Source organism: Polynucleobacter sp. AP-Melu-500A-A1 (assembly GCF_018882125.1).
Taxonomy (GTDB): Bacteria; Pseudomonadota; Gammaproteobacteria; order Burkholderiales; family Burkholderiaceae; genus Polynucleobacter.
Window position 1 is genome coordinate 1 of record NZ_JACVOZ010000003.1, and the last position, 115,343, is coordinate 115,343.

The window sequence follows — 115,343 nt, forward strand, 5'->3', positions numbered from 1 at the left end:
GTATTAGTTGCGTCATAGACTTTGTTGGCAACCGTAGTACCAGTCACCGTTAAGGCCTTCGGTGTAATGTTCGCTGTCAGACCGGTTGGCTGAGTTAAGGTGTAGTTACCTGCGGCAGAGCCTCCAATAGTATTGGCAATAGTAACTACTAGGTTATTGCCAACATTAATTTGACTAAAGGTGGCAACCTGAGTGAGGGTCAAGTTTGCGCTATCAGAACTCACTACGCCATTTAATGTTCCAGCACTAAAGCTTGCCACATTAGTACCGTCATATGCCTTATTAGCAATAGATGCTCCACTAATGGTGAGAGGAGCTTTAGTAATCACCCCATTAGTACCCGTCACGTTGCCAGCAAAGGCATAGTTAGCGCCAGCTGTGCCACTGATGGCGATACTGCTAATCGTATAAGACAGGCCTGTGCCTGCATTGCTATTGGCATATGTACCTGTTCCACTAATAATGACCTGATCCCCTGCTTTTGCATTACTTGCAGTTAATGCATTACCAACAATCGCATTTGTCGCGTCATATACCTTGCTTGGGCTTGGCGCATTAATCGTTAGGGTTAATGGCGTAATGGTGATAGTGCCGGCAACTGTTAATACTGGATAGCCAGTAGCATAGTTAGTGGCAAAGCCAGCATTGGTGGTTACGGTAGATGATGGCGTAAAGGCGTAGTTACCCACATTAAGATAACCACCAGTGCTGCTGTTAGCTGCTGTTAATGTAGGTGGAGTAATTGTTAAGGTGTATTTGCCTTGTGCTGCACCAACGTTACTATCGCTAGCAATCCAAGTATTGGCACTTAATCCAGCAACGACATTGAGAGCCACAATGGAGGTCGGTAAGGCACAGTTACTGCCAATCGAGCAATACGACGCAGATACTGCAGCTGAAGCAGCTACGTTAGCACTGGTCAATGTGCCGTAGCTAGTCGAAGCATTACCCACAGTAATGAGTAACTGCCCTTGAGCAATGATGTTCAAGCTCGCAGTCACTGGCGTAATGTTGTAGTTTGCTGCAGTCGCGCTTGGCGTTAAGGTGTAAGAAGCGCCTGCTATCTCACCAGCTGGACGAGTCACAGCTGCGCCAACTAATACGCTAGAGGTATCCGCTCCTTTGAGGCCAGTTAAGGTATAGGTAAAGCTAGGGTCGGCCTGGCCTACAAACTTAGCAGCTGCATCAGCAGTCATGGTTAACGGAGCCGCTGTAATGGAACCAGTGCCGCTAATAGACAACGGTAAAGCGTAGTTCGAGAGATTAGTTGTGCCTAAAGCCACATAATTGCCTGTGCTTAAGGTGGTTGAAACGGTGGCGGCATCAGCAACGTTAGCGCTGTTATAAGTGGCGTTCGTTTGATTGATATAGGCACCCTGTCCTGCCACAAAGCCAGACAAGGTATAGCTACCAGCGTTACTTGAAGTACCAGCAGCTAAGGAAGCAGTATTGGTGCTGTCATACACCTTGGTCTGGGTAGCAATAGAGACGGTAATCGTTGCTGGTGTAATGTTCGCTGTAAAGCCTGTTGGCTGAGTTAAGGTGTAGTTACCCAGGCTGTTATTGGTCAAGCTATCGGCAATCGTGACTGCTAAGCCAGTGCCCACGTTAGATTGGCTAAAGGTGCCTGCTTGGGTCAGTGCGACAGTATCGCCAGCCACAACACCAACTAAAGTACCACCGCTTACAGTAGCCGTATTAGTTGCGTCATAGACTTTGTTGGCAACCGTAGTACCAGTCACCGTTAAGGCCTTCGGTGTAATGTTCGCTGTAAAGCCTGTTGGCTGAGTTAAGGTGTAGTTACCTGCGGCAGAGCCTCCAAGTACATCGTTAATATTGATCGCAATGCCATTACCTGAATTGGTAGAGCTAAATGTAGCAGTTGCGGTTAAGGTAACGTTTGCTGAATCAGCAGCAACAACACCGACCAAGCTGCCAGAAGTTACAGTTGCAGTGTTAGTGCCGTCATAGACTTTATTGGCAATCGCTGTGCCAGTAACGGTTAAATTTTTAGGGGTGATGTTGGCACTTAATCCACTCAATTGAACTACTGTGTAATTCCCTGCGGCCACCCCACTAATTGTGTCATAGACAGTGACGGGAATGCTGTTACCAACATTGCCGCTAGAGAAGGTCGCACTTTGTGTGAGTGTGATATTTGCACTATCTGCACTGATTAAACCTACTAAGCTACCAAGGGTTGAGCTGGCAATAGTTGTGCCGTCATAAACCTTATTGGCAACACTAACTCCGCTAACAGTCAAGACCTTAGGAGTAATGTTCGCTGTCAGTCCAGTAGGCTGAATTAGGCTATAGTTTCCTGCGGCAGCGCCACTAATAGTATCTGCTGCAGTTACAGCTATTGAATTACCCACCGCACTCTGAGAGAAATTACCTGCCTGAGTTAAATTCACCACATCGGATCCAATAACGCCTATCAATGACCCACCAGTAATAGTTGCAGTAGAAGTACCATCGTAGACTTTATTGGCGGCAACAGAACTACTGCCTACTGTTAAAGCTTTAGCGGTGATAGTTGCCACATTTTTTGTATTTCCAGAGCTCGCGTTATATCCGGTATTTATGCTGTAGTTACTAAGCGATGCAGTACCACCACTACTTACCATAGATGTAACGTAATTACTGCCATTGCCAGAGACATTGGCATTGCTTACGGACACACTAGAAATTCCAGTGATAGTTTGGCCAGCCACTAATCCCGTAATTGTGTATGAGGCTGGAGCAAGCGTAGTTGTGCCGTTATATTCTCCAGATACGGTAATACCCAATGGTGCTGGGGTAATAATGGCCGTGATTCCAGAAGGCTGAACCAGAATGTAATTAGCAGCGGATGCGCCAGTAATCGAATCGCTGACGATCACTGAAGCACTTGAGCTTACATTAGGACTTAGTAAAGTAGCCGACTGAACTAAATTGACGGTATCACCAGAACTCACCCCTACTAAGGTGCCGCCGGTAATAGTAATAGCCGTTGTACCGTCATATACCTTAGAGACTGCAACAGTGCCAGTTACGGTCAATATCTTTTGATTCGCCGCAACCAAGGTTGCAATATTTTGGCCAATGCCAGATGTAGCGCTATAGGCCGGAGCAAAGGCGTAATTCGTAGCCAAAGCTGTTCCACCAGAAATAACAATACCGGTTACAAAATTACTGCCATTACTGCTGATGCTGGAGCTATTAACGGTAACGCTACTTAAACCTGTAATCGTCTGGCCATTGATTAAGCCATTAATGGTGTAGGAAATCGGGGTGATGTTATTGGTGCCATTTGCAACGCCCACGACAGATATACCCAACATGGCTGGAGTGATATTGGCTGTAATGCCTGTTGGCTGAACTAGTCGATAGTTTGTTGATGCCACCCCTGTGATGGAGTCATTGACAATAATGATGATGCCGTTACTGACGTTGGGAGATGAGAAACTTCCGGCCTGCACTAAAGTAACCTTACCGGCATCTCCAGCAACCAAACCAATTAATGAACCGCCAGTTAGGGTTGCGTTCGTTGTGCCATCATAAGTCTTGTGTGCTACGGTACCATCGCTGACAGTTAAAGTCTTAACGGTAATGGCTGCTGTTACACCGGTTGGTTGAATTAAGGTGTAATTGCTGCTAGATGCCCCAGAAATACTGTCATTGATGACTACGACAACTGCTGAGCCCACATTGGCACTATTAAATGATCCCGCTTGTTTAAGCGATACCACATCGCCACCCACTACCCCAACCAATGATCCACCCCAAACGTTGACGCTGGTTGTGCCGTCATAGACTTTCGCATCAGCAAGCGTACCAGTTACGGTTAATGTTTTGGTAGACAGTGTGACGGTATTTAAGCTCGTACCCGCAGCAGTACAGGTAATAGTATTAAATGCGTAGTTGCTTGCTAGCGCTGTACCACTTCCAACAACGATAGAGCGAACAAAGTTACTGCTGTTAGCAGCGACATTGATATTAGCTACGTTAGCACTTGAGATAGCGCTAATAGTTTCACCATTGACCAAGCCAGTCAGCGTGAATGATGTTGGAGTAACAGTGGTTGAGCCACTATAGACACCGGCTAGCGTGATGCCTAATGGTGCTGGAGTGATATTGGCAATTACACCAGTGGGCTGAGTTAATGAGTAGTTTGCGCTTGCGCTACCGCTAATGCTATCTGAAATCGTGACGGCAATACCAATGCCCGCATTGGCCGTAGTAAAGCTACCGGCCTTGATTAAAGTCACGTTCGCTGCATCAACACCCAGAACACCTACTAAGGTGCCGCCTGTAACGGTAGCTGCAGTTGAGCCGTCATAAACCTTATTTGCAACTGTTGTACCAGCAACTGTTAGAGCCTTTGGTGTGATATTAGCAGTCACATTAGCCGGTTGAGTCAGAATGTAATTCGCTGATGCAGGGCCACTGAGGCTATCGTTAATTGTGACGCTAATGGCATTAGCTACATTGCTTTGAGCAAAGCTGCCCGACTGAATTAAGTTCACGTTTGCAAGGTCGGCAGTGACGACACCAACCAAAGTTCCGCCCGTAATAGTTGCTGCAGTAGTGCCGTCATAGACTTTATTAGCAGCAACTGTAGTACCACCTACCGTGAGTACCTTCTGCGAGATATTGGCAGTAATACCTGTGGGCTGAGTTAAGGTGTAATTACCGCTAGCAGAACCTGAAATACTACCCACCATTACTAAGGCTACGTTATTAGCCACATTAGGTGAAACAAAAGTAGCGCTTTGCGCAAGAGTTACATTAGCTAGATCTACTGCTGAGACACCAACCAAGGAGCCACCGCTTACCGTAGCACTCTTCGTACCATCATAGGTCTTAGCGGCGATGGTGATGCCGGTTACTGTCAATGCTTTTGGAGTAAGCGTGACAGTGTTTTGAGTATTACTGCTGACCGTGTTGTATACAGGATTGATGAAATAGTTCCCGATCGATGCGGTACCTCCACCAAGAGTAATAGCCGTTACGTAGTTGCTAGTATTAGCAGATACATTAATTGCATTAATCGTTGCAGCACTAATACCAGTAATTGTTTGGCTATTAACTAAGCCAGTAATAGTAAAGGATGTTGGGGTAACTGACGTAGTGCCACTATAAACAGCATTAATAGTCACACCTAATGGCGCTGGAGTAATAGTGACCCTATTAGTTGCAGAGCTTTGTGATGTTTTAACAGGTAAACCATTAGTCAAGGCGCTATTGAATGCGCCATTAATTAAGTAATTGAGGGATGAGAATGTATTGACACCAGTTGCAGTTCCAGCGACGGCAGTCACATAAGCATTTGCAGTATAAGCATTTGCAGAACTCACTGTGACATTAGTAATCGTGTCCCATGCTGCCAAACCTGTTGTAACGATGGTAGCGTTTTGGTTTGAATAAGAGGTTGTGCCGTTATAAACGCCACTAACGCTAATACCTAATACAGCCGGTGCAATTGAGTAAGTCCGTCCTGCTGGAACTAAAGTGACTGCTGAACCGTCTGTTGCTGATACGCTGGCAGCAGTCAGGGCAGTATTAGTCTGTACGGCATTAGCATTAGTGCCATTAGAACTTGTAGTGCCTCCCACTGTTGGACTGAACATCAGCACTGATTTAACGTAAGCCATTGTAGTCGTAGTCACACCAAAGCTTGCAGTAATAGAACCTGTATAACTCACTGTCGAGTTAGCCTGCAACCAAGTATTAGCCGAGGCTGAGTTGTAGCCTGTACCGTACTCCGCAGAATAGTTGGAATTGAGGGTGACAGAAATAGCCAGAGTATTAGTTAGTCTCTGACGATAGTTGATGAAGTTGCCACCTGTATAAGCGGATGCATTTACAAGAGCCCCTCCCAATATGCCGTAGGAGATATTTTTAGTCGCATCCGCATTAGCAGTGGTAATGCCGATAGCATTGGCAATCGTACAACCTGTAGTGCAAGCTGCATTCTCAGGCGCTGCCATAGAGATGCCTACAACTCCTCCAGTATTGGTAATGGTACCTACGGCTGTGACATTACCGCCTGTAATTGTGCCAGCCGCAATACCATCACCAGCAGTAATCCGAATGCCATTTACACCAGAATTAGTTACGCCTGTAAGGCTGACATTACCAACAGCATCAACGATGACACCACCAGTAGCTCCCGAATTCTGAATGAGCGCGCCAGTAGTGATATTGCCACTAGAGCCCAGACCAGTTAAGTAAACGCCGGTAGCGCCAGTAATTGTTGCAGATGCTGAGGTATAAATAGCGTGACTTGAAGTTGCGCTTGAGTAGCCATTAAATGTAATCGCACCGTTCATAGTGCTAGTTGCAGTCGCAATGCCTGCAGCACTACTGGCGTATATACCGTAATTTGCAGTTGAACTGCCTGTGATAGTAATTCCACCACCAGTAGTTTTAATTGCTGCAGAATAATTGACGCCGGAAGAGTTGCTTGATACACCGCTAATTACGATATTGCCAGTAGCATAAATAGCATCATTTATGCCAATTCCAACGTTGGAAGCTGTAGCCAGTGTGGACAAGTTATTAGTCGTTGTATTAATAAAGCCAGTAGCTGGTGTGCAGCCCGTACCAGAACAACCGAAGGTGTTATCAATCAATACATAACCAGGCAAGAATATTGTTGATGTACCAATGGCACCAGGATCAATAGAAGATCCTGCTGACTTGGCAATATAGTTAATTACAGAACCTACTCCTGTAGTGAAAGTTAGTACTCCACTGGTAATATTGGAAGTCCTAGCGCCTCTAGTGGTGTCATAAATCACATTGGCTATTGGCGTACCCGTATTCGCCACCAAACTGATCGCACCAGTTTGGTTGATGATGTTATTCGAAGTGAAGGTGATGTTGCTACCGACTGCGTTGTCAGTGATAGCACCAGTTTGGGTAATACCAGTATTGCCCCCTCCTGCGACATTATTAGCTGTCACTGTGAGGTTGCTACCGCCTGCATTAATCGTTACCGCACCGAGTGAGACGATAGTCGATGCTGCGCCACCATTACCAGTGATCGTGACATTGTTAGCTGTGATAAGGCCAGTTACTGTTACGACCGTTGCCGTTGCGGTTGCAGTAGTTTGTGATCCGGTAATGGTCACTATCCCACCAGTGATGGCGCCAGTGTCATTAATAGCCGAACCTGTAGTGATAGTTGCGTTGATCGTGACCGCTTGGCCAGTGGCGGTAATGGCGCCTGAGCTGGTATACCCAGTGCCGGTTTGACCATTCGCAGTAATGGTAACGCCACCAGCACTAGAGGCGATGGCATTGGCGCCTTGCACAAAGCCTACGCCTGTGCCATTCGCTACCGCATTAATCATGATACCAGTAGTGCCTGCTAAAGTTCCAGCAGATAATGCGCCACCTAAAGTAATCGCATTACCGTTCACTGCAGCATTAGCCGGTGTTGTCGCTGTTGCACAGCCTAGGCAAGTGTTATCCAAAAGGATGTAGCCAGGAACACTAATGGCTGGTGGCGAGATCGTGCCACCATTAGTCTTGATGATGTAGTTAATGGCTGAAGTCGATCCAGTAGCAATCGTTAAGGCAGCACTACTAATGGTCGAAGTCTTATTACCGGTGGTAGTGTCGTAGGTAATATTCGAGGCAGTGCCGCTAGTGTTTGCTGCTAAGCTGATTGCACCGTTCTGGCTAATATTGTTATTCGAGATAAAGCTAATGTTGGTACCGCTGACCCCAGTAATCGCGCCAGACTGATAGATACCACCTGCAGTACCTGGGGTAGCAATCACATTACCGGCAATCGTGATGCTGCCACCGGTTGCGCCAGCATTAATGGTCAGAGCATTTAAGTAGGCATCATAAGAAGGTGCACCGGAGGAGGTACCAGTAATCGTGATGTTATTGGCGGTGATTAAAGCAGTACCATAGACGCCATAACTAGTTGTCGTGCCTCCAGTCAAGATGACATTACTACCCGTTGAAGTCATTGCTGCTGTGTAACCAATACCTTGATTGGCGCTAGCAACACCATTAGCAGTAATAGCGCCAGCGGCATAAATCGCGTTATTAATCGTTAAACCAACAGAAGTAGTTGCTAATGAGGCTAGATTATTAGTTGTCGTATTAATAAAGCCAGTAGCTGGTGTACAGCCTGTGCCAGTACAGCCAAAGGTGTTATCGATCAATACATAACCAGGCAATGTCAGGGTTGAACTACCGATCGTGCCTGGATTAATAGCTGAACCAGCAGACTTCACAATGTAGTTAATACCTGAGGTATTGGTGCCAGCAGCAATCGTCAAGGCGCCAGTCGTGATATTGGAAGCTTTAGTACCAGAGGTCGTATCGTAGATGATGTTTGCTGCAGTACCGCCCGTATTCGCCACCAAACTGATCGCACCAGTTTGGTTGATGATGTTATTCGAAGTGAAGGTGATGTTGCTACCGACTGCGTTGTCAGTGATAGCACCAGTTTGGGTAATACCAGTATTGCCCCCTCCTGCGACATTATTAGCTGTCACTGTGAGGTTGCTACCGCCTGCATTAATCGTTACCGCACCGAGTGAGACGATAGTCGATGCTGCGCCACCATTACCAGTGATCGTGACATTGTTAGCTGTGATAAGGCCAGTTACTGTTACGACCGTTGCCGTTGCGGTTGCAGTAGTTTGTGATCCGGTAATGGTCACTATCCCACCAGTGATGGCGCCAGTGTCATTAATAGCCGAACCTGTAGTGATAGTTGCGTTGATCGTGACCGCTTGGCCAGTGGCGGTAATGGCGCCTGAGCTGGTATACCCAGTGCCGGTTTGACCATTCGCAGTAATGGTAACGCCACCAGCACTAGAGGCGATGGCATTGGCGCCTTGCACAAAGCCTACGCCTGTGCCATTCGCTACCGCATTAATCATGATACCAGTAGTGCCTGCTAAAGTTCCAGCAGATAATGCGCCACCTAAAGTAATCGCATTACCGTTCACTGCAGCATTAGCCGGTGTTGTCGCTGTTGCACAGCCTAGGCAAGTGTTATCCAAAAGGATGTAGCCAGGAACACTAATGGCTGGTGGCGAGATCGTGCCACCATTAGTCTTGATGATGTAGTTAATGGCTGAAGTCGATCCAGTAGCAATCGTTAAGGCAGCACTACTAAGGGTCGAAGTCTTATTACCGGTGGTAGTGTCGTAGGTAATATTCGAGGCAGTGCCGCTAGTGTTTGCTGCTAAGCTGATTGCACCGTTCTGGCTAATATTGTTATTCGAGATAAAGCTAATGTTGGTACCGCTGACCCCAGTAATCGCGCCAGACTGATAGATACCACCTGCAGTACCTGGGGTAGCAATCACATTACCGGCAATCGTGATGCTGCCACCGGTTGCGCCAGCATTAATGGTCAGAGCATTTAAGTAGGCATCATAAGAAGGTGCACCGGAGGAGGTACCAGTAATCGTGATGTTATTGGCGGTGATTAAAGCAGTACCATAGACGCCATAACTAGTTGTCGTGCCTCCAGTCAAGATGACATTACTACCCGTTGAAGTCATTGCTGCTGTGTAACCAATACCTTGATTGGCGCTAGCAACACCATTAGCAGTAATAGCGCCAGCGGCATAAATCGCGTTATTAATCGTTAAACCAACAGAAGTAGTTGCTAATGAGGCTAGATTATTAGTTGTCGTATTAATAAAGCCAGTAGCTGGTGTACAGCCTGTGCCAGTACAGCCAAAGGTGTTATCGATCAATACATAACCAGGCAATGTCAGGGTTGAACTACCGATCGTGCCTGGATTAATAGCTGAACCAGCAGACTTCACAATGTAGTTAATACCTGAGGTATTGGTGCCAGCAGCAATCGTCAAGGCGCCAGTCGTGATATTGGAAGCTTTAGTACCAGAGGTCGTATCGTAGATGATGTTTGCTGCAGTACCGCCCGTATTCGCCACCAAACTGATCGCACCAGTTTGGTTGATGATGCCGTTACTAATAAATCTGATATTGCCACCAACTGCATTATCGTTAATGGCGCCAGCCTGATAGATACCAGTATCGGTATTGAGATTGACAGTGCCGGTGACGTTTAGATTCGTACCACCAGCCACGATCGTCATCGTGTTCAGATAAACGGCATAAGTACCACCGACTTCTGAACCAATAATCGTGATTGATTTGGCGCTGATGGAGTTATTGGGTCCTAGCTCTACACCGTTACCTGTAGCGGTGGATGTACCAGTGATATTAACTGCCCCATTATTGGCAACAATAGGGCTTAAACCCCAAGAGCCATTGAGGTTAGCAACCCCAATACCAGTCGTACTGGTACCGGTGATATTAATATTGCCAGTAGTGGCTGTTAAGCCCGCCATCACCATGACACCGCCTCCACCTCCTGTAGTTCCACTGGCATTGATACCGTTAATAGTAATGGAGTTTGTTGCATAGATTGCAGTTGAAACCACAATACCGTTACTGGTTGTTACCAATGTAGCCCAGTTCGCAAGAGAACTATTTAGATATCCGCTCACGGGGGTACATCCAGTACCAGCACATCCATAGGTGTTATCAAATAAAACATAGCCTGGCAAAGGAATGGTGCTGCTACCAATTGCTGAGGTAGTTAGAGCGGCACCAGATGCAATTTCAATATAGTTAATTGCAGAGGTTGATCCAGATGCAATGCTTAATATGCCGGTAGCCGAGATGGTTGATGTCTTATTACCTGTCGTCACATCATAGGTAATGTTTGCCGGAGTGCCGCTGGCATTCGCTGGCAAATTAATAGCGCCGTTCTGACTAATATTGTTATTAGAAATGAAGCTGATACTTGAGCCGTTTGCGCCAGTGATTGCACCAGATTGATAAATACCGCCGTTAGCACCTGGAGTATTGATCACGTTACCGATAACGGTAATGCTACCTCCAATTGCCGTGCTATTAATTGTTAAGGCAGAAAGTTGTACATCCCAGGTGGCAGCTGCGGAAGATGTGCCGGTAACCGTGATGCTATTAGCGGTGATCAAGGATGACGGGTTGTAGACGCCATAACTATTTGTGGTTGAACCGGTCAGACTAACCGCTCCGCCGGTCGATGTGATCGCTGCAGAAATTCCGATCCCTTGATTGGCGTTTGCAGAGCCATTCATAGCAATTGTATTAGTGGCGTAAATTGCGTTATTCAATGTGATGCCAACTGAACCCGTAGCCAACGAAGCGATATTGTTGATAGTTGGATTAATAAAGCCCGTTACTGGAGTGCAGTTTGTCCCAGTGCATCCATAAGTGTTATCGATTAACACATAACCAGGCAAAGCAACTGTGCTAGAACCAATTGCACCCGGATTAATTGCCGACCCAGATGATTTTGCAATGTAGTTAATCGCTGAGGTATTGGCGCCTGCGGCAACTGTTAAAGCACCAGTAGTAATGTTTGCACTCTTATTGCCGCTAGTAGTGTTGTAGGTAACACTTACTGCAGTAGATGCAGCATTAGCCACTAACGTAATCGCACCAGTTTGGTTGATGATGCCATTAGAAATAAAGCTAATGTTTGAACCCGTCGCATTATCGTTAATGGCGCCAGCCTGATAGATACCATTATCGGTATTGAGATTGACAGTGCCGGTGACGTTTAGATTCGTACCGCCAGCGACGATCGTCATCGTATTGAGATAAACGGCATAAGTACCACCGACTTCTGAACCAATAATCGTGATTGATTTGGCGCTTATGGAATTATTGGGGCCTAGTTCTACGCCATTACCAGTAGCGGTGGATGTACCGGTGATATTAACTGCCCCATTATTGGCAACAATAGGGCTTAAACCCCAAGATCCATTGAGGTTAGCAACGGCATTGCCGGTAGTACTTGTACCCGTAATATTAATGTTGCCAGTAGTAGCTGTTAAACCCGCCATAACCATGACACCGCCTCCACCTCCTGTAGTTCCACTGGCATTGATGCCGTTAATCGTAATTGCCGTGCCGCTCAGAGTGTTATTGATAACGATGCCGTTACTGGTAGTGGCTAAAGTAGCCCAACTAGCGAGATTCTTATTCAAGTAGCCCGATACAGGGGCGCATCCTGATCCTGAACAGCCAAAGGTGTTGTCTAAAGTAATTGATCCAGGGACGGCAACTGCACCACCGATGGTGATTGCACTACCTGCAGCCAATACAGAATAATTTATGCCTGAAGTAGACCCAGCAGAAATTGTTAAGGCGGCTGTATTAATAGTAGAAGTTTTATTACCTGCGGTTGTATCGTAAGTAATATTGGCTGCTGTACCGCTAGTATTCGCTACCAGACTGATAGCGCCATTCTGACTAATGTTGTTGTTCGAGATGAAGGTGATATTTGAGCCATTGGTACCAGTAATCGCACCTGCTTGATAAATACCGCCATTGGCGCCCGGAGTATTAATGATATTGCCAGTTACAGTAATACTGCCACCAGTAGCAGCGCTGTTAATAGTGAGAGTAGATAGCTGAACATCCCAAGCAGCGATTGCTGTAGATGTTCCAGTGATGGTGATGCTGTTGCCAGCAATTAAGGATGATGGGTTATAGACACCATAGCTATTTGTAGTACCACCATTCAGCGTAACCGCCCCACCAGTAGATGTAATGATTGCCGAGATACCAATACCTTGGTTAGCGCTGGCTACACCATTAATCGTAATGGCGCCAGTAGCATAAATGACACCATTGATTGTGACGCCTATAGATCCTGTTGCTAAAGTGCCCAAATTATTAGCGGTGGTATTAATAAAGCCAGAGGTTGACGCGCATCCAGTGCCGGTACAACCATAGGTATTGTCAATTAATACGTAACCTGGAAGAGCAACCGAAGTGCTTCCAATAACACCTGGGTTAATCGCCCCGCCATCAGACTTCATTATGTAATTAATAGCTGATGTAGATCCTGAGGCAATGGTTAATGCACCAGAGAGAATAGTTGAACTTTTATTACCAGTAGTGGTGTCGTAAGTAATATTGGCTGCTGTACCGCTAGTATTCGCTACCAGACTGATAGCGCCATTCTGACTAATGTTGTTGTTCGAGATGAAGGTGATGTTTGAGCCATTGGTACCAGTAATCGCACCTGCTTGATAAATACCGCCATTGGCGCCCGGAGTATTAATGATATTGCCAGTTACAGTAATACTGCCACCAGTAGCAGCGCTGTTAATAGTGAGAGTAGATAGCTGAACATCCCAAGCAGCGATTGCTGTAGATGTTCCAGTGATGGTGATGCTGTTGCCAGCAATTAAGGATGATGGGTTATAGACACCATAGCTATTTGTAGTACCACCATTCAGCGTAACCGCCCCACCAGTAGATGTAATGATTGCCGAGATACCAATACCTTGGTTAGCGCTGGCTACACCATTAATCGTAATGGCGCCAGTAGCATAAATGACACCATTGATTGTGACGCCTATAGATCCTGTTGCTAAAGTGCCCAAATTATTAGCGGTGGTATTAATAAAGCCAGAGGTTGACGCGCATCCAGTGCCGGTACAACCATAGGTATTGTCAATTAATACGTAACCTGGAAGAGCAACCGAAGTGCTTCCAATAACACCTGGGTTAATCGCCCCGCCATCAGACTTCATTATGTAATTAATAGCTGATGTAGATCCTGAGGCAATGGTTAATGCACCAGAGAGAATAGTTGAACTTTTATTACCAGTAGTGGTGTCGTAAGTAATATTGGCTGCTGTACCGCTAGTATTCGCTACCAGACTGATAGCGCCATTCTGACTAATGTTGTTGTTCGAGATGAAGGTGATGTTTGAGCCACTGACATTATTAGTAATGGCGCCAGATTGGGTGATACCAGTATTACTACCAGCAGCAGTATTATTTGCCGTAACGGTGATATTTCCAGAGGGGTTATTACGAACGTATCCGACCCCACTTAAAACTAGATTAGCAGCGCCATAACCACCAGTGGTTGACGATGTTGCAAGAGTCATCGCTGTTGCAGTTCCAAGACCCCCTGCAGCAGAACCATTCCAAAGCGATAAAATATTAGTAGAGCCACCCAATAGATTAGATGCTCCACCTGTGGAAAGAAGAGTTGTGTTGTACTTGGCAGAACTCTCTGTTGCGTAAACAGAACCACTACTAGACGTTAAAACGACTTGAACCATCTTGGAATAAGTTGCATCAGCATATCCAATAATATAAGTAGCGGTATTAGAGGTTGAGCTGAGTAAAGCAACTGCAGTAACTGGATTACCATAAGCAACACTCGTTCCAGCCACCAAAATACTTATTGCTGCAGAGCTAACAGTTGGCATTGTTGCGCCGCTTACTAAACCAATTAAGCTACCTGAGGTACCTGCTGCGTTAGAAATAACTGTTGGACTTGATGAAGTTCCGGCTGCATATCCTATACCAAGCGTCATTGCACCTGCAGTCACAATGGTAGTTGCGGTAGTGCCTGTGCCATTGATTGTGATGCCGGTTTGGGTTGTAATGGCACCCGCTAATTGAACTGCCTGACCCGTAGTAGAAGTGCCGTTAATTGTTAATGAGCCTGTTGATGCAGTTAATGTTCCTGCGGCGGAACTATAAACGGAATAGTTAATACCTGAGCCTGTAACTGCGATTGAACCCATAGAAGTGGTGATTGCAGCAGTCATGGCAACAGAGTAATACCCTGTCTGAGAGGCGCCAATTAATGTAATGTTCTTAGTTGCAGTAATGGCTGAGTTAACATTCACACCAATAATTGCGCCGGTTAATGTACCTGAGTTTGCATTCGTAATATAGCCAGACACAGGCGCTCCACTCGCAGCGCCGTATGTGTTATCTAACAGCACATAGCCAGGTAAAGAAGCCGTGGAAGAGCCAATACTGCCCGGATTAATTCCGGAGCCAGCTGATTTGGCAATGTAATTAACATCACTAGTAGATCCTGCCGCAATCGTTAATACTCCACCAGTAATATTGGCAGCTTTATTGCCACTCGTAGTGTCATAGGTAATAGCACTTGCTGTCCCAGAAGTATTAGCAGCTAAAGTGATTGCGCCAGTTTGATTAATGATGTTGTTAGAAATGAAACTAATATTGCCACCAGAAGCATTATTGGTAATGGCACCAGTTTGAGTAATTCCAGTGTTAGCTCCTGCAGCTGTATTGTTGGCTATTACAGACAAATCAGTACCGCCTGTGGCAATTGTGATTGCACCAAGTGAGACGATTGTTGAAGCAGTCGTTGCAGTACCGGTAATTGCAATACTTTTTGCGGAAATAGCTCCCGCAAGAACTACAGGGGAACTTACATAAGTATTACTATTAATGGTTATTGCGCCAGAATTAGCGGTAATTGTTCCTGTTGATAAGGAACTGACTCCAGGATTGGTGGCAATAGTTGTATTTGTTGAGCTTGCAGTTAAGTTGATATTGCCTGTAGTGGAAGTTAAAGCTGATGTTAGATAAATTAATCCGACTGAGTTTGCATTTACGCCGTTACTACTGATATCAATATTTCCATATACAGTCAATGGCGCTGTTGTTGCATAGTTATTGACTACAAAACCATAACTTGCGGTTGCAGTATTTTTTAACTGAATATTTGCATTTCCACCAATATTAAGACCAACTGAGTACTCAAACGACCCTACGACATTAGCAATAGAATCTGCACCAGCTACAGATAAATTTCCTCCTGCACTACTTGTTGTTAAGCCAGATGTAGTTGTATTAATTGCTGCAGCCAAATATATAGGCGCATTTGCAATCGTCCCCGGGGTAATGATTGTTCCTGAAATTGATCCGCCTGTTGCGTCAAGTACCACGTATCCACCCTTGGTGGTAATGCTTCCAGAGGCTCCGTTATAAATATTGGCACATACACCCGCTGAACAAGTGGCTATTGCATTGGCAGCATAAAAAGATTGGGCAAGTACATTTACCTTTCCAGTGCTAGTTGAGTTAATCGCACCATTTATCGCAATTTGACCACTAGACAAGTAATTGAGCGTAAGATTTCCAGCCCCAGTATTGGTAGTTGTACCAGTAAGAGTAATAGATTGCGCTGTGCCGGTTCTATTGTCAAAGGTCAAGCCAACATTCACACTAGCTGCTGGAGCAAATGTTAAGTTAGCAGTTTGAGTGATGGTTCCATCAGCAATGATTTGAACGCTTGTTCCAGCATTAATTGCCGTTTGAATTTGAGTGGCACTAACATTTGTTTGATTTGTAAATAAGAGTGGATTGCTTCCAGATGAAGTGCCACTAGTAGTGCTGATAGTGACGTTCGTTGGATCCAATAACCACATCCCCCCTCTACCAGCATTAATACTCGATAGTAAGTTGATGGTTTGTCCAGAGGTTTCGATAAAACCACCGCCGGTAGTGTTCAGTAGATCGGTTTGATTTACGTTGATGATGCTATTGGCATCAAGATTAGTAAAGATGGAGAATGGGAGTGCGCTGTTGTTACCTGCGTTCTTCGCATCATTACCAATGAGGATGTGTCCACCTTGGATATATCCAGTTGCTTCTACTGTGGAAGACTCTAATGCAGTGTAATTCGTAGCGGCAATCCCAATTTGTCCACCACGGCCATTAGCGCCATTGGTTTGGATGATTGCACTTTGTAAATTGATATCACCAGATGTGGTGATAAGTTGGATGTTGCCGCCATTACCTGAGCCATTGGCTTGGAGTTGGGCGTTATTAATAACTTGGTTATTAATGGTTTGAAGGGTAATGGCGCCGCCGGGGCCGTTATTACCATTTGCCTGGATTAAAGATCCAGATTGAAGATTGCTACTGTTTGTTACTGCTGTGATCGTACCGCCGGTGTTGCCGTTGGCTTGTACTGATCCTGCAATAGAAAGTTGTGTAGCTTGCAGATTGAAGTTGCCGCCAGGGCCATTATTGCCGTTAGCCTGCATGACAGAGCCCGATTGGGTAATTACTTGTGGGGCGGCAATATTAATGGTGCCCCCTGCTGAACTAATGGCAGGTTGATCGGCTGTTGCTGGAGCGGCATTAGCGGTAATACTTGCTGTTGAGGTAGCTGTTACGCTATTGCTTGCAGTCATCGTAATCGTGCCGCCAGCAGTATTGGGGCTTGCTGTTGCTGCACTTGCTGCTTGTGTAACCTGGCTTGGCGTTTGCGCGGTAAAGGTCAAGCTCGCTAATGGAGCACTTGGTGCTGATGGAGTTGTTCCACTTGATGCGCTTGCCACATTAATAATGGTGGTCGTTCCCTGCCCTGCTGCTTGAGCAGCATTGGCGATATTGGTATTGAGGACTGCTGCTGTAGGCGCGGTCAGATTGACAACATTAACCGCTGGAGTAATGACTGCTGAACCAGCATTAGCATTATTGGCTAGGTTGTTCACCACTGCTGGGATTGATACCTTTGCAGCATTGGCACTCACATTATTACTTGCTACTGTAGCTGCTACTGCAGTACTTGCTGCGGCTGCTTGTGCTTTAGCTGCTATTTGGGTAGTAGTTGTGTTGGCATTGGCTGTTGGTGCAGAAGGCGCCTGAGCAGCTAACTCCTCTTCTCTGGTTCTGGTGGTTGCCGTATTGCTTGTAGTAGCGCTACCGGTGGTAGATGAGCCATTGGAGCTCACCCTTCCTGCCACGATAATCGCTCCGCCGGTGACATTAATCGATCCACTTGATCCACCAGTTGATGAGAGTGAGCCATTAACAGTGACTGCCTGGGCAGTTGCAGTGATCTGATTTGCACTAGTTGTACTTCCAGCTGATAGGGATAGAGCAGCAGAGTTAGTAACCAAGCTACCAGTATTACTAGTGCTAATGGTGCCATTGTTCGTAATAGTGCCTGTAGCGTTGAGCGTTAAGGTGGTTGCCGCTCCGTTACTTGGGGCAATGGCTGCGCCTGCAGCTACCGTTAAATCACCCTTGACTTCAATAGTGACGTTAGAAGTTGCCAAGGCAGTGGAGATGGCTGATGCGGTTGACGCACTAATGGTCATAGATTCTGGGTCAAGCAGCCATGATCCGGCTTTGCCAAGTTTTGCGGTGACATCGACTACCGTGGATTTAAGGATCTCTAAAACACCGGACGAACTGGTTTCTACAAAGCCGCCGTTACCGCCATTTATTCCGCCTTGGGCCTTGAAGGTGCCTGCAACGATGGTTTTGACTGCAGACCAAATGTTGATATCGCCTCCATTACCCTTACTGGTAGATGAGGCATCCACTGTGGCGCCGGCTTGTACTGTTGTGGTTTTAGCTAGATTCTCAGCTTGAACATTTGATCGGGTACCGTCTTGGTTCTGAGTAAAAGTGACTTTAGTAGTACCGACGTTAATCAGACCCCCATTAGCTGTGCCTCTGGCATTGGTATTAGATCCGTCAGCCAAAGTGATGTCTTCACCTTGCAAAGTAATCTTGCCACCATCGCTATTAGATCCCTTGCCATTGGCACTGATTTGTCCAGCTTGGGTGATGTTTGATGCAATGAACTCGATTACGCCACCATTGTTCACCGCAGAAGAAGCAGAGATGCGACCAGTGTTTTTGATCACGGAGTTCATCAGATTACTTGCTGCGCCTGCAGCAATGATGACTAGGCCACCTTCGACCTTAACAAGGCGCTTATTCTCGATCAGGGCGTTAACGGTCGATTCGTCTACTTTGACCGAAATGAGGTTATCCCCCCTAAAGTCCAGAGTGATTTGTTTGCCTGCTGCTAGAGCCACTGTTCCAGCTCCCATTTTGGCAACAAGGTAACCGTCATTACGAACTTCAGGAGCTAGTAATGCAATGTACCCATCTTTGGAATTGGTAGTGATTTTTCCTTCATTCAAAATCTTGCCAGTACCGTCACCTTTATAGGTGGATTTTCCATCCATAAAATCTTTGTCTGAGATGTTCATCGTTGATGCCACAACTCCTGCTGCATCCACCTGTGCACCACGTCCAAAAGTGATGCCATTTGGGTTAACCAAAACAACTTGTCCATTGGCTTTTATTGCACCATCAATAACGCTTGGAGATGAACCTGTAACTCGGTTCAAAGTTACCGCTGAACTATTGGGTTGATTAAAGTTAACGGTCGCATCTTTTCCGACGTTAAAACTGTCCCAATTGACAACTGCTCTTTGACTACTCTGATTAACGTTTGTTTGAAGACCAGACTGAGTAATGACTGCTGTTCCAGCGACGACTTTTCCGCCACCTGGGTTCATATTCACATTCACTGTTTGTGCGTGCGAAAAATTGACGTGCAACAAGACCGCCAATGCGAGCAATAAAAAAATTGCTACACGTTTAGCGATTGGATTCTGCAAATGCGAATCTAGAGAAGAATTTTTTACAGGGAGCGACCCTGTAAGCAAATCAAGGTACAAATCGTAGGTCTTTACTAGTAAAACGACAGATGAAATTTTCGCGTTTTAGAGGGTTTTTAAGAATTCACCCTAGGGGTAACAAATTGACCAAAATAGGGAAAAATTGGATGTTTTTTCCGCTTTATGAAATTTCCTAAGGAATAAATGGAGGGATGTTATGCCACCCCCGTCTGTTTCATCTGAAACTCCAGACCCCAGAAATGAGCCAAATTTTGAGTGCAGTTGAGACTGTTCATGAGTGATTTCGGATGTAATTCAGACGTGATATTCAATCAACGCATACACCATGGTTGCTTGTTGATGCAGCCATTCATCATCATCAATCATGTAATAAATTGATGATTATTTAGGGATATATTTTTAAAAAAATATGCTAGAAATAGATTGTAGTTCTAGCGTAGATTTGACAAATCTACTCATCAAAATGACGACTCATTTTTACATGTTTATATTGCAAAAATGAACCTGTAATTTGGCTCTTATTCAATGCTAAATATTGAACTAAAAAATGTTTGTTTTTTTGATTATGGGATGACGATATTTTTTAAAAATAGGTGAGTCTTTTTTGTACTTTTATTGCATAAGATTTACAGCTTTTTTGAGTCAATTTTTTACGTAAAAATGTTGCTCATTTTTCGATATTTATTAGTCAATTTTTGATTGAAAAATTAGTCTGTTTTTTCATTATTTACTCGAGTATTTTGTCCTAAATAATAGAGTCATAAACCTAAATCGCTATGCGATCCAAGCCTAACTAACCTGAGTATTTCAAAGTCCGGTTTTTCGTAAATGAGGATTAAATCTGGCTTGATATGACAATCCCTAAAATCCTTCCATTGGCCAATTAGTGGATGATCAAAACAACGCGCTGGGAGGTCGTCATCAAACACCAATAAATCAATAATTTCGACTAGGACACCTTCCAACTCATCTTTATATCTACCCTTCTTTTGCCGCTTGTAATCTCGTTTAAATTGAGTTGTTCGCTCAATTCTTCGCATTCAGATCCTTCATCAGGGCTTTAGTTGATCCAAATGACTTTAGCTGTCTATCCCGAGCTTCGCGCATAGTTGAAATTGTTTTAGCGTTAGGTACCAGGAGCTCAAATGGAAGTGACTTTTCTTTAGCAATGCGCACCATCATCATTCTTAATGCATCGGATACGGTAAGGCCCATTGCCTCTAGCACTAGTGTTGCTTCATTCTTAATATCTTCGTCAATGCGCGCTCTCACTACAGCATTTGCAGCCATTTTTATTTCTCCTTCCTCAGTTGATGCACTTCTTTGAGGTGCTTTATTATGTAGCTACATTGTAGCTACAAATGAATTATTAAGCAAGCCTTCTTCCTTCATTCGCAACAAGGATAAAATTGCTCATGAACTCAACTGTTAGCACACCGATTTCCTTTGATTACCCGCAGCAAAATGCTGCTGGCGCAACATGTACTGCCCAGGCTTGGGCCAAGACTCCACCCTACTTATCTGGCACTGATAAAGCATCTGTGATTGCTCGAATTAAGCAGCTATTAGTAGAGAAAGATGCGGCTTTGGTTGCCCACTACTATGTCGATGGCGATATTCAAGACCTAGCATTGGAGACTGGTGGTTTTGTGGCCGATTCATTGGAAATGGCCCGCTTTGGTAAGAATCATCCTGCCAAGAATTTGATCGTAGCGGGGGTCCGGTTTATGGGTGAGACTGCCAAGATTCTGAGTCCAGAGAAGCGGATATTCATGCCCGATCTCGAGGCTACCTGCTCTCTGGATCTGGGTTGTGATGCTGCTGAGTTTGCTGCTTTTCGGGCCGCTCATCCAGATCGTGAAGTTGTGGTCTATGCCAATACCAGTGCTGCCGTTAAAGCTCAAGCCGACTGGATGGTCACTAGTTCTTGTGCCCTAGCCATTGTTCATCAACTCAAAGTTGAGGGTAAAAAGATCCTTTGGGCACCCGATCGCCATCTTGGCAGATATATACAGGAACAGACTGGTGCAGACATGTTGCTCTGGAATGGTGCCTGCATTGTTCATGATGAATTTAAGGCTGTAGAGCTTGAAATACTAAAAGCAGCCCATCCCAATGCCATGGTTTTGGTTCATCCTGAATCGCCACAAGCAGTAGTGGACTTGGCAGATGTTGTGGGCTCCACCTCGGCCATGATTAAAGCTGTAGTTGAAGGCACTGCTACTGAATATATCGTAGCAACAGATAAAGGCATTCTGCATCGGATGCGTCAACTAGCACCTAACAAGATTCTCATCGAAGCCCCCACCGCTGGTAATAGCGCCACTTGCAAAAGCTGTGCTCACTGCCCTTGGATGGCCATGAATGGTTTGCAAGGAATCTTGGATTGTCTCGAGAATGCTTCTGGTGAGATCTTTGTTCCCGAGTCCACGCGTTCTGATGCTTTAGTGTGCATCGAGCGTATGCTGGACTTCACGAAGAATCATCCCGACCTGCTCGCTAAAGCTCAACATGGCTTTGTGAAAAATATCGGCGCTGCTTGATTCCATTTTATTTTCTTTTCTTTGTATTATTTTTTGATTGATTTTTATGTTTGAATACAACGAGACCTTAGAGCAAGCGCGGCAACGCAATATTGCTGATGCGCTCCTGGAAGATATTGGAACTGGTGACTGGACAGCTAAATTAGTTCCCAGTAAAACGGTTAAGGCACAGTTGATTGTGCGTCAGTCTGCCGTTCTTTGCGGTGTTGATTGGTTTGAAGGCACTCTTAAGAAATTAGATCCTTCTGCCAAAGTTATCTGGCATTACATTGAAGGTGATTTAATGAAACCAGATACGAAGGTTTGCGACATTGAGGCAGACTCTCGCGCATTACTTTCTGCTGAGCGTCCTTGCATTAACTTCTTGCAAACACTTTCATGGACAGCCTCTATTGCTCGTGATCATGTCGATGCCGTTGCAGGGGTTAGCCCAAATCCGAAGGGTTGCGCAGTGCTAGATACTCGTAAAACAATACCTGGATTACGCCAAGCACAGAAGTACGCTGTTCGTGTAGGTGGAGGACAAAATCAACGCCTAGCGCTTTGGCATGGAATTCTGATTAAGGAAAATCATATTGCCGCAGCAGGTGGCGTTGCTGCTGCAGTCAAAGCAGCTCAAGCCCTCAATTCTGGTGTTGATATACAGGTAGAAGTAGAGAATATGACAGAACTTAAACAGGCTATTGAAGCTGGGGCTAAAAGCATCTTGATTGATAACTTCACTACCGACCAAATGCGTGAAGCTGTTGCCTTTACCGCAGGTCGTGCCCTTTTAGAAGCATCTGGCGGTATTGATTTAGATCAGATGCGCTCTATTGCTGCCACTGGAGTAGACCGCATTTCTCTGGGCAAGCTCACTAAGGATATTCATGCGGTGGACTTTTCAATGCGGATTTTATAAACACGTCTTAGCCCCACAACATCATCGGTTTTAAGGCTTTTATTTGACTTAGTGTATCCTTATGGATACAGTGGTGAATGATTGAAATTAGGAAAACTGAAGAATTTATAGTGTGGCTTGATAACCTTTTTGATTTAATCGCTAGGGCAAAGATACAGGCAAGAATTCAAAGATTACTGGAGGGAAATCCAGGCAAGGTGAAATCGGTTGGAGAAAAAGTATTTGAAATGAAAATTGACTTCGGCCCAGGTTACCGTATTTATTACTCTAAGCATGGTCAGCAAATTGTGATTCTCTTAATTGGGGGTGACAAAAGTACACAAAGTAGAGATATCAAGTTAGCCCAGCGTTTGGCCAGAAATCTATAGAAAACCATCATGAAAAAAACAATTACAACCCGCTATGACGTAGCTGAACATCTGCGTACACCTAAAGAAATGGCTGCTTACTTGGATGCTTGTATTGAAGAATCAGATGGTGATGCTTCATTCATCGCCAAGGCGCTGGGCGACATTGCCAGAGCAAAAGGAATGAGTCAAGTTGCAAAAGACTCGGGGCTTTCGAGAGAAAGTTTATATAAATCACTCTCTGGCGATCGAAGTCCAGGATTTGATACCATTCTCAAGGTTATTGCAGCTCTAGGCTTAAGCCTTCATGCTCAGCCTGCTAGCAAAAAATAAGGTCTGAAAGTTCTTCAGGATTACGTTTTAGAGCTTTCTGAATTGCCCTCTGCTTGTGGCGTCAGAATAGTTGGGTAAGAAACAGCCCATGTGCCTGGGTAATCACGACTGTAATGCAAGCCTCTGCTTTCTCTACGCATGAGTGCAGATCTCACAATCAACTCGGCACACTCAAGCAAGTTGCGCAACTCGATCAAATCTCTTGTGACTTTAAAATTAGCGTAGTACTCCTGTACTTCGTATCTTAATAACTTTATTCGGTGCAATGCACGCTCTAATCTTCGGTTAGTTCTCACGATGCCAACATAATTCCACATAAGAGAACGTAATTCATCCCAGTTATGGGCAATCACCACTTGTTCGTCTGCATCTTCTACTTGGCTCTCGTCCCATAAGGGAAGAGTTGGTAAGCTTGGGGTTTTGAGTTCTGAAATATCGTGTGCTGCTGCTTTACCAATAACCACGCACTCCAAAAGGGAGTTGCTTGCTAAACGGTTAGCGCCATGTAAGCCTGTATAGGTGGCCTCACCCACTGCATATAGTCCCGGCAAGTCTGTGCGGCCCTTAAGATCGGTCACGACCCCACCACAGGTATAGTGGGCAGCAGGCACTACCGGAATCGGTTCTTTAGTAATGTCGAGTCCAAGAGTTAAGCAGCGCGCATAAATCATCGGGAAGTGCTCTTTGACAAAAGTTTCGCCTAAGTGGGTTGCATCCAGATGCACATAATCCAGACCGTGCTTTTTCATTTCAAAGTCGATAGCTCTTGCAACAATATCTCGTGGAGCTAGCTCTTTACGGTCATCATGCTCGGACATAAAGTGAGTGCCATCAGGCAATTTTAAGATTCCACCCTCACCTCGCATGGCTTCAGTGATCAAGAAAGTGCGGTCACTCGGGTGATACAAACAAGTTGGATGAAATTGGATAAACTCCATATTACCCACGCGGCAACCTGCACGCCAGGCCATCGCAATACCATCACCAGTGGCAGTATCAGGATTACTGGTGTATCGGTAGACCTTGCCAACACCACCAGTAGCTAATACAACTGACTTAGCCGCAATCGTTTCTACATGATTATTTTTAATATCGAGCGCATAGACCCCATAACAGCGATTGGGTTTTTTACGAGTCGTCTTAGCATCTAAATGTCGATTGGTAATTAAATCTAGAGCAATCCAATGCTCTAATAATTGAATATTTTTGTGAGCCCGTGCCTTATCTAAGAGCACTTCATGAATGGCCTTACCCGTGGCATCGGCAGCGTGAGCAATACGGCGATGACTATGTCCGCCTTCACGAGTGAGATGCAATCCCATTGGCCCAGTTTCATCAGCGGTAAAGGGAACGCCTTGATCTACCAACCAACGAAGTGCTTCTGCGCTCTCTTCTGCAATATATCGTGCGGTTGATTCAACCACGAGCCCTGCACCTGCATCTAAAGTATCTGCCACATGAGAGTCAATGCTGTCATGCTCCTTATCGACCACTCCAACAATGCCGCCTTGGGCCCAGGCAGTTGCTGCTTCCCCCAGCCCCCTTTTGGCCATCACAATGACTGGCTGGGTCTCGGCCATATGCAGGGCAACCGTTAAGCCAGCAAGTCCAGCTCCAATAATCAGGACTGGTAGGTCTGCTTTAGCCTCTAGTGTGCTTGGTGAGGGTTTTGAACTAGCCATAAGAGCTTCATTCTAAAGGGCAATTGATTTTGACGATTCAAAGATAAAAGACCCTTATTAGGGTCTTTTAGTTTTTACTATGTGGTGTATTGAGTTAGGAGGCTTCGATAACTCTCTGCCTCTGAGGATCATTCGTTCCATAACCTATTGCTAGCGCAGCTTTTCCACCTTTAGTCAGCTTGACCGCGCAATACTTAAATTCAGGAATCTTGCCAAATGGGTCTAAGGCAGAATTAGTGATGAGGTTTGCTGCTGCCTCGTAGTAAGCAAAAGGAATGAAAATAACGCCTCTTGGTGTGCCATCATCTCTACGCACGTGAATAGGCACCTCACCACGACGAGATTGCACGGTGATTACATCACCAGCAACAACACCCATTTGCGTCATATCTTCACCATGCATCGATACGGTTGCCATGGGTTCAATGGCATCCAGTATGGTTGATCTTCTCGTCATACTGCCGGTATGCCAATGCTCTAACTGACGTCCAGTGATTAATACGAATGGATACTCAGCATCTGGCCTTTCATTTGCAGGAATGATATCTGCTGGTACCAATTTCACTTTGCCATCAATAGTGGCGAAGTGATCATCAAATACGATTGGGCGGCCTGGGTCCTCTTCAGTTAAGCATGGGTAGGTAACACTGGATTCTCTTTCAAGACGGTCCCAAGTAATACCCTTGATAGCGGCATGCATTGCAAGTCGCATTTCATCATAGACTTCTGCCACACCATCATCAGGTCCTTGGTAGTTCCAATCTAAGCCCATCCGTTTTGCAATTTGCTGAATGATCCATAGGTCTGGCTTGGCATCCCCTGGAGGATTAATGCCCTTCTTGCCCATCTGTACCATACGGTCAGTATTGCTGACGGTGCCAACCTTTTCAGGCCAAGCGCTGGCTGGCAATACCACATCAGCCAAGAGGGCTGTTTCTGTCATGAAGATATCTTGAACAACTAAGTGCTCTAAGGATGCGAGCGCATGACGAGCATGGTTTAAATCGGGATCACTCATTGCTGGGTTCTCACCTTCGATATACATGCCACGAATCTTGTCGGGGTCGCTATCAGGTGCTGTGATCTTGTGCATGATCTCAACTACGGTAAAGCCAGGCTTCTTATCGAGCTTGGTATCCCAGAAGTTTTCAAACCAGGCATGTGCAGCATCATGGTCTACCCGTTGGTAATTAGGGAACATCATGGGTATCAATCCTGCATCACTAGCACCCTGAACATTATTCTGTCCACGCAGAGGGTGCAAACCGGATCCTGGTTTACCAATTTGACCGGTGATACTCGCTAAGGCTATTAAGCATCGAGCGTTATCAGTTCCATGCACGTGCTGACTCACCCCCATGCCCCACAAGATCATCGCAGACTTGGTAGTAGCAAACGCTCTTGCCACCTCACGTAAATTCTCTGGCGGAATGCCACAAATGGGCGCCATCGCCTCGGGACTATAGCCTTTGATATTTTCTTTTAAGGCTTCGTAGTTATTTGCACGATCTTGAATAAAGTCTTTATTTACCAGACCCTCTTCAATGATCGTATAAATCATGGCATTGAGCATTGCTACGTCAGTATCGGGCTTAAACTGCAAGACACGCCAAGCATGAGTACTAATTTCTGTGAGCCTTGGGTCGCAATGGACAATCTTGGTGCCACGCTTAGCAGCATTCTTAAACCATGTTGCTGCTACTGGATGATTGGCAGTTGGATTAGAGCCAATCAAGAAAATCATCGTGGAATGCATAACGTCATTGACCTGATTACTCACTGCGCCAGAGCCCACTCCTTCGAGTAAGGCGGCAACAGAAGAGGCGTGACAAAGTCGGGTGCAGTGGTCAACGTTGTTGTTACCAAAACCTACGCGTACTAATTTTTGAAATAAATAAGCCTCTTCATTACTTCCCTTAGCAGAACCAAATCCAGCCAGCACTTTTAAGCCATGCTGATCTTTCAGTTCTTTGAACTTTCCACCAGCTAGATCTAAAGCCTCTTCCCAAGTTGCTTCACGGAAGATATTGCTCCAATCTTGAGGATTTTGCGCAGCAGTTTCATCTTTAGGTACGCCTACTTTACGAATCAATGGCTTAGTCAAGCGCTGCGGGCTATGAATATAGTCCATGCCAAAACGACCCTTAACGCAAAGACGGTTGTGATTTGCAGGGCCGTCGCGGCCATCAACACTCACAATCTTTTCATCTTTTACGTTGTAAGTAATTTGACAACCTACTCCGCAAAATGGGCAAACAGAATCGACTTTACGATCGACAGTTTGCGAGCCAATTAAGCCCTTAGGCATTAAAGCACCGGTTGGGCAAGCTTGAACACACTCACCACAGCCCACACAAGTAGAGCTACCCATAGGATCGTTCAAGTCGAAAACAATTTCGCTATGAGAGCCGCGCATGGCGTAACCAATCACATCATTGACCTGCTCTTCACGACAGGCGCGGACGCAACGATTACATTGAATACAAGCATCTAAATTTACTGCCATCGCTGGATGAGAATAATCAGAGGGAACTGTATGACGACGTATGGCTTTCAGTGCCGGGCGGACCGTGACGTCCATTCGGGTGGCCCAAGTACTTAATTCACCATGCTGTTGTTCTTGCTCTTGGGCGGGGGTATCTCCAACCCATTTAAAGCCCTCATCGGGCATGTCTGATAACAGCATTTCTAAAACAAGTTTCTGGCTTTTTACGGCGCGTTCACTATTGGCTTTTACTTCCATGCCAGGTGTAGCGCTACGGCAGCAGCTAGGTGCCAAAGTCCTCTCACCATTAATTTCTACAACGCAAGCACGGCAATTGCCATCGGGACGATAGCCATCTTTAAAACATAGATGAGGAATATCGATACCATGACGTTTAGCTGCTTTAAGTATCGTCTCGCCTTCATAGGAAACGATGGTTTGACCATCTAATTTAAACTCGACAGTTTGTAGTTCAAGCTCTTGGGGATTGGTTGGTGCGTTCATGTTCTTTTTATCTTCCCTAGTTTAGGCAACTTCTTGCGGGAAATATTTGGCAATACAACGAATTGGGTTTGGTGCAGCCTGCCCTAAGCCACAAATAGAAGCATCTATCATCACAGTGGCCAGATCTTCTAAAGTAGCTTGATCCCAAGATTTGGCTTGCATCAATTGCGCTGATTTACTAGTGCCTACTCGACAAGGAGTGCACTGCCCACAACTCTCATGCTCAAAGAAGCGCATGACATTTAAAGCAACATCACGTGCTCTATCTTTATCACTAAATACGACTACTGCAGCTGAGCCAATAAAACAGCCATAGGGTTGCAAAGTATCAAAATCTAGAGGAATGTCGTTCATTGTGGCGGGCAATATGCCACCAGAGGCCCCGCCTGGTAAATAGCCATAGAACTGATGACCTTCTTGCATACCGCCACAATAATCATCAATTAACTGTTGAATCGTAATCCCAGCAGGAGCCAGCTTCACGCCTGGTTGATTTACGCGACCGCTGACACTGAAACTGCGCAGCCCTTTGCGCCCATTTAATCCATAAGAACTAAACCACTCTGGCCCACGTTGCACGATATCGCGCACCCAATATAAGGTTTCCATATTGTGCTCAAGGGTTGGCCTGCCGAATAAACCAACTTGTGCGATATAGGGAGGACGCATGCGCGGCTCGCCCCGCTTGCCCTCGATACTTTCAATCATGGCAGACTCTTCGCCACAAATATAGGCACCTGCACCACGGCGTAACTCAATGAGGGGTAATTTGACTGGTGGATTTGCTTTTAATTTATCCAGCTCTACTTGCAGTAATTCACGGCAACCATGATATTCATCCCGCAAATAAATGTAACAGGCATCAATCCCAACTACTTGAGCAGCAATCAACATACCTTCTAAGAAGCGATGAGGGTCACGCTCTAAATAAGTGCGATCTTTAAAGGTTCCAGGTTCACCCTCATCAATGTTGACAGCCATCAGTTTGGGTGCGGGCTGATCTTTGACAATGCGCCACTTGCGACCAGCAGGGAAACCTGCACCACCTAGTCCACGTAAGCCAGAGTTCTCCATCGCCAAAATAACACTCTCGATACTATGCTTGCCATCAGCAATCTCTTTAGCCAGGGCATATCCACCCTGAGATTTATAGGCATCAAATCCAACGTAATCAGGCGAAATGAATTGATTGGGCCCCACGGGAGAAATACTCTTTTCTGCCATAGCCGCTGGGTCAAAATGCGCATCATCTCGTGCTAAGGCCTGAGTCGTCATGTCATTTTTGACTGCAGCAGCCACATTATCAGTCGTAGCAAATATCACTGGATGCTGTTGTACTACTACTATAGGAGCTTGTTCGCAACGTCCCACACAGGGAGCTGGAATGACTTTTACCTTTGGGTTGTCTAAGATAGAGGGCAACTTTTCTAAAAGACTTTTTGCCCCAGCAAGTTCACAAGAAACACCATCACAAATACGCACTGTAATATCAGCTACTGGATCAGCCCCTCGCACCACTTCAAAGTGATGATAGAAAGTAGCCACTTCATAAACCTCAGCCATGGGCAAATTCATTTCTTTAGCTAAAGCTACTAAATGACGATCATGAAGTGCGCGGTACTCATCATTGATCTTATGAAGATTTTCAATTAATAGATCGCGACGTGAAGCATCAAAGCCAATTAAGCGATGTACTTCAGCCAAAGATGAATCGTCAGGCTGACGACCCTTAAGCTTACTTTTACGGCGAATGGTCTCCCGCAGATCATCAGCTGTAGCTACAGCAACAGCTTTGACTTCTCCAGAAGGCTTGGGGTGATTCATAACTTGTAGCCTCTAATGATTTACTTGCCGCATCAGGCGACTAGCTTTTTATTCAGTGTTCTTATTCGAAAATCGACCTTAACAAACCATCCTGTTGACTAAAGCAGAAGTTCAATAACACCCAATTTTGGGTTATTTCATCCCCCAAGTCCTTGACGGCGCTCAAGGGATTCAAATAAGGGTAAACCCTAGACTAAATCAATGAGGGTCTAGGTCTATCGCCGGGTGGCAAAGAGTAATCTAATTGACGCTCATAGAGACGTGCCCGGTAGCAATCGTTGTATCCAGGCGTACCGATCTGCCACCCAATAGAGGTGCAATCTTCTTGAGCCGCAGACTCCATCGACCCACAGGCCGAGAGCAGCAAAAGAGTTAGGGAAGAAACCAATAGAATGCGCATTTTTGATGAATTCATTCCTCAAGTCTACTGGATTCTGCGTGTGAGGTTAAGGGAAAGCGTTTACTTGTCTTATTTGCACAAACTCAGCAACAATAGAGGCGAGCAGCAAATACATAATAAAAATACTTTGTCTGGAGAATCCTATGAAATCAATCCATCGTCGCATTATGGCAATGATCTTTTCAATTGTCACCGCCCTCTTATCTGCAGGCAGTGTGAACGCCCAATCTCAAGATGGCTATACCCCAATGATCGATGGTCTAAGCCTAAATGGCTGGAACATTATTGGCAATGCCAGTTGGGTCATTGGCAATGGGATCGTCGAAGGAAATAAACCCTCCGGATTTTTAGTTAGCACAAAGAGCTATAAAAACTTCATTATTCGTGCTGAATTTTGGGCTGAATCGGACACCAATAGTGGCATTTTTATTCGCTGCCAAGACCCAGCAAAGGTCGGCGCTGCTAATTCATATGAAGTCAATATTTGGGATACCCGTCCCGGCCAAGAATATTCAACTGGGGCAATTGTGGATTTTGCTAAAGTCAATCCTATTCACAAAGCTGGTGGGCGTTGGAACACAATGGAAATTGTGGCAAACGGCTCACAGTTAAAAGTATCCATGAATGGGGTCGTTACTGCTGAAGCAAATGACAGTAAGTTTCCTGAGGGTCCTATCGCCCTCCAATCTGCTGGTGGCACTATCAAATTTAGAAAGTTAGAGATCAAGCCGATCTAATAATGATTCTGTAGAAAATCAAAAGCCACTTAAACAGTGGCTTTTTTAATGAAGATTGAGGAAAGCTGCAAGATCTTATGCCGGCGGGAATCCCATCATTTGAGCCCACATATTATTAAAAGGATGGATCACTGGTTTTTCATAAAGTCCCGCTAAGGTGTAAGGCTCATTCTGTAGCCAAGTTTCTACATCTGCCCTGCTGTCAAAATCAATCGCTAATAAACTACCAATCGGCGTCTTACCATCATCTGACATTAGGGGTCCAGCAAAGGCCATGCGATCTGATAATTGCGCAAGATAAGCGCGATGCTCCGGCCTGACTTGAACACGTAAATCCAAGGTTCCTGGACGATCCATTAGCAAAATAGCAAATATCATTTTGTCTCCAATTATTAGTTAAGTCCTAACAGAATATTACGGGATTTAAATAATAAAAAACCACCCGAAGGTGGTTTTGATAACTGCTGGCGGAAGGGGCGGGATTCGAACCCGCGGTAGGCTATTAACCTACGCACGCTTTCCAGGCGTGTGACTTAAACCGCTCATCCACCCTTCCGGTAACCCATGATTATACGATTGCCGAAAGGGTTTTGCCTTAAAAGCCAATAAAGACGTCTTACAGTGACTCTTTAAGCTGATCCAAGATATGTGGATTTTCTAAAGTAGAAGTGTCTTGAGTAACCTCTTCACCTTTAGCGATCACGCGAAGTAAGCGACGCATGATCTTGCCAGAACGAGTCTTAGGTAAATTATCACCAAAGCGCACATCTTTTGGTTTGGCAATTGGGCCGATTTCCTTACCAACCCAGTTACGCAATTCAGTTGCAAGCCTCTTGGCCTCATCACCTGTTGGGCGACCGCCTTTGAGAACCACGAATACGCATATAGCTTCACCAGTTATATCATCAGGACGACCAACTACGGCAGCTTCAGCAACCAATGGATTAGCCACTAAGCAAGATTCGATTTCCATCGTGCCCATCCGGTGACCAGAAACGTTTAAGACGTCATCGATACGCCCAGTAATAGTGAAGTAACCAGTATCTTTATTTCGGATTGCACCATCACCCGCCAGATATAAAGTGCCACCCAACTCTTCTGGGAAGTAAGACTTCACAAAACGATCGGCATCATTCCAAATCGTACGAATCATTGAAGGCCAAGGACGCTTGACGACCAAAATACCGCCATGGCCATTTGGCACATCGACACCTGCTTCGTCAACAATTGCCGCTTGAATACCAGGTAATGGCAAAGTGCATGAACCTGGAATCATTGGTGTTGCACCAGGCAATGGTGAAATCATGTGACCGCCAGTTTCGGTTTGCCAGAAAGTATCGGCAATCGGGCAACGTGTGCCGCCAACGTTTTCGTAGTACCACATCCAAGCCTCGGGATTGATTGGCTCGCCTACAGAACCCAAGAGTCGTAATGAAGATAAATCATAGCTCTTTGGATGCACTGCCTCATCATTACTAGATGCTTTAATCAAAGAACGAATAGCCGTTGGTGCTGTATAGAAAATACTGGCCTTATGTTTTTGAATCATGTGCCAAAAACGGCCGGCATTTGGATAGGTAGGTACGCCTTCAAACACAATCTCAGTAGCGCCAACTGCAAGTGGGCCATAAGTAATGTAGGAGTGACCTGTTACCCAGCCAATATCTGCAGTACACCAGAACACATCCTGGGGCTTAATATCAAAAGTCCACTTCATGGTGAGAATAGCCCACAAGAGATATCCACCAGTTGAGTGCTGCACGCCCTTAGGCTTACCAGTTGAACCAGAGGTATACAGAATAAATAAAGGATGTTCCGCGCTTACCCATTCCGGCTCGCAAGTAGCAGCTTCATTAGCCACAATCTCTTGCATCCAAACATCACGACCAGGTGTCATGGTTACATCGATACCTGTACGTTTACTAACGATGACATGCTTGACATTGGCGCATTCACCAGTTGAAAGGGCTTCATCACAAATTGCTTTTAATGGCAATGATTTGCCGCCACGAAATTGTCCGTCAGCAGTAATGACTGCAACTGCACCAACGTCAACGATTCGATCACGCAAGGCTTGAGCAGAAAATCCACCAAACACCACAGAGTGAATTGCACCGATACGAGCACAAGCTTGCATTGCCACAATACCTTCAATGGTCATTGCCATGTAAATAATGACGCGATCACCAGACTTGATACCCATCCTGCGCAATGCATTTGACATTTTGCAAACGCGCTCAAGCAGCTCTTTGTATGTGACATTGGTTACTGTGCCATCATCAGCTTCAAAAATAATGGCGGTCTTGTCACCTAAACCATTTTGAACTTGGAGATCTAAACAGTTATATGAAGCATTAGTTGTGCCATCTTCAAACCACTTATAAAAAGGTGCCTTGGACTCATCTAAAATTTTTGTAAAGGGCTTCTTCCAATAAATATTCTCTTTAGCAAGACGACCCCAGAAAGCGTCATAATCCTTATTAGCTTCATCACAGAGCTTGTTATAGGCGTCCATACCCGGAATAGCGGCACTTTTCACAAAGTCTGCTGGTGGGTGAAAGACGCGGTTTTCTTGTTTTAATGGTTCCATGCTTCACAGCCCTCAATCAAATAATCAGTAATTTTTTTGCCAAAATGTCGCAAAATGATGGGATTAGACCCTCAGAACCTTAGAAGATAAGTGAAAACACTCGGGATTTGCTCTATGGCAAACCCTTAAAATAGGGCAAACCTTACAAATTAACCAAAATCTATGACAAATATCAAACAAAACGACCTTATTCAAAGTGTTGCAGACGCCTTTCAGTTCATTTCTTACTACCACCCTAAGGACTTTGTTCAGGCCATGGGAAAAGCATATTCCTTAGAAAAAGGTGAAGCGGCTAAAGATGCTATTGCCCAAATTCTGACTAACAGCCGAATGTGTGCCGAAGGCCATCGTCCAATCTGTCAGGACACTGGGATTTCAGTTGTTTTTCTCAAGATTGGTATGGATGTTCATTGGTCAGATGCCACCATGAGTGTTAGTGATATGGTAAATGAAGGGGTACGTCGTGCTTATTTGAATCCCGATAACATGTTGCGCGCCTCTGTCTTATCGGACCCAGCAGGAAAACGTAAAAATACTGGCGATAACACCCCTGCTGTGATTCATTATGAAATCGTTCCTGGTGATGATGTTGAAGTGATTTGTGCTGCTAAAGGTGGCGGCTCAGAAAATAAAGCCAAGATGGTGATGCTCAACCCATCTGACTCTGTTGTGGATTGGGTTCTCAAAACTGTTCCTACGATGGGCGCAGGTTGGTGCCCTCCTGGCATTTTGGGTATTGGCATTGGTGGAACCCCAGAAAAAGCCATGTTGATGGCTAAAGAATCTTTAATGGGGCCCGTGGACATTCAAGATCTAATTGCTCGCGGCCCAAAGACACGTGCTGAAGAATTACGCTTGGAGATCTATGACAAAGTAAATAGATTGGGTATTGGCGCACAAGGTTTAGGTGGCCTCACAACCGTGTTGGACGTCAAGATCATGGAATATCCAACTCACGCTGCCTCCCTACCCGTTGCCATGATTCCAAATTGCGCAGCGACCCGTCATATTCACTTTCACTTGCATGGTGATGGCCCAGCTAAATTAGAGGCACCTTCCTTATCTGATTGGCCAGACGTTACTTGGACTGCGGATGTCAATAAGTCCAAACGCGTCAACTTAGATGCCCTTACGCCAGAGGAAGTAGCGAGCTGGAAACCTGGTGAGACACTGCTACTCAATGGAAAAATCTTGACTGGTCGTGATGCTGCTCATAAGCGTATTGCCGATATGCTCGCCAAAGGTGAAGCGTTACCAGTGAGCTTTAAAAATCGTGTCATCTATTACGTTGGACCAGTCGATCCAGTTCGTGATGAGGTTGTAGGTCCTGCAGGTCCTACGACATCGACACGCATGGATAAGTTCACAGAAATGATGCTATCAAAGACCGGCTTGATAGCAATGATTGGCAAAGCAGAGCGTGGCCCAGAAGCAATCGAAGCAATCAAAAAACATAAGTCAGCTTACCTCATGGCAGTCGGTGGTGCAGCTTACCTCGTATCTAAGGCAATTCAGTCATCCAAAGTAGTTGGCTTTGCAGACTTAGGAATGGAAGCCATTTATGAGTTTGATGTGAAAGATATGCCCGTGACAGTCGCAGTCAACTCTCAAGGTATCTCGATGCATCATGAAGGGCCTCGTGATTGGCAAGCCAAGATTGCTGGCATTCCCGTTGTGATTGCCTAACTCATCTATAAACAAAGTTTACATTGGCACTTATTGGCGTATTTGATTCTGGTGTTGGGGGCTTATCCATTCTGGATGAAGCTCTGCGCCAGCTTCCCCAAAACGACTTCATCTACCTCGCTGATTCAGCAAATGCGCCCTATGGCGAAAAATCTAGCGAGTGGATCGCCGCTCGCAGTCTTGCCTTATGTACCCAGTTGTTAAATCAGGGTTGTGATGCCATCGTGGTGGCTTGCAATACTGCAACGGCAGAAGCAATCCAAAAGATACGAGAATCTTTAGCCATAAGCGTGATTGGGGTAGAACCCGGGATTAAACCTGCAGCAATGCAAACGAAAAATGGTATCGTAGGCGTCTTAGCAACAGAGGCAACTTTAAAGAGTGACAAGTTCAATGCACTTTTAGCAACGCTTCCGAGCCACTGCCAATTCATCAAGCAAGCTGGGGCTGGATTAGTGCCATTAATTGAGGCAGGTAAAGCCGATAGTCCAGAAGCTCTGGAATTGCTCGCTCAACACCTTGAGCTTATTCAAGATGCAGGGGCTGATACCCTAGTTTTGGGTTGCACGCACTATCCTTTTTTACGCAATGCGATTCGCAAACTCCTTGGTGAGTCTATTAACCTGATCGATACCAGTGAAGCAGTTGTTCGACAACTCAAGAGTCAGCTAGAGTCACAGGAGAAATCTTCACAGGGCAGATCGTCTTTTACCCTCACCTTTATTAGCAGCAAAGATGAGCTCAGCCTCCTGTGTATGGCCACTGAATTAATGGCTAGTGATATGTCCTCGCATCAAGTCCAAACAAAACGCTTGAGCAGCATTCGATGAGCACTTTCTTGCAAAAGCTAGACGCCCATCTTCCGTTTAATAAAACAGAGCGGATTATTATTGTCATTGTCGTACTCTTACATGCATTACCTGCACTCGAATTTTTACACTGGGATTCTAGACCAGCAAAAACAGATGATGACGCGCGCGTCATGGCAAATCTTGTCAGTCCTGATACTGCTAACAAAAGCCAGCAGCCCCCTGCTCCACCCCCACCTAAACCCAAGCCAGAGCAAAAACAGAAAACAGTCGATGAAAAAACTGCTGAGAAGCCAGCTCCCGTCCAACCGCAGCAACAAACCCAATCCCCACAATCCAGTCCACAAAATAAGAGTGAATCCACCCTTCCTAATGCTAGTGTCGCCCCTGCCACTACTGGCGGCGCAAGCGGCACCCCTATTCAGACCGACATTGGTAAACTAATTGTTGTCTATCAGCCTGATGCAGATGCCTATTACCCCTCGTTTTCAAAACGGTCAGGAGAGCAAGGTGAAGTGGTTGTGAAATTGATTATTGATGAAACTGGTGTCGTTGAAGAGGTGGCTATGCTCAGATCGAGTGCTTACCCTAGATTAGATCGCGCCGCCACTGAGATTGGCAAACGTTATCGCTTTAAACCGTTCTTGGTAAATGGGTCTCCCGCCAGAATTTCTACTAACCTTGCAATTCGATTTAATTTAAAGAGTTAATTATTATGAATACACCATTTGGCTTAGCAAATCTTTGGCTTGAAGGCGATGCCATTACCCGTTTTGTTGCGCTTGCTCTAGTCGCTAGTTCGATAGTGACCTGGGTGATCTTGCTCACCCGTTTTTGGGACTTACGTCATTTGCGCAAACTAAGCCCAGAACTCGAAAAATTTTGGCATGCCACTTCTTTTGAGCAAGGCATTCAAAGTTTTAGCGATATCTCCAATAATCCTTACTATCAAATAGCCAAGGCCTCTATGGAGTCATCACATCATCACCAGAGCCAAGCCACTAACCATCGTGAACTACTGCAAACACTCAATTATTCCGAGTGGATGGCCAGAAGCATTAAAAATAGCATCGATGGTGTCGCTGCTAAGCTTCAAAAGGGGCTTACCTTTTTAGGCTCAACCGGTGCTACTGCTCCCTTTATTGGATTGTTTGGAACTGTATGGGGTATTTACCATGCGCTCATTGCCATCAGCACCTCTGGCAGCGCCCAAATTGATCAAGTGGCTGGCCCCATTGGTGAAGCCCTCATCATGACTGCCTTGGGTCTCGCAGTAGCGATTCCTGCAGTGCTTGGTTTTAATGCTATTAATCGCGCTAATAAATTACTCGTTACTGATCTCAATCGTTTTGGCAATGATCTATTGGCCTATTTTGTCACTGGTGCACGTGTTCATTCTGGAGAATAAGTATGTCTTTTAATCTACCGAATGATCAGAACGAAGATAGCATCATGGCTGAAATTAACATGACGCCAATGGTGGATGTCATGTTGGTGCTCTTGATTATTTTCATCATTACCTTGCCCGTGATTCAGCAAGCAGTCAAAGTGGAACTCCCTAAGGCTAATAGTGTTCGTAACGAAGTAAAGCCTGAGTCAGTTCAACTATCAATTGATGCCACGGGTCAAATTTTCTGGAATAGCGCAGCAATTGATCTCAAGACGTTTGATGGTTATGCAGAAAAAGCGGCTCAAAAAGAACCGCAACCTGAAATCAATTTACGAGCAGACAAATCCGTTAAATATGAATATGTTGCCCAAGTACTTGCTGCTTCTCGTCGTGCGGGCTTAACAAAGCTCGGGTTTGTTACTGAACCCAATTAATCTATAGTTATTTGCTATCTTTAAGGGGAGCGCACTGCTCCTCATAAGATTTCGTTCCCTCGCCTAAGCTTGCGGCAAGAATCCCACCCACTATCGTATCCACCCTTCGTAGCCTGCCGCTTGCTCTATCAATGGTAACTATTGAAGTAACAGATCCTGGCAGATAAGATACGCCCTCTAATAATTCTGCTTCAAATCGGGTATCGCTTAAATACGAAATCCGCTCTTTGGTAATTAGGATGTTCTTAATGGTCTGATTACCATCGGCGCCTACTCGATCTAAGTCACGTCCATCCAAGTACACCTTTCCTTTTTGGCTTGGAAGGCTGCCGGTAGCGGATTTAATCTGCAACTCATAAGTCTCCGTAAGATCACCTTCCACCCTGGTGCACTGAAATGCAAGGCTTTGGGCAAACACTGAGGTAGCAAAGAGTAACTGCATTAAAAGCAGGCCGCTCAGACCAAACATACGGGCATGGAGTTTCATATCTACCAATCTACTACATGGCTAAAAATGTCATTATCTCAATCTATTGCCGCGCCGGCTATGAATTTGGACTTCACTCACAAAGCACAATTTACCTATAAACTCTCACAGTAGCTTCCTATAAAACTAAAAGATTTTGAGACAATTCACATGATTCTATTTGCGCGGCAAGGTGCCCGCCTGCTTGCACTGGGACTTCTAATAAGCATCAGCCCTTTTTGTGCTGCCCAAGATGCTGCAGCAACTTATCCGAATAGACCGATCAAGATCATTAGCCCATTTGCTCCTGGGGGTGCAACTGACATCCTAGCCCGTCTCCTTGCTCAAAAACTGGGTGAAGCCTGGAAGCAAACCATTGTGGTTGATAACAAGTCTGGCGGCGGTGGCGTGATTGCAGCTAGCGAGGTTGCAAGAGCTGATAAAGATGGCTATACCCTACTGCTGGGATCCGTTGGTCCGGTAGAAGTCTTGCCAAGTGTCATGAAAAAGGTAGGCTACGATTCAGAAAAAGATTTTGCTGGGGTTGATATCTTAGTCAACGTTGAAAATGTAGTCGTAGTTAATAACCAGCTCCCCGTCAAGAATATCCAGGAGCTCATTGCCTATGCCAAAGCCAATCCCGGAAAACTGCACTCGGGATCATCAGGCATTGCAACAACTGGCCACCTCTCCTTAGAGGTCTTTAACCAATTAACGGGGGTTGATATTACGCATATCCCCTATCGTGGAGGCGCACCTGTTACAACTGCGCTGCTAGCGGGCGATATTCAGATGAGTTTTTCAACGGTTCCTGCAGCGATTCAATACATTAAATCGGGAAAACTCCGCGCAATTGCGGTAACGGGCGATAAACCTCTCGAAACACTACCCGGAATAAAGCCAATTAAAGATCAGGGTGTTCCAGGCTTTAAAGTCAGTTCTTGGTATGGAATTCTTGCGCCTAGTGGTACTCCCCCTGCAGTAATCAATAAGATTAATCTAGAACTGGGGAAAATTATTGCCATGCCTGATGTCAAGGCTAAACTCCTTGAACAAGGCTGGACCACCGTACATACCACTCCAGCACTCATGAATAAACAAATTCAATCAGAGATTGCTGATTGGAAAGTAGTGATTAGTAAATCTGGCATTACTCTAGACTAGAAAAGATAAGCCCAAAATACCTATGCATATAGATTTAAATTCTATCGATAAAAAAGAGCGCTACAAGCTGTTACTGAGTAGTATTCTCCCCCGTCCAATCGCTTTAGTGACTACCCAAGATGAGGAAGGCAGAATCAACGCAGCGCCATTTAGCTTTTTCAATATTATGGCGAGCACTCCAGCCATTGTTGTTTTAGGGATAGATTCAAAAAGTCCAGGTATTCCAAAAGATACTGTGCGTAATATGCAACTCACCAAAGAATTTGTAGTCAATATGGTCTCTGAAGATATTGTCGAAAAAATGAGTCTCTGTGCAAGCGCGCTCCCGGCTGGCGAAGATGAGTTGCAATATTCTGGCCTCACTGCTGCGCCATCGATACAAGTAAAGCCCCCAAGAATTGCAGAGTCCCCCATCAATATGGAATGCCGGATCGTTGAAATTATGGATATAGGGCACGATAGGAATATCGTGATTGGTAATGTGATTCATTACCATATTGATGATCAATTTTATGATGCAGAAAATGGCTACGTCTTAGTGGAAAAGCTAGGGCTTGTCGCAAGAATGCACGGCAAATCGTTTTACTTGCGTAGCAGCGATATTTTTGAAGTAGAAAGGCCGGTCGGCTCTTCATCTATTCGTTAAAAATGTCCTCTGTTGTCGATTGGTGCCCGAGGCCGGAATCGAACCGGCACGACTTTTTTGAGTCGGCAGATTTTAAATCTGCTGTGTCTACCGATTTCACCACTCGGGCTCGCACTAACAGTAACTGCCGTGCTATATAAATCAAGACAATCGAAATTTTAGCATGCAAGACCCTAGTGACTCGGGAAGTCCTAAGCCCCTTGGGCAAAGGCTTAGTTTAAGCAAAACCACTAAACTATTCCCATGAAAACCCATGGCAAGACTGCACTCCGTAGGCGCTTAAGGCTAGTCATCTGGTTAATCGTTGCACTGCTGATTGCCCTCGTGACTGCCATCTTCACCTATCTTTTCTCAGCTCAGACCGCTATCTCTGGAAAACGCAATATTAAAAACTTGGGCGACTCCGTTGTGATCTCATTTGATACCAGCGACATCCCTCACATCAAAGCTAGCTCTTCAGCCGATGCCCTCTTTGCACTCGGCTACTTACATGCCACTGAACGTTCATGGCAAATGGAAATGAATCGTCGCATTGGGAGTGGGCGCCTTTCTGAAATTCTAGGCAAAGATACTGTTTCTATTGATCGCTTTATTCGTACCTTAGGAATCAAGCGTGCCGCAGAGCATCAGTATGATCGCTACCCCGCCGCCTCTAAACACTTGCTTCAGTCTTATGCTGACGGTGTTAATGCTGGCAATGCAAGTCTAGGTTGGGCTCTGCCAATTGAATATTTTTTAACTGGCTCCAAACCTGGACATTGGTCACCGACAGATAGCGTTGCATGGATGCTAATGATGGCCTATGACCTGGGAGGTAATTGGCAAAAAGAATTGCAACGTCTTGAATTGGCGCAATTTTTAACTACTAAGCAAGTTTGGGAGGTAGTGCCACCACATAATCAAGATGACATTCTCAGCAATCTTGATTTTTCAAAGATGTACCGGGACTTAAATATTTTCAATCCCACCTCTGGTCCGGCCGAAGAAAAATCCAAGAAACTTCCAGCCACTGAACTGGCTTTATTTGACTTGCCTGGTGGTAAAGATGGCATTGGCTCGAATAACTGGGCACTCGCTGGAAAACTCACCTCTAGTGGAAAGCCTTTACTGGCTAATGATCCTCATCTTGGCTTATCAGCACCCGCTATTTGGTACTTCGCTCACTTTGATGTCCCCGGCATGAATGTGATTGGCGCAACCCTCCCTGGAATTCCTGGGGTTGTCTTGGGAAGAACCGATAAATTTGCGTGGAGTTTCACCAATACTGGGCCTGATGTTCAAGACTTATACATCGAACAAATTGACCCCAAGAATCCGGGAATGTATCGCGGTCCGGAAGGACCTTTACCTTTTAAAGTTCGCCAAGAAATCATCGACATCAAAGGTTCGTCACCCTTAAGTTTCATAGTAAAAGAGACAAGGCATGGACCCGTAATCTCTGATGCCTATGCACGGGCTAAGCGCACCATCAATACTGAACAATATGCCTTAGCTTTGCGCTGGACTGCTTTAGATATTGAAAATCAATCAGTTGCTGGTTTGCTAGAGCTCAATCATGCAAGCAATATGGAATCTTTTAAACAGTCCTTACGGAAAAATTATGCCCCCATGCAAAACGTTGTGATGGCCGATGTTGATGGAAACATTGCGTATCAAGCGGCTGGGGTTGCTCCCAAAAGAACTTTGCATCAAGGCCTTTATGGCGTTGCCCCAGCGCTTGGTTGGGATAAGCAATATGACTGGACTGGCTATGTGCCGTTTGACCAATTACCAGCCAGTAATAATCCCGAGCAAGGCTGGCTAGCAACCGCTAACCAAAAGATCGTCGCTGCAAACGATCCAAACCCTCTCACCGGTGACTGGGACCTACCTACGCGCTATGACCGTATTGTTGACCTCATTCAATCTAAAAATAGTCATAACTTTGATTCGATGAAAGTAATGCAAGCGGATACGCTCTCATTAGGTGCTACCCCGCTATTGTCTTTATTTAAATCGAGTACACCTACTCATCCTCTCGGGGCTCAAGCTCGTGAGATTAGTAAAAGCTTTAATGGAGATATGAAAGCAGATAGCGCTGCTGCACTCATATTTAATGCTTGGGCTGACCAACTTACCCGTAATCTCTTTTCAAGATTGGGCTACCTCTTCACCGAAAACTATGGAGCACGTCACTTTCGACTATCCTTGATAGTGCAATTGCAAAACCCGAATAGCCCTTGGTGTGATGATCCGAAAACACCAGCGGTGGAAACCTGTATGGAGTCATCGAATCATGCCTTTGATAAGGCCCTGGCGTATCTCAGCAAAGAGTATGGCAATGATCCAAAAACATGGTCCTGGGGTAAGGCCCATACAGCGATATCTGAGCATCGCCCACTCACCAAGGTGCCTTTTTTGGGTTCATTATTTAATATTCAAACACCCTTTGCAGGGGATAGCTTCTCAGTGAATGTGGGTCGTTTACAACTTTTGAGATCAAGTAATCCCTATGAAACCTTCCAAGCACCGAGCTTAAGAACCATATATGACCTGGCAGATCTTGAGCAATCTGTTTTCATCTTTCAAACAGGTCAGTCTGGCTGGATACAAAGCAAGCTTTATCGAAATATGAGCCCTCTTTGGGCTAAAAATGAATATTTACCATTGCAAATGAAGCCTGCTAATATCACCCGTGAATTAGAGCTAAAAGCTAAATAAACTATGTCCAAGGGTGCTGGGCGTTTAGAATACTAGGGTAACAGCCATTACAGGAAATTTGTTTCATGAAAAGATATTTCAAAAAACTTTCAACCGCAGCAATCGCCCTCTTTTTTACAAGCAGTGCATTCGCAGCATGGCAAGAAATTGGTCAAAATGAACAGGCCATTGTTTTAGTAGATACCGCTACTTTGAAGCTTGAAGGTGATAAGGCGCAAATAATGTCGATGCTCAGCTTTAAGAAAACAGGTAAAGATCCGAAAACTGGTGAATTTGTAAACTCCATTGTTGGCTTGAATGAATACGATTGCAGTACAGTAATGTATCGCCCTTTAGAAGTAAAAATGTTTCCCAGTAGGGATGGAAAAGATATCAAAGTGCCGCCTACAGTTGTTCAAAAACCCTATGTTTTTGAAGCTCTCCTAACTCCTGACAGCACTTTTGAACCCATCGAAAATGGCTCTTGGCCTGCAGGCGTGTTCAACGTTGCTTGTCGTAGCAAGTAACTTCCAGCGTACTGGCGTTCGAGCGTTTGGGCTCGCTAGCTTTCTGATTAGCGCTTCACTCTTGATTGGGTGTGCTGCACCCTTAGCAGCCCTTGGTAGTGCAAGCACTGCATCTGCCAGTACTGCGGGAACAGCGGCGACTACTGCTGCAGTTGCTAATCCTGCCACTGCAACTAGCGTTGTATCAACAATTACTACCGGAAAATCTCCCCTTGAGCATGCTACTTCAGCTGCCACTAAAAAGGATTGCAGCTTATTTAATCTCGTTGGTGGAAAAGCAATCTGCATTGACGTTGCCATGCCTGGCATCACTGATAAAAGCGAGGCCTACCTGGGGCCCGCTGATCTACCCCCATCTAGCTCGAAGTAAGCTACTAGGTCTCATTTAGCTAGTCTTAACCGAACGGACTAAAATCACCCTTTATTAGAAATTATTTGAATATAGAAGTCATGGCCATAGAAAACTACTACCTCACACTGACTTGCCCGAATAAGCCTGGCATCGTAGCAGCAGTGTCTACCTACATTTTTAATGCGGGGGGCGATATTGAGGAGGCTCAACAATTTGATGACAAAGCCTCAAAGCGCTTTTTTATGCGCGTTAGCTTTAGCTGCCCTACAGATGGGACAACTCTGAAAAAAGGGTTTATTGAGATAGCCAAACAATTTGAATTGACCTGGGATTTGCGGGCAGTTAAAGACCTTAAGCGCGTCCTCATCATGGCATCAAAGCTTGATCATTGCTTGGTGGATCTTTTATATCGCTGGCGCATTGGTGAATTACCGATGATTATTTGCGGAATTGTATCGAATCATCCTCGTGATGTTTACTCTAGCATTGATTTTGCTGATATTCCGTTTTATCACCTACCGGTTACTGCAGAAACAAAGCCCATGCAAGAAGCCAAGCTTCTCGAGATCATTTCTGAAAATAAAGTAGATATGGTGATCTTAGCGCGTTACATGCAAATTTTGTCTGATAACTTATCTGCCGAGCTTTCTGGTCGATGCATTAATGTGCACCACTCATTCTTACCAAGCTTTAAAGGTGCAAAGCCCTATCATCAAGCGCATGCGCGCGGAATTAAGCTCATTGGCGCAACTGCCCACTTCGTTACCAGCGACTTAGATGAAGGTCCGATCATAGAACAAGATGTCACCCGCGTTACTCATGGTGATACTCCAGATGATTTGGTGCGTAAAGGGCGAGACTTAGAGCGGACGGTACTATCACGTGCCTTACGTTATTACTTACATGATCGAGTCTTGATCAATGGAGCCACTTCGGTAGTCTTCTCTGACTAATGAAGCGTGATTAGGGCCTGACCCCTGGAGACTCCATGGGCATACCTCGGGCGCGCCACATCAGATACAGCTCAATCTGAGCCATTTCTGAAGACCCGTATTCAAACTGCTGAGCCCTGACTCCGCTCATACAATTGCGAAGTCTACGCTGCACCGATCCAAGGGTTTGCCATTCCAAACGATAGATTGGATAAGCATTGGGATGACCTTGCGGAATAAGACTTCCACCCAACCTTAAACCTGCTCGCTCCTCATGACATTGAGCGCAAGATAGATTGAGCTGCCCCATTCTTTGATTAAAAAATTCTTGCCCTTGTTTTAGATCAATTCTATTAGCAGGAGTCTCTTTTACAGAAATCGGCATACCTTTTGATTGAATAGCGATGAGCGCTGTCAGCGCCAAAAGATCTTTACTTTCGTAAGCCAGCTTAGGAGCTCCTTGCCTTGCTTCTTTACACTGATTAATCTGCCCCTCAAGAGTCTGTAACTTCCCCTTAATCACTTTAGGAAATTGGGTTGCTACACCTCGCATTGATTTTTTGACATCGCCATGGCAACTGGCACAGCTCTTAGTATTAGAACTGCCCTTTGCTTGCCATAGACTCTCGCCATCACCCACCCAAAACATCGCAGGATTTAGGCTTGCATCATCTTGCATTGCCTTATTTTCAGCAGACATTAATTCATAGCTTGACTGCTGTTGATGAGATGTCATTGGATTGGCAGCAATGCACGGTGCCGTCAGCAAAGCACACAGAAAAAATAATGGAGAAAGAGCTGCCTTCTTTTTCACGTAACTGTAATACGGGCCTGATTGCTTGCCTCATATCCATCATCACCCGCCCACTTAAACTCAAGCGTTCCGCTCTCTGTTGCAATGGTAGTAAAAATGATCAATGGATTTGCGCCAATGCCTGGATAAAAATCCGCCTTAAATATCTCAGTATTGTTATAGGAACAGGTAAAGATGCGAATAATATCGCGCGGGATACTCTTTCCACCCTCCGTATATCGAAATCCAGATTCCATATCATGCTGAGCAATTGCCCGAATTTCAATGATGGTGCCTTTTTTTGCTTGAGCTGGCATCGTAATGGAGGTTCGAGAAGTTTTACTCATACCATCTCCGTACAGGCCGAAAGCGTTACCAAAGTCTCGGCATAACCCTGCCAAAAACTACCATCACTCATTTGTGCTATGGCCCATACACGTTGACTATCCGCTAAACGAACACGAGTAGTAATGTTTGCAGTGCCAGAACGCGGGCTGAGATAGGCTGCAAATATATGAGGTAAAGGGTTACCTTCTGCAATCACATGAATCACTTTGACATAATTGTTTGCCGTCATTGGACTGTCGACACTGACATTTAAAACTACCAAATTACCGTTCTCAACTAGGGGTGGTATGACCAATGTGACACGACCATCGCCAATTGGTGCTCCTCCAGTAATTTCTTTAATGGCGCTATCGGCCTCTTCTTTTTTGGCAAATACTGTCAGAGGACTCAAACATACTCCAACAGCAATGATGCCAATCTGCTGTATGCGTAAAAGCCATTGACGGCGATTAATTTTTTTGGATAGATTCATATATTGCTATATTTTATTGCTGTTTCGTATTGTTTAAACTAACCAAAAACGCCACCACATCTTCAATCTCTTGTTCGTTTAAGATGGGCTGACCTACAAATTTAGGTGCAACCCGCACTAAGTGATCTGCCTTGTAATACGTTGGCATGATAGTGCCAGGATTAAAACGGCTTGCATTCACAATGCGTGCTCTTAGCTGAGGAGCACTTAAGAGGCCCGCGCTCACAGTAAGCTCTGGTGCCAAGTTTCCTTGAAAGCGCTCTTCAGGAAAAGGCCCGCTATGACATAGAAGGCAGAGTCCTGTTTGACGACTGGCAACAATAACCCTTCCTCTTAACGCATCACCCGGTGATCCAGAAAGAGACTCCGAAATAGAATCCCCTTGAAAGGTTTGAGCTACTGCAAAGCCATGAGAGAGGATGCCTAGTAAGAGCAGTGCTAGTGCAAACCACTTTCTCATTGCAGTAGTTTCACAGTACTAATGACTAAACAAGCTAAAAGCCACTGTTATTCAAAGGCACAGTAATGACCCACATCAAAGGGATAGTTGGATCTACGTCTATCTTGTACTTCTTGCCATTGACATTTAACTCAGCCATGAGTGGACTCCCATTTATTTTGTAATTGAGGTTCATTTAATATACCCCCTGCTTTTTTGTTAGTTATCTTAACCAAGAATTAAATTATTGCTTTGCAATATAAATAGACGGCTGTAAGATCAAAGCATGATTTTCGGCCTCGTTCAAATACTGCTATTTCAATGTCTCGGTGAGCTAGTATCCAAATTTTTGTTACCCACCCTGCCAGGACCAGTCATCGGCTTAATACTATTAGTACTTTGGCTGGCGCTACGTAAGGGGGTAAATGCTGAACTAGCGATGGTGGCAGATGGCTTTAGCCAATATCTAGGCCTACTCTTTGTTCCCGCTGCAGTGGGGGTTGTTCTTTTTTTACCGCAATTAAAGGCCAATGCTTTGGCTATTATTAGCGCCTTAATTGGTAGCGTTGTTTTGACCATTGCTTCTAGCGCTCTTGTAGCGCGTTTTCTGAGTAAGAAAGAAGCACATGAGTGAAAAACACTCGATTGTGGAGATTTGGGTCTATCTCTCTGGCAGCCCCCTCTTTGCTTTATTTATTACATTAGCCGCCTATCAAATTGGCCTATCAATCTATAAGGCTAGCAGGCAGAATCCTTTAGCAAATCCTGTGGCGATTGCAATTTTGATTGTTGCCACCACGATTCAACTGATTGAAATGCCTTATTCAAACTACTTTGAGGGTGCTCAGTTTATCCATTTCTTATTGGGATCAGCTACCGTATCTTTGGCAATCCCCATCTACCGTGGTCTCAATAGTTTGAAGGGTCGCTCTATTCCACTAATTTTTTCTTTAAGCACTGGCGGACTCATTTCTATTTTTAGTGCAGTAGGTATTGCGACTCTTTTGGGTGCTGACTCTAGCATTACTGGTGCAATGTATCCTAAATCAGTCACTGCGCCAATAGCCATGGGTATCGCTGAGCGTATTGGCGTCTCACCCACATTAACCGCCATTTTTGCGGTTTGCACTGGAATCATGGGCGCTGTTTTGGCCCCCTTTGTTCTCAATGCCTTGGGAATGAAAGCTTGGTGGCAACGGGGCTTTGCCATTGGCATTGGAGCCCATGGGATTGGCACCTCCAGGGCCTTTAGTATTCATCCTGAAGCGGGGACCTATGCTAGCCTCGCGATGGGAATGAACGGCGTGATTAGCGCTATTGCGATTCCCATCATCTACCACTTATTTAACAAGTAAAAATTGCTTTGCTTTACTCAGATTTAATTTGCATACCCTTAACAATCGGCGAAAATCGTAATAAGTCAGACTTGATTTGCTCGCCAAATTTTTCAGGAGTGCCTGGTGTTGGTGTGATTCCCATTCCCAGAAGTTTTGCCTTACCTTCGGGTGAATTTAAAATCTCATTTAAGGCTTGATTTAATTTCATCACAATCGGTTTAGGTGTTTTTGCTGGAGCCAATAAGCCAACCCAATCATCTATCTCAAAATCCTTGACACCACTTTCGATGAAGGTTGGAACATCCGGTAAGCCTGGACTTCTCTTGGCACTAGACACAGCAATAGCCTTAATGCGCCCAGACTTCACATATTGATTTGCTCCAGCTACAGCGGTATAGACCAAAGGGATATTACCGCCCAATAAATCAATGAGAGCTTGACCTCCGCCCTTATAAGGAACGTGAACTAAATTAGCACCCGTTTTTTGCTTTAAAAGTTCCCCTGCAATATGCGGCGTTCCACCAGAGCCTGAAGTTCCGTAAGAAAGGCCATTGGGATCCTTCTTAGAAATAGCAAGCACCTCAGCCCATGTTTTGCCAGGAAAATCATTATTCGCCACCAATATCAAAATGGCATCACCAATTTTTCCTATGGGGGCAAAGTCTTTCATGCTATCAAAGGGAACCTTATCAAATAGCGATGGGTTAATCGATAAAGTACCTGCATAACCCAGCAATAAGATATATCCATCTGGCTCTGCAGAAGCAACCATTTGAGCACCAATATTGCCAGAAGCTCCAGGGCGGTTATCGGCAATGACTTGCTGCCCTAGTTTTAATGTCAGTTGTTCAGCAATATAACGACCTGAAGTATCAGTAACACCTCCGGGTGTAAACGGAATAATTAAACGAATGGGTCGATTAGGATAGGTCGACTGTGCGCTAACATTGAAAGAAAAAATACTGGCCAATAGAAATGCTAGAGACAACCCAATATGATGCAATCTCATCTCAATCCTTTTATTTAGTTTCTACAAACTTCTTCTCAAACTCCCAAACATCCTCAAAGCCCATTAACTTGGATAACTCTGCAAAGTCATACAAATCTACCGCTTGATCAACTGAAGAACCCGTACTCTTAAATTGCTCGTATACCTTCGTCATCGCCTGTACCGAAGCAAGTAAGGCTGTCACTGGGAAGATTACAATTTTGTAACCTAGTTTTTCAAGCTCCTCTTTTGATAAAACGGGAGTACGCCCTTTTTCCACCATATTGGCGACCAAAGGTATCCCACGAAATGTCTGACAGATTCTTTGCATTTCATCTACCGATTCTGGGGACTCAATAAATAAAATATCTGCCCCAGCTTTTGCATAGGCTTCACCGCGCCTTAAGGCCTCATCTAATCCCAAAGTAGTTCGTGCATCAGTTCTAGCAATAATTTGAAAGTTGGGGTCTGTGCGAGAGTTGACTGCCACTTCAATTTTTTTCACCATATCTTCCATTGGAATCACTCGTCTTCCTGGAGTATGGCCACATTTTTTAGGAAACTCTTGATCTTCCAGTTGTATAGCTACGGCTCCCGCTGCCTCATACCCTCTAATGGTATGCCTCACATTTAATAAGCCGCCATATCCGGTATCACCATCAGCAATTAATGGGGTTTTAGCCATACCAGCCATAGAAGTCACCCTGCCAACCATATCCGTGTAGGTTGCTACTCCAGCATCCGGAAGCCCTAATAAAGAAGCAACTGTTCCATACCCCGTCATATAAAGCGCTTCAAAATTCATGCGATCAGCAAGTCGCAAAGAAACCATCTCAAATACCCCTGGTGCAACTACCAGCCCAGGTTGCGCTAAGCGCTTTTTAAACTCTGCTCTAAATGAAGTCATATCAATCCTAATTTTTCATGGCCACATCAATGACCTCAGTTGGTACATTGTTAAGATAAAAGCGTTTGATTTCCAGATCACAACTGACATCTTTAGGTTCAATGGGTCTTTGCAGTGATATGCCCTCGATCGTTTTGCAACGACTCAGTGCCACATAGACCTGCCCTGATGCAAAGGTACCAGATGAGAGGTCAACTTTGACTTTATCTAGCGTCTTTCCTTGGCTCTTATGAATCGTCACAGCCCAAGCAAGCATGAGGGGTATCTGCACGTAAGTTCCAATGATTTGCGGTGAAATCTTTCCGGACATCATGTCATGATCGTAGCGATAGGATTCCCATTGATGACCAATCACCTCGACGGTGTTGGAGTATGGTCCATTTTTTACCATTACCTTGACCTTATCTGGCAATAGTTCACGTACCACCCCTATAGTGCCATTTACCCAGCGCTTAGGAAAACCGCTATCGGTAGCTGTAAACATCACTTTGGCGCCAACCTTAAGCGCTAGAGTATTCGGTGATGGCAAATTACGCTCATCCACATTGAACTTACCTGTAGTTTTACCTGCATACACTTTGACATCATTTTCAATAGCGCGCAGACCTGCGCCATTAATTTGGTCAGCCCTGGCGTTGGTAGTGGTTAAGGTAATGGTTTCTTCGTCTAGCACTTGATCTTGGCGGTAGCACTGAGCATTAAGTGTATCGATTGCATCATCAACATCTTGATTAATGCGAATACGATTTAAGAGGCTCGCAAAGTGCTCATCTTTTTGACGGAAAATTTTAGATAGTTCTACCATCGTCACTTCTTTGCGGTGCAAAGCCATAGCGCAGAAGAAGTAAGGGCCTTCATAGCCACGCTCAGAGAGTACTTGCATATCAGCACTTGACACTACCGGTGGTAATTGAAACAAATCCCCCACAAACATGACCTGAATCCCGCCAAAGGGTTTGCCCTTCTGAGGACCATTCTCGCGCAAGAACAAATCCATCGCATCAACCACATCAGCACGCACCATCGATATCTCGTCAATGATGAGCAGGCGAATGTCTTTATATAAGCGCTTATCGCGCAGCGGCTTAATATCTTCTTCGGGGAAGATTAAACGCGGGGGTAATCTAAAGAAGGAATGAATCGTCACTCCTTTCACCTGAAGTGCGGCGACTCCCGTTGGTGCCACGACAACCACGTTACCAGGAATAGTCTCTCGAAGATAACCAATCAGCGTGGTTTTACCGGTGCCAGCTTTACCACTGACAAAGATATAAGGATCGCGGCGTTCAATGGCATCAATGACGGCCTGGTAATCAGGGGTTACTTCAATTTCAGAAGATTCAATAGTGGGGTTTGACATCACTTATTGTTTCACGGCATCAGCGACGCATCGAAAACCAATGTAAACCACGGCGATATCCCCTGGTTTGGATTCCACATCCGATTCTTGCTGCCTATCTGGTCCATACCACCAAGAAGCGCCACGAGTAATATACCCACCATTTTGTTCCGTAGCCGTCCATTCCCAAACATTACCGCCCATATCGAATAATCCATTGACGCCAGGCTTAGTTGAACCTGTTACAACATGACCTGTACCTCGATTGAGAGCCCCTGCAGGCGCTAAACCTTTGTAATCACCACACCCACTTAAACAATGAGATACCAATGGGGTACTACCTCCGGGATAAGGGTAACGCTGATCTTTAACGTACCCAGTTGCTGGGGTGGCACGCTGCTCTAAGAATGCAGCTGATATCCACTCATCATTACTTGGCAAGCGTTTTCCATAATAGCGGCACACAGACTCTGCCTCTTTTTGATTGAGATGCACTGCTGGCTCTAAGTCTTTAGCGGCAACACCATAAGGAGTCTTCCAAGTCCAGCCTGGTTTTTTAACGAATCCTGATTCATAAGAAAGGCCGCCGCCATTTTTTTCGGCGTTACTCATAAAACCAGTGGCTGATGCAAAACCTTTGACATCCCCGATAGTCATCTCGGTTTGATCCCAGATCAGTTTGCCAATCTGTACTGTGGGAATTGAAGCGCTTGGAGCTGCTTGACCACTAGAGGGCCTCAGCATGAAATATAGCGCTATCACTGAAAGGACTAGTCCAAAAAGGACTTGGTAGATATCAAACTTTTTCATAGTTAATTACTCTAATAGAAAAAGCCCCAAAAAGGAGCTTTTATCGAAGTTTGGTGGGGCGAACGACGGGGCTCGAACCCGCGACAACCAGAATCACAATCTGGGACTCTACCAACTGAGCTACGTCCGCCGTTGTAGAGGAGACATTATAGCTTTTTGCTCAAAAACCTGTCAAAAACGCTGGCTTTTGCCGTTTAGTTAAGCACTTTCAAATTCAAAAGCAGCCCAATCGCCAAGGGTTAAGCTGGCATCTATGAAAAAGTCGGCAATCGCTGCTTTACTCTGAACCTTGGCCAAAGCATGATGGTCTGAAAGTCTTTGACGCCAATAGCGTGCTCCTGCCCTACCATGCGCTAGACCCAAAATATGCCTTGTGAAAGCGCCGATATAAAACGGCTTACCTTTTGCTTTGCACTCATCAAACCAGGATTGCACTTGTTTGACTAATGCAATCTGAATACGATGCCATTCAGTTTCGCTAAAGAGATAACCTGCAGCATCGCCATCAGTATTGATTAAATCATCCCAACCGAGAAGCATGGCTGGAAAATGATATGCCGCTCTACCAACCATAAAACCATCGAAGTCATTCCAATGACCAGCAATTTGTTCATTCGATTCTAGGCCACCATTGAGAAGAACCTTTAAATTGGGGAATTGTTCTTGCGCGTCTACCCTAAGTCTAGCGGCCACCTCATAACGCAAAGGCGGCTTACTACGATTTTCTTTGGGAGATAAACCCTTGAGAACTGCATTTCGCGCATGAATAGTCACTTGACTTGCGCCAGCATGTGCCACTGCCAAGATAAAGTTGAGAGCAAATTGATAATCATGCTCCGAACTAGCAGCATCCATTGAATCTAGGCCAAGCCGATGCTTTACTGAAATAGGAATATCGACTGCAGCCTTCATTGCTTTTACACAATCAGCAACTAAATTGGGCTCTGCCATCAGACATGCGCCAAAAGCGCCTCGCTGAACCCGCTCCGATGGGCAGCCACAATTTAAATCTATCTCATCGTAACCCCACTGCTGGGCGAGTTCTGCAGCTTTAGCTAAATCACTAGGTTCAGAACCACCTAATTGCAATACGACTGGATGTTGGTCTTGTGAGTAATCTAAATGACGAGATACATCACCATGAATCAATGCACCCGTAGTCACCATCTCGCTATAAAGGACCGCCTCTTTCGTTAGCGTGCGATGAAAAGATCGACAGTGTCTATCCGTCCACTCCATCATGGGAGCAACCGCTAATCTTTTCTTTTTTATATTCTCCATGCCCTCATTCACCCTGGCGCTTTAAGTCACGATAGAAATTCTCATGAGGCCCAAAGGTCAATAGCTTGATGCTCTCTTCATCCAAAATACGATAGGCTAGCAAGCATAGTTGCTGCGATAGTTTAAATTTATAAACCCGAACTCCAAGCAAATCTCCGGCCTTAGACTCTCCAATAGATGGGCTTGAACTGATCATCCTTACTGCAGCATCTAGTTCTGTTTTATGTGAAGGGTGAAGTTTTTTTGTAGCCTTAACAAACGAGTTGGTAACAAGTAAACGCATCAGTTAAATACGTATTCGCCGATGACACTCTCTTGGTCTGCAATCAAGATCTCACGAATCATGGAAAAAGGTAAGTCCGGATTTTCTTGGGCAATCTTACCGATCTGTGACCAGTACTCAATCTGCTTAGGCACTGAGCGATGCTCAATATGGCCATAGACCTTGGCTTGCTCTACTAAAGCTTCAGACAGCTTGACGTTGATAGACATATTGCCTCCTATTGATGAACTTAGGTCCATTATAGCATAATAGGTTCCATAAAGGAACCTATTATGAGGAAAAAATAGAGCAGGCAAAAAAGAGGCAAGTAAGGATGCCTCTCTCTGAAATACTAGCTGATGCCCATAATTAGCCAACTACTAGCGTAATTTAGTAAGCTTTGCCTCCAACTCAACTGCAAGATCCAGAGCCCCCATGTAGCCTGATTTGAGATGCGCTGGCAGATCTGGGTCCCCTACCATCGATCCGAGAGTTTCTACCAAACTATAAACAATCCCTTTTGCAGCACTTGCTGGAATCGTACTAGCTGAGACTGCTTGATCAATGTGATTTACAGCATCTAAGAAATAATCGTGGCCAGGTAGGCCGTCAGAATCTAAGGGCTCCATACTCATAGCATTTGATCCGCTTTATAAAAAAACTTACGTGCATAGGCAAGTATTTCTTTATCACTTGGATGATCCACAGTTTCAACACCAACAATATTTGCTGCAATCTTAGGGTCATGGTGATGCGCATGCTTAATTAATTCTAGCTTGGCTGATCCGGGTCCAATCACCAAAATCTCCTTAGTTTCATTGACAGCATTAATCACGGAATGTAGATATTTCTCATCCAACTGGAGTCTACCGCTCCCTACTTCACCACCCTTGTGATGTAAGTGAGTATGTGTAGATTTGGAGCGAATAACTTCAGCTTCGCTAGCTGCTTCACTCAAAAACATCACATGTGCTTCTTGATGGTCAATCCAAATAACTGCGTGATTTAATGACATTACTATCCTTATGATGGTTATATACTGGGATCACAATACACCCAGAATACAGTTTGGTCACCTAAAGAATTGGGGCAGGTCAAAGTCCTCTTTACGGATAGCTTATAAATGGCCAAATTGGACTAAAAGACCCCAGTCATCTGAAATATAGGGTAAATATTAAATGCTTATACTAAGGTGGCACATTTAATTTGAACACCATGTCTAAACCACCCTTCCGCCTTCTCCCCATTCGTTTATTTACTTTTGCGATTTGCATCGTTGCTACTATTGCTAGCGCTATTGCATTGGCTATGGGAATTCATATTTGGTACCTCTTTGAGATTTTCGGCTTCCTCACCATCGTTGGTATACACGACTGCATACAAAAGAAGCATGCTGTTTTGCGCAACTATCCTGTTTTAGGTCATATGCGCTTTATGCTTGAATTTATCCGCCCTGAAATCAGGCAATACTTTATTGAGGGAGATAACGATAAGACCCCTTTTTCTAGAAGTCAGCGGACTTTAGTCTACTCTCGCTCGAAAGCAGTTTCTGATAAACGCCCGTTCGGCACACAACTCGATGTCATGGCGCCAGGCTACCAATGGATCAATCAATCACTTGCACCCACTCAAATAGCAAGTCATGACTTCAGAATTGAAATCGGAGGAAAAGACTGCACCCAAAAATACTCTTCCAGTATTTTTAATATTTCAGCAATGAGTTTTGGCTCTTTAAGCGCTAATGCAGTCAAGGCGCTTAATTTGGGAGCCAAAAAAGGGAATTTTGCGCACGATACCGGTGAAGGATCTATCTCACGCCACCATCTACATCATGGTGGTGACATTATCTGGGAGATTGGCTCTGGCTATTTTGGTTGTCGTAATGAAGATGGAAGCTTTAATCCAAAAAAATATGCTGAGAGTGCTTTAGATCCGCAAGTAAAAATGATTGAGATCAAGCTTAGTCAAGGCGCTAAGCCTGGCCATGGGGGAATATTACCTGGCCCCAAAGTTACTGCAGAAATTGCAGAAGCGCGTGGGGTCAAAGTTGGAGAGTCCTGCATCTCACCCTCTTCCCATAGCGCCTTTAGTACGCCCATCGAGATGATGTATTTCGTTAAGCAATTACGCGACCTTTCTGGTGGTAAACCAGTAGGCTTTAAATTATGTATTGGCCATCCTTGGGAATGGTTCGCCATTGTTAAGGCAATGCTTGAGACCCAAATTTATCCAGACTTCATTGTGGTCGATGGTACCGAGGGTGGAACTGGAGCATCGCCAGTAGAATTTACCAATCACGTTGGAACGCCATTACAAGAAGGTCTACGCTTAGTCCACAATACTTTAGTTGGAGTGAATCTGCGAGATCAAATCAAGATTGGATGCTCTGGAAAAATTATTAGTGCATTTGATATGGCTGTTGCCTTTGCATTAGGTACAGACTGGTGCAATAGTGCACGTGGATTTATGTTTGCAATTGGCTGTATTCAGGCCCAAATTTGCGATACCGGCTTTTGTCCCACTGGTGTGACCACTCAAGATCCAGATCGACAAAAAGCCCTAGTAGTTACTGATAAATCGGAACGAGTCTACAATTTTCATAATGAAACACTAAAGGCTCTAAAAGAAATTGTAGAGGCTGCTGGACTTACCCACCCAATACAAATAGATACCAGCCATATAGTAAGACGTCTTAATGCAAATGAAGTTCGTCTTTTATCAGAGCTTTTACCAGCCATACCAGCTGGCAGCCTTTTACGCAATGAGGAAGGTAGCAATTTACCTCGTCTTTATCAAACCTACTGGGATCTTGCTCAGGCAAATAGCTTTGCACCACTCAAAACTTGAGTACTTAAAGCTTCATTAATTGCATTTGACTGATAAATACCCTTTCTTGGGATGTCATGGGATCTAGAAAGGAAATTTCTTTTGCTAACAATTGCAAGGGCTTGGTGAGATCCAGATCGTAGCGCTGGTATGGTGTCAGTTCTGGATAAATCTGATCATTCAAAATCGGAATACCCAAGGCATTGAGATGACAGCGTAACTGGTGTTTCTTACCGCTACCAGGTCTTAATCGATATTTTGCCCAGGGCTTCATTTCTTGGATAAGCTCAATGTGGGTATCTGTATTGGGCTCGCCATCTATTTCTTGCATTTGCAAGAAATGCTCAGATTCTTGTAATCGACTTTGATATGTCAATGGAAGTTTGATACTCAGATTTTCTGAATAAGGTGCAATTGCTTCATAAATCTTATTAACCAGTCGATCTCTAAAAAGGTTTTGATAAGAAGCCCTTTCAGTAGGCTTCACTGAAAAGATCACGAGACCAGCAGTATCACGATCAATTCGATGAATTGGACTAAGAGTCTGAATCCCCGTTTTACGCTTTACGCGATTCAATAAAGTTTGATGTAAGTAAAGCCCGCCTGGAGTTACTGGCAAAAAGTGAGGCTTATCGGCAACCAGAATATGTTCATCCTGATAAAGAATATGTTCTTTAAAGGGAATCTCAGGCTCACGCTCTAAGCGACGGAAATAAATTAAGTGAGAATTTCCTTGATATACATCGCCAGCTGCAAGCACTTGACCATCCGTAGTCATAATCAGCCCCTCACTAAAGCGAGCGGACCATTCACTACTATCGATATGGGGGAAGTTACTTACGAAGAAATCCAGTAAGTTGATATAAATTTGATTTGCAGGCAAATACACGCGCGATGAAGAAACGCCCTCTGAATTCACTTTCATAACAGCTGCCAAATTTATATCGGAATTGATGACTTCATTTTACTAGAAAGACAAAAGCCACCCTGAGGTAGCTTTTGTTATATGCAAAGTATTACAAGAAATTACTCGCGTGATGCCTTCTTGCGATCATGCTCTTTCAGATGACGCTTACGGACGCGCACACTCTTCGGTGTTACTTCGACCAATTCATCGTCGCTAATAAATTCAACCGCGTACTCCAAGGTCAAATCAATTGGGGTTACCAAACGCACTGCTTCGTCAGTACCAGAAGATCGCACGTTAGTTAATTGCTTACCTTTAATGGGGTTAACAACTAAATCGTTATCACGACTATGGATACCAATCACCATACCTTCGTAAACGGGATCACCATGTTTAACGAACATGCGACCACGATCTTGTAATTTCCAAATAGCGTACGCAACTGCTTCGCCATCGTCTTGGCTAATCAAGACACCGTTGTGGCGCTCACCCAAAATACCATCTTTAGCAGGTGCATAAGAATCAAAGGTATGACTCATTAAACCGTTTCCGCGGGTCATGGTCATAAAGTCACCTTGGAAACCAATCAAGCCACGCGCAGGAATACGGTATTCAAGACGGGTACGCCCTTTTCCATCGCTCACCATGTCTTGGAGTTCACCCTTACGCTTACCTAAGTCTTCCATCACGGCGCCTTGAGTAGCATCTTCCACATCTACTGTTAAATTCTCATACGGCTCCATCTTCACGCCGTCTTCTTCATGAAACACTACGCGTGGACGAGAAACTGCCATCTCATAACCTTCGCGACGCATTGTTTCAACCAAGATGGTCAAATGCAGCTCACCACGACCAGATACTTCAAACACAGTATCGTCATCTGTTTCTTTTACACGTAAGGCCATGTTCGACTTCAGTTCACGATCAAGACGTTCACGAATTTGACGGCTAGTAACAAACTTACCTTCACGTCCAGCAAATGGACTGGTGTTCACCATAAAGTTCATGGTCAAGGTTGGTTCATCAATTTTGAGCATTGGCAACGCGTCTGGCTTATCCACTGCACAAACCGTTGTTCCAATCGCCAATTCTTCAATACCATTAATCAAGGCAATATCTCCAGCAATCGCTTCGTCAACGATTTCACGCTCAAGACCTTTGAATTTCAATACTTGGTTGATACGTCCTTTGAATGGCACGCCATCTGGACCATTTAAACAAATCACTTCCATACCGGATTTAACACGCCCACGGTTTATACGGCCAATACCAATCTTGCCAACATAACTGTTGTAATCAATGGAGGAGATTTGGAACTGCAAAGGGCCATCTGGATCGTCATCACGGACAGGAACATGTTCCAAGACAGCATCAAACAAAGGACGCATATCACCCTCACGAACATCTTCAGTCAAACCTGCATAGCCGTTTAAGCCTGATGCATAAATGATTGGGAAGTCGAGCTGCTCTTCGGTAGCGCCGAGTTTATCGAATAATTCAAAAGTAGCATTAATTACGTAATCACAACGTGCGCCGGGACGGTCCACTTTGTTAATCACAACAATCGGCTTTAAACCAAGCGCTAATGCTTTTTTAGTCACAAAGCGAGTTTGCGGCATTGGGCCTTCTACCGCATCTACCAGCAGCAATACACCGTCAACCATCGAGAGTACGCGCTCTACTTCGCCGCCGAAGTCAGCATGTCCTGGGGTGTCCACAATATTGATATGTGTACCGTCATATTCAACCGCACAATTCTTGGACAAAATAGTAATACCACGCTCTTTTTCCAAATCGTTTGAGTCCATGACGCGTTCAGTCATTTTTTCATTAGAGCGGAATGTGCCAGATTGACGCAAGAGTTGATCAACCAAGGTAGTTTTACCGTGGTCAACGTGGGCGATGATAGCGATATTACGAAGTGCGCGTTTAGTCATGTGAAGCTTCTAAAGTTAAGAATAGGGTTGGTTAAGATTAATGAATTAATAAGTCAAAATGATTTAATGGGCTGAGGAAATCAAACGCTTGGGATGTAAAACACCTGAGCGCCAGTCAGCAGTGCCAATAAAGTTATGGGGTGCAGCTGTAGCTCGATAAATACGAACTAATGCTTCAATGGAGGGCAAATTGAGTGGAACACGTTGCCCCATTTCAAGACGTTTAGCCTGATGCTCATCTACCGTCAAATGCGGCAATGTTTGGAGGAGTGCATCAATCGGCAATATATAAGTTGAACTATCTTTTAAGCTCTGTTGAATCGATTCCATCGTAAAAGACTGCTCTAAGGTCAGATGGCCTACTTCAGTGCGGCGTAACCCTGTTAAGTGAGCGCCACAAGCTAATGCCTTACCAAGATCTTCAGCCAAAACGCGAATGTAAGTACCTTTGCTACAGCTAACTTCTAATGTTGCTTCGGGCCACTGAATGTCAGTCCAACGAATCTGATGAATAGTGATCTCGCGCGGCGTACGCTCAAGCTCAACTCCGGCACGAGCATACTCATAGAGTGGTTTACCATCACGCTTTAGCGCTGAATACATCGGTGGTATCTGCAAAATGGGGCCAGTAAATTTTGGTAACAATCCATCCAGTGCCGATCTAAGAGTCGCCTCATCAGAAAATTGAGGTAAAGCAAACTCTTCAATAATTTGGCCTTCAGCATCACCAGTATCAGTACGAGCGCCAAACTTGACTCTAGCAATATAAGATTTGTTCGCCTCCAATAAATCTTGGGAGTACTTGGTTGCCTCGCCAAGACATATTGGCAGTAGGCCAGTAGCCATGGGATCTAAAGTACCTGTATGCCCTGCTTTTTCTGCATTAAAAGCTCGCTTGACAGCAGTAACCGCACCCTGCGAACTCATACCAGCAGGTTTATCTAACAGAACTACTCCATCGATGCGAATAGACATGAGAATTATTTACTCTCGTCTTTATGATCGCTCTCTACCGCTTGATCGATCAATCGAGACATTTCTATGCCATGCTCTACTGAGCTGTCATAGTGAAAATGCAAAGTGGGCACAGTGTGAATATGCAAACGCTTAAAAAGCAAAGAATGTAAATAGCCAGCTTTTTCCTGAAGTGCTTTTAATGCATGTTCAGGCTCAGCGCCTAAGACTGTAAAAAAGACTTTAGCATGCGCTAAGTCTGGCGTGAGCTCAATACTTTGTAGGGTAATTAAACCTAAACTTGGACTACGCAACTCACGAGGAATAAGTTCGGCCAGATCTCGCTGAATTTGATCGGCGAGACGCTGGTTACGATGCGGGCTAGTTTTATGCATATTGCTCGAAATTACAGTGAACGCGCAACTTCAGTTACTTCAAATACTTCAAGTTGATCGCCCTCTTTGATGTCGTTATAACCTTTTAATGAAAGGCCACACTCAACACCGGCACGAACTTCTTTCGCATCATCTTTAAAGCGCTTGAGTGAATCCAATTCACCGGTCCACACAACTACGTTTTCACGCAAGAGGCGAACGCTAGAGGTGCGCTTCACAACGCCATCCACTACTAAGCAACCTGCAATAGCGCCAACTTTGGAAACCAAGAAGACTTGGCGGATTTCAACCAGTCCAGTGATCTCTTCTTTCTTATCGGGAGTGAGCATGCCACTGAGGGCTAATTTCACTTCATCTACAGCGTCATAAATAATGTTGTGATATCGAATATCTACACCATTGTTCTCTGCCAATTTTCGTGCAGCAGCATCAGCGCGAGAGTTAAAGCCGAAGATCACCGCTTTAGAAGCAACTGCCAAATTCACGTCAGTCTCAGTAATACCGCCCACAGCTGCATGAACGATTTGTACTTTGACTTCTGGTGTAGAGAGCTTCATTAAAGATTGAGCCAATGCTTCTTGAGAGCCCTGAACGTCTGCCTTGATGATGACTGGCAGCAGTTTCGCTTCAACCGCACCCTCTTCCATATTCTCCATCATGGTTTCGAGCTTGAATGCCTGCTGTTTTGCCAACTTCACATCGCGGAATTTACCTTGACGGAATAATGCAATCTCACGAGCCTTACGTTCGTCCGGTACGACTTGAACTGACTCACCTGCAGCAGGTACTTCTGCCAAACCCTGAATCTCCACTGGAATAGATGGGCCAGCCTCATTACATGGCTTGCCATTCTCATCCATCATGGCACGAACGCGTCCAAATGTAGATCCAGCTAAGAGCATATCGCCACGTTTGAGTGTTCCAGATTGAACTAAAACCGTTGCAACTGGACCCTTACCCTTATCCAAGCGTGCTTCAATCACTAAACCTTGTGCAGGAGCATCTTTGGGTGCTTTAAGCTCCAGGATCTCCGCTTGCAAGAGTACGTTTTCTAGCAAAGTATCAATACCTTCACCTGTTTTTGCAGATACGGAAATAAAGGGCACATCACCACCGTATTCCTCAGGTACCACTTGCTCTGCCACTAACTCGGTCTTCACACGATCCGAATTGGCTTCTGGCTTATCAATCTTATTAATTGCAACCACTATTGGAACTCCACCAGCTACAGCATGGTGAATCGCTTCTTTCGTTTGCGGCATGACACCATCGTCTGCTGCAACAACCAAGATCACGATATCGGTTGCCTTAGCGCCACGTGCTCGCATTGCCGTAAAGGCTTCGTGACCAGGGGTATCTAAAAAGGTAATCATGCCACGGGGCGTTTCGACGTGATAGGCGCCGATATGTTGGGTAATACCACCCGCTTCACCTGTAGCCACTTTTGCCGCACGAATCTTATCGAGCAAAGAAGTCTTACCATGGTCCACGTGACCCATCACCGTAACTACTGGTGGACGTGGTAATAACTCTGCATCATGCCCATCAGTGCCAAGATCTAAATCCGGATCATCTAATTTAGCAGCATGCGCTTTATGGCCCATTTCTTCAACGATGATCATTGCGGTATCTTGATCAAGCACTTGGTTGATGGTAACCATCTGACCCATACCCATCAACAATTTAATAACTTCTGCACTCTTCACCGCCATTGCATGCGCTAACTCCGCAACAGTAATGGTTTCAGGAACATGTACTTCATGAATCACTGGCTCTGTTGGAACTTGGAAGTTGGTATCTACGTTGGCCTCAGCGATTTGGCGTTGCTTTTTACGACCACCACCTGAACGCCAGCCACCCACACCACCAGATGAATCACCACGAGTCTTCAGACCTCCAGGCTTCTTGGCGCCCTCTTCTTGCCAAGTGGAAGATGTTTCAGAAGACTTAATCGTTTTGCCGCCAACTTTAGCTGGGGATTTTTTCTTATCATCTGCACCTTCAGCCTTAGCAGGTTTATGCAGAGTTCCTTTTTTGGCTTCATCAGCAGCAACTTCACTAGGAGCCTTCAGAACTCGAGCTGGAGTACTCATCATGTCACGAATGGCTAAAGCTTCTGCTTCAGCAGCAGCGCGACGAACACGAATATCTGCTAATTCTTTTTCTTTTGTTACCGCTAAGTCCTTAGCAGCTTTTTCAGACTTGGCTTTTTTCTCTGCAGCTTGAGCATCATTTGAAATCTCAGATGCTTTATCAGCAACTACTGAAGCAGCCTCTTTTTGACGAATCTCTGCTTCTGCTCTCATTTCCGCTTCTTGACGCGCCAATAACTCAGCTTGTCGCGTTGCTTCTGCTGCACGCTTTTCTAACTCATCTTCTGAAAGAATGGGTTTCACTGGAGCAGCAGGAGTAGCAGTTTTTGCTGGCTTTTCTACTGGCGCATCAGCAACTGCAGCTTCCTCACCGCGTTTAACTAAAACACGCTTCTTGCGCACCTCAACCTGAACGGTACGTGTACGTCCAGCAGAATCTGCCTGGCGTATCTCGGAGTTCTCACGCTTGATTAATGTAATCTTTTTGCGAGCCCCAGTATCAGCATTGCCATGCGCTTTTTGCAAATGCTCAAGCAGGACTGTTTTGTCCTTTTCGGTAATGCTATCGTCCTCAGAACCTTTATCGATCCCAGCTGCCTTTAACTGATCTAAAAGATCAACTGAAGTTCGTTTGAGCTCTTTAGCGAGTACTTTTACTGTTGTTGCCATGCACTACTTCCTCTCATGAAGTAAACCAGTGTTCGCGCGCTTTCATGATGAGCGTTTTCGCAGTTTCTTCGTCAATTTGTGTCGCCTCAACCAGCTCATCAACAGCCAGTTCAGCAAGGTCGTCACGGGTATGAACTTGATTTTCAGCAAGCTTTGCAATCAGTTCACTTGTCATTCCTTCTAAGGAAAGCAAGTCCTGTGAAACTTCACCGATGCGCTCTTCTTTTGCTAACTCCATCGTTAACAATGAATCGCGAGCACGATTACGCAGTTCATTTACAGTGTCTTCGTCAAAAGAGTCAATCTCTAACATCTCTGAAAGCGGAACGTAAGCAACCTCTTCCAGGGTGTTAAAGCCCTCTTCGATCAAGATATCAGCTACTTCTTGGTCAACATCCAATTTGTCCATGAATAATTGACGCACTGAAGAAGCTTCTTTTTCTGTTTTCTCAGCAGACTCTTCTGGAGTCATGATATTGATTTGCCAACCAGTCAAGTCGCTAGCTAAGCGAACATTTTGTCCGCTTCGTCCAATAGCGATTGCTAAGTTTTCTTCATCAACCACCACATCCATTGCATGACGCTCTTCATCAACCACAATGGAAGAAACTTGTGCGGGAGCCAAAGCACCAATCACAAATTGTGCAGGATCTTCAGACCACAACACAATATCAACTGCTTCACCAGCAACTTCATTGCGCACTGCGGTCACACGAGTACCACGCACACCAACGCAGGTACCGATTGGGTCAATACGTTTGTCATAAGTGACTACGGCGATCTTGGCACGAATACCAGGGTCACGAGCAGCACCTTTAATCTCCAGTAAGCCCTGTTCCATCTCAGGAACTTCGTTCTCGAATAACTTAATCAAGAAGTCTGGGCAAGTACGTGAGAGTTCGATCTGTGGGCCACGTGCTTCACGATCAACTTTGAGGATATAAGCACGGACACGATCACCAGAACGTAAATTCTCTTTTGGGATCATTTGATCACGACGTAATAGCGCTTCGACACGACCAGATTCAATAATCAAACCATTTTTATCAGCACGTTTAACGGTACCAGTCATGACTTTTTCGCCACGCTCAAGGTAATCATTGAGAATCTGCTCACGTTCAGCATCACGAATACGTTGCAAGATCACTTGCTTAGCAGCTTGTGCGCCAATCCGGCCAAATGCTAATGACTCGATCTGCTCTTCGATATAGTCGCCTACTTCCATATCGGCAAGCTGCTCTTGAGCTTCAAATTGCAAAATTTCTTTATCTGGCTCTTGCAATCCTGCTTCGTTTGGCACCACCAACCAGCGACGATACGTCTCGTATTCACCAGTTTCTCTGTCAATGGATACACGAATATCAACATCTTCAGTTGGATAACGTTTTTTAGTGGCGGATGCTAACGCCATTTCGAGCGCCTCAAACACAATTGCTTGATCAACGTTCTTTTCACGCGCTAAGGCGTCTGCCAACATGAGAACTTCTCGGCTCATGACTTTCTTCCTTTGAAATCAATAACAGGGACCAACCGAGTCTTGTCGACCTCGGCCAAAGAAAACTCCAATTGAGAGGGCTGACCATCAGCACCCTCGAACACCAAACCAAATTTTGCATCGGGCGAATTCAATTCACCACTCAGCAAACCTTGTAACACACCACGAAAATTCTTACGATCACTAACTGCCACTCGCAATTTCAAATCTACTTCCATTCCAGCAAAGCGCTCGAAATCTGCTGCTGACTTCACCGGGCGATCTAAACCTGGTGAAGATATCTCAAGACGTTCATAAGGAATGTTCTCAACTGGTAATGAATAACTCAGCTGATGACTTACCTTTTCACAATCCAGAACATTAATTAAACGCTCGTAATCTGGGTTTTCAATCGTGACGCGCAGCAATCCTCCGGCTTCACGCTCGATATCGACTAGCGTGTAGCCCAAGTTTTCCAGCTCTGCAGAAATAACCTGCTGATCCTTCACAACTTCCCTTCATACCAAAATGGCAAAAAAAAATGGGCTTCAAAGCCCATATTCTCGAAATTCAGAACAGGCCGACTTACGTTGATCGCAACATCAGTCGGTAATAACTAAAAACTAACTGCAGAATTCTGCAGTAAGAGCAAAATTATAGCTGATTTAGGGGAAAACTGTTAGTAATCAGAAGCTTTCGCTAGGGTTTCGAGGCTTTCTCGGACCCTTATTGAAGGGTTTTCTCCCTTTTGGTGCGCTTCTTTTAGGTCCATTTCCAGGACTTTGGGGATTAGCTGTCACAAAAGCGGACTGGTCATGGTGGACTTTTTTTACTTTATTGCGGTTTTGTCCTTGGCCACCCTGCCCCCCTTGACCAGTTTGTCCAGGTCTACCGCCTTGAGTACGACCCCTGAAAGGTCCGCGCCCTTCACCTGAACCACCGCCGGTTTTACCACCACGACCTTGATGGGTTAGACCATTGTGACCACTTGCCAGTGTCAGTGCATCACGTGAACCCCAATAAGAAACCGAGGTTTGCATTGGATCCGGCTGAAAGTCACCACTCTGAGAGGAGTGACGGTCACGGCCCTGTGAATTTGGATTACGGCCTTTATCTTGCGGTTGTGGCATCTTTAAACCCGCAGACTTCATCAAGTTATAAATACCGCCAGCCTCAATCTCCTCCCATTTGCCTCGCCTTAAGCGTGGGGGTAATAAGAAAATGCCATAACGAGTTCGGATTAAGCGAGATACCGTGTGACCAACTGCTTCAAACATACGACGCACTTCGCGATTACGACCCTCGCTTAATGCAACGTGGTACCAACGGTTGGCACCGTCACCACCACCCATCGATAAGCGTAAGAATTTAGCCTGACCATCATCTAGCGTAATACCGCTCTTTAATTGCGCAGTATTTTCTTGACTTAACTCACCTAGAATGCGCACAGCATATTCGCGCTCAACACCATAACGTGGATGCATCAAGCGATTCGCTAACTCACCAGAAGTGGTAAATAACAAAAGACCTTCAGTATTAAAGTCCAGGCGACCCACCGCAATCCAACGTCCTTGACGCGGCTTTGGTAAACGGTCAAATACGGTTGGACGACCTTCAGGATCAGACTGACTCACGATCTCGCCAGCAGGCTTGTGATACATGATGACGCGTGGCGGCTTAGTTTGAATCTTGCGATGAACCGGTTTGCCATTGATACGTACTTGATCTGTTGGGCCAATGCGTTGACCGATATGCGCAGGAAGACCATTGACGGATACGCGCCCTTGAATAATCAAGTCTTCCATATCCCGACGTGAGCCCATACCAACGTCAGCTAATACTTTATGGAGTTTGACCGTATCTTCATCATCAGCATCATCATCAAGACCATCTAGGTCGGACCATACTTCATCGCGCATACTCAGCGGCAATTCATCTACATTGGCAAACTGCAAATTGCTCATCTCTTCTTCAGTGGGAACATCAGAATCTTCATCATCGCTAGAGCGCGAAGCTCGCTGTGCACGACGCTCAGCACCAGTTTGATGTGAGATCTCGCTTTCATTTAAACCATCAGGATTTTTTATTTCTAATGCCTCTGGTGCGTCTAATGCCGCATCAAATTCACCTGAGACTACAGAAGCAAATAAAGCTTCTATGTCTGCAGGATTTGGAGCCAGCTTGACGGAATGATTTCCACTACCCTCTCTAGGGGCGCCCGAAGAATCCCCTTCACGGCGGGGCTTATCTTTATTGAAGGATCGCTTTTTGTTGAATGGGTGTTTGCCTGTTCCTTGGCGACGTGGACGGCGTTCGCCACCGTCCCGACCTTCAGGCTTGGCGCCACCATCTGGCGATGAGGGGCCCTCTGAATTGCTTGGGGCTGCCGATGGATTTATTACCGGAGATGAATCGTTTTCGTTTGAGCTTGTCATTAATAATTATTTTGCTTTGTCTGAGTTTTCATCAGACTCTGGGATAACTTCTTCTATTTCTACGCTTACTGTTTCAGTGATCTCCACTGTCCTTGTCTCTTCCAAAACCTCAACTTCAAGAATGACTTGATCACCCTCATTGATTACTACCGTTTCCACAGTAGCTTCTGGATCAAATTCCATTACTGCTTGACCTAGTTGCGGAGCAGCTGCCATCGGTGCAGCATCCTCTAAGATCGGCAAGCTTTGTAAATTTGTCAAACTCAGATCATCTAAAAATTGTTTGGTGGTCGCATAAAGACCCGGCCTTCCAATGGTTTCTTTATGGCCAATAACTTCAACCCAACCACGATCTTCCAATTGCTTCATCACATTACTACTCACAGCAACACCACGAATTTCTTCAATCTCGCCTCGGGTTACGGGCTGACGATAAGCAATGATGGCAAGGGTTTCCATCACGGCACGAGAATATTTAGGTGGCTTCTCTGGCGTTAAACGATCAAGGTACTCACGCATGGATAAACGACTTTGAAAACGCCAACCAGTCGCTATATGCACTAGCTCCATTCCCTTGTCATCCCATGCGCGTTGAATCTCTACCAAGACCTCATTAATTTCAGTAGGAGTGACATCCTCGACAAATAAACGAGACATATCAGTCACTGAGAGTGGTTCCTGCGCGCACAGGAGGGCTGTTTCAATTACGCGCTTGTTGTGATCGTCCATAAAAGTCGGGCTATCAGGAATACTCCTGATTGAGCTTTAAATAATGTATTTCAGTAATGGGTTTTGGGTGTTCTTTAACTACTTAGGACAATTTATCTCATGAATTCTTGTTAGAAGATATGTCCGCACTGAAACGAAGTCCTTTTCGTTCACCGTGCGCTCATTATAAGGTAGGCTCAATACAATAGCTATATGCATGAATTTTTAAACCAAGAAACTACCCCACCACCCCAATCTCAGGCAAGGCGACGGGTTTTGGGCATTGGAGCAGCATTAGGAGGTCTCCTAGGGGCTGGAAGCTTAAGTTCCTGTAGCCTATTGAGCCCTCATAAGCCCGTAGTCGGCCTAGTCCTTGGCGCGGGAGCAGCTCGGGGATTTGCCCATGTTGGCGTGATTAAAGCCCTGGAAGCCCAAGGTATTCGGCCAGATATTGTCGTGGGTAGCAGCGCTGGTAGTGTTATAGCCGCCCTATTTGCCTCTGGAGTAGCGGGTAATGAACTGAACCGCCTCGCCCTCAATCTGGATGAAGCAACGATTGCGGACTGGGGTCTCCCTTTTGCTGGCCGGTTTGGTGGCCTAATTAAAGGAGATGCATTGCAAAATATGGTGAACCGAGAGGTGCAAAACAAAACCATCGAACAAATGCGTATCCCTCTCGGAATCGTTGCCACCGAACTGCAATCCGGCAAGGGAATTTTATTTCGCACAGGCAATACTGGTTTGGCAGTAAGAGCATCCTGTAGTGTTCCGGGTGTATTTCAGCCAGCGGTAATTAGCGGCAAGGAGTATGTTGATGGTGGGCTAGTAGCGCCAGTACCTGTGAGCTATGCCAGACAGATGGGTGCGACCTTGGTTATTGCAGTCAATATCTCTTCTGAGCCCATACACCAAGATGCTAGTGGCACTCTTGGGGTTTTACAGCAAACCATCTCCATCATGCAAAGAAGTATTAATCAATACGAACTGAAGAGTGCTGACATCGTCATTCAACCTCACCTATTGCAAATGGCTAGCGGTGATTTCAAATCCAGAAATGCAGCGATCCTTGCGGGTGAAATCGCAGCGCAGGAGCAAATGGCGCTGATTAAAGAAAAGTTAAAGGCTGCGTGATTTACGCTTGAGATTTTTAACTTCGTTTAGAAGCTCTTGACGTTCAGCATCGTTCAAATTGTCACTTCCATCTAAACGGCGCGCACCATCAAAACGCTTATCCCAATAAAGGCTGCCAAGGTCATCGACACGAACGCTGGTTCCCTTAGAGGGTGAATGAATAAATTTGTTATCGCCCACATAAATGCCGACGTGAGAGAACGTTAAGCGCATCGTATTAAAAAATACAAGGTCACCAGGCTGTAATTCCTCACGATTAATGGGCTTACCTACACGACTCATTTGAGTTGATTTACGCGGGAGCAAAAAACCCAACTTGTCTTTAAATACATAGCCAACGAAACTGCTGCCGTCTAAGCCAGACTGTGGCAACTCGGCATCCCAGCGATAACGCACGCCAATGACTTCCATGGCACGATTAATTAATTCGTCTGACTTGCCTGTTACGGTATCAACCAAGCGATCGGAAACTCGAGAGATATAGGACTTCCCTGCCTGAAACATACTTTCTTTGGGCACTACCAATTCAGGAGCAGCTTCTACTACTGTATCTGCAGCCTGCGCAGAAATGGCGGCCGCAAAATACAAGGCGAGCAAGCTAGCAGCCAGCTTTGGGGAGAGAGTGTTTTTCAACGACATCGCAACAGTTTAACAAAGAACCTATCATTAACCAAGTTTTGACTTTAGACTTAAGTCATTGTTTCTAATGGAAAATTTGCATTAATTTAGAGCAAATGCACCAAATTAGCCCATTAGGGCGATGAATTTGCATGAATCTAAACCAAAGCAGCAGCTGCAAATAACTCCTTGGTATAGACCTGTTTGGGATGCTTTATCAGCGTTTCTGTATCTCCAAATTCAATCACCTTGCCATCTTTCAAGACCATGATTTCATGAGACATCGCCCTAATCACTGCTAAATCATGACTAATCATGAGATAGGCCAGGTTGTACTTCTTCTGTAATTCCGACAATAACGCCAACACTTGTTTCTGAATAGAAACATCTAATGCTGAAGTGGGCTCATCTAAAACCAAAATTTGTGGACGTAGAATCAATGCTCTTGCAATAGCAATTCGTTGTCTCTGGCCTCCAGAAAATTCATGAGGGTAACGCGTCAGTGCTGAGCGTTCTATGCCCACTTCGCGCAACATATCCAGTACACGGGACTCACGTTCAGCACTTGTAAGTTTTGGAAAGTGAATATCCAAGCCTTCAGAAATAATTTGCATGACATTCATGCGCGGCGAAAGCGATCCAAAAGGATCTTGAAAGATGACTTGTAAACTAGAACGCATAGCGCGTCGGGAGGCAGGTTTGAGCGTTTGCCAATCATCACCCAGCACATCAACTTCGCCAGTGACTTGAGCAGCAGAATCCCCTAGTAATCCCAGTACTGCCATTCCTAAGGTCGTTTTTCCAGAGCCTGACTCGCCAATCACGCCGATGGTTTGACCTTGCTTTAACGCAAAGCTAACCTTGCGTAATACCTTATGTGGGGGAGCCTTCTTAAACCATGAAGTAGATTCTTGACTTGGGTACGCAACAGAAAGCTCTTCTGTTTTTAAAAGCACGGGGGCCAAAGGAATAACCGGTACCAAATTACGGACTGGTTCGCTGTTCACCAGGGCACGAGTATAGGCATCGCTTGGGTGTTCAAACACTTGCTTGGTGGCACCCGACTCCATCAAGTTACCTTGATTTAGTACGGCAACCCGCTGCGCAAAGTGTTTTACTAAATTCAGATCATGCGTAATTAATAAGATTCCCATACCACCATGGTCTTTAGACTCTTCCTGTAGCTCGATGAGTAACTCCAAAATCTGCAATCGCAAACTCACATCCAGAGCAGTAGTTGGCTCATCTGCAATCAAGAGGCGTGGCTTACAGGCCAGTGCCATTGCAATCATGGCGCGCTGTCTTTGACCGCCAGAGAGTTGATGGGGGTAGGAATGAATTCGGCGCTCGGGCTCAGGGATACCTGTTTTTCTTAATAAATCAACCGCAGCGTCTACACAATCCGCTTTAGAAATTAAGGGTTGATAAATCTGTACTGCTTCAATAATTTGATTGCCAACCGTAAACAGAGGATTCAGAGCAGTCATCGGCTCTTGAAACACCATGGCAATTTCACGCCCTCGAATCTGTCGAATGTCTTGGATCGGTAACTTTAATAAATCCACCGTGCCACGCTCACCTTGTTGATTCCATAAGATACGACCTGATACCTGCGCACCTTCAGGCTCTAGTCTAAGCGGAGCAAGCGCAGTTAAGGTTTTACCAGAACCCGACTCCCCGACTAAGGCCACTCGTTCGCCTATACCTATTTCCAAATCTATATTTTTTACTGCAAACTTTTCACGACGGCCAGAACCAAAAGAAATACTGAGATCTTCGTACTTTAATAAAGGAACCTTTGAACCTTGATCATGGATATGCGCCTTGCTCATGAACGTCCTCCACTGATCAATCCCGACTTACGTGAATCAAATGCATCACGCAGGGCTTCGCCCATAAAGGTGAGTAAGAGTAAGGTGGCAACGAGGACCACGAAGGTAGAGAGTGAGATCCACCATGCGTCTAGATTGCTTTTGCCTTGAGAGAGCAACTCCCCCAAGCTTGGGGTGCCTGGGGGTACACCCAAACCTAAAAAATCTAAGCTAGTGAGTGAAAGAATGGCGGCGCTCATCCTAAAAGGTAGAAAGGTAATAACGGGTGTCAAACTATTTGGCAGAATGTGTCGCCACATAATCTGTAGATTCGTTAACCCCAAGGCACGTGCAGCACGCACATATTCCAAAGCACGATTACGGAAAAATTCTGCACGTACATAATCTGATAAGCCCATCCATCCAAAGGCTGCTAACAAAATAATCAATAGCCAAATACTGGGATTGAAAATAGAGGCAAAGATGATGAGTAGATAAAGCTCTGGCATAGCTGACCAAATCTCGATTAAGCGCTGCGAGACCAAATCAAACTTACCTCCAAAGAAACCCATTAAGGATCCCGTAATAATCCCTACACTCACTCCAACAATGGTCAGAGCTAAACCAAACAAGATAGATAAACGAAAGCCGTAAATTAAGCGCGCCAATACGTCTCGTCCTCGATCATCCGTGCCCAACCAATTTTCCCAAGAAGGTGGCGCAGGATTAGGAACTTTTGAGAAGTAGTTCAAGGTTTCATAGCTATATGGAATCGGCGGATAAATTGCCCAATTGCCATTGCTAGTGATATTGCGCCGGATATCAGGGTCTAAGAAATCTGTCGGCGTAGCAAAATCTCCACCAAATACTGTCTCAGGTTGAAACTTGATAATCGGGAAATAGAGATGGCCTTGATAGCTCACTACTAAAGGCTTGTCATTAGCAATCAGTTCAGCGCATAGAGAGATGCCAAAGAGAATCGAAAAGATCCATAAGCTGGAATATCCCATCCGACTATTTTTGAAGCGATGCCAGCGACTCATGAGCCTCCTCCGGCACCAAACTGAATGCGTGGATCAACATAGACATAACAAAGATCTGATATCAGCTTGGTAAATAATCCAATCAAGGTAAAGAGATATAGGGTGCCAAATACCACAGGGTAATCGCGACGCATCACTGACTCATAAGACAGTAAACCAAGTCCATCCAGGGAGAATAAGGTTTCTATCAGCAATGACCCTGTAAAAAAGGCTCCAATAAATGCAGCAGGAAATCCCGTTACCAAAGGTAGTAATGCATTTCTAAAAACATGCTTCCACAAGACTTGTTTTTCAGTAAGACCCTTTGCTCTAGCAGTCAAAACATATTGCTTGCGAATTTCTTCTAAAAAAGAATTTTTTGTCAGCATCGTTACCACTGCAAAGCTCCCTAGAACAGAGGCGGTGATCGGCAACACTAAATGCCATAGGTAATCCATCACCTTACCCATCAGACTTAAGTCACTCCAGTTATCTGAAGTAAGACCCCGTAAAGGAAATATTTGTAAGAAACTACCGCCGCCAAAAATCACGAGTAAGAGTACGCCAAGTACAAAGCCTGGGATCGCATAACCAACTAATATCATCGTACTCGTCACCGCATCAAAACGAGAACCGTCCCGAACGGCTTTTGCAATGCCTAATGGTATCGATACCAAGTAGGTCAGGAAAAAAGTCCATAAGCCAATGCTAATGGATACCGGAAGTTTAGAAACCACCAATTGCCAAACACTTTGATGCTGGTAATAACTTTGCCCTAAATCAAACTGAGCAAATCGTTTTAGCATCATGAAATAACGCTCTATTGGGGGCTTATCAAATCCATATAAAGCTTTTACTTCCGCTAAACGTTCAGCATCTATTCCCTGGCGGCCACGATAGTTGCTACCACCGCCAGATGACTCTGCTCCACTAACACCGGCATCGCCCTTTCCTTTGAGCTCCAACATCATTTGCTCAACTGGACCACCTGGAACAAATTGCACTACCGCAAAAGTGAGAGTGAGAACACCCAATAAGGTTGGGATCATGAGCAACACGCGCTTCAGAATGTAAGACCACATTTGCCCTTGCATTATTGACTGCCCCCTTTCCACCAGTTCATCAAAATCCATCCTTCAGCCCTGTAATATAAGGGGGGATCTGGATATTGCATTTCTTTACGATACGCAATGCGGTGTGTCGGGTTGTACCACTGAGGGATGACAAAATAACTATTCCATAAGACGCGGTCTAGAGATCTCGTCGCAGCTCGTAACTGTTCACGCGTCTCTGCTTTGGTGATTGCCTCTACCAAAGCATCAACTACTGGCGACTGAATACCAATCACATTATCAGAACCCTTTTCTTTAGCGGCCTGACTACCGAAGCGATCCCAAAGTTCATTACCTGGACTTTGGGAATCTGGAAAACGAATCGTCGTCATATCAAAATCATATTCGTCCATGCGTTTTTGGTGCAGGGCAAAATCGCTGGTCCGTATATCTACCTGAATACCTAATTTTTCCAAGTTTCGTACGTAAGCCGAGATCACTCTTAAGAAGAAAGGGCCATCTTCCACCATCTCAAACCGAAATGCTTCCCCTTTTTCATTGCGTAAGGCGCCATCACGATACTGCCATCCAGCGTGCATCAAGAGCTCTCTGGCCTTGCGCAAATTTTGACGAAGGCTTCCCGGAGGCTCGGTAGATGGTGCCGGCGGCATTGGACCAAAAACGGCATCTGGCACCCATTGGGGATATTTTTCTTTGAGCGGCTTTAGTAATTTCAACTCTGCTTCTGTCGGTTTTCGTGGGCCATCAAAATTAGCACTGAGATCACTATTGGTGAAGTAACTGTTAATACGACTGTATTGATCAAAAAAGAGTTGTCGGTTTAGCCATTCAAAATCTAAGGCATAACCGAGCGCTTGACGCACTCGTGGATCTTGAAAGAGTGGTCGACGTAAATTCACAGCAAAGCCCTGCATACCAGCGCCGTTGTGATTTAAGAATGATTTCTTAAGTAAGGTGCCGTCATTAAAACGAGGACCAACATAACTTTTTGCCCAATTCTTCGCGCGATATTCCACTAAGGCATCAAACTCACCCGCCTTAAATGCTTCTAGGCGAACAGCATCGTCGCTATAAAGTTTGTAAACAATTCGATCAAAGTTAAAAAAGCCTATACGCACATTTAATGTCTTGCCACCTTCATCCGCCCAATAATGAGGATTACGCTTAAAGATCATGGTCTTACCTGCTTTATAAGACTCAATTAAGTAAGGCCCACTAGCGATAGGTAATTCGAAGCTTAATTTATCAAATGAGGTAATTGAGCCATCTGTTTTTTTACCCCAGTTACGCGAAAATACTGGCAGGGTACCAACCATCACGGGTAACTCTGGGTTGCGATTTTTGAAGTCGTAACGAATAACGCGATCGGATACTACTACTGCCTGTTTAACATCTGCATAGACAGTGCGAAATTGTGGATTCGCTAAGGGACTCATCAAAGTGTCGAAGCTATATTTAACATCGCTAGCCAGAATAGGACTGCCATCTGAAAATTTTGCTTCAGGTCGAATGCGAAAAGTCACTGACATCTTATCGGGAGCCACCGATATATCCTCTGCAATCAGACCGTAAGCACTAGAAACTTCATCCGCACTTCCAACGGCAAGTGACTCAAACATGAGTTCAGCAATACCAGGGGCATTCACACCACGCAAAGTAAAAGGATTGAATTTGTCAAAACTGGTGCGCCTATCAGGATTGGGTAAGGTTAACGTTCCACCTCTTGGCGCATTGGGATTGACATAGTCAAAGTGACTAAAGCCATCAGCATATTTTGGTTTGCCATACTGCGCTATGCCCTGAGATGCCTGTGCCGAACTAAGCCCAAGCTCCAGCAGCAGCGCTGTCAGGCAAAAAAGGGAAATTTGGCGAATGGGGCTTAGTCTGGGCATATATGCAACAATTGTAGTTAGCAAATCATATTTGAAGCAAAGGACACATCATGGGTTTTCTCTCCGGCAAAAAAATTCTAATTACAGGCCTTCTTTCAAACCGGTCAATTGCCTATGGCATCGCTAAAGCATGCCACCGTGAAGGCGCCGATCTGGCATTTACCTACGTCGGCGAGCGTTTTAAGGACCGGATAGTTGATTTTGCTAAAGAATTTAATACTGAGCTGATTTTTGACTGCGATGTCGGTAGTGATGAGCAAATTTCCGCCCTATTTCGGGACTTGGCAAAATCCTGGCCCCAGTTTGATGGGTTTGTGCATGCCATCGGCTTTGCCCCGCGTGATGCAATTGCAGGTGATTTCTTAAAAGGCCTATCCCGTGAGGGCTTCAAAATTGCCCACGATATCTCCGCTTACAGTTTTCCAGCAATGGCTAAAGAGGCTTTGCCAATGCTGCGTGATAAATCAGCATTGCTTACCCTGACCTATCTAGGCTCAATGCGCAATGTCCCGAACTACAACACGATGGGTTTAGCTAAGGCTTCTTTAGAGGCATCTGTTCGATATCTTGCAGGTTCTGTTGGACCTAAAGGCATTCGCGTGAACGGAATCTCTGCTGGTCCAATCAAAACCTTAGCCGCTTCTGGAATTAAAGGTTTTGGCAAGATTCTAGAAGCTGTTGAGAAAACTGCGCCCCTACGTCGCAATGTAACGATTGATGACGTTGGTAATTCCGCTGCTTTCCTCATGTCTGATTTAGCGAACGGCATTACTGCTGAAATCATTTATGTCGATAACGGCTTTAGTCAAGTAGTTGGCGGAATGGAAGACGTTTGAGCGTTCCTTTTCGAGAGGCCCTTAAGTTCTGGGCTAAGCTTGGTTTCATCAGTTTTGGTGGGCCTGCAGGACAAATTGCAGTATTGCATCAAGAGTTAGTTGAAAAGCGTCGCTGGATTTCAGAGCGGCGCTTTTTACATGCGCTGAACTATTGCATGCTGCTTCCTGGACCAGAGGCACAACAGTTGGTCACCTATATAGGCTGGCTGATGCATCGCAGTTGGGGTGGAATTCTTGCAGGCACCCTCTTTGTGCTCCCCTCACTTTTTATTCTCATTGGCTTATCTTGGGTCTATCTAAGCTTTGGGCAAGTGCCCTGGATAGCAGCTATCTTTTTCGGGATCAAACCTGCGGTGACAGCAATTGTTCTGCATGCTGCTGTTCGAATTGGTAAGCGAACCATTCATAACCAAGCCCTTCAGTGGATTGCCTTAGGCTCTTTCTTGGCCATCTTCATTCTCAATCTCTCTTTTCCAATCATCGTATTGATTGCAGGGGCGATTGGATTTTGGGGAGGTAAACGCTATCCACAATACTTTACACAAGGCAATGCTCATGGGAAATCAGCTGACAAGCATTATGGTGAAGCCTTAATTGATGACAACACTCCAACACCAACTCATGCCTTGTTTAGTTATCAAAAAACGATTCGTCACAGCATCATTGCGCTGGGTTGCTGGCTTTTGCCAATACTAAGTCTGCTCTACATCTTTGGCTGGAAAACGCTATATCCACAGCTCGCTTGGTTTTTTACCAAAGCAGCACTCCTCACTTTTGGTGGCGCCTATGCAGTGCTACCCTATGTTTATCAAGGTGCTGTTGATCACTTTCACTGGCTTAGCGCAAATCAAATGATTGATGGATTGGCGCTTGGCGAAACAACGCCTGGACCACTCATCATGGTCGTTGCATTTGTCGGCTATCTTGCAGGTCATATTCAGCACCTGATTGGCACTAGTAATCCATTTTGGTTTGGCGTACTAGGAGCCTGCGTAGCTACATGGTTTACCTTTTTACCCTCTTTCTTTTTCATCTTGGTGGGTGGCCCTCTGATTGAATCCACTCACGGAAAACTGAGTTTCACTGCACCTTTAACTGCAATTACTGCAGCCGTGGTTGGTGTCATTGCTAATTTAGGACTATTTTTTGCTTATCACGTATTTTTACCTAGAGGATTTGGCGGCTCAATCTCTTGGATATCAATTGTTATCTGCATCTTGGCCGCAATTGCCCTATTTCGGTTTCAAAAAGGGGTAATGAGCGTTCTCGGTGGCAGTGCATTGGCTGGCTTATTGACTTATTTTGTCGCCACATTAATAGCATAAGACTTATCCTAAGATTGGCATAATGGATCTTATGCGCATTGAACCCCAAACCATTACTCACCTACAAGAGTGGCTCGGCAAATCTGAGTTACTAACTGATACCGTTACGGCCGCCCCCGTTCGCGCCTTATCGGCTACTTTAGACCGCGATGATCCCAGCCCAATATCTGGCAGCTTCTTGCCTGAGTTGTGGCATTGGCTCTATTTTTTGCCACATGCACGAGAATCAGAAATTGGGCCAGATGGTCATCCTAAACGGGGCGGGTTTTTACCACCAGTTCCATTGCCACGTCGCATGTGGGCTGGTAGCCGCATTCAATGGTTAGCGCCCTTATCTGTTGGCGATGATATCCAACGTGTGTCGACTATTAAATCCGTTATCCATAAAGCTGGGCGTACCGGTGATTTAATCTTTGTATTGGTGGAGCATCAAATCTCCAATCAACATGGTCTTGCCATTCTTGAAGAGCATGACATTGTGTATCGTGATGCGTCAGGTCCTGATGACAAACCCGTTGCTCCCACTGCCGCACCCGAAGATGCCGTGTGGAGTAAAACCATTACGCCAGATGATGTTCTACTGTTTCGCTACTCAGCTTTGACTTTCAATGGGCATCGCATTCATTACGATCGCAAATACGTTACTGAGGTTGAAGGCTATCCAGGATTGATTGTTCATGGCCCATTCATTGCGACCTTGCTCGTAGATCTAGTGCGTCAAAGTATTCCAGGCTGCAAGTTAAAGAGTTTTGAATTCCGCGCTATTCGCCCGACCTTTGATATCAATATATTTAAAGTATCTGCTAAGCCTGACCTAGAAAAAGATCCTTCTGGCAAAACTATTGCCATATGGGCTCAAGACCATGAAGGCTGGCTTACCATGCAAGCCACTGCAGTCATTGCCTAACTCATTCTTATTCCCTTTTATGACAACTCAACATTTATCCCAAGAGCTCGCAAGCTTTGCTTCAAACCTACAAGCCAAAGACATTCCCGCGGATGTCATGAATCGCGCTGAAGATTTATTAGTAGATTGGTTTGGCTCAGCCATTGCAGGCAAAGGGTCTCGCCCAGTTGAAATCATCACAAAGTTTGCAGAAAGCATGGGCGGCTTCAGTGCTGCTCATGCAGGACCTTCAGAGATTCTGATAACACGAAAAAAATCTAGTCCATTTTTAGCAGCAATGGCCAATGCTGCAGCATCTCATGTTGCCGAACAAGATGATGTTCATAATGGCTCGGTTTTTCATCCGGCTACCGTAGTATTTCCTTCGGCCCTTGCTTGTGCTCAAGCGATAGGTGCATCTGGTGAAGATTTATTAGTAGCAGCAGTGGCAGGCTATGAAGTGGGTATTCGTGTTGGTGAATTTTTAGGGCGCTCACATTACAAAGTCTTTCACACTACTGGTACTGCTGGCACTATTGCCGCTGCAGCTGCTGTTGGTCATTTACTCAAACTTACTCCAGTGCAAATGCTCAATGCTTTTGGATCTGCAGGCACCCAATCTGCTGGACTTTGGGAATTCTTGCGCGATGCCGCTGACTCCAAACAATTGCATACCGCTCATGCAGCCTCTACCGGCTTAATGTCTGCTTATATAGCGCAGGCTGGCTTTACTGGTGCTCAACACATTCTCGAAGGCAAGCAAGGTATGGCGGCAGGCATGTCCAGTGATGCAGATCCTAGTAAATTAGTGGATCGCCTTGGCATTCGCTGGGCGCTTGCGGAAACGAGCTTTAAGTATCATGCATCTTGTAGGCATACCCACCCTGCTGCTGATGCTTTGCTCCAAGTGATGTTGGCATATAAACTAAAGCCCAGTGATATTGCTAAGGTTGAAACCTTAGTTCACCAGGGTGCAATTGATGTATTAGGTCCAGTTACTGACCCAGCCACTGTTCATCAATCTAAGTTTTCCATGGGAACAGTTTTGGCCTTAATTGCGCACTACCAATTTGCTGGTTTACAAGAATTTGATCAACACTTTCATGATGATGCTATTTGCCTCTTTCGTGATCGTGTGACTATGACGCTTGATCCTGAAGTTGATAGCGCTTACCCACAGCGTTGGATTGGCAAAGTTAAAGTGCACCTTCATGATGGCCAAATACTAGAGGGTCGCGTTGATGAGCCTAAGGGAGATCCAGGTAATACACTCAGTCGCACAGAAGTAACGGATAAAGCTATGCGCTTAGCCGATTTCAGTGGTGGTGCGAGTCCTGCTGAAATGCATACTGCCATTGATCTCTTGTGGAATATCCGCAAACAGGCCAAGATAAGCTCATTACTACCCCATTCTTAATCATTCCATTCCATGAACTCACCTGATAAAACACTAGCCTTTAGTAGCAACTTTTTATTTGTACCAGGCAGCCGCCCTGAACGTTTTTCTAAAGCATTAGATAGTGTTGCAAACGCAGTAGTGCTAGATCTAGAGGATGCTGTTCCCGAAGAAGATAAAGAAGAGGCGCGCAATGCCATTCGTTTAGCCTGGAAGAACTTTAGTGATGAGCAAAAAAATAGGCTTGTCATTAGGACAAACTCACCAGGAACGAAGTTCTATGCAGCCGATCTCATATTGGCCCAAGAGCTCAATGTTTCTTGCATCCTCATTCCTAAAAGTGAATCCGATGATCAAATTAATGGAGCAGCCCTGATCTTGCCTAATACTGCCATCATCCCAATGATTGAAACAGCACTCGGCTTAGATAACTTACGTGAACTTGCAAATTCCAATCAAGTCATTCGCCTAGCCTTAGGTAATCTTGATCTACAGGCTGACCTTGGCATGGTGTGTGACCCGGATGAAACTGAATTACAGACTGCGCGCTATCAAATTGTTCTGGCTTCACGCCTAGCCCAAATCGCCCCTCCGATTGATGGGGTTACTCCATCCACAGATGACACTGTCCGAATTAATAATGATGCGCAGCGGGCCAAAAGAATGGGCTTTGGTGCAAAACTTTGCATACACCCCAAGCAAGTTGCCATCGTCAAGACAGCCTTTATGCCTTCTGATAAAGAGCTAGCCTGGGCTCAAAGGGTTATTGATGCAGATAAGGCCTCTCAGGGAGGCGCGATCAAATTAGATGGACGAATGATTGACCGGCCAGTGGTGTTATTAGCGCAAAGGACACTTGCGCTTGCTGGTAAACACTAGGGCCTTACAATGCTAAGAAGGCCATATAAATGGCAAAATTAGCTTAGCAAGAAACTCATGGAGGCTGTTATGAATATTAAGAAATCCCTCATCTCTGGAATCGTGGCCAGTGTTGTCACTTGCTCTTTATTGTTCAGCAATTCTGCACTCGCACAAAAAGATTGGCCCACCAAATCCATCACTTTGGTTGTTCCGTTTGCAGCAGGCGGCCCTACTGATTCAGTAGCACGTTTAATCGCAGTTCCTATGGGTCAGACTCTAGGTCAAACCATTGTGGTTGAAAACGTCAATGGTGCAGGTGGCACGATTGCCTCTACTAAAGTAGCGCGCGCTGCTCCTGATGGCTACACCATTTATTTACACCACATGGGCATGGCTACTGCCAATGCCCTCTACGATAAACTACCCTATGACCCCCTCACCAGCTTTGAATACATTGGCCAAGTAGCTGATGTACCCATGGTGCTCTTGGGTAAAAAAGATTTGCCGCCAAAGAACTTTAAAGAACTAGAAGCCTATATCAAAGCCAATGGGTCAAAAATCACTATGGCTAATGCTGGTCCTGGAGCTGTTTCCCAACTTTGTGGCTTGCTCTTTCAAAGTCGTCTAGGCGTCAAGCTCACCAATATTCCTTACAAAGGAACTGGACCTGCTTTGACAGATTTATTAGGTGGTCAGGTAGATTTACTCTGTGACCAAACCACTCAGACAATTCCTTACATCAAAGATGGCAGCGTCAAAGCTTACGGTACTACTACCCTCAAACGTTTACCAGCAATTCCAAATGTTCCAACATTGGATGAACAAGGCTTCAAAGGCTTTGAAGTTAAGGTATGGCATGGCATGTACGCTCCTAAAGGCGTTCCAAAACCAGTCTTGGACAAATTGAATGCCGCTCTTGTAAAAGCACTCAATTCTCCTGATGTGAAAAAACGTCTAGAAGATGCAAATATTGATATCGTACCAAGCAAGAAGATCACTGCTGCCGGATTGAAAGACCATCTTGAAGCAGAAATTAATAAATGGGGTCCAGTGATTCGCAAATCGAATATTCCGGATTAATTAATTCTTAGATTTCTAAGCAAATAAATAGCCACCTTCGGGTGGCTATTTATTTGGAATGTAAAAGCTTATGGTTTTTTAACGCGCTCACTCCATAGCTGCCACGGTCTGCCAATGGTTTTTTCAATCGTTTCTTGAGCTTTTGCAGTTTCACCAACGGTCAAGTACTGAACCTTTCCCATCTTCATTGCCTCAGACTGAATGCTGGCATTTTGAATGGCGTAGACCGCTCTAAATACTGCCTTCTTGATTGAGTCAGCTCCAGCTGCATAACCATGACCTCGCATTAATACAAAGTATTGAGTACCCATTGTTTTTGATAGGGCATCTCCCAATTCAGGACTACTCACAAACATATCAGTATCAGGACTTGGCTTGGCAAAGTTCCGAATTTCAAAGATGGGGGCGCCCTCACCCAAAAATGAACTCATGTGATAAACCGGCTTTAGCTTAGAGCCCGTTAGGCCATAAGGCAGAATAGGTGCGGCATGGCCATGTATTACCGAGTTAATGTCCGGACGATTACGCAACACACTACTGTGAATAAAACGCTCACCATAAGCCACGCGCGTATCGCCATTCAATGCTTTGCCATTCATGTCAAATTCCATGATGTCTTCCACCTTAACAACAGAAGGGGCAACACTTCTAGCCAAAAAGAAGGTATTCGGATTGCCAGGGTTGCGGACGCTAATATGCCCATAACCATCCACCGCATTTTGGTCGTACAAAATATGATTGGCAATGACCAGTTCTTCAACTGCTGTTTTGACGGCAGGATTTTGTTCCATCTGCTCTTGAACACTGGCCGCATTTGATGTTGTGGCCAGTGTTGCAGAAAGCAAAAAGCTTGCTGCGCTAAAAAATAGGGTTTTTTTCATCATTCAACCTTACCAATTTTCTTCACAATTTCACCCATCTGCGAAGATTCTTTATCCCAAAAGACTTTGAACTCTGGCGCATCAAGATACTGAATTGGGCTACCTGCCCCATTAATCACTGCTCGTACACGCTCATCATTAGCTGCTTGTTTAGCAGCATCACGTAATTTATTGGTAATTGCATCAGGTGTAGCACTTGGTACAAAGAGGCCAGCCCATTGGGAAAACTCAATTTTGACGCCCATCTCCTTAAAGCTTGGCACCTCAGGCATGCTAGCCAATCTCCCATCACCCCAGTGCGCGAGAGCGCGTACCTTGCCTGCCTTGATTTGCTGAACTATTGATGAAGGCCCTGTAGCGAGCGCGTCTACTTGACCACCCAATAGACCAACAATGGCAGGCCCAGCTCCGGTATAGGGAATGTGAACCATATAAAACTTCTCAGAAGACTTCAGCATCTCCATCGGCACATGCATCGTGCCGTAATTACCCGATGATCCAAAATTATATTTGCCAGGATTTGCGCGCATTGCTGCAACAAAAGATTTGTAGTCTTTCCATGGGCTATCTGCTCTCACAACCAAGACGGTTGGGTCAGCGGTAAACCGGGCTATAGGCTTTAGTTGGTTTAACTGAAAAGATTGCTCACGCCCCACAACCTTATCTGCCTCAGGAATAATGGAGATGGAAGATAAAGCCATCAAGATGGTGTATCCATCAGGCTTGGACTTGGCTACCGCCGCCATACCAATACCACCGCCGGCCCCTGCTTTATTTTCGACTATGACTGACTGACCTAAAATTCGAGATAAGGCCTCAGCTACGGGTCTCCCAACAGCATCCGCTACACCACCAGGCGGGAACGGCACCACCATCGTGATCGATTTTGTTGGCCAAGCCTCAGGTGCTTGGGCAAATACGGGGGCTACTTGGGAAACGAGTAAACCGGCGCCCAAAAAGGCTAGCAAACGAACAGCATTCATTTTTTGTCTCATAGTGGTTATTTAGTTATTATTTATATTCTTTATCCTACTACAAGATTCATCACAATAAATGGGGTCCTTCCTAGATAAGAACCCCAATGGAGATCGTTACCATGAAATATGCAGCATTTTCTTTAAAAAATGAGCCTAGTAAAACACGCGTTGGCTCCATTTCAGCTGATGGCAAATCAGTAGATGAGTTTGATCTTGGGGTAGATGTTAGCGAAGATGGGGTTGTGGCTATTTTGCGGGCTGATTTAAATGGCACATTACCCAAGCCAACAACAACACATGATTTTTCTAATATTCGTTTACTAGCACCCGTTCCTAGACCCCGTAGAAATATTTTTTGCGTAGGTAAAAATTACCATGAGCATGCAAAAGAATTTTCTAACAGCGGATTTGATTCCAGTGCTAAGCCAGGTGAAGATATTCCTAGTCATGCCATTTTCTTCACCAAGCCACCAGAGTCTGTAACAGGACCCAATACCAATGTCATCATTCCTACTGGTGTTTCAAGCGCGATTGATTACGAGGCTGAATTAACGATCGTGATTGGTAAAGGTGGCAAAGGCATTAGTGAAGCTGATGCCATGAAACATGTCTGGGGTTACACAGCAATTAATGATGTAACAGCGCGTGACTGGCAACAACGCCATAAACAATGGTTCTTAGGTAAGAGCTTTGATACCTTTTGCCCTATGGGCCCTTGGGTCGTCACTGCTGACCAAGTAGTGGCCAACGACATTTCGGTGAAGTGCTGGGTTAATGGTGAGTTACGCCAAAATTCTAATACCAAGGATTTTATTTTTGATATTCCCAACATGATTGCCACCGTCTCTGCAGGCATTACGCTCTATCCTGGCGATCTCATTGCTACTGGAACTCCAGCGGGCGTGGGTATTGGATTTAAGCCACCAAAATATTTGGTCAATGGTGATGTGGTAGTAGTTGAAATGGGCGGTATTGGCAAACTAGAAAATACTTTCATAGCCGGATAAATAATCAGCTACTAGAAATCAAAGCCACCCTCGGGTGGCTTTTCTATGCAAGGCCAAAGAAGGATGCAACTCGATAGGTGATGAAGGCTGCTAAATAAGCCAAGCCAAATAAGTAGCTGAGCATAATGATAGGAATCTTCCAGCCACCAGTTTCACGTTTGACAGCTGCAATAGTGGATAGGCACTGAGGTGCAAACACAAACCATGCAAGAAGTGATAGAGCCGTTGCCAGGCTCCAGCTAGTGGAAATTAATGGTACCAATGCATCTGCTGCATCGGCACTGGAGCTAGATAAGGCATAGACCGTCGCTAATGAGCTCACCACTACCTCACGAGCAGCCATGCCGGGAACCAAAGCAATGCTGATCTGCCAATTAAATCCTATGGGAGCAAAAACATACGCTAAGGCTTGGCCTAGTATTCCGGCAAAACTGTATTGAATAGGCGATCCAGTTGCACCCTCTGGTGGCAGTGGAAAACTGGAGAGCGCCCACAAAGCAATCGTCATGATCAAAATGATCCCGCCAACTCGACGCAAAAATATTTCAGCGCGCTGCCATAGACTAATTGCTAAGTTACCGACGCGAGGCAAATGATAACTAGGCAACTCCATCATGAGAGCATTCATTTTGAACTGCTCACTAGTAAAGCGCTTGAGCACCCACGCAACAGCCATGGCACCCAAGATACCAGTCAGATACAGTAAAAACAATACTAGCCCCTGGAGATCAACGCCTACCCATAGCTTTTGCTCTGGAATGAAGGCAGAAATTAACAAGGCGTAAACCGGTAGGCGCGCAGAACAAGTCATCATTGGCGCAATTAATATTGTGATCAGTCGATCGCGGGAATTAGAAATACTGCGCGTTGCCATAATGCCCGGAATAGCACAGGCAAAACTAGATAAGAGCGGAATAAAAGACCTGCCTGATAGGCCGACAGATCCCATCACTCGATCTAATAAATAGGCTGCACGTGGTAAATAGCCGGACTCTTCTAGTAAAAGAATAAAGAAAAAGAGAATTAAAATTTGCGGCAGGAAGATGATCACGCCACCTAAGCCTGCCAATATTCCATCAATCAGCAAGCTTCGTATCCAGGTATCTGGTAATAAGGTACTAATTTGTGAGCCTAAATATTCAATGGAGGACTTGATAAGCTCCATGGGTAATGTGGCCCAACTAAATACTGCCTGAAATATAAAAAACAGTAATACCACCAAGATGATGGGGCCAAGTACAGGGTGCAAAAGAACGGAATCAAGACGATCACTCAATTGATCTGGAATAATTTTGTCCAGGCCTAAACGCTGTAAAATTTTTTGAACTTGAATATTGTCAGATTCAGCATGCGCGATATGAGAAGCAACATTTTCCAAAGTGGCATCACTTGTACCGGTCTGCATAGCACTTAAGTTACGCCAATCTAAATTAGACAAAAATGATTTGATGGCATCTGCACCTTTTGCCTCAATGCCCACGCTGGTGAGCACTGGCAATCCCAACTCATCCGAGAGGGCTGCTGTATCAATTTGCAAACCTTGGCGCTGCGCAATGTCGAGCATATTTAAGACCACAACACAAGGAAGCCCGAGACGTTTAGCAGCTAGCACTAAGCGCAAATTTCTCCTTAAGTTCATTGCACTTAAGACACAAATGACGAGATCAGGACGCTTCTCACCTTCCGCCCTACCTAAAAGGACATTGCAAGTAACCTTCTCATCCAATGATCGTGGATACAAACTGTAAGCACCAGGCAAATCCAAAATACGAATCTTTTTCCCAGAGCTCAAAGAGAGGCGCCCTTCTTTTCTCTCAACCGTAACTCCAGAGTAGTTGGCTACTTTTTGTCGACTGCTAGTTAAAAGATTAAATAGAGCGGTCTTGCCGCAATTAGGGTTACCTAATAATGCGACAACGGGTTCATTTGAGAAAATATGAATCTTCGCTTCAGACATTGGGCAAACATTCAACAGTGATCATTCGCGCTTCAGATTGACGAAGTGCAAAAGTAGAAGCTCCCACACGAACCATATAGGGACCTTTGCCCAATAAACCCTTACGTAATACGCTGACCTGTTCGCCCGGTAAAAAGCCGATATCCTCCAGTTGCCCCTTAATTTGTGGGGCACCCTTTGGAGCGTTAATTTCGCTAACTTGATACAAACTACCCAAATCAACTTGATCTAAATTCATTCAATATGCTTTTTGATGAGCTAATACACCATTATATCCACTAATGAGAATGAATATCATTTATAAAATATCCTCATCCCTGGCGTAATAATCAGCTATTTAACCCTCCTCTGACTTGATCTATGACAAAAAATCGGGGCTTAGGGCGGATATATAAAATCAGCTTAAGGTGTCGTGTAGCCAAACTTTTGCAAAATACTTTTAGCTTGCGGGCCTTGCATAAATCGATAAAGGTCAATCGCCTCTGCTGGCGCACCTTTGATTAAAACCATACGCTGTTTAATGGGTTCATATTGTTTACTGTCAAGCACTGTATAAGCAGTTTCACTGGTAAGTTCGGAAGAGTTTGCAAGCGAGAGAGCAGAAAAGCCAATATCTGCAGCTCCAGAAACAACATACATCGTGGCAACACCAATATTGTCACCATAGATCAGCTTATCCTTCGCTAGATCCCATAAACCTTCCGCCTTGAGGTACTCAACAGCAGCCCTACCATAGGGCGCTAACTCTGGTTTTGCAATTGCCACTTTATTGGCTCTGCTGATCAATTTAGCAAGCTCAACCTTATTGGGACGAGACAAGGTGCTAAAAGATTTTTTGGATATTAAGGCTAACTTACCAATAGCATAGACACTGCCTTCATCAAGCGTTTTTCCGCTCTTGTATAACTCCAATGGAAAATGTTCATCCGCCGCAATAAAGAGCTTAAAAGGAGCGCCGTTCATAATTTGAGCAGCAAAGTTTCCTGAAGAGCCATAAACGACTCTCAAGTCAGATTTCTTCTTGGTCTGATATGCAGCGACGATTTCTGCAAATGCCTCTTTCATATTGCCAGCAACCGCAACCATCACTGGCTGAGCGCTAAGGCTTTGAGTACAAAGCAAGAAAAGGAAGGCAATGATGAAGCGCAAAATAGCTCCTAGTAGGGTAAATCTCGCTTTAGTTTATATCCAGCCAGTAATTTGCCGCTTTAATCCGATGGATTTATATCCAGCAATCTCTTCGGATAAGTGTCGAATGCGGCGCACCAAATTCTTCACATCCTTATTCAGCATCATCTCCTCAGACATAGCCATGAAAAATAATTCGTCCTTTAATTGAATAAAATCTAGGCCGTTCTCAATCGCGACGCTCTTTACGCCCACTCCAATATCTGCCTTTTTAGCGAGGATAGAAGTTGCAATTGCAGAATGGGTGAACTCCTCATGCCCATACCCTTTGATTTTTTTGGGGTCGATTTTATCTTTAGTCAATATAGTATCCAAGAGCAGCCTTGTTCCAGAGCTCTTTTGTCTATTGATAAATCGAATGTTTGAACGTAATAAATCTCTCACGCCAGTAATACCGTGAGGATTGCCTTTTGCAATCATGAGACCTTGCACGCGCTTCATCAGTGGAAATATCTGCATACCCTCTTTTTGTAAGCGCTTGGCAATGATTTTAGAAGCTTGGGGATCGGATACATGGTATCCAGCAATATCTACCTCGTAGTTCAATAAGCGCTCTAATGCTTCTCCAGATCCAGCAGTAGTTAATTCAAATTTATCAATACCACTCACTGCCATTTGAATAATGGGATCACTACTGCTCGCAAACTTCCATTGCTTTTCTGACTTATCCCTAAAGAGTGCAAAACCCTCCTCCAAGTGAGCAAGGCTAGTCTGTCCAAGACGCCTTGTCTTTTCGTCAAAGTCTTCTGTAAATTGAATGAGATATCTTGCGTATTCAGAAAGCTGTGAACCATGCCCTCGGACACGATCCATTAAGGTAAAACCCAGCGCTGCCTCTACTTCGTTTACCTTTTGCCAAACATTGCGATAGGATAATCCTGCCTTTTTACATGCTGACATTAAGGTTTTACCCTGGTCAATATCCTTAAGCAGGCCTGTTAGCCACACCAAATCTATGACTACAGGGTCTTTACTGGCTTTGCTACCAAAGACCAAGGTTGGCCTAATCTGAATTCGCATATGTAATTTTTTGCATATTGATATTTTGTAATATGACAAATATTAACTGATCACCCCCAAGGACAACAGATGAAAGCTTTCTCAATCCGTTTTTTGGCACTTGTAATAACAATACTCAGCTTCATAAGTCAGCCAGTAAACGCTCAAGAAAAGAGCATTGTGGTTTCATCCACCACTTCTACTGAGCAATCTGGTCTATTTGGCTTCATTTTGCCCATCTTCAAAATGAAATCAGGGATTGATGTCAAAGTGGTTGCAGTGGGAACTGGTCAAGCTCTTGATATTGGTCGCCGCGGAGATGCTGATGTAGTTTTTGTTCATGACAAACCTGCTGAGGAAAAATTTGTTAGTGAAGGTTTTGCCACGCAGCGCAATGAAGTGATGTACAACGACTTCGTTTTAATTGGACCAAAATCTGATCCAGCAAAGATTGCTGGTGGCAAAGATATACAAGCGGCCTTCAAAAAAATAGCTGGCTCACAAGCACCATTCGTATCACGCGGCGATAAGAGTGGAACCCATGCTGCAGAATTACGCTATTGGAAAGATTCAGGCATCTCCCCAGCCCCAGGTTCATCTTGGTACAAGGAAACAGGCTCTGGCATGGGACCCGCTCTGAACACTGCTTCCGCGATGAATGGCTATATCCTTTCTGACCGCGCCACATGGCTCACTTTTAAGAACCGTGGAGATCTCGCCATTTTGGTTCAAGGTGACCCTAAGCTCTTTAATCAATATGGCGTGATGTTAGTCAACCCTGCCAAGTTTCCCAATGTTAAAAAGGCAGAAGGACAGGCATTTATCGATTGGATTCTCTCAAAGAATGGTCAAGACGTGATTGCTAGCTATCAAGTTGGTGGCGAACAACTATTCTTCCCAAATGCTAAGAAATAAACCAATAAAGGAGAAGTTATGGAGCTAAAAGTTAAACTCAGCGCGCGCAATACGCTAAACGGAAAAGTCGTTGAACTCAAGATGGGTCAAACAACTTCACATGTGAAGATTGATATTGGTGGCGGGCACATTGTTACTGCATCTATTACCAATGAGGCGGTTGACGAGCTTGACCTGAAAGTTGGTGATCAAGCTTGGGCAGTCATCAAAGCATCTGATGTCATGGTTGCTAAAAGCGCCTAATTGAATTGATAGCAACTAAAAAGCCCGCTACTGCGGGCTTTTTCATACATAAACTACAGGATTCAGATTGTTTACTTCTTAGGTGTTACGAAACCAATTGCTGTATCGTCCACAAACTCAATCATTACATCATCCCCTGCCTTGAACTTTTCAAGTCCGAGAACGCTTGGATCGACCTTCACTTGTTGCTTCTCACCATTAGGCATGATGAATGTCACCTTACGGGACTTCTGATTAATACTAGCAATCTTCACTGTGGCATAAACAGTGTCAGTCGTTTCTTCAAATGGTTTTGCAGAGCCTTTGCCAGCAACAGTGATGGAGCGTACGCCAGAAACACCTGGCTTAGCATCTTTAACTGCAGCAGTCAGACCTACAGCAACCGCTTCAGCATGCTCAATCAAAAATACGTCACCCTTTTTAACTTTTTCCAAATCATTGATTTGTTTAGAAACATTCATTGTCGCCAAGTTGCCATTTGCATCTTTAAGAACAACAATGCGCTTCTTTACATCAACCGAATCAACAGTAGCATTCAACACAACGGCTTCAGCAGCTAGAGGCATCATTTTTGCTGGCGCTTGAGCAACTGCGGATACCGCATAAACAAGACCTGCAGAAGCAAATAAACTGGCAATGAGTGTTTTTTTCAAGATAACTCCTAATAAAGGGTGGGGTTTAAAGAAGCGTCCGCTAGGATGCTACTTGAAGCATTGTAACCACGCTGTATTAAATTCCTAGCCCCCAGACCTTTGCCTTTCTAGATGATTGGCGGCTATTTTGGTAAATTAGCCTAAGCAATCGTCAAAATCGCAACATCAACAGAATTGGACCTTGGTGATATTGATTCAACCCTGGCAGGAAGCTTCTAAAGCAGCTTTTGCCATACGCCATAAAGTCTTCATTGAAGAGCAAGGGGTCCCCGAAGACCTTGAGTTAGATGAATTCGATCAACTGGCAATGCACGCTCTTGCTTTTCAGGGGTCTGAGTGCGTTGGAACAGGCCGGCTTGTCAATATTGGCGGGCAAAATGGGCTAATTGGTCGGATGGCCGTTCTTCCCCGCTTTCGCAATAATGGGTTTGGGCGCGCCATTCTAAAAAAACTGATGGATCAAGCACAGGAAGAGGGTATTGTGAACCTCATGCTCCACTCGCAAGTTACCGCCATCCCTTTTTATGAAAAACAAGGTTTTCAAATACAGGGAGGCATTTACGATGAAGCGGGTATTCCACATCGTAATATGATTCATCTATTACCGAAATAAACCTACTCTCGAATGACTACTGCCCCTACTCCATATTTGCATCGCGTTTGTTACTCTGATACGGATGCGGCTGGCTTTGTGTACCACGGACGCTATCTAGAAATTTTTGAGCGCAGTCGCGCTGAATGGCTCTATCTACGCGAACTCAGTCCCACCAAGCTAATCAATGAGTTTGGAATTCTGTTACCTGTTCGCGAGCTCACCATGCACTTTTATAAGCCTGGGCGCTTGGATGATCTACTCTATATCGATCAAGTCATTGAACATCGAGGGCGTACTCGGGTTGCAGTTAAGCAAACCGCAAGTCGTATAGTTCACGAGGGCAATGGGGATGATTTACAAATTATCGCTAGCGCCCTACTGCATATTGTTTGTGTTGATACTAAAACCTTGAAACCCAAAGCGATCCCAGATTGGTTATTTGTTGATTGATCACAATATGGCTGATGGAAAATTACTACACTTTGTTAAAGAACTCACGCTTTTGCTAGAACAGCAAGCTAGCGAAGCAGAGATCTTTACCAAAGGAAAAAAGCTGTTAGAGAATTTAATTTCGGTTGATGATTGGTTGCCTGAAGAATTCACAAAACCGCACCCTCAGTATTATCAACAATACTTACTGTACGCAGATCCATTCGATCGTTTTTCAATTGTGAGCTTTGTATGGGCTCCTGGTCAAAAGACGCCAGTTCACAATCACACTTTATGGGGAATGGTGGGTCAATTACGGGGTGAAGAAAAAGGAACGCATTACCATCAACAAGCCGATGGCAGTTATAAGGCTGGCTCATCTAGCATTTGCTCACCAGGACATGTGGATACGGTTTCACCAAATACGCATGACATCCATGAGGTAGCCAATAACCATCAGGACCAGACCTCAATCAGTATTCATGTTTATGGAGGTAATATTGGCAAAGTTCAACGTGCAGTGTTTGATCCAAGCACTGGAACTGAGAAGATCTTTATCTCCGGATACGCCAATACTCTGGTCCCAAACCTTTGGAGCCAGGTGAAATAGTGAGTACAAGTAGCTAATGACTTAAAATAGTGCTTCTTACTGCAAATGCTTTAGCGTGGCAGCTCACCCCATTGGCCGGGATAGTCTTTTAATTGAATACGGGCCAATTTTTCATTGGTCCCTATGTTATTTACAGAACTCGGTTTATCCGAACCCATTCTTCGCGCCATTGCCGAAGAAGGCTATACCAGCCCCACCCCCATCCAAGCTAAATCCATCCCTGCTGTTTTAAAAGGTGGAGATCTTCTTGCTGCTGCTCAAACTGGCACAGGCAAAACAGCTGGGTTTACTTTACCCATCTTGCAGCGTCTTAGCAGTAGCAAAGCGAGTAGCGGAAAACGCTTATTGCGCGCATTAATTCTGACCCCTACCCGTGAATTAGCTGCTCAAGTTCAAGAGTCGGTTATGACCTATGGAAAATATACGGGCCTCAAGTCAGCAGTTATCTTTGGTGGTGTCGGTGCAAATCCGCAAATTAAAGCAATTGCTGCTGGCTTAGATATTTTGGTTGCCACTCCAGGCCGTCTCTTAGATTTAATGTCTCAAAAATGTGTCTCCTTAGATGCGGTTGAGATTTTAGTTTTAGACGAAGCCGATCGTATGCTCGATATGGGATTTTTACGTGATATCAAAAAGGTTTTGGCAGCCCTACCAAAGAAGCGTCAGAACCTCTTATTTTCAGCAACTTTTTCTGATGAAATTAAATCCTTAGCTGATGGATTGTTAAATGCTCCTGAGCTTATCGAGGTAGCGCGGAGTAATAGCGCTAATGAAGCCATTGCGCAATTAATTCATCCAGTTGATCGCACTAAGAAACAAGCACTGCTTGCTCATCTCATTAAAGGCAATAATTGGAAACAGGTTCTTGTCTTTACTCGTACTAAGCATGGCGCCAATAAGCTGGTCACTCAATTAGAAAAAGATGGCATCACGTGTATGGCTATCCATGGCAATAAAAGTCAAACTGCACGCACTAAAGCTTTAGCAGACTTTAAGGCAGGCAAGCTCACAGCCTTAGTTGCAACTGATATTGCTGCGCGGGGCATTGATATTGACCAGCTACCCCATGTAGTGAACTTTGACCTGCCAAATGTTTCAGAAGATTATGTTCATCGCATTGGACGCACAGGCCGTGCTGGATCTAATGGTGTGGCAGTTTCTCTGGTGTGTGTGGATGAGCACCAGATGCTCAAAGATATCGAAAGACTGATTAAGCAAAAACTTCCACAAGAAGTGATCGCAGGGTTTGAACCTGATCCCAATGCTGTGGCACAACCGATTCAGTTGCGCAGCCAGCAGCACCAGCAATCCAGGAAGCCTAGCAGTCAAAAATCTGGCAGCAGCAATACTAATTCCACCCGCGGCAAACCTCCTACAAAGCGCAGCAGCCCGCCAAAGAAGAGTTTTAGTAGATAAACCTAGGATTAAAATTATCCCTATGAGCATCAACCAAGAACCTCGTCTTACCTCCCTATCGCATGGGGGTGGTTGTGGCTGCAAAATTTCCCCCGGCGCTCTCTCGGAGATTCTAAAGAACGTTCCACAACTTCCTTTCCCAAAAGAATTACTGATTGGTATCGAAACATCCGATGATGCGGCGGTGTACCAAATCAATGACTCGCAGGCCATCGTAGCAACGACTGATTTTTTTATGCCGATTGTGGATGACCCTTTTGATTTTGGAAAAATTGCTGCCACTAATGCTATTAGCGATATTTACGCAATGGGCGGTACACCATTATTTGCTCTAGCGCTTGTGGGTATGCCCGTTAAAGTCTTATCCAATAAAACTATTGCCCGGATTTTAGAGGGCGGATCTGAAGCATGTCGCAGCGCTGGAATACCAATAGCTGGCGGACATACGATTGATTCTGTTGAACCAATCTATGGTCTAGTTGCTATCGGAATAGTTGATCCCAAGCGTATTAAAAGCAATGCCTCTGCAAAAGCAGGTGATGTTCTCATCTTGGGTAAGCCATTAGGTGTTGGTATCTTATCAGCCGCACTCAAGAAAGATGTGCTGGGACCAGATAGTTATGCAGAAATGATTATGAACACCACCAAGCTCAATTCTGCTGGCCCTGACCTTGCAAAACTTTCAGGAGTTCATGCGCTAACGGATGTTACTGGCTTTGGTTTGGCGGGGCACATGCTAGAGCTGGCAAGAGGCTCACGTTGCACAGCGCATATTGATTGGAGCCAAGTTCCCCTACTCTCTGATGTCCTTCAATTTGCAGAAGATGGAATTGTGACCGGCGCCTCAGGACGCAACTGGGAAAGCTACGGTCACGATGTTGTGATCCCTGCCAATTTCAGCGCAGCTCAGTTAGCGCTCTTAACTGACCCTCAAACTAGTGGTGGCCTATTGGTGTCATGCAGTCAAGAAGTCGTTGGAGAAGTATTGGAAATTTTTAATCAACATCACTTTTTAGGCGCACGAGTCATTGGCCAAATGAGTAAAGCCCAAGAAAAACCTTTGGTCATTTCTTAATCCGCTTTCTGAAGATTAAAGACACTCGAGAAATCGAGCTGTCCATTCCCAGCCTTGCTATGACTTTCATATAGATGCTGAGCCATTTTTCCCAAAGGAATATTGGCTTCTAGGTTTTTGGCATTCTCTACCGCCAAGCCCAAATCTTTTAACATTAAATCTACGCCAAAGCCCCCTGCATAGCCTTTAGACGAGGGCACATTTTCCATTACGCCAGGACAGGGGTTGTACAACTCCAAAGCCCAATTGCGCCCAGAACTTTTAGACATGATGTCTGACAATACTTTGGGATCCATGCCATTAGCAATCCCTAAACGCAGAGCCTCACTCGTTCCCAGCATCTGAATACCTAAGAGCATGTTGTTACAGACTTTAACTGTTTGACCGGCCCCACTGACCCCAGCATGAAATATATTCTTGCCCATTTTTTCTAGCAAAGGTCGTGCACGTTCCACATCCTCAGGATTTCCTCCCACCATAAAGGTCAAAGTACCAGCTTGCGCGCCTGCGGTTCCTCCTGAGACAGGAGCATCAATCATGGTGAAGCCCTTTTCTTTTGCAGCAGTAGCCACGGCCTGAGCAACCTTCGGCGAAATCGTAGAGCAATCGACTAGTAATGTTTCTGGATTAGCATTGACCAATAGGCCATGTTCTCCTAGATATAGACCTTCCACATGCTTTGAGGCTGGCAGCATCGTGAATACAATCTCAGCATCTTTGGCTGTGGCGTTTGCATTAGGTGCTATCGCACCACCAGCCGCAGCAAATGCATCTAGCTGGCTCTTTACCAAATCAAATCCAATGACTTCATGCCCTGCTTTTAATAAATTGAGCGCCATTGGTAAACCCATATTCCCTAAACCAATAAATCCGATTTTCATATTGACCCTAATTAAAAAGTTGATTGTTTTCTAGCAGCTAAGTAATGCACGCCTTGTGGACCATAAGTTTCGGCATGCACCTGTTCATATTCCAAATGAAAAATATCGCCCGGGCCATAGGTTTTGATTTGATGTTCAAACATAAGATCAATACTGCCACTTAAAACTAGCGCCTTAACTTCAAATGGATGCGTGTGATTATCTAAGTGTCCGTTTGGATCACGATGAACCTCTTCAGGCTCTGGATAGGCCTCCCGCCTCAATAAGTAGATAAATTCTTCACGATCCATGTCTTTACTATAGCGCGGATATACACTCCTATCATTACGACAATCTAGTGAGGGCCTATGTCAGTCAAAGTGATTGGTTTAATGGAATTGAAGGACCAAGAAGCATTTAGGCAATACCGTACTCAGGTAGGTCTAACGGTAGAGCGCTATCGAGGCAGCATCCAATCTCGGGGAGCTGTCACTGAACTCTTTTGGAATGAACTTGAATGTGCGCCCTTTAGTGCTTTTGTTGAATTGAACTTTCCTAGCTCAGAAGATGCGCATGCATGGGCGCATAGTCCAGAATATCAAGATTTAGTTGCTATACGAAATAATGCGATGCAACTCACCCTCTTTGGGATCGATATCGAAGCTTCGCCTAAAAAAGAAGCCTAGCGTTTTAAGGCTAGGCTTTCTATTTACTTAGAGCAAAAATTACTTCTTAGATTCCATTGCCTCTTTTGTAGCGGTGATTTCTTTGCGACGCTCTTTACAAGCGCCAGCAATTTCTTGCAAGGCCTTACGAGCACGTGCTGCAGATGCCTTAATTCCTTTTTCAATAAATTTTTCGTTTTCGGCTTTGTATGCTTCAAAAGCAGCTAACAATGTATCGTGTTGTGACATCGTGTCTCCCATTAATCTAAAAATTATTCATTCCTACAACGCAGTCAGTATATCCCCATAAAAACGATAGAAATTAGCCTAATTCATCAGGGATAACGCTTAGAGAGCAGGGATCGGCCAAAATGGGTAAATTACTTAAAAAATGATCCTAGAGGAAAGCAAAATGCTCAAAAAGCGCATTCTTTTTACCCTTACCATCCTACTGACCCTCACAGCAAATGCCCAGACGAGCTCCTGGCCCAACCCAGGAAAGCCAATCACCTTTATCAACCCTTTTCCCCCTGGTGGGGCCGTTGATGCCTTTGGGCGTCCGCTAGCTAAACAGCTTTCTTCTCAACTGGGAACCTCCATAGTGGTAGATAACCGCGGGGGGGCTGGTGGCACTCTTGGTGCTGCAGTTGCAGCAAAAATGGCGCCTGATGGATACACCTGGCTTCTTGGTGCAGTGCATCACTCCATTGCCCCGAGTATGTATCCAAATTTGCCATATGACATTACAAAAGATTTTGAGCCGATTGCCATTATTGGCAGTGTTCCCCATGTCATTGTTGTTAATCCAAATAAGTTCCCAAAGAACGATCTCAAATCCATCATTGAAGAAATTCGCAAGAACCCAGGAAAATATAACTATGCCTCTACTGGTAATGGCACCTCTCAACACTTGACTGGTGAATTATTTAAGATGCAAAACAAATTATTTATTACCCATATTCCTTATCGAGGTACTGGCCCTGCGTTACAAGATGTAGTTGCAGGACAAGTAGATATGATGTTTGATACCTTAGCAGGCGCTGCTCCTTTTATTAAAAATGGTCAACTCATTGCCGTTGCTATTGCTAGCAGTAAACGAAGTGATGCTTTTCCTAATGTTCCCACTGCTCAAGAGCTAGGTATTTCCAACTTCGTTGTCTATAGCTGGTATGCAATGTGGGCGATCAAGGGTACACCTAAAGACATTGTAGAAAAAATGAGTGCCGAGATACAAACAGCATTAGCCTCTCCAGAAATCAAAGAGCGCTGGGCTGGACTGGGTGCAAGCGTTCCCAAAATGACACGCGCCGAACTTTCGACCTACATCAGTCAAGAGGTAGTTCGCTGGAGTGAAGTCGTGAAAAAATCCAACGCTAAATTAGATTAACTTTAAATTCACAAAGATATGATGAGTATTAAAACCAAAGACTATGCATTTATACGCAATAAACTTCTCAATAAAGAGGAAATTGCCTTTCTGGATGTACGTGAAGAAGATCCACATGCACAAGAGCACCCTCTTTTTGCCGCTAACCTGCCTTTATCACGTATTGAAATAGATGCATTTAGCAAACTTCCACGCAAAGATATTCCTATCGTCACATTAGATGATGGTGAGGGATATGCGCAGCTAGCTGCAGAGCGTTTGATTGCACTTGGCTATAGCGATGTATCTCAATTTGCTGGTGGCGTTGCCAGTTGGAAAACTGCTGGCGGTGAAGTATTTAAGGATGTCAATGTACCCAGTAAATCCTTTGGTGAGTTTGTTGAATCAAAACGGCATACACCTTCCCTATCGGCGCAAGAAGTAAAGAAAATGCTGGATGCCAAAGAGGATGTTGTGGTGGTAGACGTACGTCGCTTTGACGAATATCACACAATGAGTATTCCTACAGGCATTAGTGTGCCGGGTGCTGAGTTAGTGCTTCGAGTCCCAGAGCTAGCGCCTAATTCTCAAACTAAGATTATTGTAAATTGTGCAGGTAGAACTCGCAGCATTATTGGAACGCAATCCTTAATCAATGCTGGCATACCCAATGAGGTGAATGCCCTACGTAATGGCACCATTGGCTGGACACTCGCTGGACAAGAATTGGATAAAGGACAAACTCGGAGGTTTACCGAGGTAAGCGAAGGTACCGCAAATACAGCTGCAGATCGAGCGCGTGATGTTGCTAATCGCGCTGGGGTTAAAAGGGCTAGCCTGGCTGATGTAGAAAACTGGAAAGGACAAAAAGATCGCACCACTTACTTCTTTGATACCCGCACTCCAGAAGAATATGAAGAAGGTCATCTCCCGGGATTTCGTTCCGTGCCAGGTGGTCAACTCGTCCAAGAGACAGAGATGGTTGCTCCAGTTCGAGGTGCACGTATTGTGCTTGCCGATCCAAGTGGTGTGAGAGCCAATATGCCAGCATCATGGTTAGCCCAAATGGCTTGGGATGTATATGTTTTAGATGGCTTGCAAAAAGAACATTTTACTGAAAGAGGTGTTTGGTGCAGCCCATTACCATCACTCCCCCATGTCAATACCGTGGATGCTAAAACGGCATCGACCTGGTTAAAAACAGATAGCAATACGATTGCCATTGATCTGAGCACCTACGCAAATTATGTCAAGGGTCATATTCCAGGGAGTTGGTATGCCCTTCGCTCGCAACTAACAGATGTGCTAAAAAATATTCCTCAGGCAGACCGTTATCTACTTACAAGCACTCCTAGTGAGCTCGCTATATTTGCTGCAGCAGAATTTGAAGCCCTCAGTAAAGCTGGGGTCTATGTACTAGAGGGAGGCACTAAAGCTTGGTTAGATGCTGGGCTCGAATCAGAAAAAGGTCCAAGTCATTTAGCTTCACCTGCCTTGGATCGATATAAGCGCCCGTATGAAGGTACTAGTGTTGATATAAAAGCAATGCAAGCTTATTTAGATTGGGAATTTGGGCTTGTAGAGCAACTTGCTAAGGATGGCACTCACCACTTTTGGGTTCTCTAGATTTGCGCCGAAAATACCAATTCCCTATCCTGCTGATTGCTTTCATGGGTCTCACCGCGTGTGAGCGTGATAACTACACCACTTGGAATTGCGCATCTTCTGCAGAGCCTAAGATTTCGATGATTCTCAAAAAGGCGCAAATGCAATTTCAGGATCTGAAGTTAGATTATTGTGGAAGCCTAGGCGAGCGTAGTTACTTTGCACAAAAATGTCCCGCTAATATCGATGAGTCAACCTTTACCTTTACCCAATCAACAGGAGCACTTCTGGGAAATGGTCAACATTTTCAGTGCAGCGCACTATAAACTTATGAACCCCATTAGCCCAAAGAAATTACTGCTCAGTAAATGGACCGCCGTTCATCCCATTGCCAAACAAAAACACTTTTTAGTCAGTAAAGTTATTCTTCCTGATAAACCTGAACAGGCTATCGAGTTTGTCGAGCTTGAGGCTGTCTATAGCAAGCAAAGTTCGCAAATTCCCTGGCGCGAACTTCTGAATTCTGATCGGTGGATACAGGGCTGGAAATAAAAAAGCTGCCACTTATTTTCATAAGGGCAGCATAGTTTAATAAAAGTAAATTCTTTTACTTTTTTCCACCAGACGATTTCTTTACAAGATCATCTATGTTCTTTTCGGCAGCTTCTGCTACCTGGTTAACAATTTTTCTACCTTCTTTAAACATATTCTGTCCAGTAGCAGACATTTCATTAACCACTTTAGATAACTTATCTGCGTGAGCTGGCATTTTATTTTCAGCATCCTGTAGCCAATTCACTAAAGAGCTGCGAACTTGCTCAAGGTGTTTTTCAGTTTCATCGGCAGCGCCTTCGCTAATATCCTTGAGTACTGATTTCACCTTCTTTTGGTAAGAAGCTGCTCGCTTAGTGGCTTCTTTCGCCGCTTCTGCTTGCAAGTCCTTTAACTTCTCCATGTCATGTTTAGCGGCAGATTTAGCGCTATCCAAGGCATTTTTCATGCTCCATTCCATCTCAGCAATATGATGCTCACTTAATTGTTTAGCGGCATATAGCAGCTTATGCGAATACTCAAAAAGCTCTTTTGCTTTTTCTCTTTGCCATTTTTGTAGATCATTTGCGTCCATTTTGACTCTCCCTTAAAGTAAGCGTTCCTGAAGTACCCTCCATATACTCTAAACCCAAAATCTGTAAGTGCCAATTCCCCCCTTTATCTAGGTATTAAAATGGGAGGATGAGTGAACCAAAATGCCTCTATGACAGCATTGGCGGAATCGATAAAGTCGAGGAATTGGTCGATCGTTTCTATGACCTCATGGTCCTAGATCCCAGCTTGACTGAGTTGCGGGCTATGCATCCTCAGGACATCTCTAGCTCAAGAGAGAAATTGAAATTTTTTCTAACCGGCTGGATGGGCGGTCCTGACATCTACTCCCCAAAATATGGCCATCCCATGCTAAGAGCGCAATCAATGGTTGACGTGCATGTATCAAGCCTTGGAAGATTGCGGTATTGATGGGAGCATCGCCAAACAGCTAGAAGAATCTTTTTTCAATACGGCTGACTGGATGCGTAATCAAGCCAACGAATAAATCGGCTTACTCCAGTAACCCGCAAAGTATTGTGGGATTTATTGTGAAATATATTCCCCTGAGGTACTTAGCTAAACTAAATATTGTGATGTCTTGTTAATGGTAAAAAAATGATTGAAAGCTTCCTGCAACTTATTAGCGACCCAAATGCCTGGATAGCCTTCTTAACGCTCTCCGCCCTTGAAATTATCTTGGGTATAGATAACATTATTTTCATTAGCGTCATCGCCAATCGCCTTCCCATTGAGATACGGGAAAAGGTTCGTCGCTTTGGCTTGATATTTGCCCTGGTAACCCGCATTCTTCTATTGCTGAGTCTATCTTGGGTCATGGGCTTAACTAAGCCGCTATTTACCCTGTTAGATCAATCGATCAGCGGTAGAGATTTAATATTATTATTGGGCGGCTTCTTTTTGATATGGAAAGCCTCAAAAGAAATCTATACTGAAGTAGAGGTCGGAGATCATACAGAGGGTGAGGGGAATAGTCATATTTCTCACACCAATAAATCAATGTCCGCTTTGTTTGTAGGTTCTGTTCTGCAAATTGGACTACTCGATATCATCTTCTCGCTAGATAGCGTCATTACTGCAGTAGGCATGGTTGATGAAATTAGCATCATGATCGCCGCAGTTATGGCCTCCGTGATGATCATGCTGGTTGCCGCAAAACCGATTGGTGATTTTGTGCATCGGCATCCTTCTATCAAAGTATTAGCGCTCTCTTTTCTGACGGTAGTCGGCGTAGTACTTATTGCTGAGGGTATGGGAATGCATATTCCCAAGGGATATGTCTACGTAGCAATGGCATTCTCCTTATCTGTAGAGCTTTTAAATATTCGCTCAAGAGAGAAAAAGAAAAAGTTGAAGTAAGGAACATGGATATTGGTTTACAGTGCTTGGGCACAAACAAAACCACTTGCCCAGGCCCACTGGAAATTGTGTCCTCCTAAGTGGCCAGTAACATCCACACACTCACCAATGAAGAATAAACCTGAATGCTTGCGTGACATCATGGTTTGACCATCTAAGTCTTTTGTATCTACGCCACCCAGCATTACTTCAGCCTTTTTCCATCCTAAGGTTCCTGCTGGTTTAACAGACCAATTCGTCAGTAATTCTTTTAGAGAATGTCGATCTTTTTTTGATACTTCAGCCCACTTTTTGCCAAGTAAGTTTTTTTGCTCGGCAAATATTTTTGCTAAACGCTGAGGTAGGACAGAAGCTAATATAGTTTCTGTGAGCTTTAGGCGATTCTCTTCATGATTAAATAGCTCATCGCAATTAAATCCACCAGGACGTTCTAAGGCCCCAAGCCAATCAATATGCAATGGCTCACCCTCCACCCAATAGCTACTGGCTTGCAAGACTGCTGGACCAGATAAACCCTTATGAGTCAGCAGTAGATCTTCATTAAATCGGCTAGCCCCATAACGATGCCCCTTAGACCCTGCAGCAATTCTGACGGGAACGCCAAGTCCCGCCAATTCATTGAGCTTCCCAAAGGTTTCAGCGGTAAAGGACAAGGGCACTAAAGCTGGCCTTGGTTCAATCACATTTAAACCAAGCTGCTTGGCAATATCCAATGAATATGGTGTAGCCCCAATTGCAGGAACAGGTAATCCACCAGTTGCCATGACTACTGCTTTTGCTCTTTCTATCCCTTGCTGCGTTTGTACAAGCCAGTCTGTACCATCGCGTCCTAGAGACTGCACAGATACTGGATGGCGAATGATCACTTTTCCTTTTACACACTCAGCCATGAGCATCTCAATTATTTGCTTGGCAGAGTCATCGCAAAAAAGTTGTCCCTGATGTTTCTCGTGATAGTCGATCCTATGTGATGCAACGAGTTTGATGAATTCTGATGAGGGGTAGCGCGCCAATGCACTTTTGACAAAATGAGGATTTAAAGAAAGAAAATTGGCGGGACTACTATGCTTATTTGTGAAATTACAACGACCTCCTCCACTAATACGAATCTTCTCTCCCAATACTTCAGCATGGTCCAGCACTAAAATCTTTTTACCTAATTGCCCCGCAATGCCTGCACAGAATAAACCAGCTGCACCACCACCAATAATGATGGCATCCCATATTTTGCTCATGAATTAATTAAAGCGATCAATGATTTCAGAGGAGAGCTTGAGTTTTTCCATGTGTAGCTTGGTATAGGCTTGACGAAAATTTTTAGTCATCGTAATCATGACGGATGCTGTCCAGGCAAAAGCAAACATACCCGAGAACGCAATAATCACTGCCAGCATCTTCCAACCACTGGGTAGGATGTCTTCCATAAAGCCCATGGCCGTATAGGTGCTTCCACTAAACAAAATACTGTCACCCAGATCCGGTAATAAACGAAATAAATATATAGCCAGCCCCCAGATCACAATCTCAATGAGATGGGCTAAAAATAAACCAAACACACTGATATAAAAACAAATAGCGACTGATGAATATCTCTTCTCAGAAAGATATAAGAAGGTTTTTACTTCGTAGCGTTTGGCAATTTGCAGTAGCGCAAAACCATGAAATATCATGACTACCACGAGCATGGAAGCGCCTAAAAGGTAGGCCGGTAAATCAAGAGAAGTTTCGAGGGCTTGTTGTGTATTCATGGTCGAAGGTTGTTGGTCATTTTACAGGGGCTACTCAGCTAGGCTATACCAATCGCGAATAATGCCCCATGCCTCTGGGGCGGTTTCGACAAAATGTACCCCTTCCAGATCTGCCTGGTCAATCACCCCAAATTCAATCATTTGCTTGAAATTGACCATCTCCGTCCAAAATGACTTGCTCACTAAAATTACTGGAAAGCGAGCAACCTTTTTCGTCTGCATTAAGGTCAGCACTTCAAATAACTCGTCAAAAGATCCAAAGCCTCCTGGAAAAGCGACAATTGCCCTTGCCCTGAGCATGAAGTGCATCTTGCGCAATGCAAAGTAATGAAACCGGAAACTTAAGCCAGGGCTAATGTAGGGATTCGGATGCTGCTCTCTTGGCAAGCTAATATTAAAACCAATCGTTTCATCACCTGCCTCAAAAGCACCGCGATTGGCAGCTTCCATAATTCCAGGGCCACCACCTGTGCAAATATATAACTTATTCATGCCCTCTGATTGTGTCGCGTTGTACTGAGCCACGATGCCACCAAATTCTCTAGCTGATTCGTAATACTTACTGTGGAGTACTGCTTTCTTAGCAATCTCTAGGGCCTCAGGACTTGAAGCTTTTGCTTCCATATCTAAGGCGTGTTCATAACTGATAAACCGGGTAGAACCAAAGACAGTGATAGTGTGATCAATACCATGTTCATTTAGCAGAATTTCTGGCTTGAGCAACTCCAGTTCAAAGCGGATACCGATGGTTTCTGGACGCGCAAGAAAAGCCTCATCGTCAAAGGCAAATTTATAAGAATCTATCGAACTTTCTTCAGACATCTGGCTTTTTTTAAGACTTAAAAAATCTGTGATCGTCTGAGAATTATTAATTGGGAGCTTCGCGCTCATACAGTAACCTTTGATGTCATCAATAATTTCATATTACTTTTAGGTGAAAAAATTCTCTATTCGCTTACTCAAAAGGAAACACTAGTATTAATACCTAGCTTGCAAAAAAGAGCAAGCCTAGGGCTTGTATGGATTTACGCTGCCCTCAAGAAGGGTTAGTATTACAAGAATTTCAACCAAATCGAAGGAAAAGCAATGAGTAACCGCTCAATCATCATCATGGTACTGGTATTAGTTGGTGCCACCGCCTATTTACTCCTTAAAGGCGACGGCAACATTGATATGGGTGGCGAGAAGCACGGCGCAGAAGCTACTCATGTTGAAGAAGCCAAAAAAGATGCTCCAGCAGCGGCTCCAACTGCCCCGACAGCAGCTCCAGCAGCAGACGCAAAGAAATAATCCTCATCCAAGGAAAATTAAACCGCGGTTCGCCGCGGTTTTTTTATATCATTACCCTATGAAAATTGCCCTAAGCCTCCTCTTTATCTTTTTTTCACAAACAAGCTTTTCCCAGCCTATGAACAAAATTGATCCAAAATTGATTCAATCCTTTGCGCCAACTGGCATCCTAAGAGTCGGTATCAATTTGGGCAACCCTGTTTTAGCTGGCCTTGATGCTGTCTCCCAAAAACCGAAAGGGATCAGCATTGACATTGCCAATGAAATTGGCAAGCGGTCTGGAATCCCAGTAGAGTTGATTCCTTTTCAATCTGCAGGAGCAACTGTAGACGCAATCAAGACAGGCAATATCGATTTGGTTTTTGTTGCTATAGATCCAGTCCGTGGAGCAGATGTCAGCTATACGCCCCCTTATATTCAGATCGAAGGCGCTTATATGGTGAAAGCAGACTCACCATTAAAGACCAATGAAGAAGTTGATCGCTCTAGCGTAGAAATCGTAGTGGGTAAAGGTAGTGCCTATGATTTATTTCTCACTCGTGAAATTAAAAATGCTGCGATCCTACATGCTGCTAGTTCCCAGGCTGTCATTGATGATTTTATGGCTGGTAAAGGTAATGTAGCAGCAGGCGTAAAGCAGCAATTAGAAAGTGATGCTAAACGCTATCAAGGCTTGCGTATGCTACCCGGTCGCTTTATGGTGATCAACCAAGCAATTGGAATCCCCAAAGCACGCTCTGAATATGAAAAGACTACCGCTTACTTAAGTAGCATCATTACAGACTTAAAGTCCTCTGGCTTCGTTGCTGAATCTATGAAGCGTCATAATATTCAGGGTGCAAAGGTAGCTGATTAACTTAAGAAGCTCGAGCGCCAGAAAGATGATTCATTCACCAACTAAGCTCAATGCTCTTTTAATAGCATCCCGCCTGAAACGTAGTCCGGCAGAACATAAGGGAGATGCTGGGAAGGTAGTGTTGATTGGGGGTGCAACTGGAATGGCGGGTGCACTCTTATTAGCGGGTAATGCTTGTATGCATCTGGGTGCAGGTTGGACTATCCTGGAAATGCTAGATCCCAGTTCTGCTCATGCTTGCATAGATCATCCAGAGCTCATGATTCGGCTAGCGAACCTAGAAGCAATGAATGGTCTGCACAACATTAAACCTGATGTCATTGCAATTGGGCCAGGTCTTGGAAATTCAGCATTGGCACTACGCAGTCTTGAGAAGGTTTTTGATATTCCTAGCATTCCCTTAATCATTGATGCAGATGCTCTGAACCTCATAGCCTCTTCAAAAGACCTACTCAAGGCTTTACAAAATCGTAATCAACAATTTCCGGGCCTTACTGTTATTACCCCTCACCCTGGTGAAGCAGCAAAATTATTAAAAATCAGTGGGGCAGATATTCAATCCAACAGACTAGCTTGTGTTGAGAAATTAGTAGAACTGACTCGTTCGATTGTGGTCTTAAAAGGTCAACATACCTTAATTGCTTCCCCTGAATACCCTACTGCGCAATGCGAAGACGGAAATCCCGGCATGGGAACGGGAGGCATGGGCGATATTCTCACCGGTAGCATTGCGGCAATTGCTGCTCAAGGGGTACGCCATCATCTTAACCTTTGGGAGTCTTCGGGAATCGCCGTTCAACTCCATGCCCTTGCAGCTGATAACTTAGTAAGCAAAGGAGTTGGTCCTATTGGTCTTACTCCATCAGAAACGATTCTGGAGATGAGAAGCTTACTCAATAAGCTTTTATAAATCTTATGCATCCAGCAAGTGCAGAGCATCAACGTCGCAGTTACATCTATGGCATTCTCATGGCCGCCATTGGCTCAATGCTATTTTCTGGAAAAGCGGTACTGATTAAGTTTGCCTATGCCGATGGCGCCAATGCTGAGACGCTCATTGCTCTTCGGATGTTGATGGCATTTCCGATGTTTTACTCCATCTATTGGTGGCACTCACGCAAAAGATCAATGAGCCCCCTTACCTGGCTTGATCGAGGGAAGTTAATTGGCTTGGGATTTTTGGGCTATTTTCTTTCAAGTTATGTCGATTTTCTTGGACTCCAATACATCTCTGTAGGTCTAGAGAGAATTGTTTTATATCTCACGCCAACGATTGTTTTACTAATTTCATACTTTGTTTTACAAAAACCAATTTCTCGCTTGCAATGGTATGCCTTAGTTGTCGGCTATCTTGGGGTAATCATTGTATTTATTCAAGATGCTAGCTCTACCGGAATCCGCGCCTGGATAGGAATGCTTCTAGTATTCTCTAGCGCTTGCTTCTATGCGGTCTATATGATTGGCGCTGGAGAAATGGTCAAGCGAATTGGTAGCGTTCGCTTGGTGTTTTATGCAAGTTCGGCATCGGCTGTATTTAGCATTACTCAATCACTAATTTATAGCCCTACTGCAATGCTTGAACAACTTCCTCAGATTTATTGGCTAAGCCTACTCAATGCAAGTTTGTGCACCGTAATTCCGATGCTGATGATTATGGTATCCATTAATCGGATTGGGTCACCCCTAGTTGCACAGGCAGGCATATTGGGCCCGGTCTCGACTGTTTTTATGGGGTATATCTTTTTATCAGAGCCCATCACCTGGATGCAAATTGGTGGAATGTTGCTAGTAATTGCCGCAATGTGGTTATTGGTCCACAATAACCCACCAAGCAAAAAGCCGTCAGACAAAAATAAATCTGATGACTTTGATGGAGCCGAACCCCTAAATTAACAAAGGGGTTAATACCTAATTACTGAGCAGCTGGTGTTGCAGCCGGCTGTGAGGCAGCTTTAGCTTTTTTCTTAGACTTCTTCTTCGCTTTTTTCTCGGCTTTTGCATCTTTCTTGGATTTCTTAGTCTTTTTAACAACGGGCTGTTCGGCTGGTGCTGGGCTTGGAGCGGTAGCGGGTGCAGCAACTGGCGCCGGAGCTGGATCTGCAGCTTTTACTGACAATGGAGATAAGCCAATGGCAGCAGAGATTAATGAAGCAAGACTTAAGCGTGTAAGACGAGAAATCATGAGATTCTCCATTGATGTTTGTTGATAATTTGATAATACTCAAAATATTGACTTAAATACTTTTTTCTAGAAGCTTGTTTATGAATGATTTTCCAAACGCTATCTTTACAGGGCTGCAAGATTACTCCAAACCTACTAGCGCGAAAATAAAAAGGCCATCTTTCGATGGCCTTTTAAATACGCTGTCAAATAAGCTTAAGCTGGTATGGCCTCAGCTTCAGTGATTTTCTCTAAAGCATTAGCAAGGCTCTCAACCGTACGATCTACATTGGCCAGTTTTTCTAAGCCAAACAAGCCAATACGAAACGTTCGGAAATCTGGCCGTTCATCACATTGCAATGGAACACCGGCTGCAGTTTGCAAGCCTAAGGCTATAAATTTCTTACCAGACTGAATATCTGGATCCTTGGTATAACTCACTACTACACCTGGGGCTTGAAAGCCTTTAGCAGAGACAGAGTCATATCCCTTGGATACTAATAATTGACGCACCTTGTTACCAAGCTCAATTTGCTTTGCTTTTAATGCAGCAAAACCTAGCGCCTGTGTTTCTTTCATGACATTACGCAAAATCTTTAAAGCATCAGTAGGCATGGTGGTGTGATACACATGTCCGCCCTTTTCGTAGGCCTCCATGATTTGGAGCCATTTTTTTAGATCCATCGAGAAGCTAGTACTTTGAGTGCTATCAATAGCCTCACGAGCTCTATCACCAAGCGCAATCAAGGCGCAACAAGGTGAACTACTCCAACCCTTTTGTGGTGCTGTAATCACAACATCCACATTGCATGCTTTCATATCAACCCAGATCGCACCAGAAGCGATGCAATCGAGAACAAATAAACCATTCACTGAGCGAACAGCTTGACCCACAGTCTTGAGATAATCATCCGGCAAAATGATTCCAGCAGAGGTTTCAACATGAGGAGCAAAAACTACTGCTGGCTTTTCTTTTTTAATGAAGGCAACCACTTCTTCAATAGGAGCAGGAGCAAAAACACCTTGTGTAGTGTCTTCTAATTGCTTGCCTTTCAGAACAGTTATGTCATTCGTAATATTGGCTAAATCAAAAATTTGTGTCCAGCGATAGCTAAACCAACCATTACGCAAAACCAAACACTTCTGCTGATTTGCGAATTGGCGAGCAACCGCTTCCATACCAAAAGTACCGCTACCAGGAACGATGACTGCCGAGTTAGCGTTATAAGCATCTTTGAGGGTGCTCGAAATATCAACCATCACACGCTTGAACTCTTCAGACATATGATTTAGTGAGCGATCGGTGTAAACAACCGAGAACTCCAACAATCCATCTGGATCAACATTTGGTAGTAAGCCTGGCATGGTAATTTCCTAAGAATTTCTGTGATAAGCCTTAAATGATACAGATTTAAGTATTTATTGCACTGCAACCTTATTTTCTTTGATCAATTTTGCCCATTTGGCTTGATCTAAGCGCAGAAAAGCCGAAAATTCCTCGGCACTACCGGAAGCAGGGTCACTCCCCCGCTCCAACATGGCTTTACGAATCTTGTCCTGACCCAATACAAACATCACTGTTTGGTTAATTTTTTGCACCACTTGCTTTGGGGTATTGGCCGGAGCAAATAAACCAAACCAACCCACCGCACTATAGCCAGTCAAACCCGCCTCAGAAACGGTTGGCATAGAAGGTAAGGCTTCAGAACGCTTTGCACCCGTTTGAGCTAAGGCAGTGAGCTTGCCAGATTCAATTTGAGGCATCACGGTTTGCGCAGGGGCAAACATTAAGTCAATATGACCAGCCAATAAATCAGTTAAGGCTTGGCCAGTTCCCTTGTAAGGAACATGCAACAAAGTGACCCCTGCCATTGCAGCAAAGAGTTCGCCCGCTAAATGGGATGCTGATCCAGGACCGGATGAACCATAGCGAACTTTTCCTGGATTTGCTTTAGCGTAAGCAATTAAAGCTTTGATGGAAGTAATATTCAGAGAGGGATTAATGGTCACCACATAAGGTGATGCAGACACTAAAGCTACCGGCACGAACTGCGCAATGTTTTTTTCTGTGACAGCAGCAGTTGATCCCATCAATAGGGTGTAGCCATCCGCAGGAGATTGAGCTACTACATCTGCACCGATGAAACCGCTTGCTCCCGGACGATTTTCAATCACCAATGATTGCTTCCATATCTCGCCGATCATGGGAGCAATGATGCGAATTAAGGTATCAGCACCACCTCCTGGAGGAAAGGGCACAATGACTTTAATCGATTTGCTTGGATAGATATCTGCTGCACTAGCGCTTTGTGGAGCAAGCAAGACAATACAGAGCAAGATCCCACGTAGAAGTAACTTACTGATTTTCATTCTATGATGGTAGTGCGTAGCACAGAAATGCCATCAATAGCACACTCCACAACGTCACCGGGCTTTAAGTAAAGCTCCTCTGCATTCTCCTTGCCAACAGCCACACCACCTGGCGCACCCGTAGAAAACATGTCACCCGCCTCAATGGGAATGAAGCGAGAAAAATGCTCCAAGATATCCGAGATTTTCCAAATTTGATCAGCCGTATTGACGCGCATCCGCTCTTGCCCGTTAACAGAGCAAGTCATCCATAAGTCATAGACATTGGGAATTTCATCAATCGTTACGATCTCAGGTCCTAAAGGGCCAAAGCCAGGAATATTTTTTGCAGTCCAAAAGCGAGAGCCCGAAGCCACCTCGCGCAATTGCAAATCGCGGCAGGTCAAATCATTGAGTATGGTAACCCCGGCAACATAGCTCAGTGCGTCTGCCTTTTTAGCCCCTAAGGCCCTTTTTCCCATAACAAATACCAATTCAGGCTCGTAATCAAGATGGGTGATCCCCTTAGGGCGCACTACTTTGGCTTCATGGCCAACCAAACAGGAGTTGAGCTTAATAAATGAAGTTGGTTCCTGTGGAATCTCTTTAATCAAATTTGTGCGCTTTAGCTCCTCTAGATGCGTACGATAATTTTTTCCAACGCAAAGAAACTTTTCAGCGTCAGTAATCGGAGGTAAAAAACTAATGCTCTTGGCGCTAATGAGTAATGCCGAATGATCTTCGACGGAAGCCACCCAAGACTTAGCCTGCTCCATCACACCATTACCAGCGCGCAAAAAAGATCGCATATCCGCTGGAAAATTGGAAATACCAAGCTTCTTAGTGACATCTGCAAAGGGTAAGACTTGATCGCCTGAGGAGTTAGGTATACGTGCGCCAATTTCATGCTGGCTTGCGCCCGAGCGTGTAAAGGTAATCAGTCTCATGGTTCTGCTACTTTCTGTTGTTGTCTGCTATTTTTTTATTAATACTCTGAAATTACTCTGTGCCAAGTTGCATATTACTTTTCTGGCGCTTTTCAATTGAATTCTTAAGCAAGGCAACCATTCTATAAAAACCATGACCAAACTTACCATAAGGCATCGTTAAAAATAAACCCATCACAAATCCTAAATGCACTGCAAGTAAAGTTGCCATACCACTAGTATCGCGATAGACAAGTAATAGCAAACCTGAGGCGCTCACTAAAAACAGCAGCACGATAAATGCTCTATCCATGGGCTTTTGTGTAGCGTCTCCATGCGCAGAATTTCTTTTTAGATTGAGGTAGAGTAATCCTGCGGGGCCAAGCAACAAACCAATTCCACCCAATGTGCCAAAAATCACTGGCAAACTCGTGAGATCGTAAGGTGCATGTAAATCTAAAAAATAGTGATAGAAGGTCGCAATACTAGTAGAGGCAAAGCACAACATGAAGCCGTAAAAAGTCATGTGGTGGAAACGTTTACGCCAAAGGGTAAAGGCGTCATCTTCATTATTACACCCCTCACCATGACCGCCACCAAGGTATTTTAAAGTCAGGGCATCATGAGTTGCTTCAGAGGCAGCGCTTGCCGAAATCGTCCCAGCAGAAATATCTTTCCAAAAATGAACTAGGCCAATGGCAATTGCAAGTAACGCAAAGCCGAAGACCAGGCCAAACATCAACGCAAGCGTATTGTGCGAAAAGACGGCATAAAAGTTAGCGTCTAGAGGGCCTGAAGCTAAGGATCCGTTCAGGAAAGAGCTCAGGATCAAGAAGAATGCAATTGAAAGTGATACCGCTAGTGAAACGGTGATGCCATTACTTTTATAGAGAGTACCAAAGGCCTGAGGCCACGCATAAGTGATGAAGGTATCTTTACGAAGCTGGGCCATCACACGCGGAATATTGACGCCAAACTCATGGGGGGGTGCGTATTGGCAAGCATGAAGACAGGCACCACAGTTATGGCAAAGATTCGCTAAGTAGTTCACTACGCTGGGCGTAAATTCAATACGACGGGTCATCGCAGGAAAGACGGCACAAAAACCTTCGCAATAGCGACAGGCGTTACAGATCTGCAGCATGCGGTCTGCTTCTGACTCCGGCGTTCCTTTGGCTAAATTGCTAGCCTCTTGAATCAAAGAATTAAGCTGCTGCATGCGCTAACTCCACTCCGTATTGCTTGGCAGCTTGAGCAGCTTGCGTGCCAGCAATGCGTCCAAATACCGTACCAATCGTCATACCAATGCCGGCGGCATATCCCTTACCTAAAACATTTCCGGCCATCATTTCTCCGGCAACAAATAAATTTTTACTTGCTTCATTATTAAAGCGAACCGCAGCAGTATCATCCGTCTTCAAACCTAAATAGGTGAATGTCACGCCAGGTCGAACAGCGTAACCATAGAAAGGTCCAGTATCAATTGGTAAAGCCCAATGGGTCTTTTCTGGTTCTATGCCTTCGGTATGACAGTCATCCAAAATAGTATGATTAAAGTTACCTACTCGACATGCAGCATTGTATGCTTTCACTGTTTCTTGCAGCGCCTTAGAATCGAGACCCAACTTGGTGGCCATCTCGTCTAGGCTATCGGCTTTTTCACCAGGAAATACTGGCGGCATAAAACGGCCCAATACTTTTGAATCAATAATGCAGTAGCCTATCTGGCCGGGCTGATGTGCAACTAGTCTGCCCCAAAATGCATAACGCTTAGGCCAAAAATCCTCACCTTCATCTGAGAAGCGTTGAGCATGTTTGTTAACCACAATACCAAACGGAACGCCATCGATACGGGTACAAATGCCACCATCATATAAAGGTGCGCGTGCATCTACTGCAACCATATGAGCCTGAGTTGCATCACTGACTGAATCAGCTCCCATTGCAATAAGTTGCTTCAGTAAAACACCTTCGTTGTATCGGGAGCCGCGAATTAAGAAGTTATCGGCTGGATATTCGCCATACTGATTCATACCCCAAGCCTCTTTGAGCCATTCACGATTAGACTCGAAGCCGCCAGCAGCCAATACGCAAGCCTTTGCTTCAATGCGTTCATCACCAACATAGGCTGCGACAAATTCTCCATTACGAATTTCAATCGATGAGGCAGGAGATTCGTAGCGAATCTCAATCCCTAACTTCTCGGCACTGCGATAGTAAGCATTAATTAAGGCTTTACCACCACCCATGAAAAATGCGTTTGTACGCGAAAGATTCAGCGTACCAGACAAGGGTGCCTGAAAGCGCACGCCATGGTGAGTCATCCAACCTCGGCAGTTAGCAGAAGAGCGAATAACGAGTCTGGCTAATTTCTCATCGGTAATACCGCTAGTGACCTTGACAACATCCTGCCAATACTCCTCTTCATGATAGGACTCTAGCATCACATCCTGAGGCTCATCATGCATTGCGCGAATATTACGGGTATGAGAAGAATTGCCACCACGCCATTCTTTGGGAGCAGCTTCAAGCACCATTACGCTGGCACCGGCCTCCCTTGCCATTAAAGCGGCACAAAGAGCTGCATTACCACCACCAATTACAAGAACATCGACCATATATTGTGAAAATCAAGAAAGCAAAAGAAGTAACTGTACTGTTTTTTTGCGATCCTTACCTAGTTCAGGATCAAGACATTAAATCTTAGCAGCTCGGCCTTTTGTTGATGAGACCCATATACCGGCAGCAATCAAGGCAAAAGCTACTCCATGAAATAAGCCGGGTGGTTCTCCCAGAATGGCTGCTGATAAAAGGGCTGTGAATAAAGGGATGAAATTACCAAAAAAGGCAGCCATTGTTGGCCCAGCGCCGTATACCCCCAAACCCCAGCAACGATAGGCAATCAATGAGGGGCCAATCGCGACAAACAAAATAAGTGCTCCAGTCCAGAGATTGAGATCAACATAGGCATGTCCTGCAGCGATTTCAAAGCTGTCAAAAAAACCTGTCCACAGCAAGCCCACTAAAACTTGGGCCATTAAAAAATCAGCCCAAGGCCATTGACGCTCTGAACTTGCCCCGGGGCGACTGAGCATCCAACTATAAAAAGCCCAAAGGATTGTGGCTAGCATGATTAGCAAATCACCCACTACCATCTGCATTGACATCAAAGCGCTTAGATCACCTCTAGTCAATACCACTGATACACCCACCATAGAGACTGCTGCGCCGATAACCTGCAGAGCGCTAGGCTTCACTTGATAAAAAACGGCACCGATAAATAACATCCATATGGGCATACTTGCACCAATTAATGTGACGTTGATGGCTGATGACGTCTGAAGTGCAAGGTAAAGAAGGACGTTATAGCTTCCCACCCCAAATAAGCCAAGCAGTAAAAAACGAACTTTATTTTTCCATAAGGGGCTGCTAGGCTTAAAGACATGCCATCCAAAAGGCAACAAAAGCAAGGCTGCCAGCCCCCAACGCAAGGCGCTTAAAGTAATAGGAGAAACACTACCTACCAGCGCGCGTCCAGAAACAGCGTTACCAGCCCATAAGGCGGTAGCTACCAATAAATAGAAAACAGTCGAGAGCTTAAGCTGGGACATTTAGGGGATTCAAGGGCAAATCGGTGTTCAAGGGGCCCAAGCAAGGGATACCATAGCATTGTAGAAACAAATGCTGCGTATTGCTAAGATAGAGCATAAACAATGTCATGTTCCATAAATAGAAGGATACATAGTGGCAATCATCACCAATATTGAAGACTTACGAGTACTTCATAAAAAACGCACTCCCAAGATGTTTTATGACTATGCTGATTCTGGCTCTTGGACTGAGTCTACCTACCGTGCCAATGAATCAGATTTTCAAAAAATAAAATTCCGCCAGCGCGTTGCTGTTGATATGAATAATCGCACAACCAAAACCACCATGGTTGGTCAAGAAGTCATCATGCCTGTTGCACTGGCGCCAACTGGGCTGACCGGTATGCAACATGCTGATGGAGAAATTCTTGCTGCTATTGCCGCAGAAAAATTTGGTGTGCCCTTTTGCTTGTCTACGATGAGTATTTGCT

At 44.9% G+C, this 115,343-nt stretch carries 104 protein-coding genes and 3 tRNA genes (1 of these 107 running past the window's edge); 46 read left to right on the plus strand and 61 right to left on the minus strand.

Annotation, left to right across the window (positions count from 1 at the left end):
* From ICN38_RS06525 to ICN38_RS06535, 3 genes are all read right to left on the minus strand, one after another.
* Positions 1 to 19,271 (minus strand): YDG domain-containing protein (locus tag ICN38_RS06525; protein WP_216256279.1); only part of this gene is annotated, 19,271 nt, incomplete at its 3' end.
* Between the two features lie 779 nt (positions 19,272 to 20,050).
* On the minus strand, positions 20,051 to 20,332 hold the full coding sequence (locus ICN38_RS06530) for a type II toxin-antitoxin system YafQ family toxin (RefSeq protein ID WP_216256280.1): 282 nt from the start codon (positions 20,330 to 20,332) through the stop codon (positions 20,051 to 20,053).
* Positions 20,319 to 20,582 (minus strand): type II toxin-antitoxin system RelB/DinJ family antitoxin, encoded by a 264-nt coding sequence (locus ICN38_RS06535; RefSeq protein WP_216256281.1) that lies wholly within the window; start codon positions 20,580 to 20,582, stop codon positions 20,319 to 20,321. The genes ICN38_RS06530 and ICN38_RS06535 overlap by 14 nt, the downstream gene beginning before the upstream one ends.
* A 125-nt stretch (positions 20,583 to 20,707) precedes the next feature.
* On the opposite strand from ICN38_RS06535, the gene nadA reads away from it, so the two are divergent.
* The 4 genes from nadA (at position 20,708) to ICN38_RS06555 (ending at position 23,416) form a co-directional block, all read left to right on the plus strand.
* Positions 20,708 to 21,835: a quinolinate synthase NadA gene (gene nadA / locus ICN38_RS06540; protein ID WP_216256282.1), complete on the plus strand. Its 1,128-nt coding sequence runs from the start codon at positions 20,708 to 20,710 to the stop codon at positions 21,833 to 21,835.
* A 46-nt stretch (positions 21,836 to 21,881) separates the two neighbouring features.
* Complete coding sequence (nadC, locus tag ICN38_RS06545; RefSeq protein WP_216256283.1) at positions 21,882 to 22,736, plus strand: carboxylating nicotinate-nucleotide diphosphorylase; 855 nt, start codon at positions 21,882 to 21,884, stop codon at positions 22,734 to 22,736.
* A 77-nt stretch (positions 22,737 to 22,813) separates the two neighbouring features.
* Positions 22,814 to 23,104: a type II toxin-antitoxin system RelE/ParE family toxin gene (locus ICN38_RS06550; protein ID WP_216256284.1), complete on the plus strand. Its 291-nt coding sequence runs from the start codon at positions 22,814 to 22,816 to the stop codon at positions 23,102 to 23,104.
* 9 nt (positions 23,105 to 23,113) lie between these two features.
* Positions 23,114 to 23,416 carry an addiction module antidote protein gene (locus tag ICN38_RS06555; RefSeq protein WP_216256285.1) on the plus strand — a complete coding sequence of 101 codons (303 nt, stop codon included), beginning with the start codon at positions 23,114 to 23,116 and terminating at the stop codon, positions 23,414 to 23,416.
* Positions 23,417 to 23,436: 20 nt separating this feature from the next.
* On the opposite strand, the gene nadB is transcribed toward ICN38_RS06555, so the two are convergent.
* The 4 genes from nadB to ICN38_RS06575 all read right to left on the minus strand — a co-directional run bounded on the left by nadB (position 23,437) and on the right by ICN38_RS06575 (position 30,326).
* Positions 23,437 to 25,098 (minus strand): L-aspartate oxidase, encoded by a 1,662-nt coding sequence (gene nadB / locus ICN38_RS06560; protein ID WP_216256286.1) that lies wholly within the window; start codon positions 25,096 to 25,098, stop codon positions 23,437 to 23,439.
* Between the two features lie 94 nt (positions 25,099 to 25,192).
* Complete coding sequence (fdhF, locus tag ICN38_RS06565) at positions 25,193 to 28,087, minus strand: formate dehydrogenase subunit alpha (RefSeq protein ID WP_216256287.1); 2,895 nt, start codon at positions 28,085 to 28,087, stop codon at positions 25,193 to 25,195.
* A gap of 21 nt (positions 28,088 to 28,108) precedes the next feature.
* Positions 28,109 to 29,911, minus strand: a complete 1,803-nt coding sequence (locus ICN38_RS06570; RefSeq protein WP_216256288.1) for an NADH-ubiquinone oxidoreductase-F iron-sulfur binding region domain-containing protein — start codon at positions 29,909 to 29,911, stop codon at positions 28,109 to 28,111.
* 193 nt (positions 29,912 to 30,104) lie between these two features.
* On the minus strand, positions 30,105 to 30,326 hold the full coding sequence (locus ICN38_RS06575; RefSeq protein ID WP_216256289.1) for a hypothetical protein: 222 nt from the start codon (positions 30,324 to 30,326) through the stop codon (positions 30,105 to 30,107).
* Between the two features lie 128 nt (positions 30,327 to 30,454).
* Between ICN38_RS06575 and ICN38_RS06580 the strand changes: the two genes are divergently transcribed.
* On the plus strand, positions 30,455 to 31,048 hold the full coding sequence (locus ICN38_RS06580; protein ID WP_255562752.1) for a DUF1080 domain-containing protein: 594 nt from the start codon (positions 30,455 to 30,457) through the stop codon (positions 31,046 to 31,048).
* 75 nt (positions 31,049 to 31,123) lie between these two features.
* Here the strand turns inward: ICN38_RS06580 and ICN38_RS06585 are convergent, their stop codons facing one another.
* From ICN38_RS06585 to acs, 3 genes are all read right to left on the minus strand, one after another.
* On the minus strand, positions 31,124 to 31,426 hold the full coding sequence (locus tag ICN38_RS06585) for a YciI family protein (RefSeq protein WP_216256290.1): 303 nt from the start codon (positions 31,424 to 31,426) through the stop codon (positions 31,124 to 31,126).
* A gap of 87 nt (positions 31,427 to 31,513) precedes the next feature.
* Positions 31,514 to 31,604, minus strand: a tRNA-Ser gene (locus ICN38_RS06590).
* A gap of 60 nt (positions 31,605 to 31,664) precedes the next feature.
* Entirely contained in the window at positions 31,665 to 33,638 is a 1,974-nt protein-coding gene (gene acs / locus ICN38_RS06595) for an acetate--CoA ligase (protein ID WP_216256291.1), read from the minus strand.
* Positions 33,639 to 33,800: 162 nt separating this feature from the next.
* On the opposite strand from acs, the gene ICN38_RS06600 reads away from it, so the two are divergent.
* Genes ICN38_RS06600 through ICN38_RS06620 form a run of 5 tightly spaced genes read left to right on the plus strand, consistent with a single transcriptional unit; the run spans position 33,801 to position 37,957 of the window.
* The gene (locus ICN38_RS06600; RefSeq protein ID WP_216256292.1) at positions 33,801 to 35,324 is read left to right on the plus strand and encodes a fumarate hydratase; all 1,524 of its coding nucleotides are present in this window, start codon (positions 33,801 to 33,803) and stop codon (positions 35,322 to 35,324) included.
* Positions 35,325 to 35,347: 23 nt separating this feature from the next.
* Positions 35,348 to 36,154, plus strand: coding sequence for a glutamate racemase (gene murI, locus ICN38_RS06605; RefSeq protein ID WP_216256293.1), 807 nt, complete (start codon positions 35,348 to 35,350; stop codon positions 36,152 to 36,154).
* Entirely contained in the window at positions 36,151 to 36,843 is a 693-nt protein-coding gene (locus tag ICN38_RS06610) for an energy transducer TonB (RefSeq protein WP_216256294.1), read from the plus strand. The genes murI and ICN38_RS06610 overlap by 4 nt, the downstream gene beginning before the upstream one ends.
* A gap of 5 nt (positions 36,844 to 36,848) precedes the next feature.
* Positions 36,849 to 37,541, plus strand: a complete 693-nt coding sequence (locus ICN38_RS06615) for a MotA/TolQ/ExbB proton channel family protein (RefSeq protein WP_216256295.1) — start codon at positions 36,849 to 36,851, stop codon at positions 37,539 to 37,541.
* Positions 37,542 to 37,543: 2 nt separating this feature from the next.
* Positions 37,544 to 37,957, plus strand: a complete 414-nt coding sequence (locus tag ICN38_RS06620) for a biopolymer transporter ExbD (protein WP_216256296.1) — start codon at positions 37,544 to 37,546, stop codon at positions 37,955 to 37,957.
* A gap of 7 nt (positions 37,958 to 37,964) precedes the next feature.
* On the opposite strand, the gene ICN38_RS06625 is transcribed toward ICN38_RS06620, so the two are convergent.
* On the minus strand, positions 37,965 to 38,444 hold the full coding sequence (locus ICN38_RS06625; RefSeq protein WP_216256297.1) for a hypothetical protein: 480 nt from the start codon (positions 38,442 to 38,444) through the stop codon (positions 37,965 to 37,967).
* A 150-nt stretch (positions 38,445 to 38,594) separates the two neighbouring features.
* Here ICN38_RS06625 and ICN38_RS06630 point away from each other — a divergent pair, with 150 nt between their 5' ends.
* Both ICN38_RS06630 and ICN38_RS06635 read left to right on the plus strand, forming a co-directional pair.
* Positions 38,595 to 39,587, plus strand: coding sequence for a tripartite tricarboxylate transporter substrate binding protein (locus ICN38_RS06630; protein WP_216256298.1), 993 nt, complete (start codon positions 38,595 to 38,597; stop codon positions 39,585 to 39,587).
* A 22-nt stretch (positions 39,588 to 39,609) separates the two neighbouring features.
* Positions 39,610 to 40,233, plus strand: coding sequence for a flavin reductase family protein (locus ICN38_RS06635; protein ID WP_216256299.1), 624 nt, complete (start codon positions 39,610 to 39,612; stop codon positions 40,231 to 40,233).
* Positions 40,234 to 40,253: 20 nt separating this feature from the next.
* On the opposite strand, the gene ICN38_RS06640 is transcribed toward ICN38_RS06635, so the two are convergent.
* Positions 40,254 to 40,342, minus strand: a tRNA-Leu gene (locus tag ICN38_RS06640).
* Between the two features lie 134 nt (positions 40,343 to 40,476).
* On the opposite strand from ICN38_RS06640, the gene ICN38_RS06645 reads away from it, so the two are divergent.
* From ICN38_RS06645 to purU, 4 genes are all read left to right on the plus strand, one after another.
* Positions 40,477 to 42,933, plus strand: a complete 2,457-nt coding sequence (locus ICN38_RS06645; RefSeq protein WP_216256300.1) for a penicillin acylase family protein — start codon at positions 40,477 to 40,479, stop codon at positions 42,931 to 42,933.
* Positions 42,934 to 42,998: 65 nt separating this feature from the next.
* The gene (locus tag ICN38_RS06650) at positions 42,999 to 43,439 is read left to right on the plus strand and encodes a surface-adhesin E family protein (RefSeq protein ID WP_216256301.1); all 441 of its coding nucleotides are present in this window, start codon (positions 42,999 to 43,001) and stop codon (positions 43,437 to 43,439) included.
* Positions 43,420 to 43,809, plus strand: coding sequence for a hypothetical protein (locus ICN38_RS06655; protein WP_216256302.1), 390 nt, complete (start codon positions 43,420 to 43,422; stop codon positions 43,807 to 43,809). The genes ICN38_RS06650 and ICN38_RS06655 overlap by 20 nt, the downstream gene beginning before the upstream one ends.
* 80 nt (positions 43,810 to 43,889) lie before the next feature.
* Positions 43,890 to 44,744, plus strand: a complete 855-nt coding sequence (gene purU / locus ICN38_RS06660) for a formyltetrahydrofolate deformylase (protein ID WP_216256303.1) — start codon at positions 43,890 to 43,892, stop codon at positions 44,742 to 44,744.
* A gap of 10 nt (positions 44,745 to 44,754) precedes the next feature.
* Here purU and soxA read toward each other — a convergent pair whose 3' ends face one another.
* From soxA to soxX, 4 genes are read right to left on the minus strand one after another with little or no spacing between them, the layout of a single operon-like run.
* On the minus strand, positions 44,755 to 45,492 hold the full coding sequence (gene soxA, locus ICN38_RS06665) for a sulfur oxidation c-type cytochrome SoxA (protein ID WP_255562753.1): 738 nt from the start codon (positions 45,490 to 45,492) through the stop codon (positions 44,755 to 44,757).
* 41 nt (positions 45,493 to 45,533) lie between these two features.
* Positions 45,534 to 45,863, minus strand: coding sequence for a thiosulfate oxidation carrier complex protein SoxZ (locus tag ICN38_RS06670; RefSeq protein ID WP_216256304.1), 330 nt, complete (start codon positions 45,861 to 45,863; stop codon positions 45,534 to 45,536).
* Positions 45,860 to 46,336 carry a SoxY-related AACIE arm protein gene (locus ICN38_RS06675; RefSeq protein ID WP_216256305.1) on the minus strand — a complete coding sequence of 159 codons (477 nt, stop codon included), beginning with the start codon at positions 46,334 to 46,336 and terminating at the stop codon, positions 45,860 to 45,862. The genes ICN38_RS06670 and ICN38_RS06675 overlap by 4 nt, the downstream gene beginning before the upstream one ends.
* Before the next feature lie 13 nt (positions 46,337 to 46,349).
* Positions 46,350 to 46,796, minus strand: coding sequence for a sulfur oxidation c-type cytochrome SoxX (gene soxX / locus ICN38_RS06680; RefSeq protein ID WP_216256306.1), 447 nt, complete (start codon positions 46,794 to 46,796; stop codon positions 46,350 to 46,352).
* 265 nt (positions 46,797 to 47,061) lie between these two features.
* Here soxX and ICN38_RS06690 point away from each other — a divergent pair, with 265 nt between their 5' ends.
* Positions 47,062 to 47,409, plus strand: a complete 348-nt coding sequence (locus ICN38_RS06690) for a CidA/LrgA family protein (RefSeq protein ID WP_216256307.1) — start codon at positions 47,062 to 47,064, stop codon at positions 47,407 to 47,409.
* A complete protein-coding gene (locus ICN38_RS06695; protein WP_216256308.1) occupies positions 47,402 to 48,130 on the plus strand; it encodes an LrgB family protein in 729 nt (242 codons plus the stop codon). Before ICN38_RS06690 ends, ICN38_RS06695 begins: the two co-directional genes overlap by 8 nt.
* Positions 48,131 to 48,143: 13 nt before the next feature.
* On the opposite strand, the gene ICN38_RS06700 is transcribed toward ICN38_RS06695, so the two are convergent.
* From ICN38_RS06700 to ICN38_RS06745, 10 genes are all read right to left on the minus strand, one after another.
* Positions 48,144 to 49,121 (minus strand): tripartite tricarboxylate transporter substrate binding protein, encoded by a 978-nt coding sequence (locus ICN38_RS06700; protein WP_216256309.1) that lies wholly within the window; start codon positions 49,119 to 49,121, stop codon positions 48,144 to 48,146.
* A 10-nt stretch (positions 49,122 to 49,131) separates the two neighbouring features.
* The gene (locus tag ICN38_RS06705) at positions 49,132 to 50,007 is read right to left on the minus strand and encodes an oxaloacetate decarboxylase (RefSeq protein WP_216256310.1); all 876 of its coding nucleotides are present in this window, start codon (positions 50,005 to 50,007) and stop codon (positions 49,132 to 49,134) included.
* Positions 50,008 to 50,014: 7 nt separating this feature from the next.
* Entirely contained in the window at positions 50,015 to 51,367 is a 1,353-nt protein-coding gene (locus ICN38_RS11585) for an ATP-dependent RecD-like DNA helicase (protein WP_216256311.1), read from the minus strand.
* Between the two features lie 3 nt (positions 51,368 to 51,370).
* Positions 51,371 to 52,156, minus strand: coding sequence for an SUMF1/EgtB/PvdO family nonheme iron enzyme (locus ICN38_RS06715; RefSeq protein WP_216256312.1), 786 nt, complete (start codon positions 52,154 to 52,156; stop codon positions 51,371 to 51,373).
* Positions 52,157 to 52,210: 54 nt separating this feature from the next.
* Positions 52,211 to 52,286 (minus strand) — tRNA-His (locus ICN38_RS06720).
* Between the two features lie 68 nt (positions 52,287 to 52,354).
* Entirely contained in the window at positions 52,355 to 53,437 is a 1,083-nt protein-coding gene (dusA, locus tag ICN38_RS06725) for a tRNA dihydrouridine(20/20a) synthase DusA (RefSeq protein WP_216256313.1), read from the minus strand.
* A 4-nt stretch (positions 53,438 to 53,441) separates the two neighbouring features.
* Positions 53,442 to 53,720: a type II toxin-antitoxin system RelE/ParE family toxin gene (locus ICN38_RS06730; RefSeq protein ID WP_216256314.1), complete on the minus strand. Its 279-nt coding sequence runs from the start codon at positions 53,718 to 53,720 to the stop codon at positions 53,442 to 53,444.
* A complete protein-coding gene (locus ICN38_RS06735) occupies positions 53,720 to 53,929 on the minus strand; it encodes a ParD-like family protein (protein WP_216256315.1) in 210 nt (69 codons plus the stop codon). Before ICN38_RS06735 ends, ICN38_RS06730 begins: the two co-directional genes overlap by 1 nt.
* Before the next feature lie 150 nt (positions 53,930 to 54,079).
* Positions 54,080 to 54,334 (minus strand): hypothetical protein, encoded by a 255-nt coding sequence (locus ICN38_RS06740; RefSeq protein ID WP_216256316.1) that lies wholly within the window; start codon positions 54,332 to 54,334, stop codon positions 54,080 to 54,082.
* Complete coding sequence (locus ICN38_RS06745) at positions 54,331 to 54,714, minus strand: translational machinery protein (protein WP_216256317.1); 384 nt, start codon at positions 54,712 to 54,714, stop codon at positions 54,331 to 54,333. Before ICN38_RS06745 ends, ICN38_RS06740 begins: the two co-directional genes overlap by 4 nt.
* Before the next feature lie 200 nt (positions 54,715 to 54,914).
* Here ICN38_RS06745 and ICN38_RS06750 point away from each other — a divergent pair, with 200 nt between their 5' ends.
* The gene (locus ICN38_RS06750) at positions 54,915 to 56,546 is read left to right on the plus strand and encodes an FMN-binding glutamate synthase family protein (protein WP_216256318.1); all 1,632 of its coding nucleotides are present in this window, start codon (positions 54,915 to 54,917) and stop codon (positions 56,544 to 56,546) included.
* A 4-nt stretch (positions 56,547 to 56,550) separates the two neighbouring features.
* Here ICN38_RS06750 and ICN38_RS06755 read toward each other — a convergent pair whose 3' ends face one another.
* The 9 genes from ICN38_RS06755 to scpB all read right to left on the minus strand — a co-directional run bounded on the left by ICN38_RS06755 (position 56,551) and on the right by scpB (position 68,118).
* Positions 56,551 to 57,450: a pseudouridine synthase gene (locus ICN38_RS06755; RefSeq protein WP_216256319.1), complete on the minus strand. Its 900-nt coding sequence runs from the start codon at positions 57,448 to 57,450 to the stop codon at positions 56,551 to 56,553.
* 101 nt (positions 57,451 to 57,551) lie between these two features.
* Positions 57,552 to 59,369 (minus strand): translational GTPase TypA, encoded by a 1,818-nt coding sequence (typA, locus tag ICN38_RS06760; RefSeq protein ID WP_216256320.1) that lies wholly within the window; start codon positions 59,367 to 59,369, stop codon positions 57,552 to 57,554.
* Between the two features lie 63 nt (positions 59,370 to 59,432).
* On the minus strand, positions 59,433 to 60,344 hold the full coding sequence (gene truB / locus ICN38_RS06765) for a tRNA pseudouridine(55) synthase TruB (protein ID WP_216256321.1): 912 nt from the start codon (positions 60,342 to 60,344) through the stop codon (positions 59,433 to 59,435).
* A gap of 5 nt (positions 60,345 to 60,349) precedes the next feature.
* On the minus strand, positions 60,350 to 60,718 hold the full coding sequence (gene rbfA, locus ICN38_RS06770; RefSeq protein WP_216256322.1) for a 30S ribosome-binding factor RbfA: 369 nt from the start codon (positions 60,716 to 60,718) through the stop codon (positions 60,350 to 60,352).
* An 11-nt stretch (positions 60,719 to 60,729) separates the two neighbouring features.
* Positions 60,730 to 63,480 carry a translation initiation factor IF-2 gene (gene infB / locus ICN38_RS06775; RefSeq protein WP_216256323.1) on the minus strand — a complete coding sequence of 917 codons (2,751 nt, stop codon included), beginning with the start codon at positions 63,478 to 63,480 and terminating at the stop codon, positions 60,730 to 60,732.
* A 13-nt stretch (positions 63,481 to 63,493) separates the two neighbouring features.
* On the minus strand, positions 63,494 to 64,975 hold the full coding sequence (gene nusA, locus ICN38_RS06780; RefSeq protein WP_216256324.1) for a transcription termination factor NusA: 1,482 nt from the start codon (positions 64,973 to 64,975) through the stop codon (positions 63,494 to 63,496).
* Positions 64,972 to 65,463, minus strand: a complete 492-nt coding sequence (gene rimP / locus ICN38_RS06785) for a ribosome maturation factor RimP (protein WP_216256325.1) — start codon at positions 65,461 to 65,463, stop codon at positions 64,972 to 64,974. The genes nusA and rimP overlap by 4 nt, the downstream gene beginning before the upstream one ends.
* A gap of 177 nt (positions 65,464 to 65,640) precedes the next feature.
* Positions 65,641 to 67,389 (minus strand): pseudouridine synthase, encoded by a 1,749-nt coding sequence (locus tag ICN38_RS06790; RefSeq protein WP_216256326.1) that lies wholly within the window; start codon positions 67,387 to 67,389, stop codon positions 65,641 to 65,643.
* Between the two features lie 6 nt (positions 67,390 to 67,395).
* Entirely contained in the window at positions 67,396 to 68,118 is a 723-nt protein-coding gene (gene scpB / locus ICN38_RS06795; RefSeq protein ID WP_216256327.1) for an SMC-Scp complex subunit ScpB, read from the minus strand.
* Positions 68,119 to 68,310: 192 nt separating this feature from the next.
* Between scpB and ICN38_RS06800 the strand changes: the two genes are divergently transcribed.
* Complete coding sequence (locus ICN38_RS06800; protein WP_216256328.1) at positions 68,311 to 69,228, plus strand: patatin-like phospholipase family protein; 918 nt, start codon at positions 68,311 to 68,313, stop codon at positions 69,226 to 69,228.
* Here the strand turns inward: ICN38_RS06800 and ICN38_RS06805 are convergent.
* From ICN38_RS06805 to ICN38_RS06825, 5 genes are all read right to left on the minus strand, one after another.
* Complete coding sequence (locus ICN38_RS06805; protein WP_216256329.1) at positions 69,214 to 69,867, minus strand: C40 family peptidase; 654 nt, start codon at positions 69,865 to 69,867, stop codon at positions 69,214 to 69,216. The genes ICN38_RS06800 and ICN38_RS06805 overlap by 15 nt on opposite strands.
* A 137-nt stretch (positions 69,868 to 70,004) precedes the next feature.
* Entirely contained in the window at positions 70,005 to 71,678 is a 1,674-nt protein-coding gene (locus ICN38_RS06810; RefSeq protein WP_216256330.1) for an ABC transporter ATP-binding protein, read from the minus strand.
* Positions 71,675 to 72,700, minus strand: coding sequence for an ABC transporter permease (locus tag ICN38_RS06815; RefSeq protein WP_216256331.1), 1,026 nt, complete (start codon positions 72,698 to 72,700; stop codon positions 71,675 to 71,677). Before ICN38_RS06815 ends, ICN38_RS06810 begins: the two co-directional genes overlap by 4 nt.
* Positions 72,697 to 73,761 carry a microcin C ABC transporter permease YejB gene (locus ICN38_RS06820; RefSeq protein WP_216256332.1) on the minus strand — a complete coding sequence of 355 codons (1,065 nt, stop codon included), beginning with the start codon at positions 73,759 to 73,761 and terminating at the stop codon, positions 72,697 to 72,699. The genes ICN38_RS06815 and ICN38_RS06820 overlap by 4 nt, the downstream gene beginning before the upstream one ends.
* An 11-nt stretch (positions 73,762 to 73,772) precedes the next feature.
* The gene (locus ICN38_RS06825; RefSeq protein ID WP_216256333.1) at positions 73,773 to 75,644 is read right to left on the minus strand and encodes an extracellular solute-binding protein; all 1,872 of its coding nucleotides are present in this window, start codon (positions 75,642 to 75,644) and stop codon (positions 73,773 to 73,775) included.
* 50 nt (positions 75,645 to 75,694) lie between these two features.
* Between ICN38_RS06825 and fabI the strand changes: the two genes are divergently transcribed.
* The 6 genes from fabI (at position 75,695) to ICN38_RS06855 (ending at position 82,028) form a co-directional block, all read left to right on the plus strand.
* Positions 75,695 to 76,480, plus strand: a complete 786-nt coding sequence (gene fabI, locus ICN38_RS06830) for an enoyl-ACP reductase FabI (RefSeq protein WP_216256334.1) — start codon at positions 75,695 to 75,697, stop codon at positions 76,478 to 76,480.
* Positions 76,477 to 77,805 (plus strand): chromate efflux transporter, encoded by a 1,329-nt coding sequence (gene chrA, locus ICN38_RS06835; protein WP_216256335.1) that lies wholly within the window; start codon positions 76,477 to 76,479, stop codon positions 77,803 to 77,805. Before fabI ends, chrA begins: the two co-directional genes overlap by 4 nt.
* A 22-nt stretch (positions 77,806 to 77,827) precedes the next feature.
* Positions 77,828 to 78,712 (plus strand): MaoC family dehydratase N-terminal domain-containing protein, encoded by an 885-nt coding sequence (locus ICN38_RS06840; protein ID WP_216256336.1) that lies wholly within the window; start codon positions 77,828 to 77,830, stop codon positions 78,710 to 78,712.
* 19 nt (positions 78,713 to 78,731) lie between these two features.
* Positions 78,732 to 80,108, plus strand: coding sequence for an MmgE/PrpD family protein (locus ICN38_RS06845; RefSeq protein ID WP_216256337.1), 1,377 nt, complete (start codon positions 78,732 to 78,734; stop codon positions 80,106 to 80,108).
* A gap of 12 nt (positions 80,109 to 80,120) precedes the next feature.
* Positions 80,121 to 80,966 (plus strand): CoA ester lyase, encoded by an 846-nt coding sequence (locus tag ICN38_RS06850; RefSeq protein WP_216256338.1) that lies wholly within the window; start codon positions 80,121 to 80,123, stop codon positions 80,964 to 80,966.
* 69 nt (positions 80,967 to 81,035) lie between these two features.
* Entirely contained in the window at positions 81,036 to 82,028 is a 993-nt protein-coding gene (locus ICN38_RS06855; protein WP_216256339.1) for a tripartite tricarboxylate transporter substrate binding protein BugD, read from the plus strand.
* Between the two features lie 68 nt (positions 82,029 to 82,096).
* Here the strand turns inward: ICN38_RS06855 and ICN38_RS06860 are convergent, their stop codons facing one another.
* Both ICN38_RS06860 and ICN38_RS06865 read right to left on the minus strand, forming a co-directional pair.
* A complete protein-coding gene (locus tag ICN38_RS06860; RefSeq protein ID WP_216256340.1) occupies positions 82,097 to 82,909 on the minus strand; it encodes a class II aldolase/adducin family protein in 813 nt (270 codons plus the stop codon).
* Complete coding sequence (locus ICN38_RS06865; protein ID WP_255562754.1) at positions 82,909 to 83,904, minus strand: tripartite tricarboxylate transporter substrate binding protein; 996 nt, start codon at positions 83,902 to 83,904, stop codon at positions 82,909 to 82,911. The genes ICN38_RS06860 and ICN38_RS06865 overlap by 1 nt, the downstream gene beginning before the upstream one ends.
* Before the next feature lie 101 nt (positions 83,905 to 84,005).
* On the opposite strand from ICN38_RS06865, the gene ICN38_RS06870 reads away from it, so the two are divergent.
* A complete protein-coding gene (locus ICN38_RS06870) occupies positions 84,006 to 84,893 on the plus strand; it encodes a fumarylacetoacetate hydrolase family protein (RefSeq protein WP_216256838.1) in 888 nt (295 codons plus the stop codon).
* Positions 84,894 to 84,936: 43 nt separating this feature from the next.
* On the opposite strand, the gene ICN38_RS06875 is transcribed toward ICN38_RS06870, so the two are convergent.
* The 4 genes from ICN38_RS06875 to ICN38_RS06890 form a co-directional block, all read right to left on the minus strand.
* Positions 84,937 to 86,850 (minus strand): ferrous iron transporter B, encoded by a 1,914-nt coding sequence (locus tag ICN38_RS06875; RefSeq protein WP_216256341.1) that lies wholly within the window; start codon positions 86,848 to 86,850, stop codon positions 84,937 to 84,939.
* Positions 86,843 to 87,088 carry a FeoA family protein gene (locus ICN38_RS06880; protein WP_216256342.1) on the minus strand — a complete coding sequence of 82 codons (246 nt, stop codon included), beginning with the start codon at positions 87,086 to 87,088 and terminating at the stop codon, positions 86,843 to 86,845. Before ICN38_RS06880 ends, ICN38_RS06875 begins: the two co-directional genes overlap by 8 nt.
* 164 nt (positions 87,089 to 87,252) lie before the next feature.
* The gene (modA, locus tag ICN38_RS06885; RefSeq protein WP_255562755.1) at positions 87,253 to 87,999 is read right to left on the minus strand and encodes a molybdate ABC transporter substrate-binding protein; all 747 of its coding nucleotides are present in this window, start codon (positions 87,997 to 87,999) and stop codon (positions 87,253 to 87,255) included.
* A gap of 33 nt (positions 88,000 to 88,032) precedes the next feature.
* Positions 88,033 to 89,058, minus strand: a complete 1,026-nt coding sequence (locus ICN38_RS06890) for a substrate-binding domain-containing protein (RefSeq protein WP_216256343.1) — start codon at positions 89,056 to 89,058, stop codon at positions 88,033 to 88,035.
* A 69-nt stretch (positions 89,059 to 89,127) separates the two neighbouring features.
* Between ICN38_RS06890 and ICN38_RS06895 the strand changes: the two genes are divergently transcribed.
* Complete coding sequence (locus tag ICN38_RS06895) at positions 89,128 to 89,952, plus strand: substrate-binding domain-containing protein (RefSeq protein ID WP_216256344.1); 825 nt, start codon at positions 89,128 to 89,130, stop codon at positions 89,950 to 89,952.
* 18 nt (positions 89,953 to 89,970) lie between these two features.
* A complete protein-coding gene (locus ICN38_RS06900; protein ID WP_216256345.1) occupies positions 89,971 to 90,195 on the plus strand; it encodes a molybdopterin-binding protein in 225 nt (74 codons plus the stop codon).
* A 71-nt stretch (positions 90,196 to 90,266) separates the two neighbouring features.
* Here the strand turns inward: ICN38_RS06900 and ICN38_RS06905 are convergent, their stop codons facing one another.
* Positions 90,267 to 90,848, minus strand: a complete 582-nt coding sequence (locus ICN38_RS06905) for a hypothetical protein (RefSeq protein WP_255562756.1) — start codon at positions 90,846 to 90,848, stop codon at positions 90,267 to 90,269.
* 184 nt (positions 90,849 to 91,032) lie between these two features.
* Between ICN38_RS06905 and ICN38_RS06910 the strand changes: the two genes are divergently transcribed.
* From ICN38_RS06910 to selD, 5 genes are all read left to right on the plus strand, one after another.
* Positions 91,033 to 91,461, plus strand: a complete 429-nt coding sequence (locus tag ICN38_RS06910) for a GNAT family N-acetyltransferase (protein ID WP_370624374.1) — start codon at positions 91,033 to 91,035, stop codon at positions 91,459 to 91,461.
* A 12-nt stretch (positions 91,462 to 91,473) separates the two neighbouring features.
* A complete protein-coding gene (locus tag ICN38_RS06915; protein WP_216256347.1) occupies positions 91,474 to 91,893 on the plus strand; it encodes a YbgC/FadM family acyl-CoA thioesterase in 420 nt (139 codons plus the stop codon).
* Positions 91,894 to 91,900: 7 nt separating this feature from the next.
* Positions 91,901 to 92,482: a hypothetical protein gene (locus ICN38_RS06920; RefSeq protein ID WP_216256348.1), complete on the plus strand. Its 582-nt coding sequence runs from the start codon at positions 91,901 to 91,903 to the stop codon at positions 92,480 to 92,482.
* 123 nt (positions 92,483 to 92,605) lie between these two features.
* Complete coding sequence (locus ICN38_RS06925; RefSeq protein WP_216256349.1) at positions 92,606 to 93,898, plus strand: DEAD/DEAH box helicase; 1,293 nt, start codon at positions 92,606 to 92,608, stop codon at positions 93,896 to 93,898.
* Positions 93,899 to 93,920: 22 nt separating this feature from the next.
* Entirely contained in the window at positions 93,921 to 94,973 is a 1,053-nt protein-coding gene (selD, locus tag ICN38_RS06930) for a selenide, water dikinase SelD (RefSeq protein ID WP_216256350.1), read from the plus strand.
* Here selD and mmsB read toward each other — a convergent pair.
* Both mmsB and ICN38_RS06940 read right to left on the minus strand, forming a co-directional pair.
* On the minus strand, positions 94,970 to 95,854 hold the full coding sequence (gene mmsB, locus ICN38_RS06935; RefSeq protein ID WP_216256351.1) for a 3-hydroxyisobutyrate dehydrogenase: 885 nt from the start codon (positions 95,852 to 95,854) through the stop codon (positions 94,970 to 94,972). The two genes, selD and mmsB, sit on opposite strands and share 4 nt — an antisense overlap.
* A gap of 11 nt (positions 95,855 to 95,865) precedes the next feature.
* Complete coding sequence (locus ICN38_RS06940; RefSeq protein WP_216256352.1) at positions 95,866 to 96,144, minus strand: cupin; 279 nt, start codon at positions 96,142 to 96,144, stop codon at positions 95,866 to 95,868.
* A 57-nt stretch (positions 96,145 to 96,201) separates the two neighbouring features.
* Here ICN38_RS06940 and ICN38_RS06945 point away from each other — a divergent pair, with 57 nt between their 5' ends.
* The gene (locus ICN38_RS06945; protein ID WP_216256353.1) at positions 96,202 to 96,519 is read left to right on the plus strand and encodes a DUF1330 domain-containing protein; all 318 of its coding nucleotides are present in this window, start codon (positions 96,202 to 96,204) and stop codon (positions 96,517 to 96,519) included.
* Between the two features lie 39 nt (positions 96,520 to 96,558).
* Here ICN38_RS06945 and ICN38_RS06950 read toward each other — a convergent pair whose 3' ends face one another.
* A complete protein-coding gene (locus ICN38_RS06950) occupies positions 96,559 to 96,747 on the minus strand; it encodes a hypothetical protein (protein WP_216256354.1) in 189 nt (62 codons plus the stop codon).
* 163 nt (positions 96,748 to 96,910) lie between these two features.
* On the opposite strand from ICN38_RS06950, the gene ICN38_RS06955 reads away from it, so the two are divergent.
* Genes ICN38_RS06955 through ICN38_RS06970 form a run of 4 tightly spaced genes read left to right on the plus strand, consistent with a single transcriptional unit; the run spans position 96,911 to position 100,021 of the window.
* Positions 96,911 to 97,885, plus strand: a complete 975-nt coding sequence (locus ICN38_RS06955) for a tripartite tricarboxylate transporter substrate binding protein (protein WP_216256355.1) — start codon at positions 96,911 to 96,913, stop codon at positions 97,883 to 97,885.
* 21 nt (positions 97,886 to 97,906) lie between these two features.
* Positions 97,907 to 99,490: a rhodanese homology domain-containing protein gene (locus ICN38_RS06960; protein WP_370624390.1), complete on the plus strand. Its 1,584-nt coding sequence runs from the start codon at positions 97,907 to 97,909 to the stop codon at positions 99,488 to 99,490.
* Positions 99,491 to 99,492: 2 nt separating this feature from the next.
* Positions 99,493 to 99,795, plus strand: coding sequence for a hypothetical protein (locus ICN38_RS06965; RefSeq protein ID WP_216256357.1), 303 nt, complete (start codon positions 99,493 to 99,495; stop codon positions 99,793 to 99,795).
* A 4-nt stretch (positions 99,796 to 99,799) separates the two neighbouring features.
* A complete protein-coding gene (locus ICN38_RS06970; RefSeq protein ID WP_216256358.1) occupies positions 99,800 to 100,021 on the plus strand; it encodes a TIGR02450 family Trp-rich protein in 222 nt (73 codons plus the stop codon).
* A 55-nt stretch (positions 100,022 to 100,076) separates the two neighbouring features.
* Here ICN38_RS06970 and ICN38_RS06975 read toward each other — a convergent pair whose 3' ends face one another.
* Entirely contained in the window at positions 100,077 to 100,595 is a 519-nt protein-coding gene (locus ICN38_RS06975; protein ID WP_216256359.1) for a hypothetical protein, read from the minus strand.
* A gap of 107 nt (positions 100,596 to 100,702) precedes the next feature.
* Between ICN38_RS06975 and ICN38_RS06980 the strand changes: the two genes are divergently transcribed.
* Together ICN38_RS06980 and ICN38_RS06985 are read left to right on the plus strand one after the other, a co-directional pair.
* Positions 100,703 to 100,984 carry a hypothetical protein gene (locus ICN38_RS06980; RefSeq protein WP_370624375.1) on the plus strand — a complete coding sequence of 94 codons (282 nt, stop codon included), beginning with the start codon at positions 100,703 to 100,705 and terminating at the stop codon, positions 100,982 to 100,984.
* 186 nt (positions 100,985 to 101,170) lie between these two features.
* Positions 101,171 to 101,932 (plus strand): TerC family protein, encoded by a 762-nt coding sequence (locus ICN38_RS06985; RefSeq protein WP_216256360.1) that lies wholly within the window; start codon positions 101,171 to 101,173, stop codon positions 101,930 to 101,932.
* Positions 101,933 to 101,949: 17 nt separating this feature from the next.
* Here ICN38_RS06985 and ICN38_RS06990 read toward each other — a convergent pair whose 3' ends face one another.
* From ICN38_RS06990 to ICN38_RS07000, 3 genes are read right to left on the minus strand one after another with little or no spacing between them, the layout of a single operon-like run.
* Positions 101,950 to 103,167 (minus strand): aminoacetone oxidase family FAD-binding enzyme, encoded by a 1,218-nt coding sequence (locus ICN38_RS06990; protein ID WP_216256361.1) that lies wholly within the window; start codon positions 103,165 to 103,167, stop codon positions 101,950 to 101,952.
* A 3-nt stretch (positions 103,168 to 103,170) separates the two neighbouring features.
* A complete protein-coding gene (locus tag ICN38_RS06995) occupies positions 103,171 to 103,680 on the minus strand; it encodes an ion channel (protein WP_216256362.1) in 510 nt (169 codons plus the stop codon).
* Positions 103,681 to 103,710: 30 nt separating this feature from the next.
* Positions 103,711 to 104,571, minus strand: coding sequence for an LOG family protein (locus ICN38_RS07000; protein WP_216256363.1), 861 nt, complete (start codon positions 104,569 to 104,571; stop codon positions 103,711 to 103,713).
* Positions 104,572 to 104,766: 195 nt separating this feature from the next.
* Here ICN38_RS07000 and ICN38_RS07005 point away from each other — a divergent pair, with 195 nt between their 5' ends.
* The 4 genes from ICN38_RS07005 (at position 104,767) to ICN38_RS07020 (ending at position 107,719) form a co-directional block, all read left to right on the plus strand.
* Positions 104,767 to 104,970 (plus strand): hypothetical protein, encoded by a 204-nt coding sequence (locus ICN38_RS07005; RefSeq protein ID WP_216256364.1) that lies wholly within the window; start codon positions 104,767 to 104,769, stop codon positions 104,968 to 104,970.
* 118 nt (positions 104,971 to 105,088) lie between these two features.
* Positions 105,089 to 105,826, plus strand: coding sequence for an ABC transporter substrate-binding protein (locus tag ICN38_RS07010; protein ID WP_216256365.1), 738 nt, complete (start codon positions 105,089 to 105,091; stop codon positions 105,824 to 105,826).
* Between the two features lie 25 nt (positions 105,827 to 105,851).
* Positions 105,852 to 106,736 (plus strand): NAD(P)H-hydrate dehydratase, encoded by an 885-nt coding sequence (locus ICN38_RS07015; protein WP_216256366.1) that lies wholly within the window; start codon positions 105,852 to 105,854, stop codon positions 106,734 to 106,736.
* A 5-nt stretch (positions 106,737 to 106,741) separates the two neighbouring features.
* Complete coding sequence (locus ICN38_RS07020; RefSeq protein ID WP_216256367.1) at positions 106,742 to 107,719, plus strand: DMT family transporter; 978 nt, start codon at positions 106,742 to 106,744, stop codon at positions 107,717 to 107,719.
* A gap of 19 nt (positions 107,720 to 107,738) precedes the next feature.
* Here the strand turns inward: ICN38_RS07020 and ICN38_RS07025 are convergent, their stop codons facing one another.
* The 7 genes from ICN38_RS07025 to ICN38_RS07055 all read right to left on the minus strand — a co-directional run bounded on the left by ICN38_RS07025 (position 107,739) and on the right by ICN38_RS07055 (position 114,873).
* Positions 107,739 to 108,008, minus strand: a complete 270-nt coding sequence (locus ICN38_RS07025; RefSeq protein ID WP_216256368.1) for a protein tyrosine phosphatase — start codon at positions 108,006 to 108,008, stop codon at positions 107,739 to 107,741.
* Positions 108,009 to 108,203: 195 nt separating this feature from the next.
* Complete coding sequence (locus ICN38_RS07030) at positions 108,204 to 109,352, minus strand: aminotransferase class V-fold PLP-dependent enzyme (protein WP_216256369.1); 1,149 nt, start codon at positions 109,350 to 109,352, stop codon at positions 108,204 to 108,206.
* 54 nt (positions 109,353 to 109,406) lie between these two features.
* Positions 109,407 to 110,357 carry a tripartite tricarboxylate transporter substrate binding protein gene (locus ICN38_RS07035; RefSeq protein WP_216256370.1) on the minus strand — a complete coding sequence of 317 codons (951 nt, stop codon included), beginning with the start codon at positions 110,355 to 110,357 and terminating at the stop codon, positions 109,407 to 109,409.
* Positions 110,354 to 111,283, minus strand: coding sequence for a fumarylacetoacetate hydrolase family protein (locus ICN38_RS07040; RefSeq protein ID WP_216256371.1), 930 nt, complete (start codon positions 111,281 to 111,283; stop codon positions 110,354 to 110,356). The genes ICN38_RS07035 and ICN38_RS07040 overlap by 4 nt, the downstream gene beginning before the upstream one ends.
* 52 nt (positions 111,284 to 111,335) lie before the next feature.
* The gene (tcuB, locus tag ICN38_RS07045) at positions 111,336 to 112,481 is read right to left on the minus strand and encodes a tricarballylate utilization 4Fe-4S protein TcuB (RefSeq protein ID WP_216256372.1); all 1,146 of its coding nucleotides are present in this window, start codon (positions 112,479 to 112,481) and stop codon (positions 111,336 to 111,338) included.
* Complete coding sequence (gene tcuA, locus ICN38_RS07050) at positions 112,468 to 113,880, minus strand: FAD-dependent tricarballylate dehydrogenase TcuA (RefSeq protein ID WP_216256373.1); 1,413 nt, start codon at positions 113,878 to 113,880, stop codon at positions 112,468 to 112,470. Before tcuA ends, tcuB begins: the two co-directional genes overlap by 14 nt.
* Before the next feature lie 78 nt (positions 113,881 to 113,958).
* Positions 113,959 to 114,873, minus strand: a complete 915-nt coding sequence (locus ICN38_RS07055) for a DMT family transporter (protein ID WP_216256374.1) — start codon at positions 114,871 to 114,873, stop codon at positions 113,959 to 113,961.
* Positions 114,874 to 115,006: 133 nt separating this feature from the next.
* Here ICN38_RS07055 and ICN38_RS07060 point away from each other — a divergent pair, with 133 nt between their 5' ends.
* Positions 115,007 to 115,343 carry the 5' end (the start) of an L-lactate dehydrogenase gene (locus tag ICN38_RS07060; protein WP_216256375.1) on the plus strand. The gene runs 809 nt beyond the window's last position, so the window shows 337 of its 1,146 coding nt (coding positions 1–337); it begins with the start codon at positions 115,007 to 115,009; its stop codon lies off the right edge, out of view.

Coding starts and splice junctions, on each gene's coding strand:
- ICN38_RS06530 (WP_216256280.1), bottom strand. CDS start 20,332: ATGCGAAGAATTGAGCGAACAACTCAATTTAAACGAGATTACAAGCGG.
- ICN38_RS06535 (WP_216256281.1), bottom strand. CDS start 20,582: ATGGCTGCAAATGCTGTAGTGAGAGCGCGCATTGACGAAGATATTAAG.
- nadA (WP_216256282.1), top strand. CDS start 20,708: ATGAACTCAACTGTTAGCACACCGATTTCCTTTGATTACCCGCAGCAA.
- nadC (WP_216256283.1), top strand. CDS start 21,882: ATGTTTGAATACAACGAGACCTTAGAGCAAGCGCGGCAACGCAATATT.
- ICN38_RS06550 (WP_216256284.1), top strand. CDS start 22,814: ATGATTGAAATTAGGAAAACTGAAGAATTTATAGTGTGGCTTGATAAC.
- ICN38_RS06555 (WP_216256285.1), top strand. CDS start 23,114: ATGAAAAAAACAATTACAACCCGCTATGACGTAGCTGAACATCTGCGT.
- nadB (WP_216256286.1), bottom strand. CDS start 25,098: ATGGCTAGTTCAAAACCCTCACCAAGCACACTAGAGGCTAAAGCAGAC.
- fdhF (WP_216256287.1), bottom strand. CDS start 28,087: ATGAACGCACCAACCAATCCCCAAGAGCTTGAACTACAAACTGTCGAG.
- ICN38_RS06570 (WP_216256288.1), bottom strand. CDS start 29,911: ATGAATCACCCCAAGCCTTCTGGAGAAGTCAAAGCTGTTGCTGTAGCT.
- ICN38_RS06575 (WP_216256289.1), bottom strand. CDS start 30,326: ATGAATTCATCAAAAATGCGCATTCTATTGGTTTCTTCCCTAACTCTT.
- ICN38_RS06580 (WP_255562752.1), top strand. CDS start 30,455: ATGAAATCAATCCATCGTCGCATTATGGCAATGATCTTTTCAATTGTC.
- ICN38_RS06585 (WP_216256290.1), bottom strand. CDS start 31,426: ATGATATTTGCTATTTTGCTAATGGATCGTCCAGGAACCTTGGATTTA.
- acs (WP_216256291.1), bottom strand. CDS start 33,638: ATGGAACCATTAAAACAAGAAAACCGCGTCTTTCACCCACCAGCAGAC.
- ICN38_RS06600 (WP_216256292.1), top strand. CDS start 33,801: ATGACAAATATCAAACAAAACGACCTTATTCAAAGTGTTGCAGACGCC.
- ICN38_RS06610 (WP_216256294.1), top strand. CDS start 36,151: ATGAGCACTTTCTTGCAAAAGCTAGACGCCCATCTTCCGTTTAATAAA.
- ICN38_RS06615 (WP_216256295.1), top strand. CDS start 36,849: ATGAATACACCATTTGGCTTAGCAAATCTTTGGCTTGAAGGCGATGCC.
- ICN38_RS06620 (WP_216256296.1), top strand. CDS start 37,544: ATGTCTTTTAATCTACCGAATGATCAGAACGAAGATAGCATCATGGCT.
- ICN38_RS06625 (WP_216256297.1), bottom strand. CDS start 38,444: ATGAAACTCCATGCCCGTATGTTTGGTCTGAGCGGCCTGCTTTTAATG.
- ICN38_RS06630 (WP_216256298.1), top strand. CDS start 38,595: ATGATTCTATTTGCGCGGCAAGGTGCCCGCCTGCTTGCACTGGGACTT.
- ICN38_RS06635 (WP_216256299.1), top strand. CDS start 39,610: ATGCATATAGATTTAAATTCTATCGATAAAAAAGAGCGCTACAAGCTG.
- ICN38_RS06645 (WP_216256300.1), top strand. CDS start 40,477: ATGAAAACCCATGGCAAGACTGCACTCCGTAGGCGCTTAAGGCTAGTC.
- ICN38_RS06650 (WP_216256301.1), top strand. CDS start 42,999: ATGAAAAGATATTTCAAAAAACTTTCAACCGCAGCAATCGCCCTCTTT.
- purU (WP_216256303.1), top strand. CDS start 43,890: ATGGCCATAGAAAACTACTACCTCACACTGACTTGCCCGAATAAGCCT.
- ICN38_RS06670 (WP_216256304.1), bottom strand. CDS start 45,863: ATGAGTAAAACTTCTCGAACCTCCATTACGATGCCAGCTCAAGCAAAA.
- ICN38_RS06675 (WP_216256305.1), bottom strand. CDS start 46,336: ATGAATCTATCCAAAAAAATTAATCGCCGTCAATGGCTTTTACGCATA.
- soxX (WP_216256306.1), bottom strand. CDS start 46,796: ATGAGAAAGTGGTTTGCACTAGCACTGCTCTTACTAGGCATCCTCTCT.
- ICN38_RS06690 (WP_216256307.1), top strand. CDS start 47,062: ATGATTTTCGGCCTCGTTCAAATACTGCTATTTCAATGTCTCGGTGAG.
- ICN38_RS06695 (WP_216256308.1), top strand. CDS start 47,402: ATGAGTGAAAAACACTCGATTGTGGAGATTTGGGTCTATCTCTCTGGC.
- ICN38_RS06700 (WP_216256309.1), bottom strand. CDS start 49,121: ATGAGATTGCATCATATTGGGTTGTCTCTAGCATTTCTATTGGCCAGT.
- ICN38_RS06705 (WP_216256310.1), bottom strand. CDS start 50,007: ATGACTTCATTTAGAGCAGAGTTTAAAAAGCGCTTAGCGCAACCTGGG.
- ICN38_RS11585 (WP_216256311.1), bottom strand. CDS start 51,367: ATGTCAAACCCCACTATTGAATCTTCTGAAATTGAAGTAACCCCTGAT.
- ICN38_RS06715 (WP_216256312.1), bottom strand. CDS start 52,156: ATGAAAAAGTTTGATATCTACCAAGTCCTTTTTGGACTAGTCCTTTCA.
- dusA (WP_216256313.1), bottom strand. CDS start 53,437: ATGGAGAATATAAAAAAGAAAAGATTAGCGGTTGCTCCCATGATGGAG.
- ICN38_RS06730 (WP_216256314.1), bottom strand. CDS start 53,720: ATGCGTTTACTTGTTACCAACTCGTTTGTTAAGGCTACAAAAAAACTT.
- ICN38_RS06735 (WP_216256315.1), bottom strand. CDS start 53,929: ATGTCTATCAACGTCAAGCTGTCTGAAGCTTTAGTAGAGCAAGCCAAG.
- ICN38_RS06740 (WP_216256316.1), bottom strand. CDS start 54,334: ATGAGTATGGAGCCCTTAGATTCTGACGGCCTACCTGGCCACGATTAT.
- ICN38_RS06745 (WP_216256317.1), bottom strand. CDS start 54,714: ATGTCATTAAATCACGCAGTTATTTGGATTGACCATCAAGAAGCACAT.
- ICN38_RS06750 (WP_216256318.1), top strand. CDS start 54,915: ATGTCTAAACCACCCTTCCGCCTTCTCCCCATTCGTTTATTTACTTTT.
- ICN38_RS06755 (WP_216256319.1), bottom strand. CDS start 57,450: ATGAAAGTGAATTCAGAGGGCGTTTCTTCATCGCGCGTGTATTTGCCT.
- typA (WP_216256320.1), bottom strand. CDS start 59,369: ATGACTAAACGCGCACTTCGTAATATCGCTATCATCGCCCACGTTGAC.
- truB (WP_216256321.1), bottom strand. CDS start 60,344: ATGTCTATTCGCATCGATGGAGTAGTTCTGTTAGATAAACCTGCTGGT.
- rbfA (WP_216256322.1), bottom strand. CDS start 60,718: ATGCATAAAACTAGCCCGCATCGTAACCAGCGTCTCGCCGATCAAATT.
- infB (WP_216256323.1), bottom strand. CDS start 63,480: ATGGCAACAACAGTAAAAGTACTCGCTAAAGAGCTCAAACGAACTTCA.
- nusA (WP_216256324.1), bottom strand. CDS start 64,975: ATGAGCCGAGAAGTTCTCATGTTGGCAGACGCCTTAGCGCGTGAAAAG.
- ICN38_RS06790 (WP_216256326.1), bottom strand. CDS start 67,389: ATGACAAGCTCAAACGAAAACGATTCATCTCCGGTAATAAATCCATCG.
- scpB (WP_216256327.1), bottom strand. CDS start 68,118: ATGGACGATCACAACAAGCGCGTAATTGAAACAGCCCTCCTGTGCGCG.
- ICN38_RS06800 (WP_216256328.1), top strand. CDS start 68,311: ATGCATGAATTTTTAAACCAAGAAACTACCCCACCACCCCAATCTCAG.
- ICN38_RS06805 (WP_216256329.1), bottom strand. CDS start 69,867: ATGTCGTTGAAAAACACTCTCTCCCCAAAGCTGGCTGCTAGCTTGCTC.
- ICN38_RS06810 (WP_216256330.1), bottom strand. CDS start 71,678: ATGAGCAAGGCGCATATCCATGATCAAGGTTCAAAGGTTCCTTTATTA.
- ICN38_RS06815 (WP_216256331.1), bottom strand. CDS start 72,700: ATGAGTCGCTGGCATCGCTTCAAAAATAGTCGGATGGGATATTCCAGC.
- ICN38_RS06820 (WP_216256332.1), bottom strand. CDS start 73,761: ATGTGGTCTTACATTCTGAAGCGCGTGTTGCTCATGATCCCAACCTTA.
- ICN38_RS06825 (WP_216256333.1), bottom strand. CDS start 75,644: ATGCCCAGACTAAGCCCCATTCGCCAAATTTCCCTTTTTTGCCTGACA.
- fabI (WP_216256334.1), top strand. CDS start 75,695: ATGGGTTTTCTCTCCGGCAAAAAAATTCTAATTACAGGCCTTCTTTCA.
- ICN38_RS06840 (WP_216256336.1), top strand. CDS start 77,828: ATGGATCTTATGCGCATTGAACCCCAAACCATTACTCACCTACAAGAG.
- ICN38_RS06845 (WP_216256337.1), top strand. CDS start 78,732: ATGACAACTCAACATTTATCCCAAGAGCTCGCAAGCTTTGCTTCAAAC.
- ICN38_RS06850 (WP_216256338.1), top strand. CDS start 80,121: ATGAACTCACCTGATAAAACACTAGCCTTTAGTAGCAACTTTTTATTT.
- ICN38_RS06855 (WP_216256339.1), top strand. CDS start 81,036: ATGAATATTAAGAAATCCCTCATCTCTGGAATCGTGGCCAGTGTTGTC.
- ICN38_RS06860 (WP_216256340.1), bottom strand. CDS start 82,909: ATGAAAAAAACCCTATTTTTTAGCGCAGCAAGCTTTTTGCTTTCTGCA.
- ICN38_RS06865 (WP_255562754.1), bottom strand. CDS start 83,904: ATGAGACAAAAAATGAATGCTGTTCGTTTGCTAGCCTTTTTGGGCGCC.
- ICN38_RS06870 (WP_216256838.1), top strand. CDS start 84,006: ATGAAATATGCAGCATTTTCTTTAAAAAATGAGCCTAGTAAAACACGC.
- ICN38_RS06875 (WP_216256341.1), bottom strand. CDS start 86,850: ATGTCTGAAGCGAAGATTCATATTTTCTCAAATGAACCCGTTGTCGCA.
- ICN38_RS06880 (WP_216256342.1), bottom strand. CDS start 87,088: ATGAATTTAGATCAAGTTGATTTGGGTAGTTTGTATCAAGTTAGCGAA.
- ICN38_RS06890 (WP_216256343.1), bottom strand. CDS start 89,058: ATGCGAATTCAGATTAGGCCAACCTTGGTCTTTGGTAGCAAAGCCAGT.
- ICN38_RS06895 (WP_216256344.1), top strand. CDS start 89,128: ATGAAAGCTTTCTCAATCCGTTTTTTGGCACTTGTAATAACAATACTC.
- ICN38_RS06900 (WP_216256345.1), top strand. CDS start 89,971: ATGGAGCTAAAAGTTAAACTCAGCGCGCGCAATACGCTAAACGGAAAA.
- ICN38_RS06915 (WP_216256347.1), top strand. CDS start 91,474: ATGACTACTGCCCCTACTCCATATTTGCATCGCGTTTGTTACTCTGAT.
- ICN38_RS06920 (WP_216256348.1), top strand. CDS start 91,901: ATGGCTGATGGAAAATTACTACACTTTGTTAAAGAACTCACGCTTTTG.
- ICN38_RS06925 (WP_216256349.1), top strand. CDS start 92,606: ATGTTATTTACAGAACTCGGTTTATCCGAACCCATTCTTCGCGCCATT.
- selD (WP_216256350.1), top strand. CDS start 93,921: ATGAGCATCAACCAAGAACCTCGTCTTACCTCCCTATCGCATGGGGGT.
- mmsB (WP_216256351.1), bottom strand. CDS start 95,854: ATGAAAATCGGATTTATTGGTTTAGGGAATATGGGTTTACCAATGGCG.
- ICN38_RS06940 (WP_216256352.1), bottom strand. CDS start 96,144: ATGGATCGTGAAGAATTTATCTACTTATTGAGGCGGGAGGCCTATCCA.
- ICN38_RS06945 (WP_216256353.1), top strand. CDS start 96,202: ATGTCAGTCAAAGTGATTGGTTTAATGGAATTGAAGGACCAAGAAGCA.
- ICN38_RS06950 (WP_216256354.1), bottom strand. CDS start 96,747: ATGTCACAACACGATACATTGTTAGCTGCTTTTGAAGCATACAAAGCC.
- ICN38_RS06955 (WP_216256355.1), top strand. CDS start 96,911: ATGCTCAAAAAGCGCATTCTTTTTACCCTTACCATCCTACTGACCCTC.
- ICN38_RS06960 (WP_370624390.1), top strand. CDS start 97,907: ATGAGTATTAAAACCAAAGACTATGCATTTATACGCAATAAACTTCTC.
- ICN38_RS06970 (WP_216256358.1), top strand. CDS start 99,800: ATGAACCCCATTAGCCCAAAGAAATTACTGCTCAGTAAATGGACCGCC.
- ICN38_RS06975 (WP_216256359.1), bottom strand. CDS start 100,595: ATGGACGCAAATGATCTACAAAAATGGCAAAGAGAAAAAGCAAAAGAG.
- ICN38_RS06980 (WP_370624375.1), top strand. CDS start 100,703: ATGAGTGAACCAAAATGCCTCTATGACAGCATTGGCGGAATCGATAAA.
- ICN38_RS06985 (WP_216256360.1), top strand. CDS start 101,171: ATGATTGAAAGCTTCCTGCAACTTATTAGCGACCCAAATGCCTGGATA.
- ICN38_RS06990 (WP_216256361.1), bottom strand. CDS start 103,167: ATGAGCAAAATATGGGATGCCATCATTATTGGTGGTGGTGCAGCTGGT.
- ICN38_RS06995 (WP_216256362.1), bottom strand. CDS start 103,680: ATGAATACACAACAAGCCCTCGAAACTTCTCTTGATTTACCGGCCTAC.
- ICN38_RS07000 (WP_216256363.1), bottom strand. CDS start 104,571: ATGAGCGCGAAGCTCCCAATTAATAATTCTCAGACGATCACAGATTTT.
- ICN38_RS07005 (WP_216256364.1), top strand. CDS start 104,767: ATGAGTAACCGCTCAATCATCATCATGGTACTGGTATTAGTTGGTGCC.
- ICN38_RS07010 (WP_216256365.1), top strand. CDS start 105,089: ATGAACAAAATTGATCCAAAATTGATTCAATCCTTTGCGCCAACTGGC.
- ICN38_RS07015 (WP_216256366.1), top strand. CDS start 105,852: ATGATTCATTCACCAACTAAGCTCAATGCTCTTTTAATAGCATCCCGC.
- ICN38_RS07020 (WP_216256367.1), top strand. CDS start 106,742: ATGCATCCAGCAAGTGCAGAGCATCAACGTCGCAGTTACATCTATGGC.
- ICN38_RS07025 (WP_216256368.1), bottom strand. CDS start 108,008: ATGATTTCTCGTCTTACACGCTTAAGTCTTGCTTCATTAATCTCTGCT.
- ICN38_RS07030 (WP_216256369.1), bottom strand. CDS start 109,352: ATGCCAGGCTTACTACCAAATGTTGATCCAGATGGATTGTTGGAGTTC.
- ICN38_RS07035 (WP_216256370.1), bottom strand. CDS start 110,357: ATGAAAATCAGTAAGTTACTTCTACGTGGGATCTTGCTCTGTATTGTC.
- ICN38_RS07040 (WP_216256371.1), bottom strand. CDS start 111,283: ATGAGACTGATTACCTTTACACGCTCGGGCGCAAGCCAGCATGAAATT.
- tcuB (WP_216256372.1), bottom strand. CDS start 112,481: ATGCAGCAGCTTAATTCTTTGATTCAAGAGGCTAGCAATTTAGCCAAA.
- tcuA (WP_216256373.1), bottom strand. CDS start 113,880: ATGGTCGATGTTCTTGTAATTGGTGGTGGTAATGCAGCTCTTTGTGCC.
- ICN38_RS07055 (WP_216256374.1), bottom strand. CDS start 114,873: ATGTCCCAGCTTAAGCTCTCGACTGTTTTCTATTTATTGGTAGCTACC.